Consider the following 113,503-nt stretch of genomic DNA (forward strand, 5'->3'; position numbering starts at 1 on the left):
ACACCAGTTCGTCGTACGGTAGCGGGTGGGCTTCGACTTGCTCATGACACCCAGCTACCAGACTGGTTTCACGCCGTGAATCCGCTTTCACGCCATTTGTGCAACAAAGCCCCGGAAACCCTCAATCAAAGCGCTAAAAAACTAAAATCATCAGACAAGCGCATCAACAAACAGTTCTTCGATCCCTCCACCTCAAAATCCACAGTCCGGGAAAATGCCTCGAGCTGATCACCAAGCCCGCTCAGCCGAGCAAGCCTCTCTTCAACATCAAAGAAACCAGACTGCTTCATCATCCATTCCGTCAATCAATGCAGGAGTAATGGAATCACACAGAGAGTCTCAAAACCAGAGGGTTTTTCGAACCCTCCACCTGTTTTTGGCCTGTCGCGGGGTCCAGAAAAGCGGCAATCCGTTCCGCGAAGTCGGAGGGCGTGTCTGCGATGGAGGCGTGCCATGCCGGGTCTGCCGGGTCCACCAGACCTTCGGCCGCAATCGGGGTCATGACGACGGGCAGGCCGACGGCCCAGGATTCAAGCACCTTGCCCTTGATCCCCGCACCAAAGCGGAGCGGCGCCACGCAGACGGACACGTCGGTCAAAGCGTCCTGAAGATCCGGTACGGCGCCCACGATCTCCACGTCCTCCGCCGCCAGAGTATGGATGGCATGGGGCATGGCGCTTCCGATCAGGCGGCAGAGCAGGCCCGGAATGACCTGGCGCAGACGCGGCATGATCGTCAGGACCAGCCATTTCGCTGCATCCAGATTGGGATCGTGGGCGAAATGCCCCACGAAGGCGATGACGGGAGCCTCTGGCGTGCGGCGCCGGCGGGAAGAGACCGGCACGGCCCAGGGCACGACATGGACATTGGCCGTGGGCACGGTCCGCGAGAGGCGCTGCGCCTCGATGGCAGAATGCGTCAGAACAAAATCCGCCAGCCAGGCGCACATGTTCTCCCGGACTTCCAGACGGCTGGCGAACCGTTCGAGTTCGGGCCGGGATTCGACAGCGGCCTGACGGTGCAGACGCAAGGAGGCCAGATCGGCCACGCTCCAGATCAGCGTGGCAGTCGGGGCGAAGGCGCGGGTCAGGGCGGAATAGCTCTCCGCATTGTTGAGGCGGTGCAGATAGACCACCTCAAGCCCGCTTCCGAGTTGCCGGAGTGCTTCTTCCGGACACGGAAAGACGGGCGGCATCAGACATTCGATGCCCTGCTGCTCCAGCCGCATGCGGTCGTCTTCGCCCGGAGAGAGACGCGAAGCCATGAAGCAGCACCGGTAACCGAGATTCCGGATGGTGTGGATATGGGACAGGACCGCAACCGAACCGGCATCCCGTTCGGGATCGGGAGCGCGGTCGTCAATGAAGAGGGCGACGGGGCGTGGTGCGGTCGTGGTCGCCGGATCGGCCCTGTCGGGTTCCGCTGGATGAAGGCGGCGCGCCTGCCGGGCCTGTTCCCGCTCGCGTTGCGCCGTCAGTTCCGCAGCGCAACGCGTCCTGAGCCGTTCGGCTTCACCCACGAGAAATGCCAGGGCTTCCGCCCGTTCGGGCGGGGCATCCAGTCCGCGCAGAATGCCGGAAAAATGGGTTTTCAGATCCACCGACAGGCTGGCTGTGCCTGGGATCGTGAAGGGGGTGCCGAAACGCTCTTCGCCATGCCGGAGTTCGATCACGTGATCCGTCAGTGGATCGATCGGGGAAGAAAAGGCATGATGGAAGCCATGCCGCCCCGTCCCGAAACCCGCGTCCCGCAGGTCGGCGCGGAAACGGTTGGCGGCGATCCGTCCGGCGGGTTGTCCGTCTACCCAGACCGTCAGCCAGACTGTGCGGTCCGGGCAGGCCTCATCCCGGACCCATCCTGCAACGTGATACCGGTCCGCCACGTCGAACGCGCCCACCAGCGAGGAGGGCAGGGGCAGGATGCGGACCGGAGATCCGGTCAGCGGGCGACCTTCCCGCGCATCGGTGAATTCGACCAGCGCGCCTTCATGCGGCAGCGGAACCGGCCACGCTTTCTGAAAGGCGTAGCTTCCGTGCCATTCCCCGCCGCGCAGATCGGCCCTGAAATGGTCAGCATCGACTTCGTCCACCAGTTCGCCGTCAACATGGACCTGAATACGGACCGGCATGTCCGGCCATGCCGGTTCGAGGGCCCATCCGGCAAACTGTTCGCGGTCACAGATATCGACATAGCCGACAAGGGAGACGGTCAAGGCGTAGCGTTTCCTAAGGTTCAGGCCGCTGCGCCGGTCAGGTCCCTGTCGTCACGGGCTGGAGCAGAAGAACAGAGACGACGGTGGATGGCTTCCAGTTCGGCGCCCCCTTCGAGACGGGGGGCACAGTACCGGGGCGCCCGGTCTGGCAGATCAGGGTAAAGGGTTCTGTACTCTTCGGCATTGTGGAACATGCCACGGGATCCGTCGTCGAGAAAACTTTCGGATGGCGCGCCTTCTGCCAGCAGAAGATCATGGCTTTCAAGTTCGACGTGAATGTAGCGGATCGTCTCCGGCCGTTCGATCTGGATAATCGATGTACCGTTCACGAGATGAAGAGCGGGGACCAGGAACCCGTCGATGAACATGGCATGCAGGGGGGAAATCATCAGGTCCCGCCGGGGCAGTCCTTCCGCCAGGGCGCCGGCCCGGATCAGGATCGGGAGGATGTCACGGTTGCCATAGGTGAAGAGGGGATCATAGGCGCGGCGCCCGATCCAGTGCACCGGGCGGACCTGGCCACTCGCGGTCAGGACGGAATCGCCGATTTCCAGATCCTCGACCGGCCGCTCGCCTTGCGGGGTCGCGATCAGGGTGCCCGGACAGTAACACGGCGTACCGAATCCCATTTCGAGGTAATTTCCGGCGGCAGCCTGGGTAAAATAGAGCGGAGAGGTAAAATCCCCCTGAACGGCGATATCCTTGACCATGGTCGTTCCGGAAAAGACTTCCAGTCTCCCGGTAACACCGTCCTCATCAGGGATGACAGTCGCACTGACTGTTCCCCCTGTGGCGCTGATATCGGTAAAAATAAGGGCTGCGGATGTCTGGACCGTAATGGGGCTTTCCAGGGATACGCCAGAATCGAGTTGCAGAATCCCGCCGCTGCTGACCGAGATATCGGACAGGATGGCGCCACTATGGGCGATCACCATGCCGCCATTGGATACCGTGGCATTCCGGACCGTGCCGTCAACCACAAGCAGGCCATCGGACTGGACGGACACATCCTCGCTCGTCCCTTCCACGTCCTGTTCTGCCCGGAAATGGAGTGTCTCGTAGTGCCAGGAATTGCTGTCATCCCCCAGGAAGAAAGTTGCGGATGAGCCCTGAATCACCGTGTCAGTAGCGGAGCCTCCTGCGGCAATCGTGGAAAGGGCGTCATTCCTGACCTGGACGCCGCTGACATATCCGCCGCTTTCGACGGTCTGATACGCTTCCAGTTCTTCGTCATAGTACCGGCCGACGCCCACATAGGCATTCACGGCAGCTCCCTGGACCGTCGTGTCAAAGGCGCTGCCTCCATTCTGGACGATCTGGCTGGCAGGAGCCTCCAGCGCCGTTATGCCGCCCTCCTGATAATACAGATCGGACAGGATCTGGGTGTGATCCGCGACGCCACCGGATTGCACGATCTGGGTTCCCGTCGTGGGGGGGACATACGAGTACGGGCCGTACTGAAAATTTTCATAACCGTGCACGACCGTATCGACTGCCGATCCGAGCACATATTGCGTCACGCCATTGATGGTCAGTCCCGAGACCGTGGCACCCGCGATAACGGTGATGGAGCCATCTGCTCCGGTTTCAGTTCCAGACGAGGCCTGGGAGGACGTCGAGGACATGGCGCGTGCATTCCTTGGCGGGAAAGGACAATACTCACGCCGCGTCAGGTGCGACCGGATGTCCGGATTTCAAGACTGTTGCTGTGGCAACCATAAACAGTCCGGTCCGGGAGGTGTTGCAAATAAATCGTTAAAGATGATCAGTACAAATGGACGGGAACCAAGCGTCGTTCCCTATTGTTTACTTTGGCTTTGCTCCGGCTATTCACGATTCCGTTTTTTCCGTGAACAGTCCGACCAGGTCCGTCAGATGTCCGATCTCACGAAGTTTCAGCCCTGCGGGCGGTTTGACCCGCGCCGAGGCGGCCGAAACGCGCCGGGGCAGGATCGCTTCGCCGAAGCCCAGCTTGGCCACTTCTTTCAGGCGCAGATCGGACTGACTGACCTGCCGGATCTCACCTGACAGCCCCACTTCGCCAAAATAGGCCGCGTTGGGCGATGTAGGCGTGCCCGTCGCTGCGGACACCAGCGCCGCTGCCACGGCCATGTCGGCCGCAGGCTCGTTTATGCGCAGGCCGCCTGCAATGTTGAGATAGACATCCATGTTTGCCAGCTTGAGGCCGCAGCGGGAGTCCAGAACGGCCAGCAGCATGTTCAGTCGCGACGTGTCCCAGCCCACGACAGCACGACGAGGCGCGCCATCTCCGGCTTTAGGGGACAGCAGGGCCTGGATTTCCAGCAGGACGGGACGCGTGCCTTCCAGCCCGGCGAACACGGCTGATCCCGCGATATTGCCGCGGCGTTCGGCAAGGAACAGCGCGGAGGGATTAGGCACTTCGGTCAGGCCGATATCGGTCATGGCAAAGACGCCGATTTCGTCCGTCGCGCCAAAGCGGTTTTTGGCCGCACGCAGGATGCGGAACTGGTGCCCGCGGTCGCCTTCGAAATACATGACGGCATCGACCATGTGTTCCAGAACGCGTGGCCCGGCGAGGGCGCCTTCCTTCGTGACATGTCCGATCAGGATCAGCGCGAAACCGAGCGTCTTGGCCAGACGGATCAGTTCGAACGCACTCGCCCGTACCTGCGAGACAGATCCCGGGGAGCTTTCCACGCTTTCCAGCCACATCGTCTGGATGGAATCGATGACCACGACCGTATGGGCCCGGTCCTGCTCAAGCGAGCCGACGATTTCACCCACATTGATGGAAGCCGCGAGATCCAGTGAGTCCAGCATTTTCGGGTCGCGGTCCAGGCCCAGCCGCTGGGCACGGATGCGAATTTGGTCCACCGATTCTTCGCCCGAGACATACAGGACGCGATGCCCCGACCGCGCCAGCGCACAGGTCGTCTGGAGCATGAGCGTGGATTTGCCGATACCCGGATCACCGCCGACCAGCACGACGGAGGCCGGAACCAGGCCTCCGCCTAGAACGCGGTCCAACTCGGCAATGCTTGTCGTGATGCGCGGGGGCGGCCGCGTTTCGCCATCCAGCCGGACGGTCTGAAGGCGTCCAGCGCTCAGTTTTCCGGCCTTGCGGGCCGTGGGTTCAACCGTTTCCTCGGCCAGCGTGTTCCACTCGCCGCAGGCTTCGCATCGGCCATTCCATTTCGGATAGGTGGCGCCACAGTTCTGGCAGACGTAACGGCTAGTCGGCTTTTTGGCCAAGACGGATCTCTTCGGTCTGAGGGGAACAAAGCCAGTATATAGGGAGTGCGCTGACACTGATCCAGACGGGGCTTTGCCCCGCACCCCACCAAAGGTCTCGACTTTTGGAAACCCTTGGAATCAGGGTGCAGGGATCAGGATCCCTGCCGGGTCCGGGCAGAGCCCGGGTGCTTACTTGTCGGTCCGCAGGATCAGGCGGGCCAGAAGGCGGGACACCATGATGATCAGCAGAAAGCCCAGAAGCTGGATCAGCATGTTCGGATGGGCCGGCGGGTAGCGGAACATGAGGAACAGCAGGGGCAGCGCGATCAGATAGCTCAGCCCGATGCGCTTCCAGATAATGGGATCGGTTTTGGGGAAGCGGGGCAGCAGGCTCATTTGCGCAGTTCCATGGTGATGGGGCCTTCGCGTCGGCCGTGGGTGAACTGATCGACCATGGCATTACCGGAGTTCATCAACTCAGAAGCCTCGCCCTGCCAGATCAGGCGCCCGTGATAAAGCATGGCCGCACGGTTTCCGATCCGCTGGGCCGAGGCCATGTCATGGGTGATGGCGATGGCCGTGGAGCCAAGCTTCTGCACGCAGTCCACGATCAGCCCGTCGATCACCGCACCCATGATCGGGTCGAGCCCGGTCGTGGGTTCGTCGAAGAACATGATGTTGGGGTTGCCCGCAATCGCTCGCGCCAGACCAACGCGCTTCTGCATGCCACCCGAGAGTTCGGACGGGCTGAGATCCCCGACGGACGGGTCCAGCCCGACCTGTTTAAGCAGGTCTCCGGCCATTTGCAGGGCCTGGGCGCGCGAGGGCGGCGGCCCGTTGCGATCGGAATGCTTGGCGCGGATGCCGAAGGCCACGTTCTCGCCGACGCTCATGCTGTCGAACAGGGCGGCGTTCTGGAACAGCATGCCGATCTGCCGTCGCAGGGCGTCCTGCCGGGAGCGGGGGGCCGTCAGGACATTCTCCCCGTCGATCTCGATCGTGCCAGCGTCGGGTTCGATCAGGCCGAGGATACAGCGCAGCAGGACGGATTTGCCGGAGCCGGACCCGCCGATGATGACCATGGACGTGCCGGTCTCGACATCAAGGTCCACGCCATCGAGCACGATCTTGGAGCCGAAGGCCTTATGTAGGCCGCGGATGCGGATCTTGGGAGTACTTACGGGAGGAGTGCTCATTGTGAGAAGAACAGGTCCGTCAGAAGATAGTCGAACAGCAGCAGCAGGATGGAGGCGCCAACGACGGCCGCCGTCGTGGCAGAGCCCACGCCTTCCGCGCCGCCCCGGCTGTTATAGCCGTTGTAGCAGCCCAGCAGCGCGATCAGGAATCCGAATACCGCCGCCTTTACGAGGCCCACGACGACATCCATCGTCTTGAGCGAGTCCAGTGTGGCCGTGATGTAGGTCGAGGGCGAGAAGCCGAGCTTGGCGACCGAAACCGTGAAGCCGCCCATCACGCCGAGAATGTCGGCCACCAGCACGAGGCAGGGCAGCGCGAGCGTTCCGGCCAGCAGGCGCGGCGTCACGAGATATTTCATCGGGTTGGTGGAGAGCGTGGTGAGCGCGTCGATCTGGTCGGTCACGCGCATGGTGCCGATCTGTGCGGACATGGCCGCGCCCACACGCCCGGCGACCATCAGCCCGGCCAGAACAGGCCCGAGTTCGCGGGTCACGGCGAGGACGACGATCCCGGCAATGGCGCTCTGAACGTGATACTGTCCGAAGCCCACATAGGACTGGAGCGCGATGACAGCGCCGGAAAACAGGGCCGTTAGTGCTACGACGGGCAGGGAAAAGAACCCCGTCTCGATCAGGCTGGAAAAGAAGATCCGCCAGTAGAAAGGCGGTCGCACCAGATGCGACAGAGCCTCCAGCGCGAACAGGGCGAGAGCACCTGCCTGCTTGATAAGGCCGAGAGCGGCACGGCCAAGGGCCGCTATGGGGTCAAGAACGGCATTCACTCTTCAGCCCCTACCCTGCCAGCATCCGGACGTCAAAGTTTCCGTCGTCGGTGCCCTTTGCCCAGGGTGATTCAGGCGCGGCGTCCGTCGGTCCGTTCAAGGTCCCGGAACTGCCGCTCCAGACTGAAATCGGGCGATGTGACGAACTGCTCCATCAGGCCGAGCCGGCGCTCCATCCGGACCAGCCGGTCCTGAAGCCGTGCCAGCGGATGACCTGGCGGGACGGAGCGGGAGAAATCCTCGGCCGGTTCCGGCGGCTGGCGACGGAAACCCGTCACGGCATCCCGCACCGCGGCCGTGGCGCTGGCAGCCGGAGTGTCCCGCCATGCGGCCCGGTGCCGGGACCAGCTTCGCACGCCTTCGGCATATCCTGCCGCAGCTTTGTTCAGCGTGCTCCTGAACGGCAGGACGCCCGTCCGGCGATAGCGCCGGAAGAGACGCACGGCCCAGACGATCAGGGCAATTTTCAGCAGAAGGCCGATCAGGCCGTGGCCACCGGAATGAGGGCTTCTGGCATGGACAGGGGGTTCTGAATCCTCATCCGAATTTCCGAGCTGGACATGGAAGCTGCCGAGGACTTTCCGCGCCGTATCAGACAGGATCGCGGACGGATCGGGTGTGGTTGAGGTCGTGATCCGCGCGCCCGAGCTTTCGGTAACGGAGATCGTGCCGGAGCCGAGCGGGCGCTTCTTCAGCATCTCGCTCACCCTCTGAAGCGTGATGTCGCCGCTGCCCAGGAGCGTCACATCCGCATCCCGTGTGCGCGTGTTCAGCACGATATCGGCCGAGCCATAATCCCGGACCGTCAGGACGTCCGTATCGCCCTGGCCAATCCGGATGTCGCCCGAGGACATGGCTGTCAGGCTCGCCCTGGCGGCGGCGATACTGTCGATATGCAGGTCACCGCTGGCAAGGTTCTGCACGGTCAGCCGACCCGTGACATGCCGGACCGAGACCGTTCCCGAACCTTCCATGTTCAGGGTCAGGCCAGCGGCCTGATCAACCTCCAGATCGCCCCGGCCTGTGACGGCCGTCACCTCACCGTTGACGCCGCTGATGCGATACGTCGTCAGGTTGTTCCGGGGAGACAGGATCTCGATACCGGTCTGCGCGGGGACCATGACGACGGCATTGTCCTGGCTTGAGCAGTCCCGTGCGGATGTCGTGAAGGTCAGCCGGTCACCGTGTTTTTTCAGGCGGCCGCTTCCCGAAACGATATGGGCGTCTTCTCCACCCACGACGGACAGGTGGTCCAGGCATGTTGCGGGAATCACGAGCGTGCCGGAAGCAGCCAGCGGGACTTCCAATAACGGCGGCATGGGGGGAGCAGGAGGCGCTGGCGGCATGACCACCGGCTCTGCGCAGGCTGAACCGGGAAGGGCCGCGATGCCGCATCCCAGAAGTGCGATCAGGGCAAGACGCACAGGCAGAAGCTGGCGCATGTCTTATTCTCCCTGTGAGCCGTTTCCGGCAGCCGGGGGCGTGACCGTTGCGGGGTTTGCCGGTGTTGGAGTGACTGGCGCTGGAGTGACCGGTGTCGGGGTTGCAGGCGCCGGGGTGACGGGAGCCGGCGTGCTTTCCGGCGCGGGCGTGCCAGTCGGCTTTGTGGGCGTTTTGCTGTCCTGTGGTGCAGGAGCCGCAGGCGACGTCTGAGGCGCGGTTGGCGATGCGGTCTGCGGTGCCGTGACTGGTGTGGATGCACTGGCGGATGTCGAAGGCGTTGCAGGCGCTGCCGTAGCGGGCGCGTTTGCGGCCGGAGGTGTTGTAACCGGTGCATTGTCCGGCTGCGCGGCTTTCGCGGAAGGCGTAACGCTGGGGGCCTGTGGTACGGCAGGGCTTTCAGGTACCGACGGCGCCGTCGGTGCGGGAACCGGTGCAGGCGTTGGAGCGACCGGTGCCGGGACGGCTGCTTCCGTTCCCGTTGCGGGAGCCTGAACCGGGGTGGACGGCAGGGGAGCAGGTGTTGCGGGGACAGGCAGCGCGGCGGGGGGCGGCGGTGTCGGGCGGTAGATCACGCCGTTCTGCGCGCCGACACGCACGGTGCCTTTGCCCGAGCGCACCATCGGCCCTGAAACTGCTTCGATATTGACCTCGCCCGTTCCGTTGGCTGCGACGGTCGCGACGGTTGCATGACCTAGGATGGTGGCACTGGCCTGATCGGCCGTCACCAGCGTCAGGGCATCAATACTGCTGCCCGAAAGCGTCATGGTCGCATTCTGCGTCAACTGCGCGGAAAGGGCCGCGAGCTGGGCGGTGTCAGCAGTCAGGGTCGAGGCTCCCGACGCCACGATCTGGGCCGCGCGTTCCAGGGACTTGATATGGACGCTGGACGCGCCCTGCATGTTCAGGTCCAGCGACTGCGTGTCCTCGATGTCCATGGTCGTGGAATCGAGGCTGGCGTCCAGCGAGGCGAGCTTTCCCGTGATGACGAAATGCGTGTCGTGGCTGTCATGAATGGTCAGGCCGGTGCTCGGGGAAATGCTGATCGTCAGCTTTCCGTTCGGAGCGCAGGCTTTCGTGGCGATGGAAATGCGGCTTTCCGCCTCTTCCTTGCCGGTGTGCATCGCGACCTGGGCCATGCTGCTCGAATCAAGGGTCGCCCCGTCCTTCATGGCGGGATCGACCACGACCCTGACCTGTCCGGTGCAGGGAACGGACAGATCCAGGTCTTCTCCGGACAGGGTCATCCGTGCGGCATGGGCCGCAGGCGCCAGCAGGGCCACGCCCGCCAGCAGGGCCAGAAGCGCCGGGCGGGGGCCGGAAAAGAAGACGGGGCGGCGTGTCATCGTGCGTTCCTTGCTCTCCAGCCCGGGATATCCTCATCAAGGATGCGTTCGAGCTGGTCGATCCTTTCTTCCAGACGCGTAGCATGGGCTTCGGCCTGTGTCAGTGCGGCCTGAAGCATGGGATCGGGCTGGCTGGCCGACTTATCTTTTGCGATGGATTTTATCGCGCCAACGACGAGGGCGACCATGGGCAGACCAAAGATAAGCAGAATGGCGAGTGTGTCGTTATTCATTCCGGAGTTCCAGTGGCGGATGAATGATCAGCCTGCATTTTTCTTTTCAGCAACACGGCGCTTGAGGGCCTCGAACTCGTTTTCCACGACAGCATCGGTTTCAAGGGCAGCGAGTTCCTCCTGAAGTGTCGGATGGCCGGTGCGGCGTCCCAGATCATAGGCCTCTGCCTTGCCTTCAAGCTCATCAAGAGCGCGTTCCACCTGATCGAAGCGGTTCAGTGTGTCGTCGATGCGGGTGTCGTAGAGCTTTTCGCGGGTTTTCAGGCGGCCCTGTGCGGTCCGAGCGCGGATGGACAGCGCCTTTTCGCGGGATTTGGCATCCGCGAGCTTGGCCTGAAGTTTGGAGATGTCGTCGTTCTGCTGGTCCAGCCCATCGGAAATCTGGGCGATCTGCTGCTCCAGCGCCTCGCGGGACTGTTCCACGCTATGGCGGGCGGCGAGGGCGGCCTTGGCGAGATCGTCACGGTCGCGCTCAATGGCGAGGCTGGCCTTCCGGTGCCACTCGTCTTCCTCATGCATCATGGTACGGACGCGGCGTTCAAGCTGCTTGCGCTCGGCAATCGTGCGGACGGCCTGACTGCGGACCTCGACCAGTGTGTCTTCCATTTCCTGGATGACCAGGCGGATCATTTTCTGCGGATCTTCGGCGGTGGCGAGAATCGCATTGAGATTGGAGTTCACGATATCGGCGAGGCGAGAGAAAATACCCATGATGCTTTCCTTCCTGTTGGAGAGACTTAGGACAGAATGCCTGCCCTTGTCAGCGATGCTGTTTTGAGGGTGTTATGAACTGAAGACCGGAACAGGGGCGTGAGAGACCAGAAAATGGCGAGAAGCACCGATATGGACGAGGTGCCGACCCCGATCGGGCGGGCTCCGGCATTTCTGGGAATGCTGGATCAGGTTTCCCGCCTTGCGCCGCTGCGCCGTCCGGTTCTCGTGATCGGCGAGCGCGGGACGGGCAAGGAACTGGTGGCCGCTCGTCTGGCCCTGCTGTCGGATCGCTGGGACCGTCCGCTGGTGAAGCTCAACTGCGCTGCGCTGCCCGAGGCGCTCCTGGACAGCGAACTGTTCGGCCATGAGGCGGGTGCGTTCACGGGCGCGCAGAAGCGTCGCCTGTCCCGTTTCGAGCGGGCGGATGGCGGCACGATGTTTCTCGATGAGATCGGAACCGCGTCCCAGGCTGTGCAGGAAAAGCTGCTGCGGGTGATCGAATATGGCAGTTTCGAGCGCGTGGGCGGCAGCGAGACCATTCGCGTGGATGTGCGGCTGATCGGGGCCACCAATGCCGATCTGCCGGCCATGGCGCGGGAGGGGTGCTTCCGGGCGGATCTGCTGGACCGGCTGGCCTTCGATGTCGTGAACATTCCGCCGCTGCGCGCCCGTCCCGAGGATATTCCCTTGCTGGCCGGGCATTTCGCGACCCGCATGAGCGCGGAGCTGGGGCGGAAGGTTTTTGCGGGCTTTACGGACCGGGCGCTGGAGCGCCTGCAGGCTTACGACTGGCCCGGCAATGTGCGCGAATTGCGCAACGTGGTCGAGCGCAGTGTCTATCGGATGGACCGTCCGGAAAAGGCCTTGGACGAGATCGTGCTGGACCCGTTCGTGACGCCGGACTGGCAGGATATGGGCGTGCCGGTTGCTGGTCCTGCGGTGAGTGTGGACACAGGCGAGGCGCTGACATTTCCGCGGGATTTCGGAGCGGATGTCCGGGCGCATGAACGCAGCCTTCTGGAAGCTGCCCTGCGTGAGGCGCAGTTCAGCCAGCGGCGTGCGGCCGAGCTGCTCGGCCTGACCTACTACCAGTTCCGCCATCATCTGCGGCTGCATGGTCTGGCGGACAAGGAGGCCCGCAAGGCGCTGGGTGCAAAAGGGTGAGAGCATGTCCATGAAATCCCATGATGCATGAACCGTGCCAGATGTCGTTCAGAGGGATTTTCATGCTGTCGAAGAGGCTTTTTTCAGCTCCAATAATGGTGCATATGGCCATTATATGGGTTGCGGTGCCATTTCTTCCGGAGTGCCAGGGCATGTCGGCATTGACAGGTCTTTAACCGGCTTTCCATAGCTTTCCGGGCGGATGTGCCCGTGATTGTCAGATTCGCCATATTATGTGGATGTGCATTGCTGGATGCTTACGCTGCGGCATCTTGCGGACTGATGATCCTGCGGGTGCGGAATGGTGTTCTGGATCTGGCCTGAGTGGGGTTTGAGGATACGCTGCCGGGGTTTGAAGTCAGGGTCTTTTTCCGGGTCGAGCCGGATGTTCGCCTGCGTGTGGAAAGCTGGGAGCGCATGTGGAGTGGCCCGGCAGGGGGAAGCAAAGCGGGCAGAAGAGCCTTGTGTCCCACAAGACGAATCCCTGCCCGGACAGCCCGAGCTGGCGGAAGCGTCTGCGGGGTCTGCTGGGAATGGTGCGGCTCCGGCGGTCCGTGGCCTGGCGATATATTGTGCCAATGATACTGTATCTGTGTGGCGGAGATTGTGCTGAAAAGACGTGCGTTCAACGTGATATAACAACGAAATAGAAAAGTTATATCAAATAAAATAGTTTATTTTTGCGGATGATGCGCCTATGTCTCGGGGCGTGCCGCTCAGGTGGCATGACTGATCTGGACACAGGTAGGTGCAGCGCATGCCTCTCTCACGGACGGAATTGGATCATCTCCGCCAGATCCCCGAGGACCGGGTGCTGGGGGAGACTCTGGATCTGCTGCGGGGACGCGTGGCCGTGATTTCGTCTTTCGGGGCGGAGTCGGCTGTTCTGCTGGATCTTGTGGCGCAGGCTGACCCTTCGGTTCCGGTGTTTTTCCTGGATACGAAGCGGCATTTCCCGGAAACGCTGGAATACCGTGACAGACTGTCCCGCAGGCTGGGGCTTTCGGATGTCCGGACCCTGTCTCCTACGCCGAAAGCGCTGCATGACCGTGATCCACAGGATCAGCTCGCGGATTTCGATCCGGATGCGTGCTGTGCGCTGCGCAAGGTCGAGCCGCTGGATCTGGTGCTCCCGGATTTCGATGTCTGGATTACAGGGCGCAAGCGCAGTCAGTCCGCGACGCGGGCGGCGCTGCCGCTGGTTGATCCGCAGCCCGATGGCAGCGTGAAGCTCAACCCGCTGGCGGGCTGGGGCCCGGAGAAAATCGAGGCGCAGATGCAGCGCCGGGACCTGCCACGGCATCCTCTGGTTGCAAAAGGTTACACCTCGATCGGTTGTGCTCCATGCACAAGGGCGGTCAAGGATGGTGAAGATGGACGGGCGGGCCGCTGGGCCGGTCTGGCCAAGACGGAATGCGGCATTCACAGGCCGGCATGACTACGGAGCGGATAATGACGCAAACACGGATCCTGTCCCGGGATCAGTCCACCACCGGTTTGGCACAGCCGCGTATCATGGATGATCTGGACCAGCTCGAGGCCCAGAGCATTTTCATCCTGCGCGAAGCCTATCGCAAGCTGAAGCCCCTGTCCCTGCTGTGGTCACTGGGCAAGGACAGCAACGTGATGGTCTGGCTGGCGCGCAAGGCGTTCATGGGGCATGTCCCGTTCCCGGTCATGCATGTCGATACCGAGAAGAAATTCCCGGAAATGTATGCCTTCCGCGACGAATACACGAAGAAGTGGAACCTGGACCTGCTGCTGGGCTACTGCCCGCCGGTTGAGGAAATCGACCCGTCCCTGCCGCCGGCTGCCCGCTCCGCTGCGCGCAAGACGGCTGGCCTGGCCGCGATGATCGACAAGCACAAGTTCCGGGGCGTCATTGCTGGCATCCGTCGTGACGAGCAGGCGACCCGTGCGAAAGAGCGCGTGTTCAGCCCGCGTGGTGCGGGGCATCGCTGGGACGTGCGCAACCAGCCGCCCGAGTTCTGGGACCAGTATGCCACGCCGTATGAAGATGGCATGCATATCCGCGTCCATCCGCTGCTGGCGTGGCGGGAGATCGACATCTGGCGCTATATCGAGCGCGAGGGCATTCCGCTGGTGGACCTGTATTTCGCCAAAGACGGCAAGCGTTACCGCTCGCTGGGCGATCAGGACATCACCAATCCGATCGAGAGCAATGCCTCCACCGTGGCGGAAGTAATTGCCGAACTGGAAACCAGCCGGACATCCGAGCGCGCCGGCCGTGCGATGGATCATGAGTCCGAGGACGTGTTCGAGCGTCTGCGTGTAGCGGGATATCTGTGAAAATGGGTGACAACATCGTGACCGAGAGCTTTTCGGAAACCCACCGCGCCGCAGCGACGCCCATCGTCATTGTCGGGCATGTCGATCATGGCAAGTCCACGCTGATCGGACGCCTTCTGTACGACACTGACAGCCTGCAGGACGGCAAGCTGGCGCAGATCGTCGAGAGCAGCCGTAAGCGTGGGCTGGCGGTAGAGTGGAGCTTCCTGCTCGACTCTCTTCAGATCGAGCGTGATCAGGGTGTGACCGTCGATTCCACGCGCATTCCGTTCCGTCTGGGATCGCGTGAGTTCGTGATCGTCGATGCGCCGGGTCATCGCCAGTTCCTGCGCAACATGATTACGGGTGCGGCCGACGCGGAAGCTGCCGTGCTGGTCGTGGATGCCAAGGAGGGCGCGCAGGAGCAGACGCGGCGTCATGCCATGCTGCTGCGTCTGATCGGCATCCGCCATGTGATCGTGCTGCTCAACAAATCCGACATTCTGGGCTTTGACGAGGCGCAGATCGTCAAGGTCGAGTCCGATGTGCGCCAGCTTCTGGGCCGTCTGGAAATCGAGGTCGAGGCCGTTGTTCCGGCCTCTGCCCGTGATGGCGACAACATCGCCAGCCGCTCCGAGCGTTCGCTCTGGTACAAGGGCCCGACGCTGGTCGAGGCGCTCGCCAATGTCCCGCCGCCGGCTTCGCGTGCGGCGCTGCCGTTCCGGATGCCGGTGCAGGACGTCTATCGCTTTGACGGTATCCGCTACGTCGCGGGCCGGATCGAGCGTGGCACGGTTCGTGCGGGTGATCGTCTGAGCATCGGGGCGCAGGGACAGGTTGCGACCGTAGCGGAAGTCTGCCGCTGGCATGCGCCGGAACTGCCGGTCGCGGGTGCAGGTGAGTCCATTGCCCTGCGTCTGGAGCCGGATCTGGTGCCGGATCGTGGTGATCTGCTGTTTCCGGCCGATGACAAGGCTGCGGCCCCGGAGCGTTCGGCCCGGATCCGCACGCGTCTGTTCTGGCTGCGTGGCGAGCCTCTGCGTGTGGGCGAGAGCTTTACGCTGCGTCTGGCCACGGCCGAGCATGATGTGACGGTGGCCTCCATCGACGCTGTGGTAGATCTGGAAGATCTGACCCTGCGTGAAGGCGACAGCGTCCCGCCCGACGGGTTTGCGGAAATCACGCTGGCAGCGTCCCATGCCGTGCTGTTCGATCCGTTCTCGCCGGGATTTGGCGACGGGCGAGGCGTTCTGGTGGATCGTTACCAGCGCATTGTTGGTGGTGCGCCGCTGATCGGTCCGGCTGAACTGGCGGACGGTGAACATGCTATCCATCCGACGGCCAGCCGCGTTTCCGCCGCCCGTCAGGTACAGGCACGCGGTCACAAGAGTGGCGTGTTCTGGCTGACGGGTCTGCCGGGTTCGGGCAAGAGCACGGTCGCGCGTGCGGCTGAACTGGCGCTGTCCGAGCAGGGGATCAATGCCACCGTGCTGGATGGAGACACCCTGCGCGCCGGGCTGTGCAGCGATCTTGGCTTCTCGCCGGAAGATCGTCACGAGAACATCCGCCGTGCGGCGCATGTTGCGAAGATCCTGGCCGAGAGTGGGCAGGTCGTGATTGTGGCGCTGGTCTCCCCGCTTCAGGCGGATCGGGCACAGGCGCGGCAGATCGTGGGCGAGAACTTCCATGAAGTCTTTGTCGATACGCCGCTGGAAACTTGTGAAAAGCGGGATCCGAAGGGGCTGTACGCCGCGGCGCGTGCTGGAAAGATCCCGGAATTTACCGGCATTTCCGCGCCTTACGAAGCGCCGGTTTCCCCGGAACTGCGTCTGCCTGCAGACCGGCCGGAACAGGAGGCCATCAACACCCTGACGGCGTTTATCCTGCGGATTGTTCAGCCGTAAGACGGGATTTCCCGGCGGCAATGACGTCAGAACCCCCTTTCCTTACGGGAAGGGGGTTTTTTCATGTCTGCCGTCTCAGGGATATGCCGAATGGCACACGAGAAAGTTCACGATAAAAACGAAAACCATAACTTTTGTGATGTTACTTTCCTGTTGTGGAGCGTTAACGCAGGCAGATTGTCTCACGAATAACGGCCTGCGGCTTCGCGGTGGAAGGTTTCACGATGCAGAACAGGAACGCGCCCGGACGGTTGAGCGGACATGCCCTGACGAATTTCATTGCGACCATTTCGGCAACGGGAGGGCTGCTGTTCGGGTATGATACCGGCATTATCTCTTCCGCCCTGCTCCAGCTTCGCAACCAGTTCCATCTGGATACGCTTGGGGCGGAAATCGTGACATCGGCCATCATTCTGGGAGCGCTGATCGGGTGCCTCGGGGCCGGGAGCATTTCCGACCGGATCGGGCGCCGGCGCACGGTCATGATCGCGGCGGCGCTGTTCCTTCTGGGGACGGTCGTTGTGTCCTCGGCGCAGAGTGTGGCCGTTCTGGTCATTGCCCGTCTGATCCTTGGCCTGGCCATCGGTGCGGCGTCGCAGATCGTTCCGATCTATATCGCGGAAGTCTCGCCGCCGGAGCGTCGGGGGCGGCTTGTTGTCGGCTTTCAGCTGGCGGTGGTTTTCGGCATCACGAGTTCTTTCGTGACCGGCTATCTGCTGCGGGATTCGAGCTGGCGGCTGATGTTCGGGATCGGGATGCTGCCTGCGCTGATCCTGTTCGTGGGCATGGCGTTCCTTCCCAACAGCCCGCGCTGGCTGGCTCTTAGCGGTCAGATCGAAGAGGCCCGTGCGGTTCTGCGGCGTGTGCGTCTGTCCGATGAGGCGGCGGACCGGGAGCTGGAGGAAATCATTGAAAACCATGATGTGCAGGCGCCGTGGTCTGAACTGGCGAAGCCCTGGGTGCGGCCTGCGCTGACGGCTTCCGTGGGGATTGCGCTCCTGTGTCAGTTCACGGGCATCAATGCCGTCATGTATTACGCGCCGACGATCTTTGCCGATGCCGGTTTCGGGCAGGATTCCGCCCTGCTGACCTCTGTGGCCGTTGGTGTGGGCATGGTTTTTGCGACAGTGTTCGGGGGCTGGGCTGTTGATACCTGGGGGCGGCGGACGCTGCTCCTGCGGATGCTGCCAGGCGCCGTGGTGGCGCTGGCGGTTCTGGGAACGACGTTTGCGATGCATCTGACCGGCGGGATCGGGGCATGGATCACGGTTGCGGCCGTCATGGCCTATACCATTTTCAATACAGGCAGCCTCTCGGTCGCCATCTGGCTGGTGGGGGCGGAAGTCTATCCGCTGTCCTGCCGTGGCAAGGGCATGAGTCTCGTGGCCGGAAGCCACTGGGGGGCGGATCTGCTGATTTCCCTGACCACGCTGTCGCTTGTGCAGAGGCTGGGTGCGGGGTGGACGTTCTGGCTGTTTGCTGGCGTTAACGCCTTCGCGTTCTGGTTCGTGCTGCGTTACGTCCCCGAGACCAAGGGCCAGTCCCTTGAAGAGCTGGAGCGGCGGCTGCGCAACGGGACGTTTGCGCCGGTGGATCGTGCGGTGGCCCGGTCCGAAGCCCGGGCCCGGTAAGGTGCTCTCTCAGGGACGCCCGATCGACCGGTAATCGAACCCGGCCTCGCGCATGAGGTCGGGGCTCCAGATGTTGCGCAGATCCGCGATGGCGTTGCCGCGCATGGCGCTCCGAAGGCGCGTCGGGTCGAGGGCGCGGAACATGTTCCATTCCGTCAGAACGACCACGATGTCGGCGTCCTGTGCGGCGGCCAGCGCGTCCTCGCAATAACGCACGTTTTCCGGCAGGAGTGCGCGGGCCGCCTCCATGCCTTCGGGATCGAACACCTGAAGGACGGCGCCTGCTTCATGCAGGCGGGCCAGAATGGGCAGGGACGCCGCTTCGCGCATGTCGTCCGTGTCTGGCTTGAACGTCAGGCCCAAGATGCCGACGGTCTTGCCTTCAAGGCTGCCGCCCGCCTGCGCGATAATGCGTTCGGCCATACCGGTCTTGCGGGCTTCGTTGATCGCGACCGTAGCTTCCACGAGCCTTGTAGGTGCGCCGGCATCCTGTGCGATGGCGGTCAGGGCGCGGGTATCCTTGGGGAAGCAGGAGCCGCCATAGCCCGGGCCGGGGCTGAGGAAGCGGCTGCCGATCCGCTGGTCGAGGCCCATGCCGCGTGCGACGTCGTGGATGTTGCCGCCGACTTTCTCGCACAGATCAGCCATCTCGTTGATGAAGGTGACCTTCATCGCGAGGAAGGCATTGGCGGCATATTTGGTCAGTTCCGCCGTTTCCAGATCCGTCAGGACGATCGGGGCCTGAATGGCCATCAGCGGACGATAAAGCTGTTCGATAAGGGCTTGGGCGCGGGCGCCTTTATCCGGTCCCGAACGATCGATCCCGACGATGACGCGGTCGGGACGCATGAAATCGTCGATCGCGTTGCCTTCGCGGAGGAACTCGGGATTGGAGGCGACGTCGAAGGTCAGGTCCGGGCGTGTCTGGCGCAGGATGCGGGCGACTTCGCGGCCTGTGCCGACGGGTACGGTGGATTTCGTGACGACCAGAAGATCCGTTCTGGCGGCGCGGGCAATTTCCCCGGCCGCGGCATAGACATAGGTCAGGTCGGCATGGCCGTCGCCGCGTCGGGTGGGGGTGCCGACGGCGATGAAGACGGCATCGGCGTCGCTCATGGCGGCGCCGAGATCATCCCCGAATGTCAGGCGACCGGCGTCGACATTGCTGCTGACGAGAGTGTCCAGCCCCGGCTCGTAGATGGGAATGCGACCGGCATTGAGGGCCTCAAGCTTTCTGGGGTCCCGCTCCACGATGGTGACGTCGGCTCCGAACTCGGCGAAGCAGGCGCCTGAGACAAGACCGACATATCCGCCACCGACCATTGCAATACGCATATCTGGACCCTCTTCCTACGGTGCGACGTGCATAGCCGGGGGCTGGATGGGGTGCAAATCCCGGGGACGCAATGGCTAGCGTGTAGGGCGGGCGCAGGCGTTGGAGGCCGCGAAACCCTGCAGGGTGGGAGGAAGGTTCGTGACCTCGTTTGAATCCGCGAGCATGTTCCGGCCTTCCTTCGACCATCTTGCGAGGGAAAGGACCGGCGCATCGAAACGGCCGCTGACGCGGACGGGAACGTCCAGGGCAAAGAAGCTGGTCGAGAAGGGGCGGCTGGCAAAGACGAGATCAAGCCATCTGCGGTTGAGGTCGAAATCCGCCTTGGCCGCGATCGTGCCCGCGCCGGTGCGCAGACGCAGCGGTACGACGACACCGATGCCCTGATGCATCTGCAGGACGCCGAGCAGGCAGGTGATGGGGGTGACGCCCTTGGCGTGGCGGAAGAGCAGGCGCAGATCCATCGAGGCGGCCTCGACGATCTCACGCGCGATCTCGCCCTTTTCCATGCTGACGGCTGCGGTGAGGTCGGCGCGGCTCATGGCCTCGTTGAGGGTGTGGACGTTGTTTGCGCTGGCGATGATGCGAAAGCTCAGACTGCCATTGACCGGAACGGGAGCGAGGCCCGCGACGCGGCGCAGGCGGTCGATGTCGCCATGGGTCAGGGCGAGTTCGGCGGCGATGCGGGAGGATTTCCCATCGGCTTCGATATGTCCGTTGGCGCTCAGGGAGGCGCCGACATAGCCGAGGCGCAGGACAGGAATGTCGATGCGGTTGGGGATCTGGGCCGCCTGGATCTTCAGGTTTGCGAAGTCGAGCTTGTTGTAGACCAGTTGACGGGCCGCGAGGTCGAAATGGACCAGAGGGTCGGGATCGGGTGGTGTCAGAAGCAGCAGGTCCGCGTGGAGCGTGGAGGGGCTTTTCTTGCTGCCTTTGGCGCCAGGGGGCGCGAGGATCGGCATCAGGCCGTTGATGTCGAGGCGGCCGAAACCGATTTTGGCCGTCACGTCATCGGGTTTGCCATGGCTGCCTTCGACAAGCGTGAAGTCGCCGTCTTCCATCGTGCTGGTCTGGATGGTGCCGTTCGCCTTGCTGAAATGCCAGTCATTGCCGGAATGGCTGAAATCGCCGGACAGGGTCAGTTTGACCGGGGCATGATCGCCCTTGATTCCAGCGACGCTGAACAGCGTGTCGGATGTGGGTGTGGTGACGGTGGTATGGCCTTCGACGCCGTCGAAATTTGTCGGGTCCGTCAGGGTGCCGGTGAAGTCCGAGGTCATGTCACCGGATGTGACATGAGCCTTGGTGCCGTAGGGGCGCTGTGGCGTTTTGCGGAGGTCGCGGATCGGCTCCATTTCGGCGGAAATTACGATCGGGGTGCCGTTATAGGCGCCGCTCAGGGTCATGGTGAGCGGGCTTGTATCGCTGGTTGAGGCGAGTTCGACCTTCCCGAGTGTGGCTTTGTAGGATGCGCCGTTGGCCGAGCGGTAGGTCACGTCGCTGTCGAGGATCGTGACGTTGCGCAGGCCCGGAGCGCTGTGCAGATCGGGCGGTGCGTCCGCTTTGGCCTGTTGCTCGGGCGTGAGCGGGGGGCGCGGGTCGTTCTGATGGGGACCGAAGCGCCAGTTGGGCAGATGCGCCGGCGTGCGCTCGAACAGGCCCGAGAACTTCGAGATGACGATGTTGCGGGTCTCGGGCGGACCCCAGATCAGGGAGGTCAGGCGGACCTGTGCGCCGAGATGACCGAGCGTCATCATCTGCGGGCGCGTGCCGCTGGCGATGTTGGCGACGGAGACGTCATCCGCCTCGATCGTCAGCCAGGTTCCGGGATGGATGTGCAGGGCGCCGATATGGACGGGGCGGTCCAGCTTCTTTTCCAGCTTCGCGGTGGCGAAGGCGGCGAGGTCCTTGTGGTCGATCCAGATCCCTCCTGCGCCGAACAGGGCCAGGAGAAGAACGGTAAGGGACAGGATGGAAACCAGAAACCAGCGCAGCAAGAGACAGTCTTTCAGGAAGCCTTCAGTGTGGCCGGACAATACCGGCATGATTCACAAAAGGAAACTCCACCAGAAAGACTGGAACCGCCTGAAAGGATCGACAGAAAGAGCCCTGTTCTCAAAACTCCTGTAACTTCCGGATTTCAGTAAGAGAGGCTGTGTTACTGGAAGGTATTCCTGAGTTTTTCGACGGCATGCAGGGCGCAGGCTTCGTCCTTGTCTCCGCCGGGGGCGCCGGATACGCCCAGCCCGCCAAGAATGGCGTGGTCACTTGTGCGGCGCAGGGTGACGCCACCGGGAACGAACAGGACTTCGGGGATCGTGTTCAGGGCGCCGTTTGCGGGGCCGGTGACACCTGCGGCGATCAGTTCGCTGGTCGTGTTCTTGTTGAAGGCCAGACCATAGGAATAGGCCGTATAGGCCTTGCGGTAGGCGACGGAGAGCGATTGCAGGGGGACGGTGTCACCCTTGATGACGGCCTGTTCATGCCCACTCGTATCCACGACGGTGGCGGTCACGGAATAGCCCTGTGCGGCGCAGATGCGGACGGCTTCGGAGGCCAGAGCCGCAGCGGTGGACCAGTCGAGTTTCTGGCTTGTGACGATGTGGGAGCCGGCAGCGGGCTGGGCAAAGGCGGCGGGACAGAGGAAGGCCACTGCGAGTGCTGCTGCGGGAAGGAGCGGTTTTATGTTGGGGAGCATCAGCTGGTTCTCTCGTTGTGGAACGGGAAGCATGCTGTCTGCGGGGTGTAGGCCGCAATCGGGAATGCGGGCGTGCACGCAATGGTGTTGAGCAGATGACCCTCTCCCGGATCTGGATCCGGGAGAGGGGGCTGGGAGGTCTTTAGAAGGCGGCCTGGATACGGGCAGCGAAGGAGTTGCCCGAGCGACCCGAAACGTTGGTTGCTGAGGCCACACTGCGGGATGTGACGAAGTGGCTGTAGTCCACCATGAAGCGGAAGTGGCGGTTCGGGTACCAGTTCAGTCCGCCGGTATAGACATTCTGCATGCCGCCACGCACGTAGCTGACGCCGTTCTGGCTGGTGATCCCTGCCGTTGCCGCGTTGAGGTTGCTGTTCAGATCCAGGCCGCTGTACTGGGCGACAGCTTCAAGGGCACCCCAGTGGTTGAGGGTCGGGTTGAATTCCTGGTCAGCGCCAACACCGGGTGCACCGAAAGCGCCTTCCTTGATGTTATACATGCGGGGTTTGCCGAAGATTGTATAAGCTGCGGCACCATACCAGCCCTGGAAGTTGAACGCAGGCAGGTTGGCCTGCGAGCGCTGGACGCCAACATGATAATACTCGCCCTTGACTAGCAGGCGATCCCAGCGGAAGCCAAGTTCCGGACCAGCGGCCCAGACCTGTGCGGCCTTGGTGATCGTACCCGTGGAGACAAGGCTGGCTTCACCGATATCGAATTCCGGACGCTGTCCGAATGACGTCGTGCGGGTGCAGTAATCGGCGTTGGTTCCAGTGTTACAAGCGAGGCGGAAGGCTGCAATCGCCGAGACACCGACGTGAAGGTCGACGTCCTTGGTGGCGATCGGACGGCCTGCAGCGCGGATCATGCCGCCCGTCTGGCTGTCGAGCGTGGCGCCGCTGCCGCCTCCATAATAGGTGGAGCTGCTGTCAGATGCGTTGCGATGACCCCATTCCTGTCCCGTGAAGTAACCGGCAACCCACCAGCGCTTCTCGTAATGCAGGCCGCCAACTACGAAGCGGGCGTCACCGGCCGCGATGTTACGCACCATATCGGTGATGCTGGGACGTTCCAGCGTCATGAAGTCGTTGGAGCTCTCGGCGTCTTCTTCCGTCACGCGCGGCTGGAAGTAACCGACCGTCAGGATGGTGTTACGGAAGCCGGTATAGTTCAGGTTGCCTTCATACAGGCCGACATAACCGTCGTTATGGTTGGCACCGAAATCGGGCGTGACGGCTGCAACCCAGTTCTTGTAGCGGAACATGAACGGAATACGCAGACGACGCTGATTGGTCGTAAAACTGTTGAAGGCGCCACGGGTGTCGCTGCCGCGCGGTCCGGAATTGAAGAAGCCGCCGAAGTCTTCATGATAGGCGAGGCCGATCGACAGGGCGTAGGCTCCGTCGGAGGACTGGATCGTCGGGCGACCGCCCGGGAAGCCCACCTTGATGCCGCCGACCGTGACTTCCTCGTCCTGCGCGGTGGCGCGCTGGAAGTCGGACCAGGAAGAGACGTCTGCGCGGTCTGACGGCGGACGGCCATCATCGGCGCCGGCCTTTGCCGGACGGACGCTGATCAGTGGCTGCGCGGCAGGGCGCGGCTGGCCGATATAGCGGCCACGCTGGGCGTAGGGGTTGTTTTCGGCTTCTTCCCGCTGGCGGGCCAGAACGGCACGGGCGCGTTTGATTTCCTCGGCATGCTCTTTCTTCATGCTGGCGAGCTGTGCCTGCATGGCCTGGATCTGCCGTTCCATGATCTGCATCTGGTCGGCGGCCCGGGCATGGCCACAAAGAGGAAGAAGTGAAACCAGGGTCGTTGTGGCCAGGAGGGCCGTGGTCCGGCGGAAAGAAAAAACCATTGCTGCGGTGCGTCCTTCTGGGGAGGGCGTGTGTTCCGCAGTTCAGGTATCTGATTCGCATCTTGGAATAATGGGAAGGTTTCATGACGGGAACATGACAGTTTCATGACACTCCGGGCTGGAGGGCGCAGGAAACTGGGGATTTCGAAGTGTGTATGTCAGTTTTGTTGCGAAAGCCGGGTGGATCGGCGGCTTACGGACGCAGGAGTGTGACATTTCGGCACGCTCCGATGTCTGAACAGTGTCATGAAACTATCACGTATGGCCTACTGTTTCTGTTTTCTGGTCGGCGTTACTAAGGGCGCAGTTTTCACGCCCCATAAGGGATTCCCATGATCAAGAGCAGAGCTCCGCTATTCGGTCTTCTTGTCGCCACGGCCCTTGGCACGGCTGTCATGACCCCGTTCGTGTCGTCGGCGCAGGCTGCGGACATCACGGGCGCAGGGTCCAGCTTCGCCGCACCGATCTATGGTGCATGGGGCATGGCGGCCAAGAGCCAGGCCGGTGTCGCCGTGAACTACCAGAGCGTGGGATCCAGCGCCGGTCAGGATCAGGTGGTCGCCCGCACCGTCGACTTTGGCGCGTCCGACAAGCCGATGAGCGGTGACCGTCTGGCGAAGGAAAAGCTGTACCAGTTCCCGACCGTCATGAGCGGCATCGTGGTCGTGGCGAACGTGCCGGGCATTGCTCCGGGCCAGCTCCGTCTCGACGGCCCGACCCTGGCCGGTCTGTATGACGGCGAGATCACGACCTGGGATGACGACCGCATCAAGGCCCTGAATCCGGGTCTGAACCTGCCGGACACGGATGTTGCGCCGATCCACCGCGCCGACGGTTCGGGCACGAGCTACGTTTTCACGTCCTATCTGTCGCAGGTTTCCCCGACCTGGAAGCAGAAGCTCGGCGCCGGCACGTCCATCGCCTGGCCGGGCGGTTCGGGCGCACGTGGCAATGATGGCATTGCCGCCATGGTGCGTCAGACCGAAGGTGGCGTGGGTTACGTCGAGTATTCCTATGCCGCGCAGAACCACCTGAACATCGCCCAGATGAAGAACCACAGCGGTGCCTTCGTTGCCCCGACGCTGGCCAGCTTCGCGGAAGCCGCCAAGGCTGCTGACTGGGCCCATGCCGATCACTATGCGGTGAACCTGCTGGACACGGATGGCGCATCGTCCTGGCCGATCGTGACGGCAACATTCGTTCTGGTGCCGGTCGATGCCGCCCAGAAGGAATCCGGCAAGGCTGTGCGCAACTTCTTTACATGGGGTTTCCAGCATGGTGACGCGGACAATGCCCGCCTCGACTATGTCGGTCTGCCGCAGAACGTGAAGACGGATATTCTGGCCAACTGGCCGAAGTAAGGTCTGCGTCCCTGTCCGGAATGAGGAATGGCTCCTGAATTCGGGGCTGGTCAGTCCGGACAAAAAGGCGTTGAGTATGGAAACGGGCTTCTCCAGCAGGGGAAGCCCGTTTTCGGTTTTCTGCTCTGTCCAGTCATGGTGCCTGCGTGTCCGTTACGTCGCTGTCCGAAGAGACCTCCCCCGCGGGGATGAATGCCCTGACCCGTGTGCTGATCGGTGTGATCTTCATTCTGGGGCCCGTCTCGACAGACATGTATCTGCCGGCCTTTCCGGCTCTGGAGCATGATCTGGGGCATGGGCCCGGATCGGCGCAGCTGACACTGACGGCGTGGCTGGCGGGGCTGGCGATCGGACAGTTCACCCTGGGGCCGCTTTGTGACCGCTATGGGCGTAAGCTGCCGCTTCTGTGCGGGCTGGTGGTGTATGCCCTCGCCTCGGTCGGGCTGGCCCTGACGACCAGTTTCCACATGTTCTGTGCGCTGCGTTTTGTCGCAGCTCTGGGCGGCGCGATCAGCTCGGTTGCGCCGCGCGCGATGGTGCGTGATGTGGCGACCGGGGCGGCGGGTGTGAAGCTCATGTCGCAGTTGATGCTGATTTTCGGGCTGGGGCCGCTGCTGGCGCCTTCGATCGGAAGCTTTCTGCTGGATATGGGGAACTGGCGGCTGATTTTCTGGGCGAATGTCGTCTTTGGCGTCGTGATGTTCCTCGGCACGCTGTTTCTGCTGCCGGAAACACTTCCGATGGAGCGACGCTTTGCCCTGCCGGTCAGCGGCATGGCGGCGCGTTATCGGGATCTGTTGCGGGAGCCGCTGTTCTGCTCCGCGGTGATGGTCGTGAGCTTCGGGACGTTCACGATGTTTGCCTATCTGTCCAATGCACCGGCACTGTTCGAGAACATCCTGCATTTCTCGCCGCATCTGTTTGCCATTTTCTTCGGGCTGAATGGTGTGGGCTTCATTCTTGGCTCGCAGATCAATGCGCGGCTCGCCAACCGGTTCCTGTTCACGCGGGTGATGGAAATCGGGATGCTGGCGGTGCTGGTGTTCTGCGTGCTGGCCGTGGCGGTGTGTCTGAGTGGACTGGCAGGACCGCAGGATCCGTGGATCCTGTGCGCGCTGATCTGGTGCACGACATTTTCGCTGGGCTTCATCGGGCCGAACGCGGGCATTCTGGCGCTGACGCATCATGGGCATCAGGCGGGCGCGGCTTCGGCGCTGATGGGAACGATGAACTGGACGATCGCCGGTCTGGCGGGGGTCATGATGTCGTTTCTGCCGACGCACTGGGTCGGGTCGACATCGATCGGAATGCTGGTCGGGATCAGCTGTTGCTGGCTGTGCGATCTGTGGCGTCGCCGGCTGGATCCGGACTCCTATCTCTCTGTCCGGCACTGAGCGCGGTTCGCGTCAGCCGGGAGAGGGGAAAAGCGGGACGCCCGGCACGAAGGCCGGGCCTGTCCCGAGATAACTGGGATCAGCTCTCGGAAACGCGGTCGGAAGCAACCGTAGCAATCATCAGCGCGCCGATCATCGGAACGAAAGCAACCATCGAGAACTGAGCGAGCAGGCTGGTGGGAAGGCCGATCAGGTGGATCAGGGTCATGGACGTCATTTGGAAAATCTCCGTGTGGTTCTGTTTGCCGTCTTGCGGCGTGCAGCGGGAGAAACTCCAGAATCGGGGTCCAAAGCAACAAATACAGATGCAGGGTCAGCCCTGCATTCCGTGCATAAATGCATTTTAAACTTTTGCCGTCTTTGCGGAGACGTCGTTTTTGTTCCTGTCAGGCGATTATTTCGCTTTTGTTAAAGTAAAGCGGGATGCGCTTGCAGATCGGCGTTTCTTGCGGGAAAGAGTACCGTCCCGGGTGGTTTTTGAAATAAAATTGCGCGAAAGGCTATTCCGCGTCGAGGCTCAGATCGGTGTCGCGACGCAGTCCGTGCCAGCTCAGCAGGGTATCGGCGAGGAAGAACATGAGCGATCCGACGGTGCAGGCGAGAGCTATGCCGAAAAGTGCGAGCAGCCATGCTGACGTCGAAGCATCCCGGATCGAGCCGACAAACAGTGCCATGGCCGCGCCGCAGGTCGAGGCCCCCCCGATGGCATTGAGGAGAATCGCGGCATCCAGCACGAAGACGCGGCGGTGCAGGCGAGTCTGCTGGGTTTTGAGGCGTTCGGGGCTGTCGACGGGATCGACCGGGGTGTCGTCCGTTTTCGGGCTGCCGAGTTTCTTGCGCACGTCTTCGAGATGATCGGCGACGCGGGCCAGGCGCGTGTTGAACACGTTGATGAGGGTGCCGATGCCCGACAGCATGAAAACGGGGGTGAGCGCGACCTGGATCAGGTGTGCGGCGCTGTCGACGGGATCGGGATCATAGGAAATCGGGAAAGCCATAAGGTCTTATACTGCATGATCCGTTTCCGGAAAGACCGGAAGGCTGCAATCCCGGCTCTGGAAAAGGCGGCCCAAGATGGAGTAGGGAAGGGCAGCCATTGCCAGAGGTGTTCCGGCCCGGATGTTCAACCTGTCTCGCCTGTCCCGTCATATCGTCCTGTTCTGCGCCGGGATGGGTCTGTCTGTCCCGGTTGTGCAGGCGCAGGGTATGGCCGGTGAAGGCGCGCATTGCAGCGGTTTGGCGCTTCAGGCCGAGTTCGCCTGCCGGAGCTGGACCGAGGTGGCGCAGGATGTGAAGGCGGGGACGGATACCGTCATCATTCCCGTGGGCGGAACCGAACAGAGCGGGCCTTACATGGCTGTCGGCAAGCATAATGTGCGGGCGCAGGTTCTGGCCGACGCAATTGCGGTTCAGGCCGGGCATACGCTGGTGGCCCCTGTCGTGGCCTATGTACCCGAGGGTTCGACGAGTCCCCGCACGTCCCACATGAAGTTTCCAGGCACGATTTCCGTACCGCCTGCCGTGTTCGAAGGGCTGCTTAAAGGGGCTGCGGAGAGTTTCCGCGTTCAGGGCTTCAAGCGGATCGTGCTGCTGGGCGATCATGGAGGATATCAGTCTTTCATGGCGCAGGTGGCGCAGGAGCTGAACCGTGCCTGGAAGGGTCAGGCCGCCGTGCTTTATCTGCGCGATTATTATGAAGTTGTCCCCCACCAGTATGCCGAGGCCCTGCGTGCGCAGGGTTATGGGGCCGAGGTGGGGCTTCATGCGGAGCTGAGCGATACGTCGCTGATGCTGGCGGTCGATCCGTCGCTTGTGCGTCAGGATGCATTGCGTACGGCTCCGAAACCGGGTGCGGCCGATGGCGTCTATGGTGGCGATCCGCGGCGTGCATCGGCCGGGCTCGGCCGGATCGGCACGGAAATGCAGATCCGGACCGCGGTTGCGGCAATCCAGTCTTTCCAAAGGAGCCATCCATGACATTCAAGACTCCTCTTCTGGTGGCGATGACGCTGCTGGGAGCTGCCGCGGCCCATGCGCAGGAATACTCCCCGAGTGCGCCGATGGTGCCGGTGCCGGCCGATGCGTCCGCTCCTGTCGCCGCAACGGCGCCTGTGGCTGCGTCCGGTATCCAGACGATTCCGGGCATGCCGCCGGTCATCGACCCGAAGAACATCTATAGCGAGACGACTCCCTCCCATATCTCGCCGGCGATCGCGCATGATCCGGCCCGCGTCTATGTGCCGAACCTGCGTGGGGACAGCGTGTCCGTCATTGATCCGGTGTCGTTTCAGGTGGTGGACACGTTCCCGGTCGGGCATTCGCCGCAGCATGTGGTGCCGTCCTGGGATCTGCGGACGCTGTGGGTGACGAATAACAGCGAGGGCCGTCCGGACGGTTCACTCACGCCGATCAATCCGGCGACGGCCAAGCCCGGTCCGTCCATTGCCGTGGATGATCCGTACAACATGTATTTCACGCCGGACGGGAAATACGCGATCACGGTCGCCGAAGCGCACAAGCGTCTGGACTTCCGCGATCCGCATACGATGGAGCTGAAGGGCTCGGTCGAGACGCCGGAATGCAAGGGCGTCAATCACGCCGATTTCTCCATCGACGGGAAATACGCGATCTTCACCTGCGAGTTCGGCGGTTATGTCGCCAAGGTCGATACGGTAGATCTGAAGATGATCGGGATGTTGAAGCTGTCCAAGGGCGGGATGCCGCAGGACATCCTGACGGCGCCGGATGGTCACAAGTTCTATGTGGCGGACATGATGGCGGACGGCGTGTTCGTCGTGGATGGGGACTCCTTCAAGGAGACCGGCTTCATCCCGACGGGCATCGGCACGCATGGTCTGTATCCGAGCCGTGATGGCAAGCTGATGTATGTCGCCAATCGAGGGTCACATCGCATCCATGGTCCGAAGCATGGACCGGGTGGCGTGTCGATCATTGATTTCGCGACGGACAAGGTCATCAAGACCTGGATGATCCCCGGTGGCGGCAGCCCGGACATGGGCAATGTCAGCGCGGATGGCAAGCTGCTGTGGCTGTCGGGGCGGTTCGATGATGTGGTTTATGCGATCGATACTGACACGGGGGCGATGCGCAAGATCCCGGTGGGTGCGGAGCCGCATGGCCTGACGGTCTGGCCGCAGCCGGGACGCTATAGCGTCGGGCATACGGGGATTTTGCGGTAAGGTCTGCGCGATTGATGGATCGGGAAAGGGAGGCAGGTGTTCTGTCTCCCTTTTTTTAGGTGCGGCTTTACAGGCAGTTGGGGCGGCAGACGTCGAGGGCCTGTAGGGCGACCTCTCCGAACTCCTGATTGCTGGCATTGAACGACGCGTGGAAGACTTTTCCTTCGTTTTCGTTCGTGTACCAAGCTGAATGACTGGTTCCTCGTCCCTTTGAAGCGGCAAACCGCACCTGATCTGTCTGTTCGCACTCCCATTTGACAAAGACCAGGGCCGACTTGGTTTGCGCATCGCGCCAGTCCTTGAAGCCGTATTTTTCCCAAACCCGGCCCCAGAATTCCATGTAGAGTGGGCCGGATTTCTTCTTTTCCGCATCAATCTTGTCTTGCGGAAGCGGGTACCCACCCCATTCCATGACAAGATCCCGACTTGTCTTGAGGGCTTTGCGGAGATTTTCGCCGATCCATTCCGGCGTGGCGTCCTTGCGGTCAATGAAGGTTGACCATCCGGTGACCGAGAAGAAACTTCCTCCCCGTCTGTCCATTGAAATCACCGCGACGTACTTCCGGGTCCGGATCAGGTGAGCCCTTGCCTCTCGCACATCCAGTTTCGGATCGGCCATGCTCATCCTCCTGAAATCGGTGACTCTCCCGGTGTCAGAAACAGAGCTGCCTGAACAGCCGCTCCGGTCCTGCGTGCTTTACGGTCTGTTGGCGCTGGAGGATTTTCTGGAAAAAAGGCGATCGATCGCGGGGCCGATGAAATAGCCGATGATCCCGGTGATCAGGACCGAGGGCCAGGCCCAGCCGGCGTAATCCTTGAAGAAATCCTGATTTTCCAGATAGGTCATGACGGCGATGTCGATCAGGACGAGGGTCCACAATGTCGTGGACAGGAAGGGCTGGAGCCATGCGTGGCGGACGGTACGGGTCATGGGTGCCTCTCCGGGTTACGAGATCGAGACGTGGAAGACGAAGATCATCCCGCAGATGAAGGCCCCGAGCAGCGGAAGCCAGCAGGTGTGCAGGTGGTTGTGGTCGTCCATGTAGGAATAGGCCAGCGCAAGCGCCACGTAGACATGCGCGAACACGAGGCCGAGGACCATGCCGATGAAACGCTTTTTCAGGACCTGCTCTTCCTGGCGGTTTTTTTCGGCCAGGGTGGCAGGATCGGGCGTGGTCATGGGGGTATCGGTGGGGGCGGCCGTGACGGTCTTCTGATCGGGTTCGGACGACTCTGATGAGACCAGGACTAGAGACATCGCTGGATTCCTTGGCATGATCCTCGCCGTTTGGCGGGCGATGCGGGGCCACAGGAAAATCGGGCCGGGAAATCGTCTGCGTGGCAGCGGTGAGGAGGGTTCTCGATAATATGGAGACAGGATGATCCTGTCGGAACCTTAAATCAAGACTTTATTTAATTGATTAACAATTATGGGCGAAGCATGCCGGAATGGCATCGCCTCGCCCATGGGCCGGTCTGGAGGTCAGGCCGGTGCGTTGCCGTCCGGCTTGCCGTTGTCCTGGGCCGTTTCTGGCACGGGCTTCTGGGCTGCTGGTGGCGTTGGCGTGGCAGGAGCGTCGTTGGCCGGGGCCGGCAGGGTAACGTCTGCGGTGATGCACATGGCGTTGCCCGGCGGCGTCGTGAAGTAGGACGTGCCGGTGTAGAACTTGACGTTTTCTACGGCCAGCAGGTTGGTGATGCGGCGGTAGAACTCGCGCTTGACCTTCCATTTCATCATCGGAGTCGTGCGGAAGCTGCCAAGCAGGGTGGCGCCGCCGCTGTCGCTGTTGTCCACGCCCAGATCGTTGTAGTCCGACAGGATCATGGGGCCGAAGACCGGGTCGTCGCGCATTTCCTTGAGCGTTTTCGCCATGATGGCCGTCACGCGCGGCAGGTCCTCGGAGAGGTCGAGCTGCTGCTTGACGATGACTTGGTTGTAACCGCGGGCCGTGTTGGCGATCGAGGAGACGGACGAGAACGGGATGATGTGAAGGTCGCCGTTGATGTCGCGGACCTTCACGGTGCGGATCGAGAGGTTTTCCACCGTTCCCGAGACGCCGCCGGTCGTGACCCAGTCCCCCACCTGGATGGCGTCTTCGACGAGCATGAAGAAGCCCGTGATGAAGTCCTTGACTAGGCTCTGCGAACCGAAGGCGATGGCGGCACCCATGATGCCCGCACCGGTAAGCAGCGGGGTGACGTTGATGCCGATCTGCGAGAGCGTCGTGACGGCGACGATGATGATGATGATCGCCAGCAGGACGGTACGGATGATGGGCAGGACCGTGCGCAGGCGGGTGGCGCGGGAAAGCTGGTCCGACTTTTCAAAACGGCTGAGCTGCTGGCTGAGAAAGGCGTTGATGATTTCCCAGAGCGTGACGGCCACGCTGAGGGCGACCAGCATCGTCAGGACAGCGTCCATCAGGTGACGGCCGACAGCGTTGTGCAGGAAGAAGCCGAAAGTGGGCAGGCCCCAGGCTTCGGTCATGGCGATCAGGGTCAGGAACAGGAGAACGCCGGTCAGGATCCTGCGGGCGAAGGGATAGTAGCGGTCGGCGCGCTTCTGGAGGTCGGGGAAGCGTTCGGTCAGGGCCGGGTTGATGCGGAAGAAGCGGTCCTGCAGGCCGTAGGCCATGACCGCGACCAGCCGCGAGGCGACCAGGATGCCGATGGTGATGCCGGTGGTGTCGAGGATCCAGCGATAGCCGCCGGGCAGGTGCGCGGCCCAGACGACCCAGAGGGACACGTCGAGGAACATGGCCGGGACCCACCACAGACGGGTGATGGCGACGATGAAGGTCCACATCGCGGTATTGGGAACGGCGCGGGGCTGGAGCGCGCGGCTGACGAGGTGCCGTATGCGCCAGATGAAGACGGCGATCAGGATGTGTTCGATCAGGACCACGCCGCGGATCATGGCGTCCGTGCCGCGCGGAGACAGGTTGAACTGGCTGCCCAGTGTAGAGAGGCAGAAAATGATGGCCGGCGCTGCCACCAGTACGTTCCACCAGCGGGTCAGCAGGAAGGCCGTTGCATCCGTTGCAGGTAGCAGACGGATGGTGGGGGAGCGCGGTGCGAAGCCGGTCTCGACAAACAGATACAGGCAGCGGGCGGCGGCGTAGCAGTTGGCGAGCGTTGTGATGACGTTGTCGGTCTTCTCGCTCCAGGGCAGGACCAGAACAGCGAGATAGGCGACGGCCAGAAAGGCCAGGACCGGAATGGCCTTCAGCGCGAAATGCCCCAGTGCATAGGGAACGCGGGCGAGGAACCGCAGGGTTTCGACCTGTCGCCGCTGGTCGGCGGCGCGGGTCTGGCTGGAGCCGTCGACGATGGGTTCCGCTGGCGTGGTGGCATCGGTTTCGGTTGTGTTGCGCTGTTCCCTGTTTTCAGCGTTCTGTGTGAGCTGGTGAAGGGGTTTGCGCAGGCTGAGGGAGACGATCCGTTCCAGTGCGATGCCGCAGATCATGGCGGCTAGGCCACCCGCGAAGGCGTGGAGAATCGTGGTGCGGGTATCCGCCGAGGCGAGGGTTGTGTGCGCCCAGCGGCCGACGATCCCGAGATCACTGAACAGGCCAAGGAAATTGTGCAGATAGCCTAGCGCCTGAAGGCGGATGCTGCTCAGGCCGGTATGGATGTCGGGCGGGACTTCGGCGACCGGCTTGGCGGCGGCCGCTTTGGCCGGTGCGGCTTTTGCCGGCGCTGCGGTCGCAGGTGCCGGGGCTGCTGCAGGAGCGGTGGCCGGGGTCTCGACCTGAAGGCCGCGGGCCATCAGGGACAGGGTGTGGGTGAAGGCGTCCCGCTCCTTCGGGTTGTTCAGGACGTTGAGGAGCTGCTGTGCTTCCTGCTGGTTCAGCGGGGTGGTGGTGTCGGCCGCCCGGGCCGGAAACAGCGCCAGGACACCGAGGAGCAGGAAGAGGAAGATGCCGGGGACGGCGCGTCCGGTTCGTATGGGAGACGATGGAAACGGGTCGGGACGGGGGATCGACGGCATCGGTCTGGTGAGTCCTTGAAATTACGCGGTCTGGTCCGCGGTCTGGCGTTCGCGCGGGGTGGTCCGCCGGGGGCGGTCTGGTGCTGTAAACATGGCACAGGGCGGCGGCCCTGTCCTACCCTCTTCATGCGGCTGTTTCATTCGGAAGGGGGGACCTCGTTCCGTGCGAGCCGGTCGAGTGCATCGGCGTTGCGGATGGCCCAGTGATAAAGCAGCTCGACGGGCTCCACGAAGGTCTGTCCGAGTTCCGTCAGGCTGTAATCGACATGGGGTGGCATGATCTGCCGGACGTTGCGGCGGATGAGGCCCTGCGATTCAAGATCACGAAGAGTCTGGGTCATCATTTTTTTCGACAGATCGGGGATGCTGCGCTGGAGCTTTCCGGGGCGGGCCGTACCGCCCAGAAGATGCAGCGTGTGCAGGATCATGGTGGTCCATTTGCCGCTGAAAAGCCTCAGAATCCGTCGCGGCGCACAGTCTTCGGCGAAAGGTGCCTGACGGTAGTGATCGGGCAGCGGCGATGTCATGGAGTGGGAACCTTCTGGTCACCAAGGCACGAAAAGGTGCCGTCTGGTGGAATTGGGGATGTCGTATCAGATGTGGAGCAGACCCCGTTTTCTGCAAAGGAAAAATCCCATGACCTCTTCTGTTCCTGCTGTGACACCGAGCCGGACCGCCCTGGTGGTCGGGGCGACAGGTATCGTCGGCCAGAATCTTGCGGCGCGTCTCGTGGCCGAGGGGTGGACGGTGCATGGTCTGGCGCGTCAGCCGCGCTATGACGTGGCGGGCGTGCTGCCGGTGGCGGCTGATCTTCTGGATCCGCCGTCGCTCACCGGGGCGCTGAAGGATATGCAGCCGAGCCATGTGTTCTTCTGCTCCTGGATGCGTCAGGCGACCGAGGAAGAGAACTGCCGCGTCAATGCGGCGATGGTGCGCAATCTGTTCGCAGCCCTGCCGGAGCCGGGACTTCTGGTTCATGCGGCGCTGACGACCGGCATGAAGCATTATCTTGGCCCGTTCGAGGCCTATGCGTCGGGTGAGCCGCCCGTGACGCCGTTTCGGGAGGAAGTGCCCCGGCTGGATCTGCGGAACTTCTATTACGATCAGGAAGACGCGCTTTACGAAGCAGCCGAGCGACATGGTTTTTCGTGGAGCGTACATCGTCCGCATACGGTGATCGGTTATGCGGTTGGCAATGCGATGAACATGGGCAGTACGCTGGCGGTCTATGCGACGATCTGCCGTGAGACCGGGCGGCCTTTCGTGTTTCCGGGATCGCCGGTGCAGTGGGATGGGCTGACCGATCTGACTGATGCGCGGCAACTGGCACGGCAGCTGCTCTGGGCATCTACGTCTGCGGCGGGCCGGAACGAGGCGTTCAATATCGTGAATGGCGATCTGGTGCGCTGGAAATGGCTGTGGCCGCGTCTGGCGGCGTGGTTCGGGATCGAGGCGGCACCCTATCCGGGCCATGCGACCTCGCTTGAGGAAACGCTGTCTGGTGATGCTGAACTCTGGGAGCAGATTGCCGCGAAATACGGTCTGACGGAGAGCCGGATCGGGCGGCTGGCCTCGGCCTGGCATACGGATGCGGATCTGGGACGGCCGGTCGAATGTGTGACGGATATGAGCAAAAGCCGCCTCGCCGGGTTTGTGGATTACCAGTACACGCCGGACTCTTTCACCGACCTGTTCACCCGTCTGCGGGCGGAACGACTGATCCCGTAAGGGACGGTTTTCAGGGCTTTTGCGGTTTGGCTACCGTAAAGGTCCTGTTTTCCGTTTCAGTCAGTGGTATGGTCGCGGTTCTGTCCTGATTGTTGGAATGAGCCTGTCTTGCATCGAGTGTTCAGCATGTCCGCCCTGCTTCTGGCAGGGTTTCTTGGCCTGGGGTCTGCGGCCGCGCTGGCAGCGGAGAGCGCGCCTGTCACGTCTGCGAACGATACCGCAACCCTTGTCACGGATCGCGATGCGGTCGGGCCGGACCGGCATCTGCGTGTCGGGCTGCGGCTTCAGCTCAAGCCGGGCTGGCATACCTACTGGATCAATCCGGGCGATGCCGGGGATACGCCGACGCTGGATGTGACCGCTGATGGTGGCGCGACGGGCAAGGGCGGTTCGATCCACTGGCCGGTGCCGGTGCGGATCAGTGAGGGCGGCCTCATGTCCTACGCCTATGTCAATGAGGTGACGCTGCCGGAGGATCTGGTTCTCAAGGGTTCGGGTGGCACGACGCTTCATGCGCATGGGGAATGGCTTGTCTGTGCGCAGGTTTGCATTCCGGAAAGCGGTGATTTCACGCTGACGTTGCCCGCTGCAGCTCAGGATGCTCCGGAAGGGGCGCAGGCTGCTCTGTTCCATAAGGCGGATGCGGCCATGCCGGTGGCGTCGCCATTTGCGGCCAGTGTTTCTGCTGATGGCGTTTTGATGCTTTCGGGCAAGGGGCTCTCTGCAGCGTCCGTGTCGCAGGCGTGGTTCCTGCCGCAGGATGGGGGCGTGATCGATCAGGTGGCGGACCAGAAGCTGCATGTGTCGGACGGGCAGCTGACGCTTGGGCTGAAATTCCTGAAATCGGCGCATCGGGACAGGCCGCTGGTCGGTGTTGTCGTGCTCAAGGATGCGGCGGGGCAGGAAAGCCCGCTGCAGATCGAGGCGCGTCCGGTTGGGGGAGCGGCTGTGGCGGTTGCCCCTGTGCAAACTGCTTCGGCCCCGGGTCAGGTCTCGGGTGCGGACGTGCCGACAGGCGCGGGATGGCTGCGGGTTCTGCTGTTTGCCTTTGTGGGCGGGCTGATCCTGAACCTGATGCCCTGCGTGTTTCCGGTTCTGGCGATGAAGGCGCTGTCTTTGGCGAAAATGGGCGGTGCCGGACGGGGCGTGCAGCTTCAGAGCGCGTTGTTCTACACGCTTGGCGTGACGGGGGCGTTTGCGGCTCTGGGGATCGTCATGATCGGGCTGCGTCTGGCCGGGTCTGCGGCCGGATGGGGCTTTCAGTTCCAGTCGCCGGGATTTGTGGTCGCGGTCTGCTGGCTGCTATTCCTCATGGGCCTGAATCTGCTGGGCGTGTTTGAAGTCAGCGCCGGGCGTTTGGGGCAGGTCCAGACCGGGAGCGGTCGCGGCGGAGACATGATGACGGGTCTGCTGGCCGTTATTGTGGCGACGCCATGCACCGCACCGTTCATGGGTGTTGCCATTGCAGGCGCACTGGGTGGGCCGCCGGTGATGGGTGTTCTGGTGTTCCTGGCGATGGGGCTGGGGCTGGCTTTTCCGTATATTCTCGTGGCCGGGCTTCCGGGCGTGGCGTCGCGGATGCCGAAGCCGGGAGCCTGGATGGGGATTCTCAAGCAGGTTCTGGCGTTTCCGCTGTTTGCGACCTGTGTGTGGCTGCTTTGGGTCGCGGCGATCCAGCGGGGCGTGACGTTCGTGGCGCTGACGGCCGGGGGCGTTGTGCTACTCGGCTTTGCGGGCTGGATCTATGGCGTCGGACAGCGGCGGTCCATGCTGGAAGGTGGCCGGGGAACAGTAGCGTTCTGCCGGGTCGTGGCAGTGCTATGCGTCGTGGTTTGCGGTGCGGCGCTGGCGCAGGGATTGCGGGCCGCGCCTGCTCCTGTGGCGGCCGGGGCAGTGGAAGCGGGTGTCGAGCCGTTCTCCGAGGCGCGTCTGGCGGAGCTTCGGGCGCAGGGCAAGCCGGTGTTCATCGACATGACGGCGTCGTGGTGCATCACCTGCATGGTCAATGAGCGTGTGGCGCTGGATGTGCCGTCCGTTCAGGAGGCTTTCCGGTCCCGCGGGATCGTGTTCCTCAAGGGTGACTGGACGAACCGAAATGCGGCGATCGGTGCGTTCCTCAAGGCGCATGGGCGTGATGGCGTGCCGTTCTATATCTATTATGCGCCGCATCAGGAGGGCGTCGTGTTGCCGCAGATCCTGACGCCGGGCATTGTGATCTCAACGATCGGGAAATAAGCGCATCGCTTTCCTGAGTTTTGAAAACCCTGTTCCCGGTCCGGGAGCAGGGTTTTTTCATATCCTGCGGCTTTCAGCGGCCCGTGTTTCGGGGATCGTCCTGCGGGTTCACATACGTCATGCTGAACGGCCCCATGCCTGAGACCTGAAGCACCGCGCCCTGGCTGCCGGCCTTGATGGCGTGAGGGACATTGACCGGCAGATGAACGAAACCACCCGGGCCCATATTGCGCTGCTGTGTTGCGGAAAAATCCTGTCCCACGAAATGCTGGATGTCGCCGCTGATGACGGTGAGCATTTCATCCAGATTATGGGTGTGGGGCGGGATGAACGATCCCGAGGGCATCATGACGCGCAGGGTGAACGGGCCCGGCTTGCTGGTATCGCCGGTCAGGATGGCCATTTTTGTTCCATGCGGGAACATGACGGGCGCTGGCTGCCATTTCACGGCGTCCGAGCCCGGAATGATGGTGACGGCGGACTGGTCCGGCGCGGGTTCCGTCGGCACCGGGGCGCTGTGCGCGAGCGGTGTCACAATTAGCGTTGTGCAGAGCAGCAGGGCTGAGCTGGCGAAATGCTTCCTTGAAATGTTGCCGGGGGGCATGGGGGTCTCCTCCGTCCCGTAAGGGCGTATGCGTGCCGTCTTGCGGCAACGCGCTGGAGGAGAGCCGGTTTGGAACGCGGAGGCAGGAACCGGTGGGGTCCTGCCCCATAGAATCAGAAGGCGGTGGAGACCGTTCCGGTCATGGTGAAGCGCGGGGCGACCATGAAGGAGTTTCCGTAGCCGGTATAGGACGTCATGTTGCCGCTGTAGACGGTGCTCGGGTCCTTGGCGCTGTAGACCGCGCCCATGGCGCCCGTGCGGACGACGGAGCCTGTGAGGTTCGTGAAGTTCAGGCGGAAGGTCGGGGACTGCGCGAACATGAACGGCTTGAAGTGATAGCCCATCGAGAGCGTATCGGTGACGTAGCCTGGAATGCGCTGGTCGCCGGCGACACTGACGGACTGCGGCCCGGTGTAGTGGACGGAGCCATTCGCGAAGAAGCCCTTGTAGGTGTAGGTCAGGCCGAAATTCGCGATGACATGCGGGGCCATGACGGCCTGCGTGCCCTTTGAGTGCAGCATCGTGTTCAGATACGGATCGAAGACGTTGCTGTCCTGAGTGGCATGCAGGTATTCGACCGAGGCGTATGGGCTGAAGCCATGGATCGGGCGTGCCGCGACCATCACGTCAAAGCCTCGCATCTGCTGGCTGCCGATATTGAACGGCTTGTAGCTGTTCATGCCGACATACTGGTCCACGATGCGGTTCGTGACGTTGTAGTTGAAGAAGGCGACGTCCGCGATGATGTGGTCGTCATGATAGCGGTAGCCGAGTTCTTCCTTGATGGAATACTGGTTCTTGGGGATCGCGACGCTGGTGTAGAGCCAGCCGAGATCGACCGCGCTGGGCTGACGGTAATCACCTTCCACGTTCAGGTAGACCTGGCTGTGGTTATCGATGCGGTAGCCGATCGAAAGCTGGGGCAGGGGGGCCGTGCGGTTGGCTTCCTGGCGGCCGTAATAGTCCTTGTTCCAGATGTTCGTCATGACGAACTTGAAGCCGGCATCGACCGTCAGGTGATCGTTGAAATACTTGGCCGTGTCATGAACGAACAGCGAGTGGATCTCGTAACCCGCCGTCTGTTTGTCGCCGGCGGAAATCAGATAGGCCGCGTTGTTCGGGCTGGCCGCATTGCCGTCCGGCATCTGGTAGCTGGTGGGATAGGACTGGATCGTCTGGGTGTTTTCATACCAGTAGCCGACCGAGAACGTGTTGTGACGGTCGATCTCCCAGTTGAGTTTCGCGACTGTACCGACCGAGCGGTATTCGTTCTGCAGGAAGTAGCTGGTCAGGCCGCGCGTGGCGCCGCTTGAATCGGTTGTGGTTCCGTCAGGCGAAGCGTCCCAGCCCTGTCCGAAGCTGAAATAGGGGTGGATGTCGAGCGACAGGCGGGACGGCAGAGCGATATGAACCGGAGCCGAGATGAAGATCTGGTTCCAGTGATCGTTGTTGTTGCCCCAATAGTTGTTGCTCGTCTTGTCGTTCGTACGACCGTAGCCCTGTCCGGTGTGCTTGTAGCGGAAGAACTGGTCGGAAGTCGGGTAGTTGTCGATGATGAAGTCAGCCGAGTTCCAGGACAGGAAGAACTTGGCATTGGAGCCGTTCTTCCAGTCTTTCTGCAGACCGAAATCGATATGTTTGCGCTGGTTGATGCCAGCACCCATCCACGACCGGGCATGCGTGTTGGAGAACGAGAAATAGCCGCGCACACCACTATGGCCGATCTCGCCGGATTCGAGGCGGATGAACTCGCGCGACAGGTTGTTGGTGCCGTAGGAGAAGTCGATCAGGCCGCCGCGCTTCTGCGACGGGGTGCGGGTTTCCTCGGCCATGACGCCACCGGCGGCCGACATGACGGGAAGATCCGTTGCGGAAGAGCCCGGTGTGACGCTGACGCTTTCAAGGTTCTCGGAATCGACGTTTTCGCTCAGATACTTGGCGGCTGCGGCGGGGGCACCGTCCACCATCAGGCCCATATCGAGATCCGTCAGGCCGCGGGACTGGATCTGGCCGCCTTCCATACCCGACGAATCCGGGGTGGTGACGTTGAGGCTCGGCAGGTTCTGGATCAGGTCAAGCGCGGTGCTGGTCGGCGCGCGCATGTCGATGAATTCCTTCGTGACAGTCTGCACGGCATGTGGTGCGGTTTCGACGCGCATCATGCCGCCGCCGCCGTTCAGGGCGCGGCGCGAGGACGTAACGGAGACTGTTTCGGCCGCGGCGGCATCAAGCGCATGGGCGCGTGGCTTGGCTGCCGGCCGGGCCGGTGCTGCGGCGCTGCGGGCTGTGCTATGGGCGGGAGTATGATGGCGCGAAACGGGGTGTTTCGTGGTCTGTGCGGCGCGGGCACCTGTACCGAAAGCCACGAGGGCGCTGCCGGCAAGACAGGTTACGGCAAGGAGCTGGCGTCGATAGCCCGGTGACCAACGGTTGTCTTTCATGCTGCCGGGCTCCTGTCGAAACGAAAGGTTCACTTTGGGAACGGTATTTATTCGAAATGTGGATGTAAAACGGATGGCCTATCCGCACCAAAGATAAAATGCAGGGCAGGCCATTGCCTTTTTTAGGGTGGTGCAAAAATGTGACAGTCTATGTCTCCCAATGGACGCACAGGTCAGGGGCCGACCTATGGCTGTGGCTCGGGGGACAGGAACTCCTTTTCGAGCTCCGAAATCACGAGCCGCGCGGCGCCGGAAAGCTGGCGGGAATGATCCACGCAGAGCGCGAGTGTCAGGGGGGCAAGATCGTGATTGGAAATCGGAATGAAAGCCAGTTCGCCTCGTGTGACCTCTTCCATGACGTCAAGTGCGCTAAGGATTCCGAGGCCGACGCCTTCGCGGACCAGAGACTTGATCATCTGGATGTTGTCGGATGCTGCGGCGGCCTGGATGTCGAGATTGCTGTCGATTTCCAGGATCTCGATCTGGCGTTGCAGGGCAAGCGGGGCCTGGGGCATGATCATCGGGTAGTTCATGGCCAGGCTGAAGCGGGCACTCTTGCGCTCGGCGACGGGATGGTTCGGCAGGCAGATGAAGCCGAGCGGGAAGTCCTTGTGGGCGCGGACCAGAAGCCCGCGCGCATGGGTTGGATTGAGAAGCAGGGCGACATCGACCGCACCGTCGATCAGGGTGCCCTGGATGCGGCTGTTGTCCAGGACGTGGGTGCAGATGGTGATGCCGGGATGAGTCGTGCGCAGGGCGCGGAGCAGGCGCGGCAGGAATCCGCGGGTCAGGGCGTCGGGGACGGCGATGTCCACCTGCCCCCGGCGCAGACCGCGCATGTCTTCGATCTGGACGCACATATTGGTCAGGTCCCGCGACCACTGTTTGCCATGGGCGTAGAGGAGTTCGCCTGTTGCCGTCAGGCGAAGACCGGTGGGGAGGCGCTCGAACAGGGGGGTGCCGAGGGACTCTTCGCCCTGCAGGATCTGCCGGTCGATGGCTGAGGCGGCGATGCGCAGGTGTTCGGAAGCCCGGCGGATCGATCCGTGCTGGGCCACGGCAAGAAAGTAACGCAGGAAGCGTGAGAAGACAGGCATGGAAGAACTGCTCTCTTTTTGCGAACGGGAGATGCGTTTTTATGGAGTATACGCCCTTACAACGGTATGAAACTATCCCGACCGACAGGTGACCTGTCATTTTGTTGCGGAAAGACGGTCTGGCGGCGTCCGGATGCTGCTTTGTCCGTACCGGTTTTTTGGGATTTGACCACATGACATCCACCGTTTCCCCCGTCGATGCTCTGGCTGCGCTTTCGGAGCGTGTGCGGGAGGATCTGGCGAAAATCCGCTATGCGACCGGCAACTGGAGCCTGACGCAGGAGCGGAACGGGAAGGCGGTTCTGGATGTGGCCATCATCGGCGCGGGACAGGGTGGTATCACGTCCTGCTTCGGTCTGCGCCGGCAGGGTGTGACCAATGTGGAAGTTTTTGAAAAAGCTTCCAAAGGTGGCGAAGGTCCGTGGGTGACGTTTGCGCGCATGATTACGCTGCGCACGCCCAAGCATGTGACGGGACCGGATCTAGGGATCCCGAATCTGACGCCGCAGTCCTGGTTCGAGGCGCGCTATGGCGCGAAGGCCTGGGAGGATCTGGACAAGATCTCCCGCCATGACTGGCAGGCCTATCTGGACTGGGTGCGGGAGACGCTCGATATCCCGGTCGTGAATGATCAGGAACTGGTGCATGTGGGCTGGGACAATGGTCTGCTGCGGCTGACGTTCCGTAACGCGGCCGGTCAGGAAACGGTGCGGCTGGCGCGGCGGATGGTGCTGGCGACGGGCATTGAGGGCGGCGGGACGTGGCATGTGCCGTCCTTCATTTCCGATACGCTGCCGAAATCCGTTTATGCGCACACGCATGAAGACATTGATTTCGATGCTCTGAAGGGCAAGCGGATCGGTGTTCTGGGCGCGGGGGCTTCGGCGTTTGATAATGCGGCGACGGCTCTGGAAAAGGGTGCGGGACGGGTGGATCTGTGCCTGCGTCGGGCAAAGATCCCGGCGATCAATCCGTATCGCTGGATGGAAAATGCGGGCTTTCTCGCGCATTTCTCGGAACTGCCGGATCTGACGCGCTGGCGTTTCATGCGGCAGATCTACAGCCTGAACCAGCCGCCGCCGCAGGACACGTTCTGGCGCTGCCGTCGTCATGAAAACTTTGCTTTCCATCTCGGAACACCCTGGACGGCGACACGGATGGACGGGGACGAAGTCGTGGTGACAACGCCGCAGGGCGAGATGCGCTTCGATTTCCTGATCATCGGGACGGGGTTCTCGATCGACCTGTCGCAGCGGCCGGAGACACAGGATTTTGCGTCTTCGGTCATGTTGTGGCGTGATCATTTCACACCGCCGGCCGGTGAGGAAAGCGAGCTTCTGGGCAGCCATCCCTATCTGGGCGCACGGTTCCAGTTCCTGCCGAAGGATGCGGCTGATCCGAAGGCGCCGATGCTGGCGGCGATCTACAACTTCACGTTCGGTGCCATGCCGAGCATGGGGCTTTCCGGCGCCTCCATCAGCGGGATGCGTTTTGGCGTGGAGAAGCTGGCGCGGGGCATTGCGCGGGATCTGTTCGTCGAGGATGGCGAGAAGCATCTGGCGAGCCTCTTGGCCTATGACACGGAAGAACTCGTCAGCCTCGATCCGCCAGTGCTTTGAGAAGGGAGACGCCCATGACGCAGGACAGCTATCCGCGGGACATGATCGGCTATGGCCGCACGCCGCCTGATCCGAAATGGCCGAATGGCGCGCGCATCGCCGTGCAGTTCGTCATCAATTACGAGGAAGGCGCGGAAAACTCGGTTCTGCATGGTGATGCGGGATCCGAAGCATTCCTGTCCGAAATGGTGGGCACGAAATCCATCATCGGGGCGCGCTGTGCGCAGATGGAGAGTCTGTACGAATATGGAAGCCGGGCCGGGTTCTGGCGTCTGCGTCGTCTGTTCGATGAAGCCGGGATGCCGGTGACGGTGTTTGGCGTGGCGAAGGCGCTGGCCCGCAATCCGGATGCCGTGGCAGCCATGAAGGAGAGCGGCTGGGAGATTGCGTCCCATGGTCTGCGCTGGATTGATTATCAGGATTTTCCCGAAGACGTGGAGCGCGCGCATATCCGCGAGGCGATTGCGCTGCATACCGAAGTCACGGGAGAGCGGCCGCTGGGCTGGTATCAGGGGCGCACGAGCCCGAACACGGCGCGTCTGGTCGCGGAAGAAGGCGGCTTTGTTTACGACGCCGATTCCTATGCGGATGATCTGCCGTATTATGATCGGACCAATGGCCGGGCGCAGTTGATCGTGCCCTATACGCTTGATGCCAATGACATGAAGTTCGCAGCGCTGAACGGGTTTACGGAAGGCGAGCAGTTCTTCGTCTATCTGCGTGATGCGTTCGACATGCTGTATCACGAGGGCAGACGGATGATGTCGGTCGGGCTGCATTGTCGTCTGGCGGGCAAGCCGGCGCGTGCCATGGGGCTGCTGAAGTTTCTGGAGCATATCCGTAAGCATGAGGATGTGTGGGTGGCGACGCGGCTGGACATCGCGCGGCACTGGCTGTCTGTGCATCCGGCATGAAGATTTCGGACGTCAATGCGCTGTCGGATAAGGCGTTTGTTGCGCAATTCGGTGGGCTTTACGAACATTCACCCTGGGTGGCGGAAGGGGCGCTGAAGGCACGGCCTTTTGCGGATGTGGACGCGATGCTGTTCGCGTTTGCGCAGACTGTGCGCTCTGCCGGAGCGGTGGCGCAGCTTGCGTTGGTGCGGGCGCATCCGGAGTTGGGGCACCGGGCCGGGATTGATCCGGATCTGACGGAACATTCCGCTTCGGAACAGGCGTCGGCGGGTCTGGATCGTCTGACGCCTGCGGAATATGAGCGTTTCCGGGGGTTGAATGATGCGTATCGCGCGCGGTTTTCCATGCCGTTCGTGATCTGCGTGCGCAAAGTAGCCGCACCCGGAAAAGCTGCGAAGACCGTCATTATGGATGAAATGGAGCGCCGTCTGGCTGGCACTCCCGAAAAGGAACTGACCGAGGCGCTGATGCAGATTGATGCGATTGCAGCGCTCCGTCTGAAGGATCTGGTTGCGTCATGAGTTCTCTGTCCACGCATGTTCTTGATACGGTTTCCGGCAAGCCGGCTGCGGGCGTGAAGCTGCGTCTTCTGCAAGGAGAGCAGGTTCTGTTCGAAGGGCAGACGAATGCAGACGGGCGTTGCCCGGAACTGCGGGATGTTGCAGTTTCGAAAGGGACGTACTGTCTGGAATTCCGGATTGGCGATTACTTCAGAAAAGGCGGACAGGTCCTGTCCGATCCGCCATTCCTGGATGTGGTGCCGATCGTGTTCGGACTGGCGGCGGAGGCTCATGCGCATGTGCCACTGCTGGCGGCGCCGTTCGGATATTCCACCTATCGCGGAAGCTGAGGGCTTTTCATGACTGCCGAGAACGCCGCGACGACCGGTCTGCATCCCGTTGACGAGAAACTGCCGGTCTGGCGGCTTGGGGCCTATGGGTTGCAGCATGTGCTGGCGTTCTATTCGGCGGCGGTCATCGTGCCGATCCTTGTTGCGGGTGCGCTGCACCTGCCGCGCGAGACGCTGATCCATCTGATTGATGCAGATCTGTTCACCTGCGGGATCGCATCGCTGCTTCAGGCGGTGGGGTTCGGGCCGGTCGGGGTTCGGCTGCCGCTGTTGCAGGGTGTGACATTCACGGCCGTGGGGCCGATGATTGCCATCGGCTCTGCTGTCGGGGGCGGGACGCCGGGGCTTTTGTCCATTTACGGCTCCGTCATCGTGGCGGGGTTCGTCACGTTGCTGATGGCGCGGCATTTTGCCGGGCTGGTGCGGTTTTTCCCGCCGGTTGTGACGGGGTCCATCATTCTCATCATCGGTCTGGCGCTTTTGCCAGTGGCTGCGAATGACATTGTCTCGGGTGCCAGTCCGTCGGTGATGCAGGACCATGTTCCGCTGCGGAGCATCTGGTACGGGCTGGGGACACTGGCGTCCATTCTGGTAATCCAGCGCCTGTTCCGCGGGTTTATTGCCACGATTGCCGTGCTGATTGGGCTGGTTCTGGGAACACTGGTGGCCTGGATGCTGGGGGATGCGAATTTCGGGGATGTGGCATCTGCGCCGCTTTTGTCCATCACGCATCCGTTCTATTTCGGGATGCCGACATTTCATCCGGTCTCGATCCTGTCGATGGTGATCGTCATGACGATTTCCATGATCGAGACGATTGGCAACGTCTATGCAACGGGGGAAATTGTCGACAAGCCGATCACGTCAGAAGACATTGCCCGCACTCTGCGCGCCGATGGCATCGCGACCATGCTCGGTGGCGTGCTCAATTCTTTTCCCTATACGTGCTTTGCCGAAAATGTTGGTCTGGTACGGATGACGGGAGTGAAGAGCCGGTGGGTCGTGGCTGCTGCCGCGATCATCATGATGATGCTCGGCTGCCTGCCGCGTCTGGGCGCGCTGGTGGCTGCGGTGCCGCTGCCGGTTCTGGGTGGTGCGGCACTGGCGATGTTCGCGACTGTGGCGGTCGTGGGTGTGCAGACGCTGTCGCGGGTGGATTTCAACCGGCAGAGCAACGTCATTATTGTGGGCACCAGCATTGGGTTGAGCATGCTGGCGACGGCCCAGCCGCATATCTCCGATACGTTTCCGATGTGGGCGAAGATCGTGTTCGGCAGCGGGATTACGCTCGGTTCCCTGTCAGCGATCCTGCTGCACCTGATTTTCAACGTGAAGCGGACGATTCATGAGGTGGCTCATGCGACAGACGTGCCACGCGAGGCGCTGATTGACGAACGTATCCGGGAAGGGTGAGGTTCAGGGCTCTGCCCTGAAACCCGCCAAAGGCCGGGGGCCTTTGGAAACCAATTCATAAAATCAGGGTGCAGGGATCTCGATCCCTGCCGGGCGCGGGCAGAGCCCGGCACGTCACGTCAGAACCCTGTCTGGGCGGAAAAATAAAAGCCCGTCTGATCCTTGTAGGTCGCGATCGTCCCCAGTGACACATAGGCGAGCGTAACGTTCAGGTGCTTGTTGACGAAATAGCTGGTGTAAACGTCGAACCAGTTGCTTTCGTCGGTGAAGCGCTGGTTGCGGGGTTTGGTGCGGTATTCGACGCCGACCACCAGGCCGGGAATGAAAGACGGCAGATAGCCGAGTGAACCCTCGAACTGGGCGTGATAATTGTTGTCCTTGTCACCGCCGAAACCGAGGATGCCCCACTGGTTGCCCTTGGTGAAGCGGACGGTGGTGTCGATCAGGATGCCGATTTTCGGGAACAGCTTGGTGACGGCGAGATAGGCGTCTCCGCCATCCGTGTGCATCGAGCCGACTTCGTGAATGACTTTGCCGTCACTGTCATGCTTGTACATGCCGCCGATGGCGACCTGCGGGATCAGGGTATTGTCCGCGACATGACCGAAGAGACGCACCTTCGCACCTGCGACATCGAGATCGAACTGGTAGCCGTTGCCAATGCCGAGTTTCGCTCCGGTGCCGCGGGTCTGGAAGAAGTTGTGGGTATAGGAAATCTCGACACGGTCGAAGAAGCCCATCGAGGCGCCGACATTCTGGTCCCAGTAGCTGGTAAGGTTCACATAGCTGTAGTGCATGGCCATGCCGGCGCTCTTGTTGGAGCCATAGCCGCCGATTGTGGCCCAGCTCGCGATGCCGCCGCCGCTCGCGCCTTCGAGTGAGGACAGGCCGCTGGTGCCGAGGGCGCGCTGTCCGTCAAAGAGGGTGCGGAACATGGACTGTCCGTTGCTGTTTCCGTCATCGCCCAGCGTGACCTGGGGTGTGGTGGTGCTGGTAGCGGCTTTGGCGTCCTGCCCCGTGATGAGGGTGCCGAGGGACAGAAGGGCTGTCATGGATGTCAGGATACGGAAAGACTGAGCAGCGGTTGGGAAACGGTGCATGATTCCTGCTTTTAAGTCGCGCGCCCGAAGAGGAGCTGGAGTATTCTCGCAGATGAAATACCTCTTGCTGTATTTACTGCCGCGAGACTGAAAAAATAATTAAGACAACCCTAGAGTTCAAAAATTTTCCCGTGTCAAAGAAAAACGGCACTCGATGCCACTTTAGAATTTGAGGTGTGTTCCAGAAACTTCAGACCGTGCTGCGTTTGTGCAGGAGTTCGCCGGCGACATAGGTGGCGGCGATGCTGCGGTCGTCCCCGAGCATGGTCAGGGCGAAGAGGCGGTCGGCGAGGGTTTCGGCGGTCCGGGCGCGGATTCGTCCAAGCGGCGTGGCAGCTGGATCGAAAACGCAGAGATCGGCGTAAAGACCGGGCCTGATACTGCCGATCCGGTCTTCGAGGCCGAGGGACTGCGCACCGCCAGCCGTGGCGAGCCAGAGCCCCTGTGCGGGATGGAGTTTTGTTTGAAGGCCCTGTGCGACCTTGTAGGCATCGGACAGGACCTGAAGCAGGGACAGGGCAGGCCCGGCGCCGATATCGCTGCCGATCCCGACATGGACGCGGTGTTCGGGGTTGAGAGCCTTGAAGAGCGGGAACGAGCCGCTGCCGAGGAACTGGTTCGAGCCGGGGCAGTGCGCGATGGAGCAGCCTGTGTCGTGGCAGCGCTGGAAATCGACTTCTTCGGCATGAACGGCATGGGCCAGGATCGCGCGTGGACGCAGGAGACCGGCCTTGTCGTACACGTCCAGATAGGAGGTGCGGTCGGGGAAGAGTTCGCGGACCCAGGCGATTTCGGAGCGGTTTTCCAGCAGGTGAGTCTGCATGAACAGGTCGGGTTTCGTGGCGAGCAGGGCGCCTGCGAGATCGAGCTGTTCGGGTGTGCTGGTGGGCGCGAAGCGCGGGGTGACGGCATAAAGCTGCCGCCCGCGATTGTGCCAGCGGGCGATGAGTTCGGCGGACTGGTCATAGCCGCTCTGGGCGGTGTCGCGCAGGTTTTCGGGGGCATTGCGGTCCATCAGGACCTTGCCGGCGATCATGCAGGTGTTGAGGCGTTCGGATTCCTCAAAGAAGGCGTCCACGGACTGGGGGTGGACGGTGCAGTACACGGCGGCCGTGGTGGTTCCGACGCGCAGGAGTTCGGTCAGGAACTGCCGGGCGACAGCGCGGGCATAGGTGATGTCGGCGTAGCGGGCTTCTGCGGGGAAGACGTAGTTTTCCAGCCATTCCAAAAGCTGCTCGCCGTAAGACGCGATGACCGGAAGCTGCGGGTAGTGGACATGCGTGTCGATCATGCCGGCGGAAATCAGCATGTCGGGATAGTGGTCCACGGCTGTTCCGGCGGGGATGGTGGCGCGCAGACTGTCCCAGGAGCCGGCTGCGGTGATGCGGCCGTTTTCGGTCAGGATCAGGCCATCGGGCTCGTGGTGCAGGGCGTCCATGGGATCGGTGGTGAACGGATCGGCATGGAAGGTCAGGAAGGGGCCGCGGATGGCCCTGCGGGGAATGCTGCTCTGGGTCATGCGAGTACCTTACGCAGGGATTTCGGTGCGGGGAACGGGTTTGTGGGGCTGCGACCGATTGGCGGCCGGCATTGGCAGTCGGTGCGGGGCTGGCTTACAACACTGGCAGGAAGAACCGGCTCCTGGCGCGTTCTTCAGCATGAGCTCTGGAGTATCCGCCAATGATGCCGAATGATCCTGTTTTACCGCCTGTTGCGCTGGATGTGCCGGAAGGGCTTGCCGTTTCCGTGGACGGAAAGATGAGCGGTATGGATGCCGTGCCCGTTCCGGAAAAGGCGGATGTGACGGATTCAGGCACCGGCGGCGATGATGGTTCAGCGCCGCCGGCGTCTGGCAGCATCGAAGGACCTTATCTGGCTCCGCCGCGTGTGCCGGTTCTGGAAGGTGCGCGGGGTGTGTGGTTCGATTTCAATGATGGGGCGCGTGTCATGGTGCCGTCCCTGGAGCGCGATGGTGTGCCGTCGGGTTCGCAATGGCATGTACGGCTTTCGGACCATGTGACTGGAAATGTGCTGTTCGATGCGCGTCTGAAGGGCGGCACGGTGGCGTCCACCAAGAAGTTCTTCGTGCCGTTTCGGGTGGATGTCTGGCTGGAGCAGCCGGGCGAGACGCCGGAGCAGGTGCTGCATCATGATCTGGCGCTGTCGGGGCGGCCGGTTCTGGTGCAGCTTCCGGTCGGAACGCTGGGGGATACGCTGGCCTGGCTTCCTGCGGTGCGGCGTCTGGCGCAGGAGAGCGGGGCGCAGGTGACGTGCTCGGTCTCCGAAGCGATTTTGCCGCTTGTGATGGACGCCAATCCGGAACTGACGCTCGTGGGGCATGACCGCCTGAAGGCGGAACTGGATTTCACGGCCCGGTTCTATGCAAGCTACAATATCGGGCTGTTTTTCGCGGATAAGGACCATACCCGCCAGCCGACGGATTTCCGTCATGTCGGGCTGCACCGGACGGCGGCTTACATTCTTGGCGTGGATCCCTGGAACGATGCGCCGCCGGGCATCACCATTCCCGATGGCGAACTACCGCCCGTTGCGGAGCCGTATGTGGTCATCGCCACGCAGGCCAGTACACAGTGCAAGTACTGGAACAATCCCGGCGGCTGGCATGAGGTGATCGCGTTTCTGAAAAAGGCGGGATATCGCGTCATCTGCATCGATCAGAAGCCGTATCACGGCACGGGTTATGTCTATAACCATATCCCGCACGGGGCCGAGGATCAGACCGGCAGTCGGCCGCTGACCGAGCGTGCACGCTGGCTGAAACATGCGAGCTTCTTCATTGGTCTGTCGAGTGGGCTGGCGTGGCTGGCGCATGCGGCGGGAACGCCGGTGGTGATGATTTCAGGGTTCACGCATCCGGACAACGAGTTCGCCACGCCTTATCGGGTCATCAACTGGCACACCTGCAATTCATGCTGGAATGATCCGGCGTTCCAGTTCGATCACAAGGACTTCTTCTGGTGCCCGCGGCACAAGGGGACGGACCGGCAGTTCGAGTGCTCCCGCCTGATTACCGGGACGCAGGTTATTCACACCATCAGGCGGCTGATGACGGATCGGGGACTTGCGGGCGCAGAGCGTTGCGCGCCCGTAGCGGTATGAGCAGGGCTTCGATCAAGGCGCAGACATAGACCACCAGACCGAGTTCCATCACGAGCAGGATGCGGTGGCTGGAGGCATAGATCGTGGGGGAAAGGCCTGTCAGAAAGGTCACGGCGAACCCGCCCACCAGGAAGGACAGGACGGTGGGGGAGTCTTTCAGGGACAGGGCGCACCACAGGATCGAGACGATCATGCACAGCGTCAGAAAAAACGCGACATAGGTATTCAGATACACCCAGTTCAGATCATAGATGAACCGGTCGCAGCGCAGGGCGGTGAGCATTTTCTGAAGACCCGGACCGAAAGGCAGCATGAGCAGGATGTTGAGCAGCATCACGCCCATGGCTGCCACGTCCTGAACGCCCCTGTTCCGTTTGACGACAGCTAGGAAGCAGATGGACAGGATCAGGGCTGCGAGCAGGATATGATTGTCTGTGCTGACGCAGGCGCGATGGATGCGGTCGATCGCCAGCGAGAGTTTCTGGATCATGCCGAACTGGGGAAATTCGGGCAGCCAGTTGCTGATTTCCGCGACGTAACGGCGGCCATTTCCGGGGGCAGCCAGAACGGTTGCGGAAATGGCAGCGGCGATCGTCAGATAAAGGCCGCCATACAGGGACATGGTTCGGCGTCGAAGAGTGGAGACGGCCGTGCAGAAGAGCAGAAGCAGCGAGGACTGTTCGATTGAACAGCCGATGGGCAGCGCCGCGATGGACAGGATGCGCAGGGTTTTGCCTGCATCGTCCTGGCGCAGGAAAACGCTGATCGAGAAGAAGGCGAAGGAAATCGGGAAAAGGTAATTGTAGAAGCCCGAGAGCCAGTACACCGACTCTTCACTTACCTCGTGGGGCAGCAGCAGGAACAGGCCCATGACCAGCGGAATTCCCATGCCGGACCGGAGGGCGGGGCGCAGGGTGCAGGACCAGATCGCATAGGCCAGTAGAATGGCACAGAACGGGATGAGGGCTCGCCAGAAGAGGGGATACCGGATGGTTTTCAGCTAGAGCGCCTTCGATAAAGATCCTGCCGGACCAGGTCATGTATCGCGTGTGGAGAAAGGACAGCAGGCTGGTGTGATCCAGGGCATGCCGGAACATGTCATTGTCGATGAAGATCGACCTGTTGATCAGGGCGGTTCCGTCGCCGGGCCAGATGTCTGAATGGATCCAGCCGGAAACCGAAATGGTGTTTCTCGCGATATGGCATTCTTCCATGAGGAATTTCATGGAAGGGTCATTTGCGGGCGTGAAACTGTCCGGGTGGAAGAGGTTGTGCGCCGTCCAGGCATGGCAGCAGGCGAGTGTCACGACCAGTGACAGGGCTACTCCGCACAGGAAGGCATATTTCCTCAGAAGCAGGAGCATCTGATCCAGTGTGGAAGGGTGTTTCATGGATCTGCTGCGCTGTTCGGGGAGGGGGTATTTCTGCCATTGGGGCTGTACGCTGTCCATCATGCCTTTCGGATATGGGGGAAAGGTTATGGTCCTGCGATGAAGCGGGGCTGGCATGACGGCTTTGGCCCTGATATCTGCGGGGCTGTCTTTTTCATCCGATCGCGGCTGTGTCTGCGGTCCCGGTAGCCGGATGCCTGCCTCATGTCCGATACTTTCGAGCCGATCCGCATTGTCGCGCTGTATCATTTCACGCCGTTCGAAGATCCGGCCGCATTGCGCGGGTCCTTGCTTGAGCTGTGCGAAAAGGAAGGGATCAAGGGGATCCTGCTTCTGGCGCGCGAGGGAATCAACGGGACGATTGCCGGGACGGATGAGGGCATGGAGCGCGTGATGGCGCATATCCGCGCGTTGCCGGGCTGTGCGGAACTGGAGAGCAAGGACTCGCGGGCTCCGGAATTGCCGTTTCGTCGCATGAAGGTGCGGCTGAAAAAGGAAATCGTCACGATGGGGGAGCCGGATATCGACCCGCGTCAGGGCGTGGGGCGGTATGTGGCGCCGGAGGACTGGAACGCGCTGATTTCCGATCCGGACACGATCCTGATTGATACGCGCAACGATTATGAAGTGGCGATCGGGACGTTCAAAGGCGCCGAAGATCCCAAGACGAAATCATTCCGCGAATTTCCCGAATGGTTCCGCAAGCGTCGGCAGGAACTCGAAGCGAAAGGGCGTCTGCCGAAGATCGCGATGTTCTGCACGGGTGGCATCCGCTGCGAGAAATCGACGTCCTTTGCGCGGGCGGAAGGGGTGGACGAGGTTTATCACCTCAAGGGCGGCATCCTGAAATATCTGGAGACCGTGCCGGAAGAGGAAAGCCTGTGGGAAGGCGAGTGCTTCGTGTTCGACCAGCGTGTTTCGGTGAAGCATGGGCTGGAAATCGGGACGCATGATGTCTGCCATGCCTGCCGTCGGCCGCTGAACGCGCACGACAAGGCCTCGCCGCTGTTCGTGCAGGGTGTGTCGTGCCCGCATTGCCATAACGAGCGCACGGAAGAGCAGCGCCACCGCTATGCCGAGCGTGAGCGTCAGGAAGCGCTGGCACAGGCACGGCGGGCCGGCCATCTGGGCGTTCGTCAGAAGTAAGAGGAGCGGCTAGGGGTAAAGGTACTCTTTGTTTTTTGGTCGTTCCTCATCATGGGAACGGTCTGAGGTTCCGTGCCCAAATCATTGTCGGTCTCTTTCGCCCTTATTCCGGACATATTACGAAGTTAAATTTTCCGTGTAAGAAACCATCATTTGTAAACCTCAATATACTCGTTCACCACAAAGCGGAATTTCAAAATTGCGGTCCATTTTTGCATGTTTAATCGCGATGTCTCTTGTGAAACCCGCATTTTCCAGTTCAATACCTGGTTCTGGCTTTGAGGTAAAAAAATACACCCTGAAAGTGAAGCCCGATATAATGAACGGGACTATTTTAGGTTCTGAGACAATTCTGCTTCATATGACTGATAACCATGCCAATAGCATCGTATTCTCAGGCAACGCGCTGGTCATAGACAGGGCGACATTAGACGGCATACCTGTCATACCAGTTTCAGATGCTGATCGCATCGTTTTTCCTATGCCGAGGACGCTTGCAAAGAATAGTCCTGTCACGATTGAGCTTACTTATCATGGCCGTCCCGAGCGAGGTTTCGCACGCTCGGTTACCACGCTTTATACAAGTTATTTTGCCTGCGACTGGATGGTCTGCCTGCAAGACAAGTTCAGCAATAAGGCAGCGTTTTCCCTCGCACTTCAGGTTCCGGCCGGAATGCAGACTGTATCAATCGGAAAGCTTGTTTCAAAAAGAGCGGGACCTGAAGGAAGCGAAATACAGAGTTGGGAGGCGCCGAGACCTTACTCATCCTATTTGTATGGTTTTGCCGTCGGTCAGTTTGCCAGAACCAGCGAAAATGTCGGATCAGCAAAGTTAACCTATCTCAGTGATACCGTCGATAAAATCATATTAAAGCGGCAGTTTGCAGCAACACCTGAAATGGTCCGCTTCTTATCAGACAAGGCGGGCCTGCCACTCCCGGTTACGGAATATACGCAGCTACTGGTCAGCGGAAACGAAGCACAGGAAGCCGCAACCTATTCAGTTATCGGGACGGACGAGCTCCCAAAAAATCAAAATGATCCTGCCGAGGAGTGGGTTATCGTTCACGAATTAACCCATGAGTGGTGGGGAAACCTCGTCACATGTGAAACCTTGAACGATTTCTGGCTCAATGAAGGAATTACGACCTTCATGACAGCCGCGTGGAAAGAGTACCGCTACGGTCACGCGGCTTATGATGCTGAACTCGCAGTTTCGCAGCGTCGATGGGATACAGTAAAATCTGAAGGCTTTGATAAGCCTCTTACATGGAGCGGACCTTATCCAAGTTTAAGCATCCGTCGCGCAATACAATACAACAAGGGAGCCATCTTCATGGCGTACCTGAGAGATACCTTAGGGGACGCTGCTTTCTGGAAAGGTCTGCGGAATTACACTCGGGCTCATGCCGGTGGAACCGTTACCAGCATCGACCTGGAACGGGCGATGGAAGCTGCGAGCGGCAAAAATTTGCATAATATTTTCGCTCAATGGGTTTTTGGAAAGGGAGACAATACCACCCGACAGTCAATTCATCCAGAAACCGAATAGAACACTCCCAGATATGACGCCTGTCAAATTATAGCAGGCCTCCCGCTTTCCCCCTGACCAGTCTTTGCGGCTGGTTATGGCATCATTATCTGTTGTCCTATCAATGGGTTCTGAAGTACCGGACCGGGTTCAGGCTTTGGTTTTGTTGCGGGATCCGGCGGGGCGGCCTCTGGGTTTCTTCTCAGTAGCTTTTTCCGCTGCTTTCTCTTTGGCGGCCTTTGCCTTTTTCGCGGCCGTGCGTTCGGCTTTTGGGGGCGGCAGGCTGGCGGCGAGCATGGCCTGTGTAATTTTGGTGGCCGTGACCTTGCGCGGCTGTCTTGCGCCCGGTGCGTCCAGCAGCGGGGCCAGGAAGCGGCCGGTATGGCTGGCCTTGCAGGCGGCGATGTCTTCCGGCGTTCCGGCTGCGACGACCTGACCGCCGCCATCCCCGCCTTCCGGGCCGATATCGATCAGCCAGTCGGCCGTCTTGATGACTTCGAGGTTGTGCTCGATCACCAGAACCGTGTTGCCCTGATCGACGAGGGTGTGCAGCACTTCGAGCAGCTTGCGGACGTCTTCCGTGTGCAGGCCGGTCGTGGGTTCGTCGAGGATATAGACTGTACGGCCGGTGGCGCGCTTGGCCAGTTCCTTCGACAGTTTGACGCGCTGGGCCTCACCGCCCGAGAGCGTGGTGGCCTGCTGGCCGAGGGCGACATAGCCCAGCCCGACCTGTTGCAGAATGGCGAGACGGTCGCGGATCTTGGGAGCAGCCTGAAAGAACGGCAGGGCCTCGTCCACGGTCATGGACAGCACGTCCGCGATGGATTTGCCGCGGAACTTCACATCCAGCGTTTCGCGGTTGTATCGCGCGCCCTTGCAGGTGTCGCAGGTCACGTACACGTCCGGCAGAAAGTGCATCTCGATCTTGAGAACACCGTCGCCCTGACAGGCTTCGCAGCGGCCACCCTTCACGTTGAAGGAGAAGCGGCCCGGTTTGTAGCCGCGCGCTTTGGACTCGGGCAGTTCGGCGAACCAGTCGCGGATCGGGGCAAACAGGTCCGTATAGGTCGCGGGGTTGGAGCGCGGTGTGCGGCCGATTGGGGACTGGTCGATTTCGATAATCTTGTCGAGGTTGTCCACACCCTCCAGCCGGTCATAGGGCAGCGGTGTCTGGCTCGATTTCATGAGCTGGCGGGACAGCGCCTTGTACAGCGTGTCGATGACCAGCGTGGATTTACCGCCACCCGAAACGCCCGTGACGGCAATGAAGGTGCCAAGCGGGAAATCGACCGTCAGATCCTTGAGGTTGTTGCCGCGTGCGCCGTGCAGGGTGAGCATGCCGCTGGGCTTGCGACGTTCGGTCGGCACGGGAATGACCTTGCGGCCTGACAGATAGGCGCCGGTGATGCTGTTAGGATTTTTGGCGACCTCTGCCGGGGTGCCGACGGCGATGACTTCGCCGCCGAGCTTGCCCGCGCCCGGTCCCATGTCGATCAGATAATCGGCGGCACGGATGGCGTCCTCGTCATGTTCGACGACGATAACGGTGTTGCCGAGGCGCTTGAGGCGGTCGAGCGTGCCGAGCAGGCGTTCATTGTCGCGCTGGTGCAGGCCGATGGAGGGTTCGTCGAGCACATACAGCACGCCCGTCAGGCCCGAACCGATCTGCGAGGCCAGACGGATGCGCTGGCTTTCGCCGCCGGAGAGGGTGGCGGAACCGCGCGACAGGGTGAGGTAGTCCAGCCCGACATCATCGAGGAAGTGCAGGCGGTCCGTGATTTCGCGCAGGATGCGGCGGGCAATCTCGGCGCGCTGGGGCGTGAGGGTGGCTTCCACGGTGGAGAACCAGTCGAGCGCCTTGCGGATGGGCATGTCCGAGGCTTCGGCGATGTTGAGGTCCTTGACCTTCACGCACAGGGCTTCGGGCTTGAGGCGCGCGCCGTGACAGGCATGGCACGGCTTGTCGGACTGGTAGCGGGAGAGCTCCTCGCGCACCCACATGCTGTCCGTCTGGGCCATGCGGCGGCGCAGGTTTTTCAGCACGCCTTCGAACGGCTTGGTGATGATATGGACCTTCCCCCCATCGCTGTAGGGAATGTCGATCGGCTCTTTCGAACCGTTGATGATGAGGTCCTGCGTTGCGGGCTGAAGCTCGCTCCAGGGGGTATTCATGTTGTCGCCGCAATGGCGGGCGAGGGCGGCGAGCGTCTGGTCGTACCAGTCCGTGCTCGCGCCTTTCCACGGGGCGATGGCGCCTTCGGCCAGGGTCAGGCTATCATCCGGGACAATCAGGTTGGCGTCGAAATGGGTCTCGGTGCCGATACCGTCACAGACCGGGCAGGCGCCCATTGGCGCGTTGAAGGAGAACAGGCGAGGCTCGATCTCCTCGATCGTGAAGCCGGAGACGGGGCAGGCGAAGCGGGACGAGAACACGACATGCGCCGGGGCTTCTTTTTCCCCTGCACGTTTGACTTCCTCGGCGTAGGCCAGACCGTCCGAGAGCTCGAGCGCAGTCTCGAAGCTGTCGGCCAGGCGGGATTCGATCCCTTCCTTGACGACAATCCGGTCCACCACGACCTCGACCGTATGGCGCGTCTTGCGGTTCAGCTCCGGGGCTTCGGCAATTTCATACAACTCGCCGTCGATCTTTACGCGGGTGAAGCCCTTGCGTGTGAGTTCAGCCAGTTCGCGCTTGCAGTCGCCCTTGCGGTCCCGGACGACGGGTGCGAGCAGCATCAGGCGCATACCGTCCGGCATGGCCATGACCCGGTCCACCATCTGGCTGACGGTCTGCGCCTCGATCGGCAGGCCGGTCGCGGGGGAATAGGGAATGCCGACACGCGCCCAGAGCAGACGCATGTAGTCGTGGATTTCCGTGATCGTCCCCACGGTCGAGCGGGGGTTCTTGGAAGTGGTTTTCTGCTCGATCGAGATGGCCGGGGAGAGGCCCTCAATGGAGTCCACATCCGGCTTGCCCATCAGTTCGAGGAACTGGCGGGCATAGGCGGAGAGGCTTTCCACATACCGCCGCTGGCCCTCGGCATAGATCGTGTCGAAGGCCAGAGAGGATTTTCCGGAGCCCGAGAGGCCTGTGATGATCGTCAGGGAATCACGGGGGATCGTGGCATCGATGTTCTTGAGATTATGGGCGCGGGCCCCACGGACACGGATCGAATGGTTGTCTGGAAAGCTCACGGGGACTCCGGAATGTGGAGAAAAGGCAGTTGTGAGATCGAACGCGCTTGAATGGCGTTGGATTGTTCCCCATTAGATGGGAACTTACGTACGTATGAAAAGAACAATTCGAGAAAATTGGTTGGGACGGGAATGGCAGGCAGCGTCAACAAGGTGATTCTGGTCGGAAATCTGGGCAAGGACCCGGAAGTCCGCAACACGCAGTCGGGAACGAAGATCGTCAACCTGACCATTGCGACATCCGACACATGGAATGACCGTCAGACCGGCGAGCGCAAGGAGCGCACCGAATGGCATCGTGTCGTGATCTTCAACGAGCGCACGGCCGACGTGGCCGAACGGTTCCTTCGCAAGGGCCGCAAGGTTTACATCGAGGGTGAACTCCGCACCCGGAAGTGGACCGATCAGTCCGGTCAGGAAAAGTATACGACGGAAGTGGTGATCGACCGTTTCCGTGGAGATCTGGTGCTGATCGACAGCAATCGCGGCGGTGGTGGCGATGATGGCGGTTTTGACAACGGTGGCGGCTATGGCGGGGGCGGCAATGGTGGCGGCTTTGGCGGTGGAAGTCGGGGCGGCTCGGGCGGTTTCGGTGGAGGATCCCGTGGAAGCGCCAGTGGTGCAGCGGGTGGTGGAAACCGCTCGGGTGGCAGCAATGGCGGTTGGGATGCCCCGCCGGACAACGATCTGGACGACGAAATCCCGTTCTGATCCTGTCAGGAAAACATGGGCCAATAAAAATGGTGGATGTCAGCCGACATCCGCCATGATTTCGTTCTCTGGGGTGCTGTAGATAAAGTCTTAGAAAATTGCGCGGTCCGGAATACTGGTCGGGTCGGGAGTCGTGACAGCAATGGCATTCGCAAACTGGCTGCGTCCGTCCATTCCGCTGACAGTGCCGTTTGAACAGGCGGACAGGGTAAGTGCGCAGGATAATAACACTGCGTCGAATGCCAGAACTGATTTCCTGATCATCATTTTTATTCTTCCTTTTCTGATCGTGACGACCTTACGATTGGGAAAAAGAAGAGTGAAATCTTATGTTTCTATCTTTTCATAAGCGCTGCTTATGATGCGCGTTTCTGGAAAACGGCATAAAAAAGCCGGTGCATTCCTGCACCGGCTTTCGCAGTATTCCGCGTTTCAGCGAAAATCAGGCTTCGACATAAGCCTTGACGATAGTGTCGGGGTCCTTGACCACGCCGCCTGCGCCCGAACCGCGCTTGAGCTGATCCACATATTCCATGCCTTCGATCACCTTGCCGACGATCGTGTACTGACCGTTCAGATGCGGACTGTCGGCGAACATGATGAAGAACTGGCTGTTGGCGGAGTGTGGGGCCATCGTGCGGGCCATGCCCACCGTGCCGCGCTCGAACTTGGCCTTGTCCGTGAATTCGGCCTTGAGGTCCGGATAGGAGCTGCCGCTCGTGCCGGTTCCCGTCGGATCGCCACCCTGGGCCATGAAGCCTTCGATCACGCGATGGAACGCCACGCCGTTATAGAACCCTTCGGTGGCCAGGAGCTTGAGGCGCTCGCACGCCAGCGGGGCCAGGTCAGGGCGCAGATCGATGACGACCTTGCCAGTCTTGAGCTCGAAAACCAGCTTGTTGCCGTCGGGCACTGCAGTATCGGACATCTTGGAACCTTCCAGAAATCATTGAAGGCTCTTATGTCGGCCCTCGGCCCAGTTTCGACAAGACGATACGTGCAACATCTTCGCTGACGAAGGGAGAAATATCGCCCCCCAGCCGTGCGATTTCCTTCACGATCCTGCTGGCCGTGCTGCGATGTTCTTCAGAAGACAGCAGGAAGACCGTCTCGATTTCCGGAGCCAGACGACGCAGCGCACCGGAAAGCTGGCTCTCATAGTCGAAATCCCCGCCGGATCGCAGCCCGCGCACGACTGTGCCTGCGCCTGCCTGCCGGACGGCATCGACCAGCAGCGTATCGAAGCCGACGACCTCGATCCGATCACCATGTGGCAGCCTGTCCACTTCATGCCGCAAAGCGGCAAGGCGCGCGTCCAGATCCAGCAGCGGCTGCTTGCCTTCATTGACCGCTACGCCGACCAGAAGCCGGTCGAACAGGGCCGAAGCCCTGTGGATGATGTCGAGATGCCCGAACGTGACCGGATCGAACGTGCCGGGATAGAACCCGACACGGGGATCGGTCGGCACGTCAGGCCTCAGGTGCAGCATCGTCACCAGCGGGGGGCGCTTCGGAAGTGGTTTCGGAGGCGCCTGCCTCGCCAATCACCCTGGCACCAGCTTCGGAGCCTTCGTCGGTATCACCCTCTTCCGTGTCGTCTTCCAGAACCGGGAACACGCAGATGACCGTCTCGCTGTCATTCAGGCGGAACAGCGTCACACCGCTGGCCTGACGGGCCATGACGCGGACCTGCGAGACCGGCAGGCGGATCAGGCGACCCGTATCCGTAACCAGCATGACGTCCGTTCCATCGAGCGTCGGCAGCGTGCCCACCACTTCCTTGCCGCGACGGTTCGCGGAGAAGGTCATGTTGGTGATGCCCTGACCACCACGGCCCGACACACGGTAGTCATAGGCCGAGGAGCGGCGACCGAAGCCGCCATCCGTCACGGTCAGGAGGATTTCTTCCTGCTGTTCCAGTTCCTCGAAACGCTCCTGCGTCAGATCACCCGTGATCTCGACGGTTTCCTCATCACCGGAAACGGTTTCGTCCTCGGTGCTGTCATCCAGGGCGGCGTTTTCGGCGCGGCGCTTGGCATTGGCCATGCGCAGATAGGCCGCACGCTCCTCGACGCTGGCATCCACGTGGTTGAGGATGCACAGCGAAATGACAGCATCGCCGTCACCCAGACGGATGCCGCGCACGCCCGTGCTGCCACGGCCGGCGAACACGCGCAGGGTCTCGTCCGTGATCTGGAAGCGGATGCAGCGCGCATTCTTCGTTGCCAGGAACACGTCCTGACCTTCACGGCAGGTTGCCACGCCGATGAGGGAGTCGCCCTCATCCAGCTTCATGGCGATCAGGCCGGAAGCGCGGATGTTGCGGAAATCGCTCAGGCGGTTGCGGCGCACATTGCCGCTGGCCGTGGCAAAGGCAAGGTGCAGGTCTTCCCACAGATCCTCGTCCTGCGGCAGCGGCAGAACAGCCGTGATGGAGTCCGTACCCAGTTCCGGCAGCAGGTTGACCAGCGCGCGGCCCTTGGCGGTCGGTGCGGCTTCAGGCAGATGCCAGACCTTCATCCGGTAGGCCTTGCCGCCCGAGGAGAAGAACATCACCCACTGATGCGTGTGCGCATTGAAGCTGCGGACGATGATATCGTCTCCACGGCGTCCGGAAGCCGTGCGGCCACGGCCGCCACGGTTCTGGGAGCGGAAGACCTCCAGCGGCGTGCGCTTGATGAAGCCGTCGCGCGTGATGGTGACAACCATCTGGCCTGGCTCGATCAGGCTCTCATCGGTCTGGTCACCGAGTGCGTCGGAAATTTCCGTCACGCGCGGTGTGGCGACTTCCGCACGGGCGGCCAGAAGCTCTTCGCGCATGACTTCCATCCGGCGCGGGCGGCTCTCGATAATGGCCAGAAGTTCGCCGATCTTCTGCGCGACTTCGCCCAGTTCGCCCTGGATCTTCTCGCGCTCCAGTCCCGTGAGGCGCTGCAGGCGCAGTTCGAGGATGCCACGGGCCTGGGCTTCCGTAAGGCGGACTTTGCCATCAATGATGACATTGCCCTCGTCATGGATCAGTTCCAGCAGCGGGATGACTTCCGAAGCGTCCCACTCGCGGGCCATCAGCGATTCACGGGCCGTGGCGGCGTCCGGGGCGGCGCGGATCAGCGCGATGACTTCGTCGATATTGGCAACGGCCAGAACCAGACCGACCAGCAGATGTCCGCGGTCGCGGGCCTTGTTCAGATCGAAGCGGGCGCGGCGCAGGATGACTTCCTCGCGGAAACGCAGGAAGGCTTCCAGGATGTCCTTGAGCCCCATCGTCCGCGGCTTTCCGTCATCAAGCGCCAGCATGTTGGCGCTGAAGGATGTCTGAAGCTGCGTGAAGCGGTAGAGCTGGTTCAGAACCACATCCGGGGTCGCATCGCGCTTGAGCTCGATGACAACACGCATGCCCGAGCGGTCGGACTCGTCGCGGATGTCGGAAATGCCTTCGATTTCCTTGGACCGCACCAGATCGGCGATCTTTTCCTGCAACGTGGCCTTGTTTACCTGATACGGGATCTCGGTGATGATGATGGCCTGACGGTCTTTGCGGATCTCCTCGATCTCGGCGCGGGCGCGCACCGGGATGGAGCCGCGACCCGTCTCATAGGCGCGACGGATGCCGCTGCGGCCCATGATGATGCCGCCCGTCGGGAAGTCCGGACCCGGGATGATCTGCATCAGTTCGTCGAGTTCGATGGCCGGATTGGCGATCATGGCCAGTGTAGCGTCGATGACCTCACCGGGATTATGCGTCGGGATGTTGGTCGCCATGCCGACGGCAATACCGGCCGCTCCATTGACGAGCAGGTTCGGGAAGACTGCGGGCAGGACCTTCGGTTCGTTCTCGCTCTCGTCGTAGTTCGGCTGGAAATCGACGGTATCGCGGTCGATATCGTCCAGCAGGAAGGACGAGGCCTTGGCCAGGCGGGCCTCGGTGTAACGCATGGCGGCCGGGCTGTCGCCATCGACCGAACCGAAATTACCCTGACCGTCGATCAGCTTGACGCGCATGGACCAGTGCTGCGCCATCCGGACCATGGCGTCATAGATCGAGCTGTCACCATGCGGATGGTATTTACCCATCACGTCACCGACGGCACGGGCTGACTTGCGGTAGGGCTTGTCGGCCGTGAAGCCGCTTTCGCGCATGGCATAGAGAATACGGCGATGAACCGGCTTCAGACCGTCCCGCACATCCGGCAGCGCACGCGATATGATCACGGACATCGCATAGGCCAGATAGGAGGAGCGCATTTCCTCCTCGATCGTCACAGGAAGACGGCCGGAAGGGGTCAGATCAGTCGGCTCGGTCAGCTCGGTCAAGACAGGTCACCACGCTAGAATTCAGTTGTCCCAGCATACCGCATGCATCGCCGACACGCCACACCCGCCTCCCGGAGGAGGCTCTTCCGTCGCGGAAGCCCTGTTCCCTCATGAGACAGGAAATGTCACGCGCCCGTAAAGATTCACGAATGTGCGCAGAATGTGGATTTGTTTGTATATTATTAACTTGCACGGCTTATTTGAAAAAGTTAGCAATTAACAAACACGCTCCGGCGAGTCTCTGCCGGAAATCTTTTTGGAAGATCTCATGATGGCCGATACGACCAATGGAACCGACGACGTTACCTGCAGCAGCGAAACCAGCTTTCACCAGCACGATTATGCCTGGCGCTGGGTCGGTCCCGCCACGGGTGGCGACTGGTCGGATCCAAACAATTGGGTTCTGACCGATGCCGGCAAGACGGTGGACACGACGGACGGATCTTTCAGCGGCGATGCCATTCCGCAGAGCGAGCAGAACGCTGACGTCAATGTTGGTTATTCCGGCAGTACTACGCCGAGCGTGGTTGTCTCGAATGCCGTACTTTACAATCAGATCCGCAGCCTCAGCGTCTGGCAGAACAGCACCCTGAAGATCACCGCACAGGGTGGAAATGGAAACGTTTTCGCAACGGCCGGTCTGGAAAACTACGGCACGATCATCATCGATACTCCGTCCAGGGTCGAACTTGGGGGCGTGACGACGGGTGACGGCACCCTGACGATCATGAACAACGACGGGAACGTGATGCTTGATGACGCGCACCTGAACAACGGTACGCTGAACCTGGTCAACTCGACCCTCGGGACCGTGGACTCTCCTGTTACGATTTCCGGCGGTACGATCAACCTCCAGCAGAACAGCACACTCGTTGCGGACCTATATGGTGAAGGCTCCACGCTCAATGTCGATCCGGCAAGCGTCAACACCATCTATGTCAACGATCGCAACTCCAACAGCAGCGGCTCCGTACAGGGTACTGTCATCAATGGTGTGTCCGAAAACACCCATTTCGGCATCCTGAGTGGTTCTTCAAAGCCGACCTCTGCCACCTACACCGAAAATTCCGACGGGTCCTACACCCTGACGATCAAGCTCGATGACGGTCATTCCATCACTTACCCCACGGTCAATGTCGCAGACGGCTTTACGCCCGCGGCCCAGGCTACGATCGTCCAGGATGGATCGAATGGCTGGCTGATCGAAGATGTCGGTACGGCAACGGCTTCAGCCTCTTACGCGACGAGCGACCTCCACCAGCAGATGGCTTCGACGGCCGCTGCCGCAGCCAGCGCCGGTGGTGACGCCTCGCAGTACAGCAGCAATGCCGTCAGCTTCCATCAGCATGATGATGCATGGCGCTGGACCGGCCCGGCAACGGGTGGTGACTGGTACGATCCGAGCAACTGGACGCTGTATGACGGCCAGGGCCATGTCGTTGATACGACAGGCAACTCCTTCAACGGTAATGCCATTCCGCAGAGCGAGCAGAATGCTGACGTCAATGTCGGTTATTCCGGCAGCACCACGCCGAGTGTGGTTGTCGCCAATGCACCGTCCTATAACCAGATCCGCAGCCTTAGCGTCTGGCAGAACAGCACGCTGGAAATCACGGCACAGGGCGGCAGCAACTACAGCGGCTATGTTTTTGCTACGGCCGGTTTCGAGAACGATGGTACAATCCTGATCAACACCCCGTCGAAGGTCGAACTCGGCGGCGTCACCATGAACCGTGACGACGGCACGATCACGATCATGAACAATGACAACAACGTCGTGTTCGATGGAAACAGCGTTAACAACGGTGGCACGATCAACCTGATCAATGCCACGCTGGGAACCGCTACGAACCCGATCTGGATCAATGGCGGGGCGGTCAGCCTGGCGCAGGGCAGCAGCCTGTTTCTGAATCCGAGTGAGAATATCAGCACCATCACTGTTGATCCGAATTCGGTGAACACGCTGTATGTTGAAGCCAACGGCTTCCTGCACAACAACGATGCCAACAACCAGAGTGTTGTGGTCAACGGTGTGTCCGCCAACACGCATTTCGGGATCTCGGGTGTGTCTTCCGCTCCGACGGCAGCCACCTACACCCCGAATGCCGATGGCTCCTATACTCTGACGATTACGCTGGCTGACGGCCGTGAACTGACCTATGGCGATATCCACACGGCTGACGGCTTCACGCCTGCTGCCACGGCATCCATCGTCCAGGATGGTACCAATGGCTGGGTTGTCGAAGACAACGGCGTCACGACCTGCTTCCTCGCAGGCAGCATGATCCGCACGCCGGAAGGCGATGTCGCTGTCGAGAGCCTGCGTCTGGGCAGCACGGTCCTGGCCTTCGTGAACGGTGAAGCCGTGGAGCGGCCCGTGACCTGGGCTGGCCGCGCGCACATGGTTGCCAAGGCTGGTCCGGGCGATGCCGAAGCCGGTTATCCGGTCCGCATCCTGAAGGACGCGCTCGCCGAGGGTGTGCCTTACAAGGACATGCTGGTCACCCCGGAACACTGCCTGTTCCTGAATGGTGGTTTCGTTCCGGCCCGTATGCTCGTGAACGGTCGCTCCGTGATCTATGATCGCTCCCTGCCGTCCTACGATTACTTCCATGTGGAAACGGCTGAGCACTCCGTCATCATGGCGGACGGCATGATGACGGAAAGCTATCTCGACACCGGCAACCGTCAGGCGTTCCGCCAGAGTGGTTCGGTGGTGTCGTTCGGTGGCCGCGAGCGCAACTGGAACGATGATGCGGCAGCCCCGCTGGTTGTCAGCCGCGAGGTGGTCGAGCCGATCTTCCGTGAGATCGAGGCCCGCGCCATCGAAGCCGGTCTTGAGAACACCATCGAGGTTCCGACCCTGACCGAAGAGTCTGGTCTGCACCTTGTCACCCGCACGGGCCAGACCATCCATCAGGTCCGGACCGCCAATGGCCGATCGATGTTCATGATCCCATCCGGCGTGACGGAAGTGCGCCTCGTGTCCCATACCTTCCGTCCGAGCGAGACGGTGGGACCGTTCGTTGATGATCGTCGTCAGCTCGGCGTTCTGGTTGGTGAAGTCATGCTGTTCGACTCGGGCAACACGATCCACATCGATCAGCATCTGACCGATGCCGGCCTGGCGGGCTGGGATGTTCAGGACGATGCGGCTGCCCGCTGGACCAATGGCAACGCTGTGCTGTCCCTGACGACCCGTCAGCCGAACAGCCTCGGCATGCTGGCTATTCAGGTTCTGGCCGGAGGTCCGTACCTGCTGGCTTCTGGAGGTGAAGTCGAAACGGCTCAGACCGCCTGAGACCAGACGGCCTGAAACGGAAAAAGTCCCATCCCTTCGGGGGTGGGGCTTTTTTTGTCCATTCTCCCCGGGTGGGTGTAGGGCACGGCCTCAACGAGAAAAGGCGCCCCTGTATGGGACGCCTTTTCCTATGGGGTAGTCTGGAAAGGGGCTCAGAAGTTGGCGTTGATCCGTCCGTAGTAATAACCGCCCGTGATGGGCACCTGCAGCGAGAACTGGTCGTAGATCTGGGCGCCGCGGGAGTTGTTGACCTGCGGGACGCGGCGGGGGCGGACGTTGAAGATGTTGTTCGCGCCGATCGCCAGATGCCAGTTGCTGTTGAAGCGGTATCCGACTTCGATGTCGGTCAGCCAGCGCGGCGTATTCTTGAACTGCGCGAAGCAGCTGTTGGAATAGGCCAGGCTTCCACCGCTCGGACAGGGGAGCGTCTTGTCCGTCCAGTCGTAGTAGGTCAGCATGGAGGTTGTTTCGCCGTACCGTGTCTGGCGGACGTTGAAGTCCCATTTTCCGACCGTATACAGGGCGTTCAGGATGATCTTGCTGCGCGGATAGGCCGTCGTGATGTAAGCGATGTTCTGCGCATTCAGCAGCGGGTTGCCGTTGGTGTCGGTACCATTGTGGTGCAGGCGCGTGCGGTTCAGATCCAGCGCCATGCTGAGGTTCAGGTTACCGGCATTGTGGAAGCGGATCATATAGTCCGCCTTGATGTCCAGACCCTGTGTGCGGGTGCTGGCGCCGTTGGTCATGTAATAGGCGGACACGTTGTCGGGCGTGATGCTGTTGAGTGGCAGGGAGTATCCCATGGCCTCAATGGCCTCGATTGCGGCTTCGCCCTTGACGGTACCACCACCCACGATGCGATCACGCAGGTTGATCTGGTAGACGTCCGCTTCGACATGGAAATTCTTCACGGGTTCCACGACGATACCACCGCTGGCGCTGACGGAGCGCTCCGGCTTCAGGGCGCTGGCACCCAGGACACGGGCGGCCGTTGAGCTGACGGGCAGCAGGCCGGAGGCGCCGGTCGGGTCCACGTTCATGGCGCTGTAATGCTGCTCGGCCAGGGTTGGTGCACGGAAGCCGGTGCTGATCGTGCCGCGAAGCGCAATCTTGCTGGTCACGTCATAACGGGTCGAGACCTTGCCGTTCTCCGTGTTGCCGACATCTGTGTAGTGCTCGAAGCGACCGGCGAAATCGAGATCCCAGTGCTTGAGCGGGTGGAAGTCACCATCGACATAGGCCGCCCAGATGTCACGGCTCCAGTTGCCGGCACTGTTGGGGCCGAGACCGGCATAGCCCTGCGTGCCACCCAGTTCATAAGAGGGCGGCGTGCCGGCCTTGATCTGGTAGGTTTCGAGGCGATGCTCGCCACCGAAGGCCAGCGTCATCGGAACGGTATGGGCGATGTTGAACTGGCGGCGGAAGTCCAGGTTGTTGGTCCACTGCGCCATGCGATAGGTCTCGGCGCGCGTCGTGCTGGGCGACCAGCCGCAGCCATCGGTCGAATAATAGGACGAGGTCGGATCGGTCGAGCAGGTGCTGGCGAGCATGCCCGTATTGGCTGTGTTCTTGTTGCCGATCTTGTTGCCGTCCGCGCCATAAGTGGTGCTCAGATCCCAGTCGAAACCGAAGAAGTTGTCGCCCTTGAGGCCGAGCGTGGCGGCGTAATCGTTTTCTTCCGATGTTTCGAGCGGCGAGAAGCCGGCCGGGTACATGGTGGGGGCGATATTGGGCGTCCGATAGTTTTCGTAGGCTTCGCCGTGGCGGTGCATGTAGGTGATGAGCCCGTAGAAGTTCACGCCTTCGGTGATGGTCTTGCCGAAATCGATGGCGAGGCTTTCGCGCGTTTCTTCGGGCGTGCTCATGATCTTGTTGGAATCAGTTGGCACGCTCATCGCATTCGGAACGAGACCGTTATAATAACCCGTCGTGGTGGCGTTGTTGGGCCAGCTTCCGATCAGGCGGTGATCGCGTGCACCGACGACCATGTGGTCAGTGTGATAGACTTCGCCGCTGATGTGCAGGTAGCCGTCATTGCCCCATTTCACGCCACCGTCGGCATCCACCTTGTACTGCCAGCCGTCGCCGTTATAGGCGTTCGCGCCGGTCTGCACCGAGGTGTGCATGCCGTGGGCCTGCTTCTTGGTGATGATGTTCACCACGCCCGCGATGGCGTCGGAGCCGTACATCGCGGCGGCACCGTCTTCCAGCACTTCGATATGGTCGATGGCGCTGGCGGGGATCGTGTTCAGATCGGCACCCGTGGAGCCGAACTGCGGGCCGGCATCGGCCGTGATATTGGCCGTGTTGTGGCGGCGCTTGCCGTCTACCAGGACCAGGACTTCGTTCGGACCAAGGCCACGCATCTGGATTGAAGATGTCAGGGCGGAGGAATCCGCGCCCATGGCCTGCACGTTGATGGAGGCATAGGTCCGGGTCAGGGCATCCGCGACGTTCATCATGCCGGAATGGCGCAGTGTTGCAGCCGAAATCACGCTGACGGGGGACGAGCTTTCACGGGCCTTGCGGTTGGTCGCATGGGTACCGGTGGTGACGTTGATAGTCTCGGCTTCGCCCGTGAAATTGACGTCCGTCTTCTTCTTGCGAGGTGCGGCAACGGCGGGTGTGGCCGTCGCAGCCGTAGGATGGGCAGCACTGTGAGCGGCGCTGCTGGGTTTCGCGCTGTGATGGCGTGTGGCGGGATGCGCCGTGGTGGTTGCGGCCAGGGCAGACATGCAGGGCATGACGGAAACTGCCGTTGTCACGAGCAGGGAGATGCGATGCCGGGATTTCATTATTGCTATCTATACCTCCATGAGACGCCGCTCTTGGGTTCAGAGGGGGTTTCTGGATAGTAATGATAAAATTTCGTTACATGAAAGTAGCAAAAATGATTCTTGTGACAGATTTCCATCCTGTTGCAGAATAGCAACAAGATGTTTTTGGCTGCAAAAAATCAGAAAGGAAATTCTGTAAGGAAGATGCTTTGAGAAACATATTTCTGATTGAAGGGCTGGGAGGAGTCAGAAGTGCTGCGTGGTAGAGAATTCTTGTTACTTTAACGTACCGAGATGTGTCAGTCGTCCAGGCGGACCTTGCGGTTGCGCTTGATGCCGGCCCGATGTGATTTTCCGTCAAGCCGACGTTGCCGGGCCGCTTTTCCGGGACGGGTGGCCACGCGGAAAGTGGGGCGATGTGCCGCCTTGCGGATCAGTTCCGCCAGGCGTTCGACGACATCATCGCGGTTTCTCTGTTGTGTGCGAAAGCGGCGACCCGTGATGATGATTTCGCCATTCTGGGTCGCACGGCTGCCTGCGAGTTCGATCAGGCGTGTCCGGATGCGGTCCGACAGGACCGGAGAGCGCGTGGCATCGAACCGGAGCTGTGCGGCCGTGGCTACCTTGTTGACGTTCTGTCCTCCCGGACCGGATGCCAGGATATAGGTGATTTTCAGCTCGTCCTCTTCAAGCAGAAGACCAGGAAGAATCTCGATGGGCATCTGTTTCTTCCTTTCGGGACTGAAAAAGGGGGTGGCCGCGGTCAGGAAACGCAGGACGTCGGCCCATAGCCTCTTTCGGCGCGGGAGACCATGGAGCGATGTGACGCGTTGTCAGGCGGATGGGGGGCGGAAGCCTGTTTTTCCGGTTGGCGAGGTTGACGCCCTCATGGGTTGTGGGGTAGCCAGCGTGCGGATGAACCGGTAGCTCAGTTGGTAGAGCATTCGACTTTTAATCGAATGGTCCTGGGTTCGAGTCCCAGCCGGTTCACCATTTCCTTTAAAAAACCGCAGAAAACCGCCGTTTTTTGGGCGGGTTTGACACTTTGCCGGTTTGGTTTGACTTCGTGTGCTTTTTTACTGACGCGCGCCTCTTTTGAGGAAGAAGCAAGTTTGACAAATCACCGCTAAGTGCTTGATTCTTCGATAGAACAAAAAGAGACGTAGACAGCGTAAGTCATTGTTTTATATGGACTTATTTGCTCCCAGCCGGTTCGCCAACAAATCTCCCTTCTTCGAAATTCAGCGTTCTTCTGGCTGCGATGAGTATTGTCGCAAAATGGGCAGGAATAACGATCTGGGAAGTGAGTAGTATGTCTTCAGTCAAACCACATCTTGATCCTTTTATTCTGTCTGCTTCTGGTTTTAGAGAGGTGGGGATATGGGGGCTGCAGGATGATGGTGCCCTAATGCCTTTGCAGAAGGTTCCCGCAGGTCCCGGAGTCTATGCTTTTGTGATAGGCAACCGGGTTGTTTATGTGGGGGTAGCCATCGGAGGGTTGCGACGTCGGCTGCGGTGTTATGCCCGGCCGGGGAAAAGGAAAACGGCCAGGCGGATCAGGGATGAGATTCTCAAGGCTGTTGATCGGCCTGTTCGAGCGATGTGCGTTCAGCCGTCGGACACTCAATGGAATGGCCTGCCGGTCAATATCGCTGCGGGCCTGGAGCTGGGGCTGATCCAGACTTACGACCTGCCCTGGAACAGGCGGCATGCCAGTATGTCGGTCAAGGCTGCGACTGTGTCGGAGAAGGCTGGGTCTCCCTGAAAGCCTGCGCAATGATGGTTGGGCGTATGTTATGCAAGGGGTAAGATCAAAGCCACTTTGCGGTATGAAAGGGAAATTCTGATGACACGCGTTCGGATTGGGATAGCGCTTGCGCTGCTGGCAGCTCTTGCGGCCTGTGGCCCGGATTATGGTGGTCAGGGATCGCGGCAGTTCCGTGGCGATGACTATGGAAATGTCGGGGCGGGCCGGAGCAGCTACGGCTATCAGGGTGGTCCGACCTGAGTTTTTCTCAGGCCGGGAAGGTTCAGGACAGGGCGTCCTGAACCAGTTTTTCCTGCTGGGCGGCATGGACGCCCGGTAGCCCTGTTGCGGGAGAAGCCGCGCTTTCGCGACCAACATAGTCCGGGCGCTGCACGCGATGATTGCAGCCTCGAAGTGCGCGTTCGATGCGACGGTCCACGAAAATCCAGGCGCCGTTGTTCTGCGGCTCTTCCTGACACCACAGGACCTGTTCTGCGTCCGGATGACGGGCGAGCTGCTCCATCAGGGCGTGATGCGGGAACGGGTAGAGCTGTTCGATGCGGATGATGGCGACGTCGTCACGGTTCTGGCGCGTCCGTTCGGCAACGAGATCATAATAGACCTTGCCGGTGCACAGGATGATGCGCCGCGCGCCTTCCTCCTTTGCCGGGTCCGCGATGACGGGCTGGAAGCGCGTATGCGGTCCCATCGCGTCCAGCATCGAAACCGCGTCTTTGTTGCGCAGCAGGGATTTGGGCGTGAAGACGACCAGCGGTTTGCGGCAGCGGCGTGCGATCTGCCGGCGCAGGGCGTGGAAGTAGTTGGCGGGCGTGGTGATGTTGCACACGCGCATGTTGTTTTCGGCGCAGAGCTGAAGGATGCGCTCTGGGCGGGCTGAGGAATGTTCCGGGCCGCCACCTTCATAGCCATGCGGCAGAAGCAGGGTCAGGCCAGACGTTCGCAGCCATTTGGTTTCGCCCGAGGCGATGAACTGGTCGAGGATGATCTGCGCGCCATTGGCGAAATCGCCGAACTGCGCTTCCCACAGGACCAGCGCTTCCGGATCACCGAGGGAATAGCCGTATTCGAAGCCGAGGACGGCATATTCCGAGAGCGGCGAGTTCCAGATGTTCAGCGGCGCCTGATGGGGCGCGATATGGGTGAGGGGCGTGTCTTCGCGGCCTGTTTCCTGATCGAACAGGACCGCGTGACGCTGGCTGAACGTCCCACGGCGGCTGTCCTGTCCGGACAGGCGGACCGGGTGCCCGTCCATGGACAGGGTACCGAAAGCGAGGGCCTCGGCCGTGGCCCAGTCGATCGGGCCACCATCGGCGACTGCCTTGCCGCGCGCCACGATCTGTCGGGCCAGACGCGGATGAACGGCCAGACCTTCAGGGATCGTGCCGATGGCCTCCCCAACTTCTTGCAGGCGCCTGAGGGGCACGCCGGTCATGGGCTGGATGCGGTCCTGCTCGTCCTGCAGGCGTGTCGGGTCTTCGGGGCCGTCCAGCCAGTCCGTGCCATCGGGCTGATAGGTCTTGGAGGTCTCGAACTGTTCTTCCAGGCGGTTCTGGAAATGGGTCCACATCTCCTCGACCTCGGCTTTGGTCATGACGCCGGTGCGGATCAGATGATCGGCATAGAGGCTGCGGGTCGTGGCGCGGGACTGGATGGCGTGGACCATCGCGGGCTGCGTGAAGGCGGGTTCGTCGGCTTCGTTATGGCCGTGTCGGCGATAGCAGACGACGTCGAGCACGATGTCGGACTGGAACGTGCGACGCCATTCATGCGCCAGAAACGCACAGCGTGAGACGGCTTCGGGGTCATCGCCGTTGACGTGCAGGATCGGGGCCTGAACGGATTTGGCGATATCGGTGTTGTGCAGGCCGGAATGGGCATCGGACTGGACGGTGGTGAAGCCGATCTGGTTGTTGATGATGACGTGAACCGTACCACCCGTCCGGTAGCCTTCCAGCTTTGACAGGCTGAGAGTTTCGTACACGACGCCCTGTCCCGCGAAGGCTGCGTCGCCGTGGACGAGAATGCCCAGATGGTGCTGGCGGTCCCGGTCCTTTTCGCGGTCCTGATCGGCGCGGACGCGACCGAGCACGACCGGGTCCACTGCTTCCAGATGGGACGGGTTGGGCAGGAGCGAGATACGGACGGTATGGCCGGCGTGTTCGAGCGTGGTGGCGGTGCCGAGATGGTATTTTACGTCGCCTGAACCTTCGATCGTATCGGGCTTGAAGGAGGCGCCGGCGAATTCGCTGAAAATGGCGGCAAACGGTTTGCGCAGGATGTTGGCCATCACGTTCAGGCGGCCACGATGGGGCATGCCAAGCGAGACGGAGCGCACATCGTCCTGTGCGGCGGCATCGATCAGGGTGCGCAGGGCCACGATAACGCTCTCGCCGCCCTCAAGGCCGAAGCGGCGCATGCCCATGAAACGCTTCTGGCAGAACTGCTCGAAGCCTTCGGCGCGGGTGAGGGCGAGGAGAATGCGCTTCTGGTCCAGCGAGGGGCCGGCGGCCGGATTTTCCAGACGGTCAATCCACCACTGGCGCTGGGCCGGGTCCTGAAGATGCATGAACTCGACCGCCGTCGTGCCGCAGTAGGCGCGGCGCAGACGGGCGATCAGATCCCGGTCCGCACCTGGCGGCGTCAGTTCGGGGATGTCGAGTGTGGGAGCGAGGCCGAGCGGGTCCAGCGAGGCGATCGAATGTCCACGCAGGCGATAGGCGAATTTCAGGCTTTCGGCACTGGCATCACTCTGATCAGCCGTATCCGGGCCGGTCAGGCGGTCGGAGCCGAGGGTCTCGAACAGGGACGCAAAAGCCGGGTCCACGGAGGCCGGGTCGTGCTGCCAGCGTGTGTGCAGCTCCGCCAGATAGACGGTGTTTTCGCCATTGATGGCGTCCCGGTCATCATGATGGTCGCCCATGAACTCGTCTCCTGTGTCCCCGGGGGCCGCGCTCCTGCCGGGGAGAGGCGGGGCCGGGGGCTGTCATATGGCCGCGCAGTCTAGCGGATTGGCAGAAGAGGGCCAATCTCCGCCTTTCCCGAACATCCTTTGTCAGAGACCGAAGCCGCGTTTCATGGCGTCGATCCGGCGTGCAATGGAGCGGGTGGCGACCGGTGTGTCTGTCTGGTCGAAGATATGGCAGGCGCCGGGCACGATTTCCAGTTCTACGGAGATGCCCTGATGGATCAGGCGCCGCGCATAGGCGAGATCTTCATCCAGGAACAGGTCCAGCGCGCCGACACACAGATAGACCGGGGGCAGATCGGACAGGTCGGTTGCGCGGGCGGGAGCGGCATAGGGCGAGACGTCTGCCGAACCGGGCGCTACGGGATTGAGGAGGGCCGTCCACATGAAAGTGTTGCTGGCCCGGGTCCACAGGAACTCGCCCCCGACAGGCGAAGCGTCAGGCTGACCCGTGGTCGTGCGGTCGTCGAGCACGGGATAGATGAGGTTCTGGAACAGCAGCGTCGGCCCTTCGCGATCCCGGGTCAGGAGAGCCAGTCCGGCCGCAAGGCCACCGCCTGCGCTCTCGCCGGTCAGGCCTATGCGGGCGGGATCAATCCCGAGTGTGTCGGCGTTGCGCGTGATCCAGCACAGCGTGGTGTAGGCGTCCTCGATCGCGGCAGGAAAGGGGTGCTCCGGAGTGAGGCGGTAATCCGGGGAGATGACCACGCAGTCCAGCTCCTGTGCGAACTGGCAGAGCTGGGTCGTGGTGAGTTCGGGCTGGCCGGCGAAATAGCCGCCGCCATGCAGATGCAGCAGCGCCGTGCGTGGGCCTGTGGCCTCCTTGCGGGGACGGACGGTCAGGAGGCGGATGGGGGGTGCGTTTTCCGTGCCGGGAATGTTCAGGCGCTCAAGGGTGACGGGATAGTCTTCGGCCTGAAGAAAGGATTGTCCGGCGGCTTGTTCAAGGCCAGCGCGAAAGGCGGGCAGGGATTCAGCAGAAAGATCGACCGTCGGGATCTCTTCAAGATGGGGAAGCAGTTCGGGAAGGACGAGGGAGCGTGTGTTCATGAAAGGACGCCTTGGGTCGAGGAAGGGGCGAAAAATGAGGCAGGAAAATCGAGCGGAATTTTAGTGGTCGGACCGCTTGAAGGCAAAAATCTGTTCGTCGTGCCACAAAGTTGCCGCAACTTTTCATGGCTGAGAGTCGTCTAATCTGGTGACCGGTCCTGAGCCGGCCTTGTTGGGATGGGAGTTTCGCTGATGCGTGCTCTGCTGTTTCTTGCAGTTCTGACGGGAAGTGGTCTTGCGCTGACGGATGTGTCAGCAGGAGCGCAGGAACTGCGTCGGGACGGTCTGTCCGCGCATGCGGTTCTGACGGATGAAGTCAGCCAGTCGGGTGTGGATCACCGGATGCTGGAATGCAGGACCGATCCGCGTCTTCTTCATACGGTCTGGGACGGGCGCGTCTCTCCGCAGCCGGGGCCGCATGTCTGCACGGGTGGCGCGAACCGCCTGGGGGCAGGATATGTCCGCTATCTGGCGACGAGCCGGATGGTGAAGGCCCATAAGCCGCTGCGGGGGTAATATTCTTTCGTAAAAGGCAGGTCTCACATGTGTGGAATAGGCCTTGTCGCCGACGTGGGCCGCGTCTAGCCTTCCGCGCCATGAGCAGGATTTCCCTTGATTATGATGCGTTCGAGAGCGCGCCCGTTGCGGAAAAACCGTTTCCGCATGTGGTAGTGCCGCATTTCATCAGCAACGACGATCTGAAGGCGGTTGTCTCGGACCTGCCGGAGATGAAATCCGGTGGCTCCTTTCCGCCGGAAGCGCTGAAGCTGACGCCGCGTGTCTCGGCCATGATCGCGGAACTGCAGGGGCCGAAACTCAAGGCGCTGGTGGCCGAGAAATTCGGGCTGGATCTGGCGGATGCGCCCACCATGCTGACAATGCGTGGGCGCACGCGGGAAAAAGACGGGCGGATCCATCGGGATTCGGAGGCCAAGCTGGTCACGATCCTGCTGTATCTCAATCCGCGCGGGGAGGACTGGGCGTCGCGCGATGGCTGTCTGCGGCTGCTGAACGGGCCGGATGATGTCGAGGATTTCGATGTCGAGGTGACGCCGGCGGAAGGGACGCTGCTGGTATTCCCGAACGGTCCGGCGACCTGGCACGGGCACCGGCAGTTCGTGGGAACACGGTATGCGGTCCAGCTCAACTACATGGCGACGGGGCGCAAGGCCCGCTACGAACTGCGGCGGCACCGTCTGTCGGCGCTTTTAAAGCGTCTGCCCTTTTCGGGCTGATTTTCAGGGAACGGGAAAAGATCATGGGTTATCGGGTTGCGGTTGTTGGCGCCACGGGTGCGGTGGGGCGTGAACTGCTGCGAATTCTGGCGGAGCGGGACTTTCCGGTCGATGAAGTTGTGGCGCTGGCCTCTCCGCGGTCGGCCGGGCGCGAGATTTCTTTCGGGGACAAGAAGGTCCTGAAGGTCCAGAACCTCGAGACGTTCGACTTCAAGGGCTGGGACATTGCGCTGTTTTCGCCGGGTGGAGCGATTTCGGCCGTCTATGCGCCGAAAGCTGCGGCTGCGGGATGTGTGGTGATCGACAACACGTCGCATTTCCGCATGGAGCCTGGTGTGCCGCTGATCGTGCCGGAAGTGAATGCGGCGGCGATCGGCAAGGCCAGCCGTGGCATCATCGCCAACCCGAACTGCTCGACCGCGCAGATGCTGGTGGCGCTCAAGCCGCTGCATGACCTATTCCGGATCAAGCGCATCGTGGTCTCGACCTATCAGGCCGTTTCAGGCGCCGGCAAGGACGGCATGGACGAGCTGTTCGCCCAGACCAAGGGCACGTTCGTCAACGATCCGCCGACGGTCGCGCAGTTCACCAAGCAGATCGCCTTCAACGTCATTCCCCATATCGACCGTTTCATGGATGACGGTGCGACCAAGGAAGAATGGAAGATGGCGGTCGAAACCCGCAAGATCATGGACCCGGACATCAAGGTCTTGGCGACCTGCGTGCGCGTTCCAGTCTTCATCGGACATTCCGAGGCCATCAGCATCGAGTGCGAGAAGCCGGTTGATCTGAAGAAGGCACGCGAGGCGCTGCGCAAGGCCCCGGGCGTGATCCTGCGCGACGAGCGCGAGGACGGTGGCTATGTCACGCCGATCGAATGTGTGGGCGAAGATGCGACGTATGTCTCACGCCTGCGGATCGATCCGTCTGTCGAGAATGGTCTGGCGCTGTGGTGTGTGTCCGACAATCTGCGCAAGGGCGCGGCCCTCAATGCGGTCCAGATCGCGGAAAGCATCGTGGAACAGGGACTTCTGAAGGACGGGCAGCTGTTCCGGCGCAATGAAGTGCCGGATGAAGACGAAGACTGAGCGATGACGTCCTCCCGTACCGAGACGGTTCTTGCGGCCAATGAGGATATCGAGCGCCTGTTGCTCGATGTGCTTCTGGACCGGCTTCTGACGTCCCAGAAGGCGGCTCTGGACCGTGTCGGGGAGGCATTGCCGTCCATCGAGCGGGCCGTCGAGGCCGCTGTCCCGCGGCTTCAGGCTGGTGGCCGGCTGGTCTATGCGGGGGCAGGGACGTCCGGGCGCATCGGGTTACAGGACGGTGTTGAACTGACGCCGACCTTTGGTCTGGCTCCGGAGAAGCTGGTTCTGCTGCTGGCTGGCGGGGCCGGGGCAACGACTCAGGCCGCCGAGGGCGCGGAGGACCGGGAAGATCAGGCGCGGCTTGATCTGATGGAACATCACCCGACCGAACATGACGTGGTGATCGGCGTCGCGGCGAGCGGCAACACGCCCTATACCTGCGCCATCGTTCAGTTCGGGCGGGAAGTGGGTGCGCTGACGATCGGTGTCAGCGGGAATCCGGAATCGCGCCTGTTGCGGGAAGCAGAGCTGGGCATCTGCATCCCGACGGGCGCCGAGGTTCTGGCTGGGTCCACGCGCATGGCTGCCGGGACGGCGCAGAAAGTTACGCTGAACCTGTTTTCCACGGCGCTGATGACGCGTCTGGGGCATGTCTATCGCGGTCGCATGGTGGATATGCGCATCAGCAATGACAAGCTTCAGGCCCGGGCTGAGCGCATGGTCATGGAACTGGCTGGCGGAACGGTCGAGGAGGCGCGTGAAGCGCTAAAACTGGCGCAGGGGAATACCAAACGCGCGGTTCTGCTGCGGCGCGGGGTGGCTCTGGCAGACATCGAGCCGCTTCTGGAGCGGTGTCAGGGCCATCTGCATCTGGCGCTTGCGGAGCTTTGAGCGCGGCGGGAAGTACAGAAGCGTCCGGCATGGTCTGGGCGCTCGGGCTGATGAGCGGGACGTCCCTGGACGGGGTGGATGCCGCTCTGATCGAAACGGATGGCGTGCGCATCGGACGGATGGGGCCGTCCCTGACAGTGCCTTACAGCCCGGAGTTGCGCGCCCGGACCCGCGAACTGCTGGATCGTGCGGCAGGTCTTGCTCCGGATGATGCCGAAGTGCTGGCCGTTACGCGGGAGCTGACCCTCCGGCATGTGGAGGCCGTGCGTCTGCTGCGCGAGAAAGCGTCGGGTCTGGAGCCTGCGGTCATAGGCTTTCATGGCCAGACCATCCTGCATCAGCCGGAACGTGGCCGGAGTTGGCAGATCGGGGATGCCCGGCTGCTGCAGGATCTCTGTAGCGTGCCGGTTATCCATGATTTCCGGTCGCGGGATCTGGAAAATGGCGGGGAAGGGGCGCCGCTGGTGCCGGTGTTTCACGCCGCCCTGCTTCAGCAGGAACAGCGTCCCGTGGCCGTTCTCAACATTGGCGGTGTCGCCAACGTGACGGTTCTGGGAGCGCAGGACCAGCATGGGCAGCGAGGTGTCTGGGCCTGTGATACCGGTCCGGGCAATGCCCTTCTGGACGACTGGGCTCTGCGGCATACCGGCAAACCGTGTGATTTCGGGGGCGCGCTGGCGTCTTCAGGAACGGTTCGTCAGGATGTTCTGGAGGAGCTGCTGGCGATCCCATATTTCACGCGGCCCATGCCCAAGTCGCTTGATCGGCTGAGCTTTCATTCGGAAGCCATGGCGTATGTACGGGATCTGTCTGCGGAAGATGGGGCGGCGACACTGGCAGCCTTTACGGTTGAGGCCGTGGCGCGGACGCCGTTTCCGGTGCAGCCCGAAACGTGGTTTGTCGCGGGAGGCGGGCGCCATAACCCGGTGCTGATGGACGGATTGCGGCGTTGTTTAGGAAATGTGGCATCCGTGGATGTCCTGGGATGGGACGGGGATGCTCTTGAAGCGCAGTGTTTCGGACTTCTGGCCGTGCGCTGTCAGCGGGGGCTGCCCTCTTCCTGGCCGGGAACGACGGGGGTCAGACAGCCCTGCATTGCGGGAAGAGCCCTCTGACGGCCTCCCCGCAGGTCTGCGCGGGATCAGACGGAAGCAAGTTCCGGCCAGCCGGTTTCCGGGCGGTCGAGATGCTTCAGAAGGTCATGGTCCGGCGTATTGACGAGGTCCTTGACCAGCGTCTTGAAAAGCTTCTTCGCCGTCGGCTTGTCGAGATGCTCGCGGATTTCGTGCGAGGCCTGAGCCGGAGCGACAAGCAGGATGCCTTCGACGTCGCTGTTCTGTGCGGCCTTGTTGATATGGGCGGCCAGATCGCGCGTGAAGTGTTCCTTGAGCTGCTCATGCGGATTTTCGTGGGGCGCCTTGATGGAGCCGACATCCGTTTCCGCGTTGGAGCCCTTGTGCAGGTCGAAGCTTGCGATGGTGCGCAGCTGTGCCCCTTCGAGGCGCAGGAAGCGGGCTTTTTCGCCGTCAGCAACAACGTAAATGACGGGATCCTGTGTAGCCATGTCTGGAAAACCTTGTTTCAAAATCAGATGGTGTGTCTGTAACAGCTTCGAGATGGGATGGTTGCCTGCAGACGACAAGATCATGCAGAGTCGTATTCTTCTAACTTGTTGAAAGAATTTGGATATTTCATTTCTTTGAATGTTTTTTGAAGAATTCCGAATTTTTTTGTTGAAACGTGGGGAAGATGTGCTCAATCTCTGAATCGAGCCTACCAGAAAATCTTTTCCAAAGGCTCAAAGGAGGCAAGTATGGCTCTGATGAATACTCTTCTGCCGTATGTTGGTCCTATGACCGTCGCTGTTGCGGTGTTTGCCTATACTTTGCTGCAAGGGACCCGGAAACCGGATGTTTCCTATGCGAAGGTAAGGCATCGACGATAGCGTCCCGCAAGGGGCGCGTATCTCCAGACGCTTTCCCTCTTTCCTAAGTGCCCGCCCGGTTCCACAGTAGAGGGCACTATGGCATTTCTTCACAAAACACCCCGTATCGCTCCTCCGCCAGAAGGCCGGACTGGTATTCTCCTTGTTAATCTCGGAACGCCTGATGACACAGGCTATTTTTCGGTAAGGCGATATCTGAGCGAATTTCTCTCTGACCGTCGCGTCATCGAGAGTCCCCCCCTGATCTGGCAGCCCATTTTGCAGGGCATCATCCTGACAAAACGTCCCTTTGCCAGCGGTGCAAATTACGCGCGGATCTGGCACAAGGAAGAAAATGCCTCGCCATTGCGGGTCTATACGCGCAGGCAGGCCGAGGGGCTGGCTGAACGTCTCCGTGCCGATGGTGTGCCTGTCGAATGGGGTATGCGGTATGGCCGCCCATCCGTCGCGAAGGCTGTTGAGAGCCTGATGGATCAGGGCTGTGACCGGATTATCAGCATTGCGCTGTATCCGCAGTATTCCGCCACGACGACCGCGACTGCCAACGACCAGCTTTTCCGCGCGCTCATGCGTCTGCGTCGTCAGCCAGCCGTCCTGACTGTCCCGTCCTTTCCGGATCATCCTGCTTTCATACGCGCCCTTGAGACGTCCGTGCAGGACACGCTTGCGGGTCTGAGCTTCAAGCCGCAGCAGATCGTGGCGTCGTTTCATGGCCTTCCCAAGACCTGTATCGAAAAGGGCGACACCTATCGCGATGAGTGCGAACGCACGATTTCGGCCCTGCGTCAGGCGCTGGGACTGAGTGAGGAGCAGATGCCCCTGACATTCCAGTCCCGTTTCGGACCGCTGGAATGGGTCCAGCCTTATACGGCGCCCTTCGTCAAAGCCCTGCCGGCCCAGGGAATCACGAAGATTGCCGTCATTATGCCAGGCTTCATGGTGGATTGTCTTGAGACGCTGGATGAGATCGGAAACGAACTTCGGGAAGAATTCATGGAAGCGGGGGGAGAAGAGTTTGCTCTTGTGCCGTGCCTGAACGACTCGAAAGGAGCGATCGATCTTCTTGAAGACCTGTCCCGCTCTGCCATGGCAGGCTTTCAGCGCGGCTGAGCTTTCCCGCTTTTCAGCTTTCATCAGAACCCCACCCGCCATCGGGTGGGGTTTTTTGTAATCCTGGGGCCGGAAAGACCGGCGGATTTTATTTAGCTTGCATTGCGCGCAGCTTTTTCCTATAACTGTGGCACTGAGCCATAAAACATAGTCAAAAACCGGTTCAGAACGCAATTTCACAGAATGGTTTCCATAAAGGCCACTTCCTCGGGGAGCGGCCTTTTTTTGTTGCGTACGTCAGAAGCAAGACACGTTTTCCTGCACAAATATTACGGCTCAGGACAGGATTTCGACCGTCTCTTCTGTTCGGTTTCCAATAACCGGTGTTCTTCCGGTTACTGGAAACCGTCTGATTCTTTTTCATTTTCAGTTACGGGAAAAATCATGAACGCTGTTTCCAGCACGCAGAGCGCAATCCAGTCGGGTTCGCGCTGGACGATCGCTGACGCGATGAAGATTCATACCGATGATCCGACGACGACCATGCCGGTCATCGACTACGCTTTCCCGGTCATCGATTCCGATGTGTGGCAGTGGGACACCTGGCTGCTGCGCGACATCCACGGCAAGACCGTGACCTTCAAGGGCTGGTACGTCATGTTCGCCCTCGTGGCTGATCGCTCCGCAACAGGCGATACGGTCGATGGCTGGCACAGCCGCAACAACTATTCCTATATCGGTTACTACTACAGCCGCACCGGCAATGGCGCGGACTGGCAGTTCGGCGGCCGCGTGATCAAGGAAGGCGCCAATTCCCGCAGTTGGGAATGGTCCGGTTGTGCGGTCATGCGCGAAAACAGCGCCAACACGGTCGATCTGTTCTACACGTCCGTCAATGACTCTCCGTCCGAGTCTGTTCCGTCCTATACGACGGGCCAGGTCATGGCAGACGCCACCGGCGTGTGGTTCGAAGGCTTCGATGTCTGCACGGACATGTTCCAGGCGGACGGCGTGAACTACGCCAATATCGTCGAGGACGCCTATTGGGACTTCCGCGATCCGCATATTTTCCGCAATCCGGACGACAACGAGATCTATGCCCTGTTCGAAGGGAATGTTCCGGGCATGCGCGGTGACTTCACCATCGGTTCCGACGAGATGGGCCTGGTGCCGCCAGCCACCACCGTTCCGGCCGGTGCGCAGTATGGCGCTGCCGCCATCGGCATTGCCCGTCTGAAATCCGACTCCACAAAGGGTGATTTCTCGCAGTGGGAAATGCTGCCGGCGCTTGTTACCGCGCTCGGCGTCAATGACCAGACGGAACGCCCCCATGTCGTGTTCCAGGACGGTCTGACCTATCTGTTCACGATCTCCCATCACTCCACCTTCACCGGCAACAGCACGGGTCCGGATGGCGTGTATGGCTTCGTGTCGCGCAACGGCATTTTCGGCCCATACGCTCCGCTGAACGGATCTGGCCTCGTGCTCGGCAACCCGTCTTCTGCGCCGTACGAGACCTACTCGCACTTCGTCGATCCCGCCGGTTACGTGCAGTCCTTCATCGACACGCTGCCGGAGCCCGGTTCGGCTGATCCGCAGGACCCGACGACCTATCGCATCGGTGGCACACTGGCGCCGACCGTGAAGATCGTTCTCGACGGTGAGCGGACCTTCCTGACGGAAGTCCACGCCTACGGTCAGGTCTACGCCCAGGGCGTCTGGCCGACCTCTTCGGCCTGGGACAAGCGCTCCTGAAGCCAATTTGCCCTCTCCCGAAAGGGGGAGGGCATTTTTCTGCGTTTCAGGCACAGAGATGCGCTGGCCTGAGGCCAAGAAACTGTTGCAGCGATTTCTGGAAAAATTATCGGCTGGTCGGAGTGAGAGGATTCGAACCTCCGGCCCCTGCGTCCCGAACACAGTGCTCTACCAGGCTGAGCTACACTCCGGCCGACGGCGCTTCTCCTACAGGGGTTAACGCTTTCCTGCAAGGGGGCCAGAGCGAAAAATCAGAGAATGAGTGCCGTTCGGGTGATATCCCGCCACGACCAGAGGATGGCACGGGCTTGCCCCTGAAGGTTCCAGACCGGCAGCAGCCCTACGCCGCCGTCGGCAACGCTGACCCGTGAGTCGGCGGAATTGTCGCGGTTGTCGCCCATGACGAACAGATGACCGGCAGGGACCGTGAAAGGCGCGATGTTATCCAGTTCGCCGTCCTGCGAGAGTTTGAGGATGTTGTGATGCACATTGCCCGGCAGGGTCTCGTCATAGCGTTCTGCCGGAAGCCAGATGCCTCTGCGGCTCTCCTCGCGGGCAGGACCCATGTCCTTCCATGCCAGTTCGGTCCCATTCAGGACGACATGTCCCTGGACGAGCGCGATCCTATCACCGGGCAGGCCGATGACGCGCTTGATCCAGGTCTGATGCAGATTGGCCGGTGCCCGGAACACGACGACGTCTCCGCGACGGGGCAGATGTCCGAAGAGGCGTCCTCCGCTGCTGTCACGCGGCTTCAGGGCATGACCGAAGGGCAGGTTGGCCGTGCTGAGACCATAGCTGGGCACAACAACGCCAATCTGGTCCCCGATCATCAGCGTGGGCTCCATCGAGGCCGAAGGTACGATGTAGGCGGCAGCAAGGGCGCTGTGAATGGTCAGGAAGCCCAGAAGGACGGGCAGGCAGGACAGGATGTCTCGGGCGAATTTACGCAGGATCATGATGGGTGTCTCCGTGCCCGGAAGAGTGCCCCATGGGCGCCGGAGAGCCAGTTAAACCTCTGTCAGGTCCTGTCATGAAAAAAGGGGCGTCCCGTCATGGGGCGCCCCTTTTTTGCCGTTTCAGGAAAAGGATGCCTTACAGCGCCTTTTCGAGTTCCGGCAGGACTTCGAACAGATCGCCCACGATGCCGTAATCGGCGACTTTGAAGATCGGCGCTTCCGGATCGGCATTGATCGCCACGATGACGCGGCTGTCCTTCATGCCGGCCAGATGCTGGATCGCACCGGACAGGCCCACGGCGATGTAGAGTTCCGGTGCCACGATCTTGCCGGTCTGGCCGACCTGCATCTCGTTCGGGGCAAAGCCGGAATCCACAGCCGCGCGCGATGCGCCGATGGCAGCGTTCAGCTTGTCGGCAATGGGTTCGAGCAGCTTGAAGTTCGCAGCATCCTTCATGCCCTTACCGCCGGAAATCACCACGCGGGCGGATTCCAGTTCCGGGCGATCAGACGCCGAAAGTTCGACCTTCACGAAGACGGACTTTTCGCTGGCCGGAGCCTCGATCGTCTCGATGGTAGCAGAGCCACCCTCGGCCGCAACCGGATCGAAATTGGAGCCACGGATCGTCAGCACCTTGATGCTGTCGGAAGAGCGGACCGTCGCCAGGGCGTTGCCGGCATAGATCGGGCGCACGAACGTGTCGGCGTCCTTGATCTCGACCACGTCGGGAATGGGCTGCACGTCCAGCAGGCCCGCCAGACGCGGCAGGATGTTCTTGCCGGTGGCGGAGGCTGCGGCCACGATGTGGCTGTAGTCCTTCGCGCGGGCGGCCAGCAGATCGGCAGTGGGTTCGGCCAGATCGTTGACCAGAGCCGGCACGCTGAGAACGCGCGTCACACCCGGCAGGGCAGCAGCGGCTTCAGCACCGTCTCCGAACACGATAGCATCGACGGCACCGAAGCGGGAGGCTGCGGCAACGGCCGAACGGGAAGCCTGACGGACCGCGCCGTTTTCGACTTCAACCAGAACAAGAGCGGTCATCAGATCACCTTCGCTTCTGTCTTGAGCTTCTCGACCAGTTCGGCCGCGCTGTTCACCTTGATGCCTTCCTTGCGCTCGGACGGCTCGGCCACGGAGACCACCGTCAGGCGCGACGCCGTATCGACGCCGAGGCTGTCGATCTCGACCGTCTCAAGCGGCTTCTTGCGGGCCTTCATGATGTTCGGCAGGGAGGCATAGCGCGGCTCGTTGAGGCGCAGATCCGCCGTGATCACGGCCGGGAGCGTGAGGGACACGACTTCCGTGCCACCGTCGATTTCGCGGGCGACCTCGACGCGGCCATCGGCAACCGTCACGGCACTGGCGAACGTACCCTGCGGCCAGCCAAGCTTGGCAGCCAGGATCTGGCCCGTGGCGTTCATGTCGTCGTCGATCGCCTGCTTGCCCATGCAGACCAGGCCGGCTTCCTCGCGTGTGGCAATGGCCTTGAGCACGTTGGCCACGGCGCGCGGCTCAAGCGTGTCGTCCGTACGCACGAGAATGGCGCGGTCGGCACCCATGGCCATGGCCGTGCGCAGAACGTCCTGCGCGGCCTGTGCGCCGATGGTCACGGCCACGACTTCCTTCGCAGCACCCTTTTCACGCAGGCGTACCGCTTCTTCGACCGCGATTTCGTCGAACGGATTCATGGACATTTTCACGCCCTGCGTTTCGACACCGCTGCCATCGGCCGCTACACGTACCTTGACGTTGTAATCGACCACCCGTTTGACTGGGACCAGAACTTTCATCGTCATCTTTCGCTGCTGTCGCCGCCACAAAAACGGGCGCCACCGTAGCGGGACTGACTGAAAAAGTCACATTCCGCTCCGGATGCGCCCGTCTGCAGGAAGAAATTCACATCCCGACCGGATAGTTCGGACCGCCGCCGCCTTCGGGCGTGCACCATTCGATGTTCTGCGTCGGGTCCTTGATGTCGCAGGTTTTGCAGTGCACGCAGTTCTGGGCATTGATCCGGAGCTGCCAGGCGTTTTCGCCCGTCTGTTCCTGTTCATACACCCCGGCCGGGCAGTAGCGGCTCTCCGGCGAATCGAACACGTCATGATTGACGGTGCGCCAGATGGCTTCGTTGCGCAGCTTGAGGTGAACCGGCTGGTTTTCCTCGTGGTTTGTGCCGCTCAGGAAGACCGAGCTGACGCGATCGAAGGTGATCTTCCCGTCAGGCTTGGGATATTCGATCTTCTTGCACAGCGACGCCGGACGCAGCGTTTCGTTATCGGCATGCGGATGGCGCAGCGTCCAGGGGGCACGGCCGCGCAGGATCATGCTGTCGATGCCGGCATAGATCGCGCCGAGCTTCATGCCCCATTTCGCGAAGGCCGGGCGGATGTTGCGGACGTCGCGCAGTTCGGACCAGAGCCAGGACTGGCGGACGCGCGCCGTCATGCTGGCGGCTTCCTTCTTGTCCTTTTCCAGAGCCTCGGCCACGGCTTCGGCCGCGATCATGCCGGACTTCATGGCCGTATGCGTGCCCTTGATCTTGGGCACATTCAGGAAGCCCGCCGAATCCCCAGCCAGCACACCGCCCGGGAAGGTCAGGCGCGGAATGGACTGGAAGCCACCTTCGGACAGGGCACGTGCGCCGTAGATCAGACGCTTGCCGCCCTCGAAATGCTCCCGGAAGGCCGGATGCAGCTTGGTCCGCTGCATTTCCTCGAAGGGCGACAGATAGGTGTTGGCGTAGTCAAGGCCGGTCACGAAGCCGAAGCTGACCAGGTTTTCCCCGAAATGATAAAGCCACGCGCCGCCATAGGTATGGTCATCGAGCGGCCAGCCGAAGCTGTGCTGCACGAGGCCCGGGCGGTGCTTTTCCGCCGGGATTTCCCAGACTTCCTTGACGCCAAGACCATAGGTTTGGGGATCGACGCCCTTGCGCAGGCCGAAACGCTTCATGGCGTGGCCTGTGAGGGAGCCGCGTGCGCCCTCGGTCAGGATGGTCTGCTTCGCCCGCAGGATCATGCCGGGTGTGAAGTTCGGCCCGTGTTCGCCGTCGCGCTCGATGCCCATATCGCCCGTGATGACGCCGGCGACGCGGTTGTCTTCAATGAACAGTTCCGCGCCCGAGAAGCCCGGATAGATTTCCACGCCGAGGGCTTCGGCCTGCTCGCCGAGCCAGCGGCAGACTTCGCCAAGCGAGACGACGTAGTTCCCGTGATTGGCCATCTGCGGCATCACGCGGTCCAGATACGGAACCTCGAACGCGCGCGTTTCGGTCAGGAACAGCATCCGCTCTTCCGTCACCTGCGTGCGCAGAGGTGCGTCCAGATCGCGCCAGTTCGGCAGAAGCTCGTCGAGCGTGCGCGGCTCGATGACGGCGCCCGAGACGATATGGGCGCCGATCTCGCTGCCCTTTTCGATCAGGCAGATGCCCGCATCCGGCATCAGCTGTTTCAGGCGGATCGCGGCAGACAGACCGGCGGGACCGCCACCGACCACCACGACATCGAATTCCATTTCTTCGCGTTCGATCTGGGTCATGATGTCAGGAAACTCGCTGAATAACTGGGTTGGAGAGTTCAGGGGCGGCGCGTGAAGGTCCAGTAGAACGGCACGCGCCCTTCGCGGAAAGCCTTGGCTTCATAACGCGTGGGCGACCAGCCTTCGGGACGTTCCTTGGCCGGGGGCGGCGCATCGAACAGGTCCTGCTGGCCCATCACTTCCGTGACCCAATCCTGATAGACGGGATGGTCACTGGCGACGCGCCAGATGGCTCCGGGTTTCAGGACGCGGTGCATCTGCTTGATGTTTTCCGGATGCACGAAGCGGCGCTTGGCGTGCCGGGCCTTGGGCCACGGGTCCGGGAACATCAGATACGCCCGGTCCAGACATGCGTCAGGCATGTCCTTGAGCAGCAGGCGGGCATCTTCGGCCCAGATGCGGAAATGGGGCGGCGGCGTAGCCGTGTCTTCCTCACCTTCGGGCACGAGGCGCGAAAGCAGGGAGCACAGGCCGTTCTCGAAGACCTCGGAGGCGATATAGCCGACATCCGGGTTCAGTTCGGACTGGCCGATGGCATGTTCGCCGCCGCCAAAACCGATTTCGAGAAAGACGCGCGAAACCGCATCGGAGAAGCCCGCAGCGGGATTCTCCGGTGAGGTAAAGGAAAGCCGGGGCAGCGCCTTCTCAAGAAGGTGCTGCTGCCGGGCCCGGAGCGGATGGCCGCGCTGGCGGCCGTAAAGCCGCTCCGGCTGGGGTTTGAGAGACTCGACCAGGGGTTTTCTGCCAGATTACCGGTTCAGGGCGCCACGCAGCGTGGTGACCAGATCGGTCTGCTCCCAGGTGAAGTTGTCCAGAACCGGGTCCGGCGCACGACCGAAATGACCGTAAGCGGAGGTCGGAACGTAGATCGGACGGTTCAGGCGCAGATGCTTGCGGATGCCGCGGGGGGACAGGTCCACAACTTCGTTGAGGATCGCACCCAGACGGGCTTCGTCCACGTCCTTGCCCGTGCCGTCGAGGTCAACATAGACCGAGAGCGGCTTGGACACGCCGATGGCGTAGCTGAGCTGGATCGTGCAGCGGTCGGCAAGGCCGGCAGCCACGACGTTCTTGGCGAGGTAACGCGCGGCATAGGCTGCCGAACGGTCCACCTTCGTGGGGTCCTTGCCGGAGAATGCGCCACCACCATGCGGGGCTGCACCACCATAGGTGTCGACAATGATCTTGCGGCCCGTCAGGCCGGCGTCGCCGTCCGGTCCACCGATGACGAAGTTGCCGGTCGGGTTCACGTAGAACTCGTCTTCCGGGCAGGTCCAGCCTTCCGGCAGGATGCCGTTGACCACGTCGCGCAGCGTCTCGCGGATCGTGTTCTGGCTCATGCCTTCGACATGCTGCGTGGAAATCACGACGGACGTGACGCCAACGGGCTTGCCATCGACATAACGCAGCGTGACCTGGCTCTTGGCATCCGGCAGAAGGCCGACGCCACGGGCATCACCGTTCTTGCGGTAGTCGCGGATGCGCTCGAGGATCGTCTGCGCGTAATACAGCGGCGCAGGCATCAGGTGCTCGGTCTCGCGCGTGGCGTAACCGAACATGATACCCTGGTCACCGGCGCCCTCGTCCTTGTCGCTGCCGCTGTCAACGCCCTGGGCGATGTCTGCGGACTGTGCGTGCAGGTAGGAGGTGATGTCGGCCTTCTTCCAGGAGAAACCTTCCTGGTCGTAGCCGATGTCCTTGATGGCTTCACGGGCACGGTCGATCAGCGTGTCTTCGACCTCTTTGGGGCCGCGGACTTCACCGGCCAGGATGACGCGGTTGGTGGTGACCAGCGTCTCACAGGCAACACGCGCTTCCGGATCGGCCTGCAGATAGGCGTCCAGAACGGTATCGGAAATGCGGTCCGCCACCTTGTCGGGATGGCCCTCGGAAACGGACTCGGACGTGAAAAGGAAATCGCCGTGATTGCGCACTCAGGGACCTCGCAGGGAATGAGTGGTGAGAAGGGCCACAGGGTGTCTTGGCAGACAGGCTGTGGCATTCAGGGAGGTGACGGCTTGGCGGAATTGGTCGCAAGGGTCAAGGGGCTGCATGGGGTCTGAACGCGGTTTTCTGCGGGAAAGTCCCGAAAACCGCCGTCAGATCACAAAAAAGAGAGCTGGCGCCCCCGTTTCATTTTTCAACGACACCGTCCATGCTGCGTTCGTGTTCCCGCGACCCTTGTTGCCCGTCACGGGTGCGGTCCCGGGAAAAACAGAGTTTGAGGCATTCGGAATGTCGAAGAAGTTTAACGGTAAAGTCTGTCTGGTCACCGGCGCGGGTGGCAATATCGGTCTTGCGACCGCCCTTCGTCTGGCAGAAGAGGGCACGGCCATCGCCCTTCTGGACATGAACCGCGAGGCCCTGGAAAAAGCGGAAGCCTCCGTCCGTGAAAAGGGCGTCGAGGCCCGCTCCTATGTCTGTGACGTCACGTCCGAAGAGGCCGTGATCGGGACGGTGGATAGCGTGGTCCGGGACTTCGGGAAGATCGACTTCCTGTTCAACAATGCCGGCTATCAGGGCGCCTTTGCCCCCGTGCAGGACTATCCGTCAGATGACTTCGCGCGCGTGCTGACGATCAACGTCACCGGCGCGTTCCACGTCCTCAAGGCCGTCACTCGCCAGATGATCGCCCAGAACTACGGTCGCGTCGTCAACACCGCCAGCATGGCCGGTGTGAAGGGGCCGCCGAACATGGCCGCCTATGGCGCGTCCAAGGGTGCCATCATCGCCCTGACCGAAACCGCCGCGCTGGACCTCGCCCCTTACAACATCCGCGTGAACGCCATCAGCCCCGGTTACATGGGGCCCGGCTTCATGTGGGAGCGCCAGGTCGAACTTCAGGCCAAGGTCGGAAGCCAGTATTTCTCCACCGATCCCAAGGTCGTGGCCCAGCAGATGATCGGCAGCATCCCGATGCGCCGCTATGGCGACATCAACGAAATCCCCGGTGTGGTGGCGTTCCTGCTGGGGGATGATTCCAGCTTCATGACGGGTGTGAACCTGCCGATTGCTGGTGGTTGATCGGGGGAGTCCGGGCTCTGCCCGGGCCCGGCAGGGATCTTGATCCCTGCACCCTGTTTTCGGTTAGCGTTTTAACGCGTCGGCCATTGTGTAGAGGCCGGCGGAGCGTCCTGCCAACCATCTTGCGGCCAGTAGGGCGCCTCTTGCGAAAACCCTTCGGTCCAGTGCGCGGTGGGACAGGGTGATCTGTTCGTCCGCGGCCATCAGAACAAGATCGTGTTCGCCTATGATTTGGCCGCCGCGCAGGGAGGCGAATCCGATTGCCCCATCCGGACGGCGGCCATTCTGGTCGGTCCGGGCCACGTCCTCGAACCTGACCCCACGCCCTTCCGCCACAGCCCGGCCAATCGCCAGTGCCGTGCCGGACGGCGCATCCAGTTTCTGGCGATGATGAACCTCCAGAATTTCCGCATCATAATCCGGCAGCCCTGCGCCAAGCTGACGCGCTAGTTCCAGAAACAGCGTCAGCGCCGGTGAGAAATTGGCGGCCTGAAGAACAGGAATATGCTGTGCCGCAGCGTTCACGGCATCCTGCGCGCCCTGATCGAGCCCCGTTGTTCCCAGAACCCAGGCGCATCCGGCCTGCGCGAAGGCTGCCGCATGGACCGGTACGGTCGAAGCATGGCTGACATCGATCACGACATCGCAGCTTTTCGCGAGTGCGGCGGGATCGGTGGTGATGTTGCGCTGGGGGTCTGCTGTCCGGGAGAGGCCGCCGACGAGAGCGTCCCCGGCCTCTTCGGCGCAGAGCGTTCCAAGCCGGCCGGTAATGCCGGCGATACCAATACGGGGAGCGGAAATCTGGGTCATGGTCGGTCCATCAGAACGGAAAAATCAGATGTTGGCGTCAAGCCGGGCGTCGAAACGGGTACGGGCCGCCTCGATTTCGGGGCGGTTCGACAGCGCCCACTGACCAAAGGCTTCGGTCAGCGTCCACAGCGATTCCCCAAGCGTCGTGAGTTCATAATCCACGCGTGGTGGAGTCGTCGGCGTGACGGTTCGCAGCACGAGGCCGTCGCGTTCCAGATTGCGCAGGGTCAGGGTCAGCATCCGCTGTGAAATCCCGTCGATCGCGCGCCGCAACTCGCTGAAACGGTGCGGCCCGCGCCCGAGCGACTTGACGATCAGGATGCTCCACTTGTCCGTCGTGCGCGCGAGGATGGAGCGGATAACGGCGCAGGCATCGCTGCTATGCGTGTCGTCAGCCGGGGGCGCAGCCTGCACTGTGGCCAGCTTCGGGAGAGGGGCGGTTTCACTGACGCGAACATCCATGTGCCTATGGCTCCGGAATGTGCCTTCTTGCGGCGGGGTTCAAAGGTTCCTTATCTGGTGCTGGTTACGATCAGGAACCGGAAAGATCAAAATGAAACTTCTCCACATCGATTCCAGCATTCTCGGTGACAGCTCCGCCAGCCGTCATGTCAGTGCCGCCGCTGTCGCCCAGTTCCGCAAGAAAGACCCGTCCGTCGAGGTCATTTCCCTCGACCTTGCCAGCGATCCGCTGCCGCATCTGGATGTCGAGGCCCTGTCTTGGCTCGGCAAGGAACTGACGCCGGACGTCTCTGGCCGTCCCGAACTGATCGCCGGCGCGGAGGCTCTGAAAACCTTCCAGGCAGCCGACATCGTCGTCATTGGCGTGCCGATGTACAACCTGTCGATTCCCAGCCAGCTCAAGGCCTGGATCGACCGCATCATGGTGGCGGGCCAGACCTTCCGCTACGGAGCAAACGGAATCGAAGGTCTGGCCAAGGGCAAGAAAGTCGTGCTCGCCGTGGCCCGTGGCGGCCTGTATGGCGCAGGCTCTCCGGCCGCGTCCTTCGAGCATCAGCTCAGCTATCTGAAGTCCGTCTTCACCATGATCGGCATCACGGACATCACCGTGATCGAGGCCGAAGGCCTCGCCACGAATGGCGGCGCCGACCGTGCCCGCATCCTGTCGGACGCGGAGCAGAAGGCCAGCGCGCTTTAATCTGCCTTCTTGGTCAGTCCGTCACGCCGGTATCCGGTCCGAACGTCTCGTAACGCAGGCGCTCGGCCGGAATCCCGGCGTCCGGCAGGCCGTGCACCATGTTACGCATGAAGCCTGTCGGACCACACAGATAGGTCGAGACGCCGCCGGGCAGCTGCTCGGCCACCCAGGCGGCAGTCGGGCGACCGTCTTTCTCCGTCAGGCGCGTGACCACCCGGATGCGCCCTCCCGAATTGTGGGACAGTTCCACCAGACGCTCCGCAAACGGTGCGGTCTCGGCAGAATGGGCGATCTGTACGACATGAACAGGCGTCGTGACGCCCGGCTGGGCCAGTGCTTCTAGCATCCCGATCATCGGCGTAATGCCGATCCCGGCACAGACGAACGCCAGCGGTCCTTCGACCTTTTCGGGTAGCAGGAAATTGCCGGCAGGCGGTGACAGCAGGACGTCCGTCCCTTCACATTTCCCGCTGTTCAGCCAGCTCGAAACGGCACCGTTCGAAACATGTCGCACGCTGATGCGATAGCCCTTCCGGTTCGGGCTGGATGTGATGCTGTAATTGCGGCGCGTGCGTCCATGGCCCGGAATATCCAGATCAACGCCCAGATACTGCCCCGGAATGGCGCTGATGACCGGCTTGCCATCCACAGGCTCCAGCTCAAGCGACGTGACATTCGCACATTCCGGCACGGCGCGGACAATGCGGAACGGACGCCAGCCGGTCCAGCCGCCTTCGGCATGGGCGCTACTGTCATAAAGCTGATGCTCGCGGCCGATCAGGATATCCGCCAGCGCCCAGTAGGCCTTGCCCCAGGCGTCGAGGATTTCCGGCGTTGCAGCATCCCCCAGAACGGCCGAAATCGCGCCGAGCAGGGCCGTGGCGACATGCGGATAATGCTCCGGCTGGATTTCCAGGCTGGCGTGTTTCTGCGCGATCCGTTCGACCGCACCACCCATCACACCCAGATTATCGATGTTTTTCGCGTAGGCCAGCACGGCCATGGCCAGTGCCCGGGGCTGCGTGCCAGTGGACTGATGAGTCGGGTCGAACATTTCCGCAATCGCGGGATCGGCCAGCAGGCGGCGGTACATTTCGGACGTGATCGTCACGCCATGGGCTTCGAGCGCCGGGATGGTCGCCTTGATGATGGCGATGGTCTCGGGCGTGAGGCTGCGGTCGGCGGAAGTGGACATGAGCGGTCCCCTTAAAGGTGCATTTGAAATACATCTTTAAAAACGTGACCTGCGCCTGTCAATCTGGCAGAGGAGTCGCCATGCGCCTGACACTGCACACCGATTACGCCCTGCGCGTGCTGATCCACCTTGGCGTTCACACGTCACGCCGCGTCTCCATCCGCGAGATCGCACAGGCTTACCGTATTTCCGAAAACCATCTGGTGAAGGTCGTGCACCGTCTGGGGCAGGGCGGTTTCGTCACGACCGTCCGTGGGCGCGGCGGCGGGCTGGAACTCGCGCGTCCCGCTTCAGAGATCAATGTGGGCGCGGTCGTCCGCTTCACGGAAGACGACATGACGCTGGTGGACTGCGAGGGCCGCAACAGCACGGACGGACGGCCCTGCGTCCTGTCCCCGGCCTGCGTGCTGCGCGGCGTGCTGGGCGATGCGCTGGGCGCGTTTCTGGCGGTGCTGGACCGCTATACGCTCGCCGATCTGCTGACAGGTCGTGAGGCTGCCCTGCTGGGCCTGAGTGTTCCGGAAAACTGACATTTCCGGAATGTGAATGGACCCTTCTGCGCGCCCGTGCGTCATTTCGGATGAACGCAAAAACAGGCACAGATCCGAGGAGCCTTTCATGAGCAAGCAGAATTTCCGCAGTATCCTGACCGGATCGTTCTCGACGCCCTGCGATGACAACCCCACCGTCGCCATGATCGAGGCCGCCTACCGGCATCACGACATTGACGCGCGTTACATCAACTGTGACGTCAAGGCGGAGAACCTGAAAGACGCGGTTGCTGGTGCGCGGGCCATGGAATGGGTCGGGTTCAACTGCTCCCTGCCGCACAAGGTCGCGGTGATCGAACATCTGGACGAACTGGCAGAGTCTGCGCGGATTATCGGCGCGGTGAACTGTGTTTCCATCCGCAAAGGGCGCCTGATCGGCGATAACACCGACGGAAAGGGTTTTCTGGCGTCCCTGAAACAGGTCGCGGACCCGTCCGGAAAGAAGGTCCTGCTTTTGGGCGCGGGTGGGGCTGCGCGTGCCATCGCCGTGGAACTGGGGCTCGCTTCTGCTGCTCACATCACGGTCATGAACCGCGATCCGAAGAAGGCGGAAACCATTGCCGCATTGGTGCGGGACAACACGTCGGCCAAGGCGGACGTTCAGGCATGGGATGGTGAAGCCGGCGTGCCGGACGATGTGGACATCCTGATCAACGCCACGTCCATCGGTCTGGGCGACGCCGACGCCATGCCGCCGCTCAAGGTCGAGACTCTGCGTAAAGGGCTGATCGTCGCCGATGTCATTCCCAACCCACCCAGAACGCGGCTGCTGCGTGAAGCGGAAGGCAAGGGCTGTACCGTGCTGGACGGGCTGGGGATGCTGGTCAATCAGGGCGTGATCGGCGTGGAGCACTGGCTGGGCAGGACGTTGGATGCCGGCGTTATGGAACGGACCCTGAAGGATATCTTCGGCGCGGCCTGACATGAAAAAGCCCGGTGTCTCCGAAGAGAGCACCGGGCTTTTTGCAGATCTGAAAGATCAGCGGCCTTCGAAGAAGTCGCGGACCTTGGCGAAGAAGCCGCTGTTTTCGGGGCTGCCCTTCGCATGGTCGTCCCCGGCTTCCTTCTCAAACTCTTCGAGAAGTTCGCGCTGGCGCTTCGTCAGATGGCTCGGCGTCTCGACCGAGACCTGAATGTACATGTCTCCCCGGGCCGAAGAGCGCAGGACCGAGAAGCCTTTGCCGCGCAAACGGAACGTCTCACCAGTCTGTGTGCCCGCAGGAATGCGGACCTTGCTGCGGCCACCATCCACAACCGGAACCTCGACTTCCGTGCCAAGAGCCGCCTGCGTCATGCGCAGCGGAACGCGGCAGTAGATGTTCGATCCGTCGCGCTGGAAAATGTCATGCGACAGGACGGAGATGTGAACGTACAGATCGCCCGGCTGCACGCCTTCGCCACCGGCCTCGCCCTTGCCAGCCATGCGGATGCGGGTGCCATCCTCGACGCCGGCCGGGATGTCGATGCTGATGGTTTCCGTTTTCGCTTCCGTGCCCGTGCCGTGACAGACCTTGCACGGATTGGCCACGGTGCGTCCCGAACCATGGCAGGTCGGGCAGGGGCGCTCGACGAGGAAGAAGCCCTGCTGTGCGCGGACCTTGCCCGCACCATGACAGGTCGGGCAGGTGCTGCTGCCGGCCTTCGGATCGGCCGAACCCGAACCATGACAGGCCTCACAGGTCACGCGCGTCCGGACTTCGACGTCCTTCGTCACGCCCGTGAAGGCTTCCATCAGCGTGATCTCGACCTGAACCTGGACATCCGCCCCGGTCCGGCGTCCCCCACCGCGCCGGCCACCCATCATGTCGCCGAACATCTGGTCGAAGATGTCACCCAGACCGCCCGCACCGGCAAAGCCACCACCGAAGCCGCCGCCCATTCCGCCCATGCCACCTTCAAAGGCGTCATGGCCGTAACGGTCATAGGCTGCACGCTTCTGTTCGTCCTTCAGGACGTCGTAGGCTTCGTTGATTTCCTTGAACTTCTGCTCGGCGGCGTCATCACCCGGATTACGGTCGGGGTGGTAGCGCATGGCCTGTTTGCGGAAGGCTTTCTTCAGCTCGTCGGGCGAGGCCGTGCGGGAGACTTCAAGGGATTCGTAATAGTCGATTCTGGTGGCCATGTTCGGTCCTTGGGGCGGTCCTGAAGGCGGTCCCTGTGGAGGGCCGGAAAACAAGAATGGCGCCCACCCCCTTGCGGGAACGGGCGCCCTCGGAAAACAGGGTCAGACGGAGCATTCAGCTCCGTCTGCGGAAGTCACCCGATCAGTGCTTCTTGCTGTCGTCTTCGAGGTCTTCGAAGTCGGCATCAACGACGTTTTCGTCTTTCTTCTCGCCTTCCGGCGCAGCGCCACCTTCAGCGCCCTGACCAGCCTGGTACACAGCCTGACCAACCTTCATGGCAGCCTGCGTCAGCTTCTCGCTGGCAGCCTTCAGAGCGTCGAGGTTTTCGCCCCCCAGAGCTTCGCGGGCCTCGGCGATCGCAGCTTCAGCTTCGGACTTGTCAGCCGCCGGAACCTTGTCGCCACCTTCGGTGATGGACTTCTCGGTCTGGTGGATGAGGCTTTCCGTGCTGTTGCGCAGCTCGACCAGTTCGCGCTTGGCCTTGTCGGCAGAAGCGTTGGCTTCAGCGTCCTTGACCATGCGGTCGATGTCGGCATCAGACAGACCACCAGACGCCTGGATCTTGATCTGCTGTTCCTTGTTCGTGGCCTTGTCCTTGGCGGACACATTCACGATGCCGTTGGCGTCGATGTCGAAGGTGACTTCGATCTGCGGCACGCCACGCGGCGCCGGAGCAATGCCCTGCAGGTCGAAATTGCCCAGCAGCTTGTTGTCAGCCGCCATCTCACGCTCGCCCTGATAGACCTTGATGGTCACGGCGTTCTGGTTGTCTTCAGCCGTGGAGAAGGTCTGGCTCTTCTTGGTCGGGATCGTCGTGTTGCGGTCGATCAGACGGGTGAACACGCCACCCAGCGTTTCGATACCCAGCGACAGCGGCGTCACGTCGAGAAGCAGGACGTCCTTGACGTCACCCTTCAGGACAGCGCCCTGAACGGCGGCACCGATGGCGACCACTTCGTCAGGATTGACGTTGCGTGCCGGATCCTTGCCGAAGAACTCCTTAACCGTCTCGATGACCTTCGGCATACGGGTCATGCCGCCGACCAGGATGACTTCGTCGATCTCATTGGCGGAGACGGACGCGTCCTTGATGGCTGCACGGCACGGGCCGAGTGTGCGCTGGATCAGGTCATCAACCAGGCTCTCCAGCTTGGCGCGGGACAGCTTGACGACGAGGTGCTTCGGACCGGAGGCGTCAGCCGTGATGAACGGCAGGTTGATCTCGGTCTCCTTGGAGGAGGACAGCTCGATCTTTGCCTTCTCGGCGGCTTCCTTCAGGCGCTGCAGGGCGAGCTTGTCACCACGCAGGTCGATGCCCTGGTCTTTCTTGAACTCGTCAGCCAGGAACCCGATGATGCGGTTGTCGAAGTCTTCGCCGCCCAGGAACGTGTCACCGTTCGTGGACTTCACCTCGATCACGCCGTCGGAGATCTCGAGGATGGAGACGTCGAACGTACCACCACCAAGGTCATATACGGCCACCGTGCCGGAATCGCGCTTGCCAAGGCCATAGGCGAGGGCTGCTGCGGTCGGCTCGTTGATGATGCGCAGGACTTCGAGGCCGGCGATCTTGCCAGCGTCACGGGTTGCCTGACGCTGGGCGTCGTTGAAGTAGGCCGGGACCGTGATGACAGCCTGGGAGACGGTCTCGCCAAGATAGCTCTCGGCGGTTTCCTTCATCTTGCCCAGAACATAGGCTGCGATCTGCGAGGGAGCATACTTCTCGCCACGTGCCTCGACCCATGCGTCGCCGTTGTCGCCACGGACGATGGCGTACGGCACCATCTCCTTGTCCTTCTGGACGGTCGGGTCGTCGTAACGACGGCCGATCAGACGCTTGACGGCATAAAGGGTGTTGGCCGGGTTGGTGACGGCCTGACGCTTCGCGGCCTGTCCGACGAGACGCTCACCGTTGTCGGTGAAGGCGACCATGGACGGCGTCGTGCGGGCGCCTTCGCTGTTTTCGATGACCTTGGTTTCGTCACCCTCGCGTACTGCGACGCAGGAGTTGGTGGTACCAAGGTCAATGCCAATGACTTTGCTCATGTAATATCAGTCCTCTCAGCGGTCCGTTCCGGCCCTGTGAGGCACCGGATCGGACCCTATTGACGTATCCAGACCCTCACGGGCCTGTGTTCCGACTACTGATCTAGGCAACGCCGCAAGGTGTTTCAAGCACTTGGACGACACATTTCGTCGAGAATGTTCGCTTCACGGGGCCTGAAGGGGAAGATGGCTGTTTCCGATATGGACATCGCCCTCTAGTAAGGTTGGGCCTTCCGCTTTGCCTGCCAATGGGACAGTCTTCAGACAGCCATGCCGAATCATCCTTACTTTCGTGCCACGCTGATGGCTGCCCTGGCCATTTTCTCCGCAACCGGCCTCTCCGCCTGTGGCCCGATGGGGCCCGGAAAACTGCGGAACGACCAGCTCGAATACTCCCGTGCGCTGGGGGATACCCAGAAGCACGAGATGCTGCTGAACATCGTCCGGCTGCGTTACGCCGATCCGCCGACATTCCTTGATACGACGCAGGTGATTGCGGGCTACAGCGTTTCCAAGAGCATCAGCGGCGGCTTTTACGCCTATCCGGCGACGGCGGTCGGGAACTACCTGTTCGGCACGGGAACCATGTCCCTGGGGGAGAACCCGACTTTCACCTACCAGCCGGTGACGGGGCAGCAATATGCCGAGAACGTGGTCCGGCCGATCTCGCCGACGGTCATCATGCCGCTCAGCCTTGGTGGCCTGCCGATCGATACGCTGCTGCGTCTGACCGCACAGTCCATCGACGGCCTGTCCAATGTCCGTGGGCTTGGTGCGGGCCCATTCGGTGGCGGGTCGGTGCGGTTCTATCTGCTCCTGCACGACCTGCGACAGCTCCAGATTCAGGGGGCCATGACCATCCGGATCACGAGCGAGAACCCTACCCCGCCGGACAGCAAGAAAAACGGCGGCAAGTCTGATAGCAATGGCAACGGGGGAAGCAGCACGGGTGCCGAGCGCTCCTATCTGGTCCTGACCTCGACATCGGACAGCAACCTTCTGGCGATTCAGGCAGAGGTGCGCCGGCTCCTGCATCTCGACCCGGGAGCCGAGGAAGCCGAAATCGTCTATGGCCCGTATCCCAAGCATCCCGGCAAGCAGATCGCGATCCTGACGCGCTCCATGCTCGCGATGCTGACGCAACTCGCCTACGAGGTCGAGGTGCCGGAAGACGACATCAAGAGCGGCCGTACGCCCCCCACGATCGGACAGGTCGGGATCGAGAACCGCCCGGAAGTTGTGATCCATTCGAGCCGGGAAGAGCCGGACACCCGCTATGCCGCGGTCAGTTATAACAACACCTGGTTCTGGATCAGTGATCGCGATTTCCAGAGCAAACTGGCGTTTACGATGGTGCAGGTTCTCGCCGCCCTTGCAGCAACGAACCATACGGCAGGGGCGGTCGTAACAATCCCGGCCGGGTAATAAAGGTAACGCGTATTTGAATTTATTGAAATGAAACCGTGTTATCACACGTTTTTGTTAGAATTATATTCAACAATATTGAAAAAGAACCGTAGCTTTCCGGAAAATCTGGACTTACCGTCCGGACTTTCAGTTCTGGAGGCTTTCACCAATGCCGAATACTTATGGCAGCAGAACCCTGACCGAGTGGCTCACACTGGTCCTAGGGGTTGTCATCATTCTGGTGGGGCTGTTCTTCGTGATCGCCGGGGCCGACCTCGCGATGCTGGGCGGCTCTGTCTATTACGTCATCTGTGGCATTCCGCTGGTTGCCGGCGGTGTTTTCATGCTCATGGGGCGGACGCTGGGCGCATTCCTGTATCTGGGGGCGCTGGCCTACACTTGGGTCTGGTCCCTGTGGGAAGTGGGCTTCAGCCCCGTTGACCTTCTGCCGCGTGATTTCGGCCCGACGCTGCTGGGCATCCTTGTCGCCCTCACCATCCCGGTTCTTCGCCGGATGGAAACCCGCCGCACCCTGAGGGAAACCGTCTGATGCGCAGATCCCATCTTCTCGCCACCGTTGCCTGTGCCACGCTGGCCTGCGCTCCGCTGGCTGCCAATGCCCAGTTCGCTCCCGCAGGCAGCGGCGGTGCGCCAACCTCCACCGTGCCGGGTCCCGGCAATGGCAGCAGCAATTCCTTCGAGCCGACCGAGAACACGCCGGCTGCGAAGAGCCGCTTTTCCGGCCCGTCCCCCTATGCGCCCCAGGCGCCGGGTGTGAACGCGGCCAACCTGCCGGATATCGGGTCCATGGATCCGAACGATGTTCCGCAGATGGCCCCGCAGCAGAGTGCCAGCCCCGCCTCCGGAGACTGGGCCGCCTACGGCCATGACGACAGCCAGATGCGCTATTCGCCCCTGTCAGAGATCACGCCGCAGAACGCCGATCAGCTCAAGGTCGCTTTCGTCTATCACACCGGCAGCTATCCGCGTCCGGGCCAGACGAACAAATGGGCTGCCGAAACCACCCCGATCAAGGTAGGTGACGGCCTCTACATGTGCTCCGCACAGAACGACATCATGAAGCTCGACCCGGCGACGGGTAAGGAGATCTGGCGTCACAACATCAACGAGAAATACGAAGCCATCCCCTACACCGCAGCGTGCAAGGGCGTGACGTATTTCACGTCGTCGCAGGTGCCTGAGGGCCAGCCCTGCCATAACCGTATCCTTGAAGGCACGCTCGACATGCGCCTGATCGCGGTCGATGCCGCGACCGGCAATCTGTGCGAGGGCTTCGGCAATGGCGGCCAGGTCAACCTGATGCAGGGTCTTGGCGAATCCGTTCCGGGCTTCGTCTCCATGACGACGCCGCCGCCGATCGTGAACGGTGTGGTCGTGGTCAACCACGAGGTTCTCGACGGTCAGCGGCGCTGGGCCCCGTCGGGTGTGATCCGTGGCTATGATGCCGAGAGCGGCAAGTTCCTGTGGGCCTGGGACGTGAACCGCCCCGATGACCACAGCCAGCCGACCGGCAACAACCATTACAGCCGTGGTACTCCGAACTCCTGGGCTGCGATGACCGGCGATAATGCGCTGGGTCTCGTCTACGTCCCGACCGGAAACTCGGCTTCCGACTACTACAGTGCCCTGCGTAGCGATGCCGAAAACAAGGTCTCGTCCGCAGTTGTCGCGCTCGACGTAAAGACGGGTTCCCCTCGCTGGGTCTTCCAGACGGCGCACAAGGACGTCTGGGACTATGATATCGGCTCGCAGGCCACGCTCATGGACATGCCCGGCCAGGATGGCCAGCCTGTCCCCGCACTCATCATGCCGACCAAGCGCGGCCAGACCTTCGTGCTCGACCGTCGTGATGGCAAGCCGATCCTGCCGGTCGAGGAGCGTCCCGCTCCGTCGCCGGGTGTGATCCCGGGCGATCCGCGTTCGCCGACGCAGCCCTGGTCCACGGGCATGCCGGCCCTGCGCGTGCCGGACCTGAAAGAGACGGATATGTGGGGCATGTCCCCCATCGATCAGCTCTTCTGCCGTATCAAGTTCCGCCGTGCGAACTATACGGGTGAGTTCACGCCGCCGAGCGTCGACAAGCCCTGGATCGAATATCCGGGCTATAACGGCGGCAGCGACTGGGGCTCCGTGTCCTATGACCCGCAGAGCGGCATCCTGATTGCGAACTGGAACATCACCCCGATGTACGACCAGCTCGTGACCCGCAAGAAGGCCGACGAACTTGGCCTGATGCCGATCGATGACCCGAACTACAAGCCGGGTGGTGGCGGAGCCGAAGGTAACGGCGCCATGGACGGCACGCCTTACGGCATCGTCGTGACCCCGTTCTGGGATCAGTACACGGGCATGATGTGCAACCGTCCGCCCTACGGCATGATCACGGCCATCGACATGAAGCATGGCCAGAAGGTGCTGTGGCAGCATCCGCTGGGAACGGCTCGCGCCAATGGTCCGTGGGGCCTGCCGACGGGTCTGCCGTGGGAAATCGGTACGCCGAACAATGGCGGCTCGGTCGTTACGGCCGGTGGCGTGGTGTTCATCGCGGCGGCTACGGATAACCAGATCCGCGCCATCGACGAGCACACCGGCAAGGTGGTCTGGAGCGCAGTCCTGCCAGGCGGCGGTCAGGCCAACCCGATGACCTACGAAGCCAATGGTCATCAGTACGTCGCCATCATGGCGGGTGGTCATCACTTCATGATGACGCCGGTCAGCGATCAGCTGGTCGTCTACGCCCTGCCCGATCACAAGGGCTGAGAACGCGGGAGCTGAGGCCTCCGGATGACGGAAGGGGTGGTTTTCGTGCCGGAAATGGCACGGAGACCACCCCTTTGTCGTTTCCGGGGCCGTTTTTTCCATTTTTCGGGTGGGAAGCGCCTCCAGACCCGGCTACAGGCTGTTTTCGTTCACAAAACTCTTCCCGGAACAGGCCACCTCCGACCATCATGACCGACCGCTCTCCCGTCATCCTTCAGGTTCTTCCGGCGCTGGGCACCGGCGGGCTGGAGCGCGGGGCTGTCGAGATTGCCGCGGCAATCACCCAAGGGGGCGGCACGGCACTGGTCGCCTCGCGTCCCGGTCGGCTTCTGGTGCAGCTCCGTCATGCCGGCGCACGATATATTGAGCTTGATCTGAAGAAAAAATCCCCTGTCGCCGTGCTGCGCCGGGCGAAGGACCTGCAGGCCATCATTCGCAGCGAGGGCGTGGATCTGGTCCATGCCCGCTCGCGGATTCCGGCTTGGGCGGCATGGATCGCGTGCCGCCGGGAAAACATCCCGCTCGTGACGACATGGCACGGCGTGCATGAGGCGAAGTGGCGGGGCAAGAAGCTCTATAATTCCGTGCTGGCGCGCGGCACCCGGGTCATTGCGATTTCGGAGTTCATCGCCCGTCGCCTGCGCAGCGAATACGCCGTGCCGGAGAGCCGTCTGCGCGTCATTCCGCGCGGGGCCGATCTGCGGGAGTTCACGCCCGGCACGATCTTCGGCGAACGCGTGCAGAAACTGGCCGAGGCCTGGCGCGTGCCTGTCGAGGCAAGGATCATCCTCATGCCCGCACGGCTGACGGCATGGAAAGGGCAGGGCGTTCTGGTCGAGGCGCTGGGTCTGCTGCGCTCGAAGATGGGCACAGGATGGATCTGCGTTCTGGCCGGCCCGGAGAACGACCGGAAGTTCTCTCGCAAACTGCAACAGCGCGTGCAGGAACTGGGGCTTGAGGAGCATGTCCGGTTCGCAGGAACCTGCACTGACATGCCGGCTGCCTGCGAACTGGCGAGCGTTGTCGTGGCGCCCTCGCTCCGGCCCGAGCCGTTCGGACGCACACTGGTGGAAGCACAGATGATGGGTTGTCCGGTGATCGGTACCGCACAGGGGGCCATGATGGAGACGATCCTGCCCGGCGAGACGGGTCTGGTTGTGCCTCCCGATGATCCGCAAGCCCTGGCGGACGCGCTGAAAAGCGTTCTGGAAACGGATGATGACGCACTGGACTGGCTGGCGGAAAAGGCCCGGGCCCATGCCGTCGCCAACTATACGACAACGCTGATGCAGGCCCGCACGCTGGGTGTGTATGACGAACTTCTGGGCACCCGTCTGCGGGAGACATTCGAGGAATACAGCCATGACCAGTAAGGACGCAAAACCGACAGAGCAGATCGTCCGTGACCGCGCGGCGGCCGCGAAGGAAGAGCGGGAAAGCCGTGAGGCCAGGGCGCTCCGGGCCAATCTGATGCGCCGCAAACAGCAGCAGCGTGCGCGGCCGCAGGACGACGCTGGCTCATCCTCTACCGATGATCGCTAGAGAGTCTGTGAAGCGCAGCTTTCCCCTCCCTTCGCCGCAGGAACTGGCGCTGACGGGCGTGACGGTGCTGTGGGGCGTGACGTTTCTCGTGCTGCACATCGCCATGCAGCACTGCGGGCCAGGCTTTTTCGTTTTTGTCCGTTTCATGATGGCGGCGGTGTTCGTCGGGCTGCTGGCCGGGCGGAAACTGCTGGATTTCAACTGGCGGGAAGTCCGGGCCGGGGCGCTGATCGGAGTCGCCCTGGCGACCGGCTATGTGTTGCAGAGCGCGGGCCTGCACGACATCACCAGCAGCCGCTCCGCCTTCATCACGGCGCTTTACGTGCCGCTGGTGCCGATCTTCCAGTGGGCTTTCCTGCGCAAGCCGCCACATCTGATGAGCTGGCTCGGGATTGCGCTGGCGTTTGCCGGTCTGGTCTGTCTGGCGGGACCAGCGGCGCTGTCGCTGTCCTTCGGGCGCGGGGACCTGCTGACGCTGTTTGCGGCCATCGCCATCGCGGTCGAGATCGTGCTGATCAGCCTCTATGCCCGGGGCGTGGACAGTCTGCGCGTGACGGTCATGCAACTCTTTGCTGGTAGTCTTTTCGCCGGGCTTATGATGCCGGTTTCGGGGGAGGCTTTTCCTTCCTTTTCATGGATCTGGTTTGGCTGTGCGCTCGGGCTGGGTGGCCTGAGCGCCCTCGTGCAGGTGGTGATGAACTGGGCGCAGAAATCCGTCGCGCCGACCAAGGCCGCGGTGATCTATGCCGGAGAGCCGGTCTGGGGTGGTCTTGTCGGCTGGCTGGCGGGCGACAGTCTGCCCCCGGCGACCCTGCTGGGGGCCATGCTGATCGTGGGCGGCGTGCTGACCAGCGAACTGCGCCCGCAATGGCTTGAAGCCCTGCTTGGACGTTCATCACAGACCCTCACGAAAAATGACTGATCCGACACATTGCGTGATCGCCCATCGCTCGCTAGAGCAGGTGGGTTAGACGCACAGGGCGATTTGTACTGCCCTCGTTCAGGAGTGCCTTCATGCCCATCATGCCCGACACATGGATCCGCCAGATGGCCCGGGAAAAAGGCATGATCGAGCCATTCGTGGAGGCCCAGAAGCGCGAAGGCGTCATTTCCTACGGCCTGTCGTCCTATGGCTATGACGCGCGCGTGGCGGAAGAATTCAAGATCTTCACCGACGTGGACAGCGCCATCGTCGATCCGAAGAACTTTGCGTCCAACAGCTTCGTGACCCGTACGGGCGACATCACCATCCCGCCCAACAGCTTCGCGCTGGCGCATACAGTCGAATATTTCCGTATCCCGCGTGACACGCTGGTGGTGTGCCTCGGCAAGTCCACCTATGCGCGCTGCGGCATCATCGTGAACGTCACGCCGCTTGAGCCGGAATGGGAAGGCCAGGTCACGATCGAGATCAGTAACACTACGCCGCTGCCCGCGCGAATCTATGCGAACGAGGGCATCTGTCAGTTCCTGTTTTTCCAGGGTGCCAGCCCCTGTGAGGTCAGCTACGCCGACCGTGCTGGAAAATACATGCGCCAGTCCGGCGTCACCACGCCCCGCCTCTAAGGCTACGCTTTCAAGGCCCGTTTCTCAAGGATCGCACCATGGACCGTTTCATCATTCGCGGTGGCCGCCGCCTGACAGGCGAAATCGAGATCGGGGGGGCCAAGAACTCCGGCCTCAAACTCATGGTCGCGGGCCTGCTGACATCCGAGCGGCTGGTGCTGTCCAACGTGCCGGCCATCGCTGACATCAAGACGATGCGCGACCTTCTGGTGGGGCTGGGCATCACGGTTGAGGACGCCGGGCCGCGCACGCTGTCCATTGGTGGCGAGATCGGCTCCGTCGAGGCGCCGTATGACATCGTCTCCAAGATGCGCGCCTCCATTCTGGTGCTCGGACCGCTTCTGGCCCGCGCGCGTGAGGCGAAGGTCTCTCTGCCGGGCGGCTGCGCCATCGGAACGCGCCCGGTGGACATGCATCTCAAGGGGCTTGAGACGCTGGGCGCCGAGATCCGTCTCGAAAACGGCTATATCAATGCGACCGCTCCGGACGGGCTGAAGGGCGACCGGATCATCCTGCCGTTTGCCAGCGTGGGCGCGACTGAGAACCTGCTGATGGCCGCAACGCTGGCCAAGGGGCGCACCCATATCGTTAACGCCGCACGCGAGCCGGAAATCAGCGATCTGGTGCACTGCCTGAATGCGATGGGCGCGCAGATCACGGGCGAAGGCTCGGGCACGCTGGTCATTGACGGTGTGGAAAAGCTGCACGGCGCGCATTACGCCGTCATGCCGGACCGTATCGAATGCGGCACCTATGCCTGCGCGGCCGGTATCACGGGCGGTGACCTGCTGCTCGTGGGGGGACGCGCTGATGATCTGGGCGCCGTGATCCGCACGCTTGAGGAAACGGGCGTCGAGGTTCTGGAAGAAGAACGCGGCCTGCGCGTCCGCCGCAGCGGGACGCTTCAGGGCGTGGACATCATGACCGAGCCGTATCCCGGCTTCCCGACGGACATGCAGGCGCAGTTCATGGCGATGCTGTCGGTGGCCGAAGGTGCGTCCATGATCACCGAGACGATCTTCGAAAACCGTTTCATGCATGTGCCGGAGCTCAACCGCATGGGCGCGCGCGTCAACGTGCACGGCCGCTCCGCCATCATCCGCGGTGTGCCGAAGCTGTCGGGTGCTCCCGTCATGGCGACCGATCTGCGGGCCTCGTTCTCGCTGATCCTCGCTGGGCTGGCAGCGGAAGGTGAGACGCAGCTCAGTCGCATCTATCATCTGGATCGCGGCTACGAAGGCGTGGACCGCAAGCTCGCCGCCTGCGGTGCCGACATCGCCCGCGTTTCAGACTGATTGCTCTGTATAATTTCTAAAAGTTTTTGGGTTCCGCCTTTTTTCAAAAAGGCGGAGAGCTTCGAAGCTTTTTGAAAAAAGCTTCACCAAAAACTTTTATACGTTTGCGACCAGATCCTTCAGGACGGCGGCCGTACTGCGGGTCTTCAGGTCTTCGCGGGTCTGGATGAAGCGCGTGAGGAACTCGGCAGAGTTTTCAAGCCCCCATCCGGCGAACACGCTCATGTCCAGGGCCTTGGCGGGGTTGGCGTCCAGCGCCAGAGCGCGGTCTTCGGCACTGAGGCGCGGTTCCGTGACGGCGAATGTGGCTTCCACGTCATCGCGGCCGGTCAGATAGGCACAGTAACAGGCGAGGACGAAAGCAATCCGGCGCGGGTCCTGGGCCTTTTTCAGAACGTCCTCGGCAGTAGCGCGCAGGAACACCGGCAGCTTGGATGTGCTGTCGGATGTGATGCGCAGAAGCTGGTCACTGACGGCATGGTTGCGGAACCGCTGCAGAAGCTGGGCGGCATAGCCCGGCAGGCTGATGCCCGGAGGGGCTGTGAGCTGCGGCTCGACGTCATGACGCAGGAACTGCTCCAGCAGGGCGGCCAGATGTTCGTCGCCCATGGCCTCATCGACCAGCCGGTATCCCATCAGAACGCCCGGCAGGGCCAGCGTGGAATGGGACGCGTTTAGCATCCGCAGCTTGACCTGCTCGTAAGGCTCGACATCGTCCGTGAACAGCACGCCGACCTGCTCCCAGGCCGGGCGTCCGGCCGGGAAGTGGTCTTCCACAACCCACTGGATGAAGTCTTCGCAGAACACGGGAACGCGGTCCTCGATCCCGCTCTGTGCATCCAGACGCGCCACGTCGGCGGGGTGGACGGCCGGGGTGATGCGATCGACCATGCAGGACGGGAAGGCGACATTGGCCTCGATCCACTCCGCCAGTTCCGCGTCGCGCAGGCGGGCGAAGGACAGCACGGCATTGCGCGCGACATCGCCGTTTGCGGGAACGTTGTCGCAGGACAGGATGGTGAATGGCGCAACACCGGCATCCCGGCGCTGGCGCAGGGCTTCCGTCATCAGGCCAAACGCCGTGTGCGGGACCGGACGGTGCAGGTCTTCGGCAATGGCGGGATGTTCGGTCATGAACCGTCCGGCCTCATCCATGTAGTAGCCGCCTTCAGTCACCGTCATGCTGACGATGCGGATGGCCGGGTCCGTCAGACGCTTCAGCGCGGCCTCGCGGTCGGCCGGGGCGTGGATGTATTCGACCAGCGACTTCACCACCCGGACCGTATCAGGCCGGTTCGGCGGGCATTCGCGCAGGGTGTAGAGCCCGTTCTGCGCATGCAGGGCCTCGGCTTTCGCCACTTCCGCCGGATGGTCCATCAGACCCATCCCGACAATGCCCCAGCCCGACTGGTCCGCCAGCGCAAGCGCGCGGTCCGTATACACGGCCTGATGGGCACGATGGAAATTGCCGACGCTCAGATGGACAATGCCAGGCGTCACCGCATCCCGGTCATAGGACGACGTCAGGATGGAGTCCGGGAGGTGGGACAGGGTCTGGGAAGTCAGGATCATGGACAGGATCTTTCAGACGAAAGGACCGGCTTCTTTTAGAAGCCTCCATCTTCGAGGAAACCGTTTTTGTATTTTGTGAATTATTTCTAATAATTCTCCCGAATACGCGAGCATTAGCGGAAATGGTTATTTCCCATAAATATGGCGACCTTTTCCGTTTTTTCCCGTCTGTCCTATGATCGGCGGCCCCATTCTTCGTTTTTTGCAGGACAGTTTCTCATGAGTGCCCCCATCCATCGTCTGAGCGTGGACGAACTCGTCCCCATGGTGCGGTCCGTCCTGTCGACCGAGACGGACATGATTGCCAACATGGCCAATATCGCGGCCCTGCTTTTCGAAACCCTGCCGCAGATCAACTGGGCCGGGTTCTATCTGTGGAAAGAGGCGGATCGCCAGCTCGTGCTGGGGCCGTTTCAGGGTCGTCTGGCCTGCACGCGGATTCCGCTCGGGCGCGGCGTCTGTGGCACGGTCGCGCAGAACCGGGAGACGCTGGTCGTGCCGGACGTGCATGCGTTTCCGGGACATATCGCATGCGATGCGGCTTCGGAATCGGAAATCGTGCTTCCGATCGTGGCCAAGGGCGCGCTTGTGGGCGTGCTGGACATCGACAGCCCCGTAAAGGACCGGTTCTCCGATGCCGATCGCACACGGCTGGAAGAGGTGGTCAGCCTGCTCGTAGCAACACTGGAAGGTTGAGCGGGGACTGGCCCCGCTCAGCCGGGGTCAGGCCGGGACGCTGACGGACAGGTGATTCATCAGGGCCGGCACGTCCTCGACGACTGTGAACAGCTTGCGGGCCGACGGGTCCGCAAAGCCCTGATCGACCGCATCATTGAGCGTGTTGACCAGCGATGTGGCCCAGCCGCCGATATTGACGATGTAGATCGGCTCCTGATGCAGGCCGAGCTGCTTCCAGGTCATGATTTCCATGAGTTCGTCGAACGTGCCGAGGCCACCGGGAATGATCGCGTAGGCGTCGGACAGCTCGAACATACGGGCCTTGCGGGTGTGCATGTCCGGCGTGACTTCAAGCTGCGTCACACCCTTGTGCATGACTTCGCGGGCATGGAGGAATTCGGGAATGACGCCGATTACCCTGCCGCCTGCCTGAAGGGCCGCATCCGCCACTGTACCCATCAGCCCCACATGGCCGCCGCCATAGACCAGTGTGATTCCGTGTCGCGCCAGGGCCGTTCCGATCTCTTTTGCACCTTCGGCATAGACGGGGGAGTTGCCGAAGCGGGAGCCACAGAAGACGGCGCAGGAACGAATGGTCATGTCGGGTCCGTGTAAGTTGAAGCGAGGATCTGTCACGCGGTCCGGCGGCCCAGGGAACGGCTGATCAGCACACCCACCAGACAGCAGATGGCGGTGGTGGCGAACATCGTCCTGTAACCGGCGAACTCGATGACCTGTCCAAGAAACAGCCCCGAGCACGCGATGGCAAGGTCAATGAAGATGGAATAGGCCCCAAGAGCCGCCCCGCGGTTCTCCGGACCCGCACTGTTGACGGCGAGAACGCCCAGTGCGGGAAAGAGCAGGGAGAAGCCTGCCCCCGTCAGTGCAGCGCCCACAAGGGCGGCGGATGGTATCTGGAAAATGCTGAGCGTGGCGAGTCCGAGCGCTTCCACCAGCAGCGAGACGATCGCCACGAACACACCGCCTCGCTTGGCGATCTGCGAGGCGAAGAAAAACCGGATGACGACGAAAGTGAAGCCGAAAACTGCCAGCGCCGTCGCCGCGCCTTGCCAGTGCAGCACTGAATAATACAGCGCCAGGAACGACGAGATCGCCCCGAATCCAATGGACCCCGCTGCCAGGGCCGAACCATGCGGGAGCACGAGTCTGAGCGCCCGGGCAAAAGGAATGGGCAGGCTGGTCGAGGGAAGGGGTTTGACGGCAGGGTAGAAGCCGATCAGCGCCAGGCCGAACAGCGGCAAAGCCACCGAGAGTATGCCCACCGAAACCAGCCCGCCATAGGGTGCCGCCAGCATGGACAGCTTGGCTCCGACCGGCGCACCCAGCGCAATCCCGCCATAGGAGCAGATGCCGTTCCAGGAAATGGCGATCGCGGTATTTTCCGCACCGGCGCGCCGGATGTTCCAGACGATCACCCCGGTCGCGGCCCAGCTTTCTGCCCATCCCAGCAGCAGGCGGCTGAACAGCAGCACGCCCAGCGACAGCAGCGGCGTGGCCGCGAGCAGTCCCGCCCCCCCAATCAGAAGACCGGAGAGTAGACAGGTCACAAGGCCGCCGATAACGACCGGCTTGGGTCCGATCCGGTCCACCAGCCGTCCGGCGGAGGGGCGGGCCGCGAAGGTCGCGAAATACTGTAACGAGAACGTGATGCCTGCGACGGTCGTGCTGTAACCCAGGCCCTGATGGACGAAAATCGTCAGGACGGCATTGGGCAGGCCGATCACGATATAGACGAGAAGATTGAACAGGACGACTGCAAGAACGCGTTTCGTCGGTGAGGCCGCCGGCGTATCTTGCGCGGTCATGTATCTGCTCTCCTGAGGCTCGGCTGTAAAAAAGATCCTCCATGGCATAGGCCAGATGAGTGAATCCGTCACGAGGGCGTGTCTTTCCGCCCTTCACAATCCCGAGTGAATCCGCCCCGAAGCAGACACTAGATGGGCTGACGCAGACGGGACGCGACGGACGTGCAGACGGTCTGGCGCAGCGGCGTGGGCATGGACGGCAGGGCGTACTGCTCGCGCTGTCCTGTCCGCAGGCTGAGGGCCTGAAGAATGCCCTGTTTTCCCGTGGCATAGGCCCTGTCGTTCTGAACAGGAGCGGTGGTACTTCCGGTCTCGTTTTCCGTCAGCATGGCGTTCTGCAGACAGTAATGCAGCGTTCCCACCAGGTTCGCTGGGGTAGCCGAGGACAGGTCCGGCTCTCCCAGAAACGCCACCGAATTGCGGGCCGGGGAGAAAGGGTGTCCCTGCTGGTTGCGGGAGAGGGTTTTCTCGAAATCCGGCGACAGAGCGGTCCTGGAGGCACAACCTCCCATCATCAGGAGCGGCGCCAGCAGGATAGTGGCCGGGAAAGTGGGGCGGGGCATGCGTTGGTCCATGCGGTGGAAAAAGGGCCCGTTCAGAACAGGCTGATCCCCAACGCATCAGACGCCGGAAAGAATGCAATTCTGTCCGGCCAGCGCCGGGTGCCCTTAGAAAAGCAGTTCCATCTGGTCGCAGGGCGCGCTCTCCGCCGCATGAAAGCCCGACAGCGTCAGCCCGAGCAGCCGCACGCCGGGCACGAACGGAAACAGCGGCGCCATAAGGTTTTGGCCCGTCTCCAGCAGGATCTCTTCGGACGGAACAGGCGCGGACAGGGTGCGGGCACGGGTGATCTGGCGGAAATCGGCGTATTTGACCTTCAGGGTCACCGTCCGTGCTTGAAGCTGGCGGCGCTGGGCGCTCCCCCACAGCTTGGCCGCGATCTGCGTCAGCGCCTGATGCGCGTCGGTTTCGGATGTCAGGTCCCGAAGATAGGTCTGCTCGGTCCCGAGGGATTTGCGTTCCCGGTTCACGACGACGGGGCGATGATCGATGCCTCGGGAAATGCCGTAATAAAACGCCGCTGCCTTGCCGAAATGGCGGGTCAGCGTCTCGATATCCCACTCCCGCAGGTCTGCTCCCGTTTCAATGCCCAGCGCTCGCATTTTCCGGGCCGTTGCCGGGCCGATGCCGTGGAACGCATCAACGGGCAGGGCGGAGACGAAGTCCGGCCCCATGGCGGGCGTGATGACGAAAAGCCCGTCCGGCTTACGGTAGTCCGAGGCCAGTTTGGCCAGAAAGCGGTTGTAGGACACGCCGGCGGAGGCGGTCAGCCCGGTTTCGGCGTGGATGTCCGCGCGGATGCGGTCCGCGACCAGCGTGGCCGAACCATAGGCACCAAGATGGTCCGTCAGATCCAGAGTGGCCTCATCCAGCGACAGCGGCTGGATCAGGGGCGTGTAGCGCGAGAAGATGTCATGGATCTGGGCCGAGACGCTGCGATAGACGTCAAACCGCGCCGGCACGAACACAAGCTCCGGACACAGGCGCTTGGCCGTGACCGACGGCATGGCCGAGCGGACGCCGAAACGCCGGGCCTCGTAGCTTGCGGCGGCCACCACGCCCCGTGCCTCGCCCCGGCCCACTGCGAGCGGGCGGCCGCGCAGGGAAGGGTCGTCCCGCTGTTCGACAGACGCGTAAAATGCGTCCATGTCGATATGCACGATCCGGCGTTGCTCCATGAGGCAAGTTTCGCCGATTCGGAAGAACGAAACAAGATCAGGATCCGTCCATGAGCTCCGACACGACCCTTGAAGACGCCCGCAGGGACGCCGGTTTCCAGACGATTTCGACCCGACTGGCCTATAGCAATCCCTGGACCGCCCTGCGCGAGGACATCATCGTCCATCCCAACGGAAAGCAGGGGCTTTATGGCATTGTCGAGCGTGGCGAGTTCGTCGTGATCCTGCCGCTGCATGCCGACGGCAAGGTCACGCTGATCCAGCAGTTCCGCTATCCCGTGGGCGAGCGGCTGTGGGAGCTTCCGATGGGCATGTGGGAGACGAAAGAGAACGTCGATCCGGTCGAGCTTGCGCTGGGTGAACTGCGGGAGGAAACCGGGCTACGCGCCGGTGAGATGATCCATGTTGGCAGCATGTATCAGGGCGCAGGCTATTCGAACCAGAAAGGCCATGTCTTTCTGGCTCGCAACCTGACGCGTGGCGAGAGGGATCTGGA

99 protein-coding genes, 2 tRNA genes and 1 pseudogene (1 of these 102 cut by a window edge) are annotated in these 113,503 nt (G+C 61.7%); 47 read left to right on the forward strand and 55 right to left on the reverse strand.

Annotated features, from left to right (window positions below):
• Window positions 1–228: hypothetical protein (locus HKD31_RS15975; protein WP_228120197.1), on the forward strand; the 228-nt coding region annotated here is incomplete at its 5' end.
• Here HKD31_RS15975 and HKD31_RS16395 read toward each other — a convergent pair.
• From HKD31_RS16395 to pspA, 11 genes and pseudogenes are all read right to left on the reverse strand, one after another.
• Window positions 192–290: pseudogene (locus HKD31_RS16395) on the reverse strand (IS5/IS1182 family transposase); the annotation flags it as partial. The gene HKD31_RS15975 and the pseudogene HKD31_RS16395 overlap by 37 nt on opposite strands.
• A gap of 35 nt (window positions 291–325) precedes the next feature.
• Window positions 326–2,212, reverse strand: coding sequence for a glycosyltransferase (locus HKD31_RS00010; RefSeq protein ID WP_194264059.1), 1,887 nt, complete (start codon window positions 2,210–2,212; stop codon window positions 326–328).
• A 20-nt stretch (window positions 2,213–2,232) separates the two neighbouring features.
• Window positions 2,233–3,837: a Hint domain-containing protein gene (locus HKD31_RS00015; protein ID WP_194264058.1), complete on the reverse strand. Its 1,605-nt coding sequence runs from the start codon at window positions 3,835–3,837 to the stop codon at window positions 2,233–2,235.
• Window positions 3,838–4,042: 205 nt separating this feature from the next.
• The gene (radA, locus tag HKD31_RS00020; protein ID WP_194264057.1) at window positions 4,043–5,446 is read right to left on the reverse strand and encodes a DNA repair protein RadA; all 1,404 of its coding nucleotides are present in this window, start codon (window positions 5,444–5,446) and stop codon (window positions 4,043–4,045) included.
• Between the two features lie 171 nt (window positions 5,447–5,617).
• Window positions 5,618–5,824, reverse strand: coding sequence for a hypothetical protein (locus tag HKD31_RS00025; protein ID WP_062496449.1), 207 nt, complete (start codon window positions 5,822–5,824; stop codon window positions 5,618–5,620).
• Window positions 5,821–6,624, reverse strand: a complete 804-nt coding sequence (locus tag HKD31_RS00030; RefSeq protein WP_194264056.1) for an ABC transporter ATP-binding protein — start codon at window positions 6,622–6,624, stop codon at window positions 5,821–5,823. The genes HKD31_RS00025 and HKD31_RS00030 overlap by 4 nt, the downstream gene beginning before the upstream one ends.
• Window positions 6,621–7,406, reverse strand: a complete 786-nt coding sequence (locus HKD31_RS00035) for an MlaE family ABC transporter permease (RefSeq protein ID WP_011252502.1) — start codon at window positions 7,404–7,406, stop codon at window positions 6,621–6,623. The genes HKD31_RS00030 and HKD31_RS00035 overlap by 4 nt, the downstream gene beginning before the upstream one ends.
• Before the next feature lie 71 nt (window positions 7,407–7,477).
• Window positions 7,478–8,848: a GIN domain-containing protein gene (locus HKD31_RS00040; RefSeq protein ID WP_194264055.1), complete on the reverse strand. Its 1,371-nt coding sequence runs from the start codon at window positions 8,846–8,848 to the stop codon at window positions 7,478–7,480.
• A gap of 3 nt (window positions 8,849–8,851) precedes the next feature.
• Window positions 8,852–10,192, reverse strand: coding sequence for a head GIN domain-containing protein (locus HKD31_RS16220; RefSeq protein WP_194264054.1), 1,341 nt, complete (start codon window positions 10,190–10,192; stop codon window positions 8,852–8,854).
• Window positions 10,189–10,425: an envelope stress response membrane protein PspB gene (gene pspB, locus HKD31_RS00050; protein WP_062496457.1), complete on the reverse strand. Its 237-nt coding sequence runs from the start codon at window positions 10,423–10,425 to the stop codon at window positions 10,189–10,191. Before pspB ends, HKD31_RS16220 begins: the two co-directional genes overlap by 4 nt.
• Window positions 10,426–10,452: 27 nt before the next feature.
• Entirely contained in the window at window positions 10,453–11,136 is a 684-nt protein-coding gene (gene pspA / locus HKD31_RS00055) for a phage shock protein PspA (protein ID WP_062496459.1), read from the reverse strand.
• Window positions 11,137–11,235: 99 nt separating this feature from the next.
• Here pspA and pspF point away from each other — a divergent pair, with 99 nt between their 5' ends.
• The 5 genes from pspF (at window position 11,236) to HKD31_RS00080 (ending at window position 18,127) form a co-directional block, all read left to right on the forward strand.
• Window positions 11,236–12,303: a phage shock protein operon transcriptional activator gene (pspF, locus tag HKD31_RS00060; protein ID WP_415542315.1), complete on the forward strand. Its 1,068-nt coding sequence runs from the start codon at window positions 11,236–11,238 to the stop codon at window positions 12,301–12,303.
• A 757-nt stretch (window positions 12,304–13,060) separates the two neighbouring features.
• The gene (locus tag HKD31_RS00065) at window positions 13,061–13,741 is read left to right on the forward strand and encodes a phosphoadenylyl-sulfate reductase (protein ID WP_062496463.1); all 681 of its coding nucleotides are present in this window, start codon (window positions 13,061–13,063) and stop codon (window positions 13,739–13,741) included.
• A 77-nt stretch (window positions 13,742–13,818) separates the two neighbouring features.
• On the forward strand, window positions 13,819–14,613 hold the full coding sequence (cysD, locus tag HKD31_RS00070) for a sulfate adenylyltransferase subunit CysD (protein WP_024716878.1): 795 nt from the start codon (window positions 13,819–13,821) through the stop codon (window positions 14,611–14,613).
• A 2-nt stretch (window positions 14,614–14,615) separates the two neighbouring features.
• Window positions 14,616–16,496, forward strand: coding sequence for an adenylyl-sulfate kinase (gene cysC / locus HKD31_RS00075; protein ID WP_194264053.1), 1,881 nt, complete (start codon window positions 14,616–14,618; stop codon window positions 16,494–16,496).
• 224 nt (window positions 16,497–16,720) lie between these two features.
• Window positions 16,721–18,127, forward strand: a complete 1,407-nt coding sequence (locus HKD31_RS00080) for a sugar porter family MFS transporter (protein ID WP_194264052.1) — start codon at window positions 16,721–16,723, stop codon at window positions 18,125–18,127.
• A 9-nt stretch (window positions 18,128–18,136) separates the two neighbouring features.
• Here HKD31_RS00080 and HKD31_RS00085 read toward each other — a convergent pair whose 3' ends face one another.
• From HKD31_RS00085 to HKD31_RS00100, 4 genes are all read right to left on the reverse strand, one after another.
• On the reverse strand, window positions 18,137–19,462 hold the full coding sequence (locus HKD31_RS00085) for a UDP-glucose dehydrogenase family protein (RefSeq protein ID WP_194264051.1): 1,326 nt from the start codon (window positions 19,460–19,462) through the stop codon (window positions 18,137–18,139).
• A 75-nt stretch (window positions 19,463–19,537) separates the two neighbouring features.
• A complete protein-coding gene (locus tag HKD31_RS00090) occupies window positions 19,538–21,457 on the reverse strand; it encodes an AsmA family protein (RefSeq protein WP_228120091.1) in 1,920 nt (639 codons plus the stop codon).
• A 161-nt stretch (window positions 21,458–21,618) separates the two neighbouring features.
• Window positions 21,619–22,158 carry a GlcG/HbpS family heme-binding protein gene (locus HKD31_RS00095; protein WP_194264049.1) on the reverse strand — a complete coding sequence of 180 codons (540 nt, stop codon included), beginning with the start codon at window positions 22,156–22,158 and terminating at the stop codon, window positions 21,619–21,621.
• A 142-nt stretch (window positions 22,159–22,300) separates the two neighbouring features.
• Window positions 22,301–24,016 (reverse strand): porin, encoded by a 1,716-nt coding sequence (locus tag HKD31_RS00100; RefSeq protein ID WP_194264048.1) that lies wholly within the window; start codon window positions 24,014–24,016, stop codon window positions 22,301–22,303.
• 332 nt (window positions 24,017–24,348) lie between these two features.
• Here HKD31_RS00100 and pstS point away from each other — a divergent pair, with 332 nt between their 5' ends.
• Both pstS and HKD31_RS00110 read left to right on the forward strand, forming a co-directional pair.
• Window positions 24,349–25,377, forward strand: coding sequence for a phosphate ABC transporter substrate-binding protein PstS (gene pstS, locus HKD31_RS00105; RefSeq protein WP_194264047.1), 1,029 nt, complete (start codon window positions 24,349–24,351; stop codon window positions 25,375–25,377).
• 146 nt (window positions 25,378–25,523) lie between these two features.
• Window positions 25,524–26,771: a Bcr/CflA family efflux MFS transporter gene (locus HKD31_RS00110; RefSeq protein ID WP_194264046.1), complete on the forward strand. Its 1,248-nt coding sequence runs from the start codon at window positions 25,524–25,526 to the stop codon at window positions 26,769–26,771.
• A gap of 79 nt (window positions 26,772–26,850) precedes the next feature.
• On the opposite strand, the gene HKD31_RS00115 is transcribed toward HKD31_RS00110, so the two are convergent.
• Window positions 26,851–26,988: a hypothetical protein gene (locus HKD31_RS00115; protein ID WP_153429664.1), complete on the reverse strand. Its 138-nt coding sequence runs from the start codon at window positions 26,986–26,988 to the stop codon at window positions 26,851–26,853.
• A 283-nt stretch (window positions 26,989–27,271) separates the two neighbouring features.
• The gene (locus HKD31_RS00120; protein ID WP_062459444.1) at window positions 27,272–27,769 is read right to left on the reverse strand and encodes a DUF2721 domain-containing protein; all 498 of its coding nucleotides are present in this window, start codon (window positions 27,767–27,769) and stop codon (window positions 27,272–27,274) included.
• A gap of 172 nt (window positions 27,770–27,941) precedes the next feature.
• Between HKD31_RS00120 and HKD31_RS00125 the strand changes: the two genes are divergently transcribed.
• Both HKD31_RS00125 and HKD31_RS00130 read left to right on the forward strand, forming a co-directional pair.
• Window positions 27,942–28,748, forward strand: coding sequence for a creatininase family protein (locus HKD31_RS00125; RefSeq protein WP_370543882.1), 807 nt, complete (start codon window positions 27,942–27,944; stop codon window positions 28,746–28,748).
• On the forward strand, window positions 28,745–29,971 hold the full coding sequence (locus HKD31_RS00130; protein ID WP_194264044.1) for a YncE family protein: 1,227 nt from the start codon (window positions 28,745–28,747) through the stop codon (window positions 29,969–29,971). The genes HKD31_RS00125 and HKD31_RS00130 overlap by 4 nt, the downstream gene beginning before the upstream one ends.
• Window positions 29,972–30,038: 67 nt before the next feature.
• Here the strand turns inward: HKD31_RS00130 and HKD31_RS00135 are convergent, their stop codons facing one another.
• From HKD31_RS00135 to HKD31_RS00155, 5 genes are all read right to left on the reverse strand, one after another.
• On the reverse strand, window positions 30,039–30,590 hold the full coding sequence (locus tag HKD31_RS00135) for a hypothetical protein (protein ID WP_228120092.1): 552 nt from the start codon (window positions 30,588–30,590) through the stop codon (window positions 30,039–30,041).
• Between the two features lie 78 nt (window positions 30,591–30,668).
• Complete coding sequence (locus HKD31_RS00140) at window positions 30,669–30,902, reverse strand: hypothetical protein (RefSeq protein ID WP_052327471.1); 234 nt, start codon at window positions 30,900–30,902, stop codon at window positions 30,669–30,671.
• A gap of 15 nt (window positions 30,903–30,917) precedes the next feature.
• A complete protein-coding gene (locus tag HKD31_RS00145) occupies window positions 30,918–31,229 on the reverse strand; it encodes a hypothetical protein (RefSeq protein WP_194264043.1) in 312 nt (103 codons plus the stop codon).
• Between the two features lie 225 nt (window positions 31,230–31,454).
• Window positions 31,455–33,962, reverse strand: coding sequence for a mechanosensitive ion channel family protein (locus tag HKD31_RS00150; protein WP_194264042.1), 2,508 nt, complete (start codon window positions 33,960–33,962; stop codon window positions 31,455–31,457).
• 137 nt (window positions 33,963–34,099) lie between these two features.
• The gene (locus HKD31_RS00155; protein ID WP_062496477.1) at window positions 34,100–34,489 is read right to left on the reverse strand and encodes a winged helix-turn-helix transcriptional regulator; all 390 of its coding nucleotides are present in this window, start codon (window positions 34,487–34,489) and stop codon (window positions 34,100–34,102) included.
• A gap of 109 nt (window positions 34,490–34,598) precedes the next feature.
• Here HKD31_RS00155 and HKD31_RS00160 point away from each other — a divergent pair, with 109 nt between their 5' ends.
• Both HKD31_RS00160 and HKD31_RS00165 read left to right on the forward strand, forming a co-directional pair.
• Window positions 34,599–35,690 carry an SDR family oxidoreductase gene (locus tag HKD31_RS00160; RefSeq protein WP_194264041.1) on the forward strand — a complete coding sequence of 364 codons (1,092 nt, stop codon included), beginning with the start codon at window positions 34,599–34,601 and terminating at the stop codon, window positions 35,688–35,690.
• Between the two features lie 126 nt (window positions 35,691–35,816).
• A complete protein-coding gene (locus HKD31_RS00165; protein ID WP_194264040.1) occupies window positions 35,817–37,925 on the forward strand; it encodes a protein-disulfide reductase DsbD family protein in 2,109 nt (702 codons plus the stop codon).
• 73 nt (window positions 37,926–37,998) lie between these two features.
• Here HKD31_RS00165 and HKD31_RS00170 read toward each other — a convergent pair whose 3' ends face one another.
• The 3 genes from HKD31_RS00170 to HKD31_RS00180 all read right to left on the reverse strand — a co-directional run bounded on the left by HKD31_RS00170 (window position 37,999) and on the right by HKD31_RS00180 (window position 42,067).
• Window positions 37,999–38,529, reverse strand: coding sequence for a cupin domain-containing protein (locus HKD31_RS00170; RefSeq protein ID WP_194264039.1), 531 nt, complete (start codon window positions 38,527–38,529; stop codon window positions 37,999–38,001).
• 113 nt (window positions 38,530–38,642) lie between these two features.
• Window positions 38,643–40,970 carry a TonB-dependent receptor gene (locus tag HKD31_RS00175; protein WP_194264038.1) on the reverse strand — a complete coding sequence of 776 codons (2,328 nt, stop codon included), beginning with the start codon at window positions 40,968–40,970 and terminating at the stop codon, window positions 38,643–38,645.
• Between the two features lie 185 nt (window positions 40,971–41,155).
• Window positions 41,156–42,067 carry a LysR family transcriptional regulator gene (locus tag HKD31_RS00180; protein WP_062496490.1) on the reverse strand — a complete coding sequence of 304 codons (912 nt, stop codon included), beginning with the start codon at window positions 42,065–42,067 and terminating at the stop codon, window positions 41,156–41,158.
• Between the two features lie 173 nt (window positions 42,068–42,240).
• On the opposite strand from HKD31_RS00180, the gene HKD31_RS00185 reads away from it, so the two are divergent.
• From HKD31_RS00185 to HKD31_RS00205, 5 genes are read left to right on the forward strand one after another with little or no spacing between them, the layout of a single operon-like run.
• Entirely contained in the window at window positions 42,241–43,686 is a 1,446-nt protein-coding gene (locus HKD31_RS00185; protein ID WP_194264037.1) for a SidA/IucD/PvdA family monooxygenase, read from the forward strand.
• Between the two features lie 14 nt (window positions 43,687–43,700).
• On the forward strand, window positions 43,701–44,600 hold the full coding sequence (gene puuE, locus HKD31_RS00190) for an allantoinase PuuE (RefSeq protein WP_194264036.1): 900 nt from the start codon (window positions 43,701–43,703) through the stop codon (window positions 44,598–44,600).
• Complete coding sequence (gene uraD / locus HKD31_RS00195) at window positions 44,597–45,121, forward strand: 2-oxo-4-hydroxy-4-carboxy-5-ureidoimidazoline decarboxylase (protein WP_194264035.1); 525 nt, start codon at window positions 44,597–44,599, stop codon at window positions 45,119–45,121. Before puuE ends, uraD begins: the two co-directional genes overlap by 4 nt.
• Window positions 45,118–45,450: a hydroxyisourate hydrolase gene (gene uraH, locus HKD31_RS00200; RefSeq protein WP_041111445.1), complete on the forward strand. Its 333-nt coding sequence runs from the start codon at window positions 45,118–45,120 to the stop codon at window positions 45,448–45,450. Before uraD ends, uraH begins: the two co-directional genes overlap by 4 nt.
• Window positions 45,451–45,459: 9 nt before the next feature.
• Window positions 45,460–46,863, forward strand: coding sequence for a nucleobase:cation symporter-2 family protein (locus HKD31_RS00205; RefSeq protein WP_194264034.1), 1,404 nt, complete (start codon window positions 45,460–45,462; stop codon window positions 46,861–46,863).
• 119 nt (window positions 46,864–46,982) lie between these two features.
• Here the strand turns inward: HKD31_RS00205 and HKD31_RS00210 are convergent, their stop codons facing one another.
• Complete coding sequence (locus HKD31_RS00210; RefSeq protein ID WP_062459404.1) at window positions 46,983–47,963, reverse strand: DUF3034 family protein; 981 nt, start codon at window positions 47,961–47,963, stop codon at window positions 46,983–46,985.
• Window positions 47,964–48,153: 190 nt separating this feature from the next.
• Window positions 48,154–49,482: a guanine deaminase gene (guaD, locus tag HKD31_RS00215; protein ID WP_194264033.1), complete on the reverse strand. Its 1,329-nt coding sequence runs from the start codon at window positions 49,480–49,482 to the stop codon at window positions 48,154–48,156.
• A gap of 161 nt (window positions 49,483–49,643) precedes the next feature.
• On the opposite strand from guaD, the gene HKD31_RS00220 reads away from it, so the two are divergent.
• The gene (locus HKD31_RS00220) at window positions 49,644–51,083 is read left to right on the forward strand and encodes an autotransporter strand-loop-strand O-heptosyltransferase (RefSeq protein ID WP_228120093.1); all 1,440 of its coding nucleotides are present in this window, start codon (window positions 49,644–49,646) and stop codon (window positions 51,081–51,083) included.
• Here HKD31_RS00220 and HKD31_RS00225 read toward each other — a convergent pair.
• Both HKD31_RS00225 and HKD31_RS00230 read right to left on the reverse strand, forming a co-directional pair.
• Window positions 51,019–51,954 carry a hypothetical protein gene (locus HKD31_RS00225; protein ID WP_194264032.1) on the reverse strand — a complete coding sequence of 312 codons (936 nt, stop codon included), beginning with the start codon at window positions 51,952–51,954 and terminating at the stop codon, window positions 51,019–51,021. The two genes, HKD31_RS00220 and HKD31_RS00225, sit on opposite strands and share 65 nt — an antisense overlap.
• A complete protein-coding gene (locus HKD31_RS00230; protein WP_194264031.1) occupies window positions 51,917–52,474 on the reverse strand; it encodes a hypothetical protein in 558 nt (185 codons plus the stop codon). The genes HKD31_RS00225 and HKD31_RS00230 overlap by 38 nt, the downstream gene beginning before the upstream one ends.
• A 204-nt stretch (window positions 52,475–52,678) precedes the next feature.
• Here HKD31_RS00230 and trhO point away from each other — a divergent pair, with 204 nt between their 5' ends.
• Window positions 52,679–53,620 carry an oxygen-dependent tRNA uridine(34) hydroxylase TrhO gene (trhO, locus tag HKD31_RS00235; protein WP_194264030.1) on the forward strand — a complete coding sequence of 314 codons (942 nt, stop codon included), beginning with the start codon at window positions 52,679–52,681 and terminating at the stop codon, window positions 53,618–53,620.
• Between the two features lie 199 nt (window positions 53,621–53,819).
• On the forward strand, window positions 53,820–55,172 hold the full coding sequence (locus tag HKD31_RS00240; RefSeq protein WP_228120094.1) for a M1 family aminopeptidase: 1,353 nt from the start codon (window positions 53,820–53,822) through the stop codon (window positions 55,170–55,172).
• Between the two features lie 129 nt (window positions 55,173–55,301).
• On the opposite strand, the gene uvrA is transcribed toward HKD31_RS00240, so the two are convergent.
• Complete coding sequence (gene uvrA / locus HKD31_RS00245) at window positions 55,302–58,346, reverse strand: excinuclease ABC subunit UvrA (RefSeq protein ID WP_194264029.1); 3,045 nt, start codon at window positions 58,344–58,346, stop codon at window positions 55,302–55,304.
• 132 nt (window positions 58,347–58,478) lie between these two features.
• Here uvrA and ssb point away from each other — a divergent pair, with 132 nt between their 5' ends.
• On the forward strand, window positions 58,479–59,057 hold the full coding sequence (gene ssb, locus HKD31_RS00250; RefSeq protein ID WP_194264028.1) for a single-stranded DNA-binding protein: 579 nt from the start codon (window positions 58,479–58,481) through the stop codon (window positions 59,055–59,057).
• 142 nt (window positions 59,058–59,199) lie between these two features.
• On the forward strand, window positions 59,200–59,406 hold the full coding sequence (locus HKD31_RS15990) for a hypothetical protein (RefSeq protein ID WP_194264027.1): 207 nt from the start codon (window positions 59,200–59,202) through the stop codon (window positions 59,404–59,406).
• 93 nt (window positions 59,407–59,499) lie between these two features.
• Here HKD31_RS15990 and HKD31_RS00260 read toward each other — a convergent pair whose 3' ends face one another.
• The 3 genes from HKD31_RS00260 to gyrA are packed head-to-tail and all read right to left on the reverse strand — an operon-like array spanning window position 59,500 to window position 63,302.
• Window positions 59,500–59,985: a peptidylprolyl isomerase gene (locus tag HKD31_RS00260; protein ID WP_194264026.1), complete on the reverse strand. Its 486-nt coding sequence runs from the start codon at window positions 59,983–59,985 to the stop codon at window positions 59,500–59,502.
• 31 nt (window positions 59,986–60,016) lie between these two features.
• Complete coding sequence (gene coaD / locus HKD31_RS00265) at window positions 60,017–60,547, reverse strand: pantetheine-phosphate adenylyltransferase (protein WP_194264122.1); 531 nt, start codon at window positions 60,545–60,547, stop codon at window positions 60,017–60,019.
• Window positions 60,528–63,302, reverse strand: a complete 2,775-nt coding sequence (gene gyrA, locus HKD31_RS00270) for a DNA gyrase subunit A (protein ID WP_370543883.1) — start codon at window positions 63,300–63,302, stop codon at window positions 60,528–60,530. Before gyrA ends, coaD begins: the two co-directional genes overlap by 20 nt.
• Before the next feature lie 337 nt (window positions 63,303–63,639).
• Here gyrA and HKD31_RS00275 point away from each other — a divergent pair, with 337 nt between their 5' ends.
• Window positions 63,640–66,672, forward strand: coding sequence for a Hint domain-containing protein (locus HKD31_RS00275; RefSeq protein ID WP_228120095.1), 3,033 nt, complete (start codon window positions 63,640–63,642; stop codon window positions 66,670–66,672).
• A gap of 152 nt (window positions 66,673–66,824) precedes the next feature.
• Here HKD31_RS00275 and HKD31_RS00280 read toward each other — a convergent pair whose 3' ends face one another.
• Complete coding sequence (locus HKD31_RS00280) at window positions 66,825–69,467, reverse strand: TonB-dependent receptor plug domain-containing protein (RefSeq protein ID WP_194264024.1); 2,643 nt, start codon at window positions 69,465–69,467, stop codon at window positions 66,825–66,827.
• Between the two features lie 281 nt (window positions 69,468–69,748).
• Window positions 69,749–70,171: an alternative ribosome rescue aminoacyl-tRNA hydrolase ArfB gene (gene arfB, locus HKD31_RS00285; RefSeq protein ID WP_194264023.1), complete on the reverse strand. Its 423-nt coding sequence runs from the start codon at window positions 70,169–70,171 to the stop codon at window positions 69,749–69,751.
• 195 nt (window positions 70,172–70,366) lie between these two features.
• On the opposite strand from arfB, the gene HKD31_RS00290 reads away from it, so the two are divergent.
• The 3 genes from HKD31_RS00290 to HKD31_RS00300 all read left to right on the forward strand — a co-directional run bounded on the left by HKD31_RS00290 (window position 70,367) and on the right by HKD31_RS00300 (window position 71,457).
• Window positions 70,367–70,442: transfer RNA gene (locus tag HKD31_RS00290), tRNA-Lys, on the forward strand.
• Between the two features lie 319 nt (window positions 70,443–70,761).
• Entirely contained in the window at window positions 70,762–71,214 is a 453-nt protein-coding gene (locus HKD31_RS00295) for a GIY-YIG nuclease family protein (RefSeq protein WP_194264022.1), read from the forward strand.
• Between the two features lie 81 nt (window positions 71,215–71,295).
• Window positions 71,296–71,457 (forward strand): hypothetical protein, encoded by a 162-nt coding sequence (locus tag HKD31_RS00300; RefSeq protein ID WP_194264021.1) that lies wholly within the window; start codon window positions 71,296–71,298, stop codon window positions 71,455–71,457.
• Between the two features lie 22 nt (window positions 71,458–71,479).
• Here the strand turns inward: HKD31_RS00300 and HKD31_RS00305 are convergent, their stop codons facing one another.
• Both HKD31_RS00305 and HKD31_RS00310 read right to left on the reverse strand, forming a co-directional pair.
• Window positions 71,480–74,137 carry a 2-oxoglutarate dehydrogenase E1 component gene (locus tag HKD31_RS00305; protein WP_194264020.1) on the reverse strand — a complete coding sequence of 886 codons (2,658 nt, stop codon included), beginning with the start codon at window positions 74,135–74,137 and terminating at the stop codon, window positions 71,480–71,482.
• A 132-nt stretch (window positions 74,138–74,269) separates the two neighbouring features.
• Window positions 74,270–75,232 carry an alpha/beta hydrolase gene (locus HKD31_RS00310; RefSeq protein WP_194264019.1) on the reverse strand — a complete coding sequence of 321 codons (963 nt, stop codon included), beginning with the start codon at window positions 75,230–75,232 and terminating at the stop codon, window positions 74,270–74,272.
• 192 nt (window positions 75,233–75,424) lie between these two features.
• Here HKD31_RS00310 and HKD31_RS00315 point away from each other — a divergent pair, with 192 nt between their 5' ends.
• From HKD31_RS00315 to HKD31_RS00335, 5 genes are all read left to right on the forward strand, one after another.
• Window positions 75,425–75,748, forward strand: coding sequence for a hypothetical protein (locus tag HKD31_RS00315; RefSeq protein ID WP_062459372.1), 324 nt, complete (start codon window positions 75,425–75,427; stop codon window positions 75,746–75,748).
• 80 nt (window positions 75,749–75,828) lie between these two features.
• Window positions 75,829–76,467, forward strand: a complete 639-nt coding sequence (locus HKD31_RS00320; RefSeq protein WP_194264018.1) for a 2OG-Fe(II) oxygenase family protein — start codon at window positions 75,829–75,831, stop codon at window positions 76,465–76,467.
• 23 nt (window positions 76,468–76,490) lie between these two features.
• Window positions 76,491–77,555 (forward strand): aspartate-semialdehyde dehydrogenase, encoded by a 1,065-nt coding sequence (locus tag HKD31_RS00325; RefSeq protein ID WP_011252447.1) that lies wholly within the window; start codon window positions 76,491–76,493, stop codon window positions 77,553–77,555.
• 3 nt (window positions 77,556–77,558) lie between these two features.
• The gene (locus tag HKD31_RS00330; protein ID WP_194264017.1) at window positions 77,559–78,446 is read left to right on the forward strand and encodes an N-acetylmuramic acid 6-phosphate etherase; all 888 of its coding nucleotides are present in this window, start codon (window positions 77,559–77,561) and stop codon (window positions 78,444–78,446) included.
• 29 nt (window positions 78,447–78,475) lie between these two features.
• On the forward strand, window positions 78,476–79,561 hold the full coding sequence (locus HKD31_RS00335) for an anhydro-N-acetylmuramic acid kinase (protein ID WP_194264120.1): 1,086 nt from the start codon (window positions 78,476–78,478) through the stop codon (window positions 79,559–79,561).
• A gap of 26 nt (window positions 79,562–79,587) precedes the next feature.
• Here HKD31_RS00335 and HKD31_RS00340 read toward each other — a convergent pair whose 3' ends face one another.
• Window positions 79,588–80,010, reverse strand: coding sequence for a host attachment protein (locus HKD31_RS00340; RefSeq protein ID WP_194264016.1), 423 nt, complete (start codon window positions 80,008–80,010; stop codon window positions 79,588–79,590).
• Window positions 80,011–80,469: 459 nt separating this feature from the next.
• On the opposite strand from HKD31_RS00340, the gene hemH reads away from it, so the two are divergent.
• Window positions 80,470–81,501, forward strand: coding sequence for a ferrochelatase (gene hemH, locus HKD31_RS00345; RefSeq protein ID WP_194264015.1), 1,032 nt, complete (start codon window positions 80,470–80,472; stop codon window positions 81,499–81,501).
• 384 nt (window positions 81,502–81,885) lie between these two features.
• Window positions 81,886–83,196, forward strand: a complete 1,311-nt coding sequence (locus HKD31_RS00350) for a glycoside hydrolase family 68 protein (protein ID WP_194264014.1) — start codon at window positions 81,886–81,888, stop codon at window positions 83,194–83,196.
• Window positions 83,197–83,310: 114 nt separating this feature from the next.
• Here HKD31_RS00350 and HKD31_RS00355 read toward each other — a convergent pair.
• The 7 genes from HKD31_RS00355 to metK all read right to left on the reverse strand — a co-directional run bounded on the left by HKD31_RS00355 (window position 83,311) and on the right by metK (window position 89,627).
• Window positions 83,311–83,387: transfer RNA gene (locus tag HKD31_RS00355), tRNA-Pro, on the reverse strand.
• A 60-nt stretch (window positions 83,388–83,447) separates the two neighbouring features.
• Window positions 83,448–84,155 carry a signal peptidase I gene (gene lepB / locus HKD31_RS00360; RefSeq protein ID WP_194264013.1) on the reverse strand — a complete coding sequence of 236 codons (708 nt, stop codon included), beginning with the start codon at window positions 84,153–84,155 and terminating at the stop codon, window positions 83,448–83,450.
• A 136-nt stretch (window positions 84,156–84,291) separates the two neighbouring features.
• On the reverse strand, window positions 84,292–85,197 hold the full coding sequence (locus HKD31_RS00365; protein ID WP_194264012.1) for an FAD-binding protein: 906 nt from the start codon (window positions 85,195–85,197) through the stop codon (window positions 84,292–84,294).
• Complete coding sequence (locus HKD31_RS00370; RefSeq protein WP_194264011.1) at window positions 85,197–85,946, reverse strand: electron transfer flavoprotein subunit beta/FixA family protein; 750 nt, start codon at window positions 85,944–85,946, stop codon at window positions 85,197–85,199. Before HKD31_RS00370 ends, HKD31_RS00365 begins: the two co-directional genes overlap by 1 nt.
• 106 nt (window positions 85,947–86,052) lie before the next feature.
• Entirely contained in the window at window positions 86,053–87,693 is a 1,641-nt protein-coding gene (locus tag HKD31_RS00375) for an electron transfer flavoprotein-ubiquinone oxidoreductase (protein ID WP_194264010.1), read from the reverse strand.
• A 38-nt stretch (window positions 87,694–87,731) separates the two neighbouring features.
• Window positions 87,732–88,427, reverse strand: a complete 696-nt coding sequence (gene trmB / locus HKD31_RS00380; protein WP_081108534.1) for a tRNA (guanine(46)-N(7))-methyltransferase TrmB — start codon at window positions 88,425–88,427, stop codon at window positions 87,732–87,734.
• Between the two features lie 15 nt (window positions 88,428–88,442).
• The gene (gene metK, locus HKD31_RS00385) at window positions 88,443–89,627 is read right to left on the reverse strand and encodes a methionine adenosyltransferase (protein WP_011252436.1); all 1,185 of its coding nucleotides are present in this window, start codon (window positions 89,625–89,627) and stop codon (window positions 88,443–88,445) included.
• A gap of 301 nt (window positions 89,628–89,928) precedes the next feature.
• On the opposite strand from metK, the gene HKD31_RS00390 reads away from it, so the two are divergent.
• A complete protein-coding gene (locus HKD31_RS00390) occupies window positions 89,929–90,717 on the forward strand; it encodes an SDR family NAD(P)-dependent oxidoreductase (RefSeq protein WP_194264009.1) in 789 nt (262 codons plus the stop codon).
• A gap of 63 nt (window positions 90,718–90,780) precedes the next feature.
• Here HKD31_RS00390 and dapB read toward each other — a convergent pair whose 3' ends face one another.
• Together dapB and HKD31_RS00400 are read right to left on the reverse strand one after the other, a co-directional pair.
• Window positions 90,781–91,527, reverse strand: a complete 747-nt coding sequence (gene dapB / locus HKD31_RS00395; protein WP_194264008.1) for a 4-hydroxy-tetrahydrodipicolinate reductase — start codon at window positions 91,525–91,527, stop codon at window positions 90,781–90,783.
• A gap of 24 nt (window positions 91,528–91,551) precedes the next feature.
• Window positions 91,552–91,989, reverse strand: coding sequence for a winged helix-turn-helix transcriptional regulator (locus HKD31_RS00400; protein ID WP_194264007.1), 438 nt, complete (start codon window positions 91,987–91,989; stop codon window positions 91,552–91,554).
• 91 nt (window positions 91,990–92,080) lie between these two features.
• Between HKD31_RS00400 and HKD31_RS00405 the strand changes: the two genes are divergently transcribed.
• Window positions 92,081–92,686, forward strand: coding sequence for an FMN-dependent NADH-azoreductase (locus tag HKD31_RS00405; protein ID WP_194264006.1), 606 nt, complete (start codon window positions 92,081–92,083; stop codon window positions 92,684–92,686).
• A 13-nt stretch (window positions 92,687–92,699) separates the two neighbouring features.
• On the opposite strand, the gene HKD31_RS00410 is transcribed toward HKD31_RS00405, so the two are convergent.
• Window positions 92,700–93,881, reverse strand: a complete 1,182-nt coding sequence (locus HKD31_RS00410; RefSeq protein ID WP_194264005.1) for a globin domain-containing protein — start codon at window positions 93,879–93,881, stop codon at window positions 92,700–92,702.
• 80 nt (window positions 93,882–93,961) lie between these two features.
• On the opposite strand from HKD31_RS00410, the gene HKD31_RS00415 reads away from it, so the two are divergent.
• Window positions 93,962–94,411, forward strand: a complete 450-nt coding sequence (locus HKD31_RS00415; RefSeq protein ID WP_172492251.1) for an RrF2 family transcriptional regulator — start codon at window positions 93,962–93,964, stop codon at window positions 94,409–94,411.
• A gap of 88 nt (window positions 94,412–94,499) precedes the next feature.
• A complete protein-coding gene (gene aroE / locus HKD31_RS00420) occupies window positions 94,500–95,354 on the forward strand; it encodes a shikimate dehydrogenase (protein ID WP_194264004.1) in 855 nt (284 codons plus the stop codon).
• A 57-nt stretch (window positions 95,355–95,411) separates the two neighbouring features.
• On the opposite strand, the gene dnaJ is transcribed toward aroE, so the two are convergent.
• Together dnaJ and dnaK are read right to left on the reverse strand one after the other, a co-directional pair.
• A complete protein-coding gene (gene dnaJ, locus HKD31_RS00425) occupies window positions 95,412–96,554 on the reverse strand; it encodes a molecular chaperone DnaJ (RefSeq protein WP_062496577.1) in 1,143 nt (380 codons plus the stop codon).
• Window positions 96,555–96,696: 142 nt separating this feature from the next.
• The gene (dnaK, locus tag HKD31_RS00430) at window positions 96,697–98,601 is read right to left on the reverse strand and encodes a molecular chaperone DnaK (protein WP_062496578.1); all 1,905 of its coding nucleotides are present in this window, start codon (window positions 98,599–98,601) and stop codon (window positions 96,697–96,699) included.
• Window positions 98,602–98,871: 270 nt separating this feature from the next.
• Between dnaK and HKD31_RS00435 the strand changes: the two genes are divergently transcribed.
• The 8 genes from HKD31_RS00435 (at window position 98,872) to murA (ending at window position 107,192) form a co-directional block, all read left to right on the forward strand.
• Window positions 98,872–100,026, forward strand: coding sequence for a hypothetical protein (locus HKD31_RS00435; RefSeq protein ID WP_194264003.1), 1,155 nt, complete (start codon window positions 98,872–98,874; stop codon window positions 100,024–100,026).
• A gap of 151 nt (window positions 100,027–100,177) precedes the next feature.
• A complete protein-coding gene (locus tag HKD31_RS00440) occupies window positions 100,178–100,558 on the forward strand; it encodes a hypothetical protein (protein ID WP_062496580.1) in 381 nt (126 codons plus the stop codon).
• Complete coding sequence (locus tag HKD31_RS00445) at window positions 100,558–102,789, forward strand: pyrroloquinoline quinone-dependent dehydrogenase (protein ID WP_062496582.1); 2,232 nt, start codon at window positions 100,558–100,560, stop codon at window positions 102,787–102,789. Before HKD31_RS00440 ends, HKD31_RS00445 begins: the two co-directional genes overlap by 1 nt.
• Window positions 102,790–102,977: 188 nt before the next feature.
• The gene (locus HKD31_RS00450) at window positions 102,978–104,162 is read left to right on the forward strand and encodes a glycosyltransferase family 4 protein (RefSeq protein WP_194264002.1); all 1,185 of its coding nucleotides are present in this window, start codon (window positions 102,978–102,980) and stop codon (window positions 104,160–104,162) included.
• Window positions 104,152–104,331 (forward strand): hypothetical protein, encoded by a 180-nt coding sequence (locus tag HKD31_RS00455; RefSeq protein ID WP_062496586.1) that lies wholly within the window; start codon window positions 104,152–104,154, stop codon window positions 104,329–104,331. The genes HKD31_RS00450 and HKD31_RS00455 overlap by 11 nt, the downstream gene beginning before the upstream one ends.
• Window positions 104,321–105,253: a DMT family transporter gene (locus HKD31_RS00460; protein ID WP_194264001.1), complete on the forward strand. Its 933-nt coding sequence runs from the start codon at window positions 104,321–104,323 to the stop codon at window positions 105,251–105,253. Before HKD31_RS00455 ends, HKD31_RS00460 begins: the two co-directional genes overlap by 11 nt.
• Before the next feature lie 92 nt (window positions 105,254–105,345).
• Window positions 105,346–105,897, forward strand: a complete 552-nt coding sequence (gene dcd / locus HKD31_RS00465) for a dCTP deaminase (RefSeq protein ID WP_011252421.1) — start codon at window positions 105,346–105,348, stop codon at window positions 105,895–105,897.
• Between the two features lie 38 nt (window positions 105,898–105,935).
• Complete coding sequence (gene murA / locus HKD31_RS00470) at window positions 105,936–107,192, forward strand: UDP-N-acetylglucosamine 1-carboxyvinyltransferase (protein WP_011252420.1); 1,257 nt, start codon at window positions 105,936–105,938, stop codon at window positions 107,190–107,192.
• 96 nt (window positions 107,193–107,288) lie between these two features.
• Here the strand turns inward: murA and HKD31_RS00475 are convergent, their stop codons facing one another.
• Window positions 107,289–108,764, reverse strand: a complete 1,476-nt coding sequence (locus HKD31_RS00475; RefSeq protein ID WP_194264000.1) for a mannitol dehydrogenase family protein — start codon at window positions 108,762–108,764, stop codon at window positions 107,289–107,291.
• A gap of 219 nt (window positions 108,765–108,983) precedes the next feature.
• Between HKD31_RS00475 and HKD31_RS00480 the strand changes: the two genes are divergently transcribed.
• Complete coding sequence (locus HKD31_RS00480) at window positions 108,984–109,460, forward strand: GAF domain-containing protein (RefSeq protein ID WP_194263999.1); 477 nt, start codon at window positions 108,984–108,986, stop codon at window positions 109,458–109,460.
• 27 nt (window positions 109,461–109,487) lie between these two features.
• On the opposite strand, the gene HKD31_RS00485 is transcribed toward HKD31_RS00480, so the two are convergent.
• The 4 genes from HKD31_RS00485 to dinB form a co-directional block, all read right to left on the reverse strand.
• Window positions 109,488–110,042 carry an LOG family protein gene (locus HKD31_RS00485; protein WP_062496596.1) on the reverse strand — a complete coding sequence of 185 codons (555 nt, stop codon included), beginning with the start codon at window positions 110,040–110,042 and terminating at the stop codon, window positions 109,488–109,490.
• A 32-nt stretch (window positions 110,043–110,074) separates the two neighbouring features.
• Window positions 110,075–111,268 carry an MFS transporter gene (locus tag HKD31_RS00490; protein WP_194263998.1) on the reverse strand — a complete coding sequence of 398 codons (1,194 nt, stop codon included), beginning with the start codon at window positions 111,266–111,268 and terminating at the stop codon, window positions 110,075–110,077.
• A gap of 128 nt (window positions 111,269–111,396) precedes the next feature.
• Window positions 111,397–111,831, reverse strand: a complete 435-nt coding sequence (locus HKD31_RS00495) for a YjjA family protein (protein WP_194263997.1) — start codon at window positions 111,829–111,831, stop codon at window positions 111,397–111,399.
• A 105-nt stretch (window positions 111,832–111,936) separates the two neighbouring features.
• A complete protein-coding gene (gene dinB, locus HKD31_RS00500; RefSeq protein WP_194263996.1) occupies window positions 111,937–113,007 on the reverse strand; it encodes a DNA polymerase IV in 1,071 nt (356 codons plus the stop codon).
• Window positions 113,008–113,057: 50 nt separating this feature from the next.
• On the opposite strand from dinB, the gene HKD31_RS00505 reads away from it, so the two are divergent.
• Window positions 113,058–113,503 carry the 5' portion of an NUDIX domain-containing protein gene (locus tag HKD31_RS00505; RefSeq protein ID WP_041111402.1) on the forward strand. It continues 133 nt past the right edge of the window, so the window shows 446 of its 579 coding nt (coding positions 1–446); it begins with the start codon at window positions 113,058–113,060; its stop codon lies off the right edge, out of view.

The sequence above is a fragment of the Gluconobacter potus genome, assembly GCF_015244705.1.
GTDB lineage: Bacteria > Pseudomonadota > Alphaproteobacteria > Acetobacterales > Acetobacteraceae > Gluconobacter > Gluconobacter potus.

Bases quoted from the DNA above. Each gene is read 5' to 3' on its own strand.
- HKD31_RS00435 (WP_194264003.1), top strand. From the start codon at position 98,872: ATGCCGAATCATCCTTACTTTCGTGCCACGCTGATGGCTGCCCTGGCC.
- HKD31_RS16220 (WP_194264054.1), bottom strand. From the start codon at position 10,192: ATGACACGCCGCCCCGTCTTCTTTTCCGGCCCCCGCCCGGCGCTTCTG.
- HKD31_RS00400 (WP_194264007.1), bottom strand. From the start codon at position 91,989: ATGGATGTTCGCGTCAGTGAAACCGCCCCTCTCCCGAAGCTGGCCACA.
- murA (WP_011252420.1), top strand. From the start codon at position 105,936: ATGGACCGTTTCATCATTCGCGGTGGCCGCCGCCTGACAGGCGAAATC.
- dnaJ (WP_062496577.1), bottom strand. From the start codon at position 96,554: ATGGCCACCAGAATCGACTATTACGAATCCCTTGAAGTCTCCCGCACG.
- cysD (WP_024716878.1), top strand. From the start codon at position 13,819: ATGGATGATCTGGACCAGCTCGAGGCCCAGAGCATTTTCATCCTGCGC.
- HKD31_RS00305 (WP_194264020.1), bottom strand. From the start codon at position 74,137: ATGGGCGACCATCATGATGACCGGGACGCCATCAATGGCGAAAACACC.
- HKD31_RS00220 (WP_228120093.1), top strand. From the start codon at position 49,644: ATGATGCCGAATGATCCTGTTTTACCGCCTGTTGCGCTGGATGTGCCG.
- HKD31_RS00495 (WP_194263997.1), bottom strand. From the start codon at position 111,831: ATGCCCCGCCCCACTTTCCCGGCCACTATCCTGCTGGCGCCGCTCCTG.
- arfB (WP_194264023.1), bottom strand. From the start codon at position 70,171: ATGCCCATCGAGATTCTTCCTGGTCTTCTGCTTGAAGAGGACGAGCTG.
- HKD31_RS00175 (WP_194264038.1), bottom strand. From the start codon at position 40,970: ATGAAAGACAACCGTTGGTCACCGGGCTATCGACGCCAGCTCCTTGCC.
- HKD31_RS00230 (WP_194264031.1), bottom strand. From the start codon at position 52,474: ATGAAACACCCTTCCACACTGGATCAGATGCTCCTGCTTCTGAGGAAA.
- dcd (WP_011252421.1), top strand. From the start codon at position 105,346: ATGCCCATCATGCCCGACACATGGATCCGCCAGATGGCCCGGGAAAAA.
- HKD31_RS00165 (WP_194264040.1), top strand. From the start codon at position 35,817: ATGTCCGCCCTGCTTCTGGCAGGGTTTCTTGGCCTGGGGTCTGCGGCC.
- HKD31_RS00155 (WP_062496477.1), bottom strand. From the start codon at position 34,489: ATGACATCGCCGCTGCCCGATCACTACCGTCAGGCACCTTTCGCCGAA.
- HKD31_RS00135 (WP_228120092.1), bottom strand. From the start codon at position 30,590: ATGGCCGATCCGAAACTGGATGTGCGAGAGGCAAGGGCTCACCTGATC.
- HKD31_RS00365 (WP_194264012.1), bottom strand. From the start codon at position 85,197: ATGACCGCTCTTGTTCTGGTTGAAGTCGAAAACGGCGCGGTCCGTCAG.
- HKD31_RS00210 (WP_062459404.1), bottom strand. From the start codon at position 47,963: ATGCACCGTTTCCCAACCGCTGCTCAGTCTTTCCGTATCCTGACATCC.
- dinB (WP_194263996.1), bottom strand. From the start codon at position 113,007: ATGGAGCAACGCCGGATCGTGCATATCGACATGGACGCATTTTACGCG.
- HKD31_RS00225 (WP_194264032.1), bottom strand. From the start codon at position 51,954: ATGGGCCTGTTCCTGCTGCTGCCCCACGAGGTAAGTGAAGAGTCGGTG.
- HKD31_RS00300 (WP_194264021.1), top strand. From the start codon at position 71,296: ATGACACGCGTTCGGATTGGGATAGCGCTTGCGCTGCTGGCAGCTCTT.
- hemH (WP_194264015.1), top strand. From the start codon at position 80,470: ATGGCATTTCTTCACAAAACACCCCGTATCGCTCCTCCGCCAGAAGGC.
- HKD31_RS00205 (WP_194264034.1), top strand. From the start codon at position 45,460: ATGACTGCCGAGAACGCCGCGACGACCGGTCTGCATCCCGTTGACGAG.
- HKD31_RS00180 (WP_062496490.1), bottom strand. From the start codon at position 42,067: ATGCCTGTCTTCTCACGCTTCCTGCGTTACTTTCTTGCCGTGGCCCAG.
- HKD31_RS00275 (WP_228120095.1), top strand. From the start codon at position 63,640: ATGATGGCCGATACGACCAATGGAACCGACGACGTTACCTGCAGCAGC.
- cysC (WP_194264053.1), top strand. From the start codon at position 14,616: ATGGGTGACAACATCGTGACCGAGAGCTTTTCGGAAACCCACCGCGCC.
- HKD31_RS00330 (WP_194264017.1), top strand. From the start codon at position 77,559: ATGACGTCCTCCCGTACCGAGACGGTTCTTGCGGCCAATGAGGATATC.
- coaD (WP_194264122.1), bottom strand. From the start codon at position 60,547: ATGCTGCACCTGAGGCCTGACGTGCCGACCGATCCCCGTGTCGGGTTC.
- HKD31_RS00040 (WP_194264055.1), bottom strand. From the start codon at position 8,848: ATGCGCCAGCTTCTGCCTGTGCGTCTTGCCCTGATCGCACTTCTGGGA.
- HKD31_RS00415 (WP_172492251.1), top strand. From the start codon at position 93,962: ATGCGCCTGACACTGCACACCGATTACGCCCTGCGCGTGCTGATCCAC.
- HKD31_RS00460 (WP_194264001.1), top strand. From the start codon at position 104,321: ATGATCGCTAGAGAGTCTGTGAAGCGCAGCTTTCCCCTCCCTTCGCCG.
- pspA (WP_062496459.1), bottom strand. From the start codon at position 11,136: ATGGGTATTTTCTCTCGCCTCGCCGATATCGTGAACTCCAATCTCAAT.
- HKD31_RS00450 (WP_194264002.1), top strand. From the start codon at position 102,978: ATGACCGACCGCTCTCCCGTCATCCTTCAGGTTCTTCCGGCGCTGGGC.
- HKD31_RS00455 (WP_062496586.1), top strand. From the start codon at position 104,152: ATGACCAGTAAGGACGCAAAACCGACAGAGCAGATCGTCCGTGACCGC.
- HKD31_RS00480 (WP_194263999.1), top strand. From the start codon at position 108,984: ATGAGTGCCCCCATCCATCGTCTGAGCGTGGACGAACTCGTCCCCATG.
- HKD31_RS00375 (WP_194264010.1), bottom strand. From the start codon at position 87,693: ATGACCCAGATCGAACGCGAAGAAATGGAATTCGATGTCGTGGTGGTC.
- HKD31_RS00170 (WP_194264039.1), bottom strand. From the start codon at position 38,529: ATGCCCCCCGGCAACATTTCAAGGAAGCATTTCGCCAGCTCAGCCCTG.
- trhO (WP_194264030.1), top strand. From the start codon at position 52,679: ATGTCCGATACTTTCGAGCCGATCCGCATTGTCGCGCTGTATCATTTC.
- HKD31_RS00350 (WP_194264014.1), top strand. From the start codon at position 81,886: ATGAACGCTGTTTCCAGCACGCAGAGCGCAATCCAGTCGGGTTCGCGC.
- HKD31_RS00150 (WP_194264042.1), bottom strand. From the start codon at position 33,962: ATGCCGTCGATCCCCCGTCCCGACCCGTTTCCATCGTCTCCCATACGA.
- HKD31_RS15990 (WP_194264027.1), top strand. From the start codon at position 59,200: ATGGCATTCGCAAACTGGCTGCGTCCGTCCATTCCGCTGACAGTGCCG.
- HKD31_RS00130 (WP_194264044.1), top strand. From the start codon at position 28,745: ATGACATTCAAGACTCCTCTTCTGGTGGCGATGACGCTGCTGGGAGCT.
- HKD31_RS00080 (WP_194264052.1), top strand. From the start codon at position 16,721: ATGCAGAACAGGAACGCGCCCGGACGGTTGAGCGGACATGCCCTGACG.
- HKD31_RS00185 (WP_194264037.1), top strand. From the start codon at position 42,241: ATGACATCCACCGTTTCCCCCGTCGATGCTCTGGCTGCGCTTTCGGAG.
- HKD31_RS00085 (WP_194264051.1), bottom strand. From the start codon at position 19,462: ATGCGTATTGCAATGGTCGGTGGCGGATATGTCGGTCTTGTCTCAGGC.
- ssb (WP_194264028.1), top strand. From the start codon at position 58,479: ATGGCAGGCAGCGTCAACAAGGTGATTCTGGTCGGAAATCTGGGCAAG.
- HKD31_RS00485 (WP_062496596.1), bottom strand. From the start codon at position 110,042: ATGACCATTCGTTCCTGCGCCGTCTTCTGTGGCTCCCGCTTCGGCAAC.
- HKD31_RS00095 (WP_194264049.1), bottom strand. From the start codon at position 22,158: ATGCTCCCCAACATAAAACCGCTCCTTCCCGCAGCAGCACTCGCAGTG.
- HKD31_RS00140 (WP_052327471.1), bottom strand. From the start codon at position 30,902: ATGACCCGTACCGTCCGCCACGCATGGCTCCAGCCCTTCCTGTCCACG.
- pstS (WP_194264047.1), top strand. From the start codon at position 24,349: ATGATCAAGAGCAGAGCTCCGCTATTCGGTCTTCTTGTCGCCACGGCC.
- HKD31_RS00320 (WP_194264018.1), top strand. From the start codon at position 75,829: ATGAGCAGGATTTCCCTTGATTATGATGCGTTCGAGAGCGCGCCCGTT.
- HKD31_RS00100 (WP_194264048.1), bottom strand. From the start codon at position 24,016: ATGGTTTTTTCTTTCCGCCGGACCACGGCCCTCCTGGCCACAACGACC.
- HKD31_RS00390 (WP_194264009.1), top strand. From the start codon at position 89,929: ATGTCGAAGAAGTTTAACGGTAAAGTCTGTCTGGTCACCGGCGCGGGT.
- HKD31_RS00280 (WP_194264024.1), bottom strand. From the start codon at position 69,467: ATGAAATCCCGGCATCGCATCTCCCTGCTCGTGACAACGGCAGTTTCC.
- gyrA (WP_370543883.1), bottom strand. From the start codon at position 63,302: ATGCGCTCCTCCTATCTGGCCTATGCGATGTCCGTGATCATATCGCGT.
- uraH (WP_041111445.1), top strand. From the start codon at position 45,118: ATGAGTTCTCTGTCCACGCATGTTCTTGATACGGTTTCCGGCAAGCCG.
- HKD31_RS00260 (WP_194264026.1), bottom strand. From the start codon at position 59,985: ATGTCCGATACTGCAGTGCCCGACGGCAACAAGCTGGTTTTCGAGCTC.
- HKD31_RS00160 (WP_194264041.1), top strand. From the start codon at position 34,599: ATGACCTCTTCTGTTCCTGCTGTGACACCGAGCCGGACCGCCCTGGTG.
- HKD31_RS00340 (WP_194264016.1), bottom strand. From the start codon at position 80,010: ATGGCTACACAGGATCCCGTCATTTACGTTGTTGCTGACGGCGAAAAA.
- HKD31_RS00145 (WP_194264043.1), bottom strand. From the start codon at position 31,229: ATGTCTCTAGTCCTGGTCTCATCAGAGTCGTCCGAACCCGATCAGAAG.
- HKD31_RS00015 (WP_194264058.1), bottom strand. From the start codon at position 3,837: ATGTCCTCGACGTCCTCCCAGGCCTCGTCTGGAACTGAAACCGGAGCA.
- HKD31_RS00490 (WP_194263998.1), bottom strand. From the start codon at position 111,268: ATGACCGCGCAAGATACGCCGGCGGCCTCACCGACGAAACGCGTTCTT.
- HKD31_RS00120 (WP_062459444.1), bottom strand. From the start codon at position 27,769: ATGGCTTTCCCGATTTCCTATGATCCCGATCCCGTCGACAGCGCCGCA.
- pspB (WP_062496457.1), bottom strand. From the start codon at position 10,425: ATGAATAACGACACACTCGCCATTCTGCTTATCTTTGGTCTGCCCATG.
- lepB (WP_194264013.1), bottom strand. From the start codon at position 84,155: ATGATCCTGCGTAAATTCGCCCGAGACATCCTGTCCTGCCTGCCCGTC.
- dapB (WP_194264008.1), bottom strand. From the start codon at position 91,527: ATGACCCAGATTTCCGCTCCCCGTATTGGTATCGCCGGCATTACCGGC.
- HKD31_RS00310 (WP_194264019.1), bottom strand. From the start codon at position 75,232: ATGAACACACGCTCCCTCGTCCTTCCCGAACTGCTTCCCCATCTTGAA.
- puuE (WP_194264036.1), top strand. From the start codon at position 43,701: ATGACGCAGGACAGCTATCCGCGGGACATGATCGGCTATGGCCGCACG.
- HKD31_RS00335 (WP_194264120.1), top strand. From the start codon at position 78,476: ATGGTCTGGGCGCTCGGGCTGATGAGCGGGACGTCCCTGGACGGGGTG.
- HKD31_RS00315 (WP_062459372.1), top strand. From the start codon at position 75,425: ATGCGTGCTCTGCTGTTTCTTGCAGTTCTGACGGGAAGTGGTCTTGCG.
- HKD31_RS00295 (WP_194264022.1), top strand. From the start codon at position 70,762: ATGTCTTCAGTCAAACCACATCTTGATCCTTTTATTCTGTCTGCTTCT.
- HKD31_RS00125 (WP_370543882.1), top strand. From the start codon at position 27,942: ATGGGTCTGTCTGTCCCGGTTGTGCAGGCGCAGGGTATGGCCGGTGAA.
- HKD31_RS00025 (WP_062496449.1), bottom strand. From the start codon at position 5,824: ATGAGCCTGCTGCCCCGCTTCCCCAAAACCGATCCCATTATCTGGAAG.
- guaD (WP_194264033.1), bottom strand. From the start codon at position 49,482: ATGACCCAGAGCAGCATTCCCCGCAGGGCCATCCGCGGCCCCTTCCTG.
- HKD31_RS00440 (WP_062496580.1), top strand. From the start codon at position 100,178: ATGCCGAATACTTATGGCAGCAGAACCCTGACCGAGTGGCTCACACTG.
- HKD31_RS00065 (WP_062496463.1), top strand. From the start codon at position 13,061: ATGCCTCTCTCACGGACGGAATTGGATCATCTCCGCCAGATCCCCGAG.
- HKD31_RS00410 (WP_194264005.1), bottom strand. From the start codon at position 93,881: ATGTCCACTTCCGCCGACCGCAGCCTCACGCCCGAGACCATCGCCATC.
- uraD (WP_194264035.1), top strand. From the start codon at position 44,597: ATGAAGATTTCGGACGTCAATGCGCTGTCGGATAAGGCGTTTGTTGCG.
- aroE (WP_194264004.1), top strand. From the start codon at position 94,500: ATGAGCAAGCAGAATTTCCGCAGTATCCTGACCGGATCGTTCTCGACG.
- HKD31_RS00475 (WP_194264000.1), bottom strand. From the start codon at position 108,764: ATGATCCTGACTTCCCAGACCCTGTCCCACCTCCCGGACTCCATCCTG.
- dnaK (WP_062496578.1), bottom strand. From the start codon at position 98,601: ATGAGCAAAGTCATTGGCATTGACCTTGGTACCACCAACTCCTGCGTC.
- HKD31_RS00405 (WP_194264006.1), top strand. From the start codon at position 92,081: ATGAAACTTCTCCACATCGATTCCAGCATTCTCGGTGACAGCTCCGCC.
- HKD31_RS00325 (WP_011252447.1), top strand. From the start codon at position 76,491: ATGGGTTATCGGGTTGCGGTTGTTGGCGCCACGGGTGCGGTGGGGCGT.
- HKD31_RS00115 (WP_153429664.1), bottom strand. From the start codon at position 26,988: ATGACGTCCATGACCCTGATCCACCTGATCGGCCTTCCCACCAGCCTG.
- HKD31_RS00370 (WP_194264011.1), bottom strand. From the start codon at position 85,946: ATGAAAGTTCTGGTCCCAGTCAAACGGGTGGTCGATTACAACGTCAAG.
- HKD31_RS00445 (WP_062496582.1), top strand. From the start codon at position 100,558: ATGCGCAGATCCCATCTTCTCGCCACCGTTGCCTGTGCCACGCTGGCC.
- HKD31_RS00030 (WP_194264056.1), bottom strand. From the start codon at position 6,624: ATGAGCACTCCTCCCGTAAGTACTCCCAAGATCCGCATCCGCGGCCTA.